This is a genomic window from Williamsoniiplasma luminosum (assembly GCF_002803985.1).
GTDB lineage: Bacteria > Bacillota_I > Bacilli_A > Mycoplasmatales > Mycoplasmataceae > Williamsoniiplasma > Williamsoniiplasma luminosum.
In genome coordinates this window covers 115,343-230,685 of record NZ_CP024963.1, presented here as the reverse complement: position 1 = coordinate 230,685, position 115,343 = coordinate 115,343, and the positions used below count along the sequence as shown (strand labels likewise).

The window sequence follows — 115,343 nt, the reverse complement described above, 5'->3', positions numbered from 1 at the left end:
GCAACGAGCATTATTATAAACATCTGTTAATGAATGGTTTTGAACAGAAGCTTCAATCATATCAGCCAATAGATGGGCAATTGAAATGATTTTTAAACCTTCAAATTGTTTTTCTTTTGGAATTTCAATTGTGTTTGTTACAACCACTCTTTTAATAATCTTGTTTGTGATTGCTTCGTTCATTTTTTCAACAGCTGCTCCATTGAACAGACCATGACAAGCAAAAATATAAACATCTTTGGCACCATTATCTTTCAATGCTTTAGCAGCATTGATAATTGTCCCACCAGTATCAATCATGTCATCAATAATAAAACAAGTTTTCCCCGCAATATCACCAAGAACAAATTCAACTTCAGCCATGTTTGGTCCGGGTCTTCTTTTGGCAATAACTGCAATCCCATCAGTCATTAATCCAGTGTATGAATCAACGTTGTGAACACGAGTTAATCCACCATAATCTGGAGACACTAAAATACAATTTTTATGGTCTAATTTTTCATTAATAATTGTGTTGACAATTTCAGTTGCCAAACTTTCTGAAGTTTGGAAATTTTCCATTGGGATATCAAAGAATCCCATGATTTGTTGTGAGTGAATATCAATTGTGATGACTTTATGAGCTCCAGCTTTTGTTAATAAATCTGCCACTAATTTAGCAGTGATTGGTTGTCTTCCTTTAGCTTTTCGATCTTGACGAGCATATCCATAATAAGGAATTACAACATTGATTTTGGCAGCATTTCCTCTTTTAAAAGCATCAATTGCAATTAATAATTCCATCAAGTTTTCGCTCACTGGTTGGTTTGTTGATTGGATGATGTAGATTTCTCTTCCTCGAACGCTATCAAGTGATTGGATTAAAATTTCTCCATCAGCAAATTTGGTTGTTTGCACTCGTTTTTGTTTGATGTTTAAAATCTCACACACTTCATTAGTTAATTTTTGGCTGGCTGATAGTCCAAAAATATTTATATCTAGTGGTTGTTTATTTGGCATTATTATTTTTTCCTCTTCTTTAAAATTTAATTTATTCATATATTTATAATATTACTTTTGTCTAAAAAATAAAATCTAAAAAATGCTATTTATGAATAGTTTTTCAGAAATTTGATTTCTGAAAAACTAAATTTCACACATTTTTAGAAAAAAATAATTGGTTTTCTAGCCAATATACCGAATATAAACAAGCTATTCCAACTTTTATATTGAGATATCGGGTTTTTTGTGTATAATTTAAAGGTTATTTTGGAGGGTTTATGAGTATTGTTCACATAAAAGATTTATCGCATCAAAACGGTGAAAAGTTTTTATATCAAGATGTAAATATTAGAATTAATAAAGGCGAACATGTAGCGCTTGTTGGCCCAAACGGAACTGGAAAAACCACTTTATTTGATTTGATTGCTGGAAAAAATGTACCTGATAAAGGTGAAATTGAACTTCATCCACGTGCAAAAATGGGTTATTTGGATCAACATCATGATGTTGATATGCAAATTTTAGTTAATGATTATTTAAAAGATACATTCAAACATTTATATGAAATTGAAGCACAAATTCATAAAATTTATGAAGACATGGCAATTGAATATAAAGAAGAAGATTTGGTTAAAGCGCTTGCGATGCAAGAAGAATTAAATCACAAAGGTTTTGATACAATTGAAAAAACAATTGGAAATTTAGTTTCTGGTTTAGGAATTAGTATTGAGAATTTAGACAAAAAGCTTGGTGAATTAAGTGGTGGGCAACGTGGTAAGGTGATGCTTGCAAAGTTGCTTTTGAAAAATGATGATTTCATTTTATTGGATGAACCAACCAACTTTTTAGACATTGATCAAGTTGAATGATTAGCTAAATTTTTACAAGCTTATGAACATGCATTTTTGATGATTTCTCATGATACTGAATTCATTAACAAAACCGTTTCAATCATTTATGCAATTGAAAACAAAGAGATTAATCGCTATGTTGGAAACTATGATAAATTTTTAGAACTTTCTGCTCAAAGAGCAGAACAATATGATGCTGCCAGAAACTCGCAACAACAACAAATTGCTAAATTGAAAGATTATGTTGCTCGTAATGCGGCACGTGCTTCAACAGCTCGTAGTGCTCAATCACGACAAAAACAATTAGCTAAAATTGATGTGATGGAAGAACGTCGTGATTTAGTTAAACCAAAGATGAGTTTCAAGTATAAACGACCTTCTTCAGCAATTATTGTGAAGGCTGAAAATTTAGAAATCGGATATGATTTCCCTTTAACAAATCCTCTAACTTTTGAATTAAGAGAAGGACAAAAATGTATCGTTCGTGGGTACAACGGAATTGGAAAAACAACTTTTTTAAATACTGTTGCTCATACTTTAAAACCACTAACAGGAAAATTAATGGTTGGAAGTGGTGTTGATATCGCTTATTTCCATCAACAAGAAAAATTTGAAGATCTAACACCAATTGCCTATTTAATGGGACTTTACCCAAAAATGCTTGAAGGTGAAGTTCGTGGAACCATCTCAAGATTTGGTGTTAAATCCGAATTGATGTTAAACCCAATGAGTATGCTTTCTGGGGGAGAACAAACTAAAGTTAGATTAGCTGCTTTAAGTTTAGAACCTGCAAGTTTATTGATTTTAGATGAGCCAACTAACCACATTGACGTCTTAGCAAAAGAAGCTTTATTAGAAGCAATTCAGGCATTTCCAGGAACTGTCTTATTGACTACTCATGATATTAATTTTGAAACACAATGAGCTGATAAAGTCTTAAACTTTGAAGACTTGATTGAATAATAAAACACTTTATAAAAAACAAACCCCATTTAACTGGGGTTTGTTTTTTGAAATTTTTAGATCTAATTGGTTGTTTCTAGAAAAACACGTCACGAGCTTTTGCTTTAGTTTCAACTGAAGCTGTGAACGGAATTCTAGTTGTGTATCCCGCTTTTGCAGCAACAATCATTTTAGTTGGTCACACTTGAATATCTTGATTTCAACGAGATACATAATCGTTGTAATTAGTACGCGCTGCCGTGATTTCTCTTTGTAAATAATCATTTTTTTGCATCGCATCACGCAAAGTTGAGTGTGCTTTTAAATCTGGATATGACTCAAAAGCGATGTTAATTTTTTTACTTACTTGTTCAATTTCGCTTGAAATTTCATTTCTCAAATTATCATCCCCAGCTTTTCCTGAACGATATTTTGCAATTGTGATCATTGTGCTTTTATCTAAATCGATTGCTTTATTCACAATTGCAGAAGCATTTTGTAATACTTGAACACGTTGTTCCAAATAGTTATCAACTTCTGATGCTGATCCTTGAATTTTTTGTTCCAAGCGTCTTAGATAGTTACTAGCGCTGTTTTTCATGATTCAAAATATCAAACCCGGAATAATTAATAAACATCATAAAACAATTTCAAAAGTTCTAGAACCTTGTCCCACTTCAATTGGAATTTGTTTGTGAATAACGTTGATATCCACACCTTCTGGTTGGGTTGGACCTTGTAGTTCATCTAATTTATTTGCCATAAATTTTTCTCCTTATTGCTTTCTTGATTATATCATTCTAAAGACTATTTCTAAAAATGTCATCTAGTGATTTTGGTTCTAAATCTTGTTGTTTTTCACCAACTATAAAGGCGACTAAATTTTTATAAAATAGTAAATTATTGTTAGATAAATGGTAGCCTTCAAAGTATTTTTTTCAATCATTATTTTGCTCCATATTGGTCAAAAATTTTGGGCGAGTATAATCACTTAATGTTTTCACCATAACTGGTGTTTCTTTTTTAACTGGTAAGTATTCAACTCAAGGCACAGGAACAGCATGACTTGAACCATTGCTATCCATCATTCAAACATAATCAATGCGCTCAATTCCCTGAAAACCACTTGCTTTGATTGACAACTTTTCATATCCTTTTTCTCGTTCTAAAACTTCAGCTTTTAAAATATTTTCAGTAATCGATAGTGGATGTTTTAGGTTGTCTAAACCTAAACTATAAGCAATTGATTCATGTTCTCATGGACTAATTGGTGCATCATAATCAAAGCCATAAATATGGTCTGATGACTTATAGTCTTGGTATAATGGGATTGCTAAAATTGGGGCCATTGCAAAATAGAAATGTTTAAAATATTCATTGTTATAATTTGTAAAAAGTTCCTTTGTTTGATCAATTTCATAAGTAATATATTTTTTAGGATTAGTATTCATATCCATGCGTTGTAAATGTTCGGGGGTGATTATATTCAACATCCTATCTTTAAAGAAGTAGAAATCATCACCATATCCGACAGTTTGATCTAATAAAATTTCTTTCATTGCCTCTTGAGCTAATGCAGGAAACATCAATCTGAATTCTTGTTCATCATTACGATCGATCGCGTGAAATAAAGCTTCAAATTCGGTATTGTTCATAACATTAAAATCATCACCTTGTTTGATTGCTTTGCGACTCATTTTTTCTAGTTTTTTAACTTTTCGATCAATTGCTTTTTCGTATCGTTTACCTTCTCCAAGATTTGATACAGCTTGCGGTTTGCGTGAAAATTGTAAATTTGGAATTGCTTCATTCCCATAAATTATTGATTCATCTAATTCATAATCTGGAAAAAATTTAGTCACTCATGCGGTCAATGTTTCTGAATGTACTATTGTGTGGGTTTTACCATCACTATCGGTTTCTTCTTCTGTTCACGAAACAACAATTGAACCTGAATAATCTTTTTGTGAAGGAAAATATTTTAAATTTTTAGCCAAGACAAAAGGATTTCCTTCAATTTCACCACTCTGGACAAAAAGTGAAGTTTCATTTTTAGTCTTATCTTCTAAGTTGTATTTATTAATCAACTCATCATAACGTTGGAAATTAAAATATGGATCCATTTTAACAATCGGAATTGTTTTTTCAACTAGACGAGCAGGGATGGTTCAATCAAATAAATTATTAAGATCTTTTGTTTGATTCCATGCAGTTTCAGTAAGTTTATCAATCTTTTTATTTACTGCATTTAAATCACCTTTGATTGTTTCGATTTTTTTATTTACTTTAGTGACAATTAATCAAATAAAAAGTGCCGCCCCAGCAACCGCAAGAATCATTCCGATAATCAAAAGTGCCAAACCAAGTTGAGAAAAACTTCAACTACTTTGAGAAAAAACTTGATAAAGAATAAAGATAATTGGAGCAAGAATAAATAACACAGTCAGAAATATCAAAAACGCTCTTAAGAGCTTTTGTTTTTTCAATGATGACATCAGATATTTCGATTGTGCTTCATCAACTCTCAGTTTTTTAATCGTGCTTCTATTAGCTTCTCAATCAACTTTAGACTCTTCAATTAGAGCATCGAAAAGTTGATCAACATTTTCTTCATGTTTAAGTTTTAAATTAGTTTTATATTCACTCAAAGGTTTGTAAATAATATTTTTTTCCATATTTTTCTTTTCCTGTTCTATCTTAATTTTATCAAAAAAGAGGTTCCTAATTATCGCGTTCGGTTTAAGTCTAAGCAAACTAAAGCCTCATCGAACGATTCGATGAGGCTTAAAATTATTTATTTTTTAACATTGAAAAAAGTGGTTGCATTGTTTCGGGTGGCAGAAATCAATTCTTGTTCATTCATGTTTTTTAACTTGGCTATCGCTTTGGTTACTAGTGGTAAAAGTTTTGGATAATTGACCTTTTTATCATATGGTTTTGGGGTTTGATATGGAGAATCAGATTCGATCATTAAATTTTTTATTGGGATATCTTGAACAACTTTAGCTAACTCACGATTTCTTGTGACTTGCCCATTAATTGACATGTAATAACCTAATTCAACAAGTTGGTCAACTTGTTTTTTGGTTCCGGCAAAATCATGAATAACAACATCTTTGCAATCCAAACTTTTAAAAATTTCAATTGCATCATCAAAAGCTTTGGTTGATCCTGCAACATCTTTAATGTGCGCCATAATTGGCAAATTATGTTTTTGAGCAATTTGGATTTGAATTTTTAATGCATCTTTTTGAATTTGGATATATTGCTTACTTCTGAAATAATCCAATCCAATTTCCCCAATTGCCACAACCTTATTCGCGTTTGCTAAAACATCCAGTTGTTCGTATGCTTCTTGTGAAAATAAATGCACATCGTTTGGATGAATCCCCACAATTGCATAAACGTTTGCATGTTTTTCAGCTTGAATCACTGCTATTTTTGAGGATTTGATATCAAATCCTACATTATTTATTAAATCAACATTTGCTTGTAACGCATCTCTTACAATATCACTTGAAGAAGTATCTAATTCCAAATATAAATTATCGTTCAAGTGAGCATGCACATCATATATTCCCATATTAATTACCACTCATTCTATTTTAATTATTACACTTTTCGAGATAATAAAAAAGGAAAGATTGTCTTAGCAAAAAAAACTTATGAGATTTTCAACAAATTATTTTTCTTTTGGAATGTTAAAAGCTGAAAATGCATTTTCAGTTGTTTGCTGAATGACAAAATCTTTATCAAGATTTTTCAATTCAGCAATTTTTTCAACTGTGTACACAATCATTTCAGGTTTATTGATCATTTGCCCTCTGAATGGGTGGGGGGTTAAATAAGGCGCATCAGTTTCGACTAAAAGGTTTTGCATTGGAATTCAAGCCGCTGCTTCTTGTAATTCTTTGGCATTTTTAAAAGTCACAGCTCCACCAATATTAATATAAAAACCTAAATCAACTAACTTTTGCGCATATGCTTTATTTGCTGAAAAACAATGCACAATTACATTTGGTTTGTTTGGATATTGATTCAAAATTTCGATCACATCATCATATGCATCAAAAACATTTTTATGGTCTCTAATGTGTAACATGATGGTCAGGTTGTGTTTGATAGCAATTTCAATTTGTTTTTTGAACATCTCTTTTTGAATTTCCATATCCTTTTTAGTGTAAAAATAATCTAATCCAATTTCTCCAATTGCTACAACTTTTGGTGAGTTTAACAATGCTTCTAGTTTGCTTAAATCTTCAGATGTGTGTTCAATCGCCACATTTGGATGAATCCCAACAGCCACAAACACATTCTCGTGTTCATTTGCTTGTTTAATTGCCAACATTGATGATGCTAAATCAAATGAACAATTCAAAAAATAACCAACTCCTTTTTGATTTGCTGTTTTGATCATTTCACTTGTTGAAATGCCCATTTCTTGATATGTTTCATCATTAAAATGCGTATGTGCATCAAATATTAATTTATTATTCATATTTATATTCTAATCAAAAAAATAATTATTACTAACTTTCTTCAAACAATCTCAATGAATTGTGAACTTTGCTCTATAATAGAAATGTAATTATAAAGGACACATAATTTAAGTGTTTCATCTTGATTTTTTTGGTTTAATTTAAACAAAAAAATCAAGATGAAAAGGTGTGTTTTAAAATGGAGGACAAAAAATGAAAGCATTTGATTATGAAGATATACAACTAATTCCTGAGATGTGTATTGTGAAATCAAGAGGTGAATGCGACACCTCAATTAAATTAGGAAAACATAAATTCAAAATGCCTGTGGTTCCGGCTAATATGGCAACTGTGGTGAATGAAGAGCTATGCGAAAAACTAGCCGAACAAAATTATTTTTACGTGATGCATCGATTCAATGTTGATACTCTTCAATTTGTCAAAAAGATGAAAGCTAAAAACTTAATTGTTTCAATTTCTGTTGGGGTTAAAAAACCAGATTATGAAATCATTCATGAATTGAAAGAACAAAATTTAATTCCAGATTACATTACAATCGATATCGCCCACGGGCATTCGTTAGCAGTAAGAGATATGATTAAACATATTCGCAAGCAAATGGGGACCAAAACTTTTATTATTGCTGGAAATGTTGGAACACCATCAGCTGTCAGAGATTTAGAATATTGAGGAGCTGACGCCACAAAAGTTGGAATTGGTCCAGGAAAAGTATGTATCACTAAATTAAAAACTGGTTTTGGAACTGGTGGATGACAATTATCAGCAGTTAATTGATGTAGCAAAGCAGCAACCAAACCAATTATTGCTGATGGAGGATTAAGGGTTAATGGGGATGTGGCCAAATCAATTAGATTTGGGGCATCAATCGTCATGATCGGTTCTTTATTTGCAGCTCATGCAGAATCACCTGGAAATACAGTTGAAATTGATGGTGAATTGTATAAAGAATATTTTGGTAGCGCTAGTGAATTTAACAAAGGTGAGAAACGATATGTTGAAGGTCGAAAAGACGTGATCAAAATTCGTGGATCAATTTTTGAAACTTTAACCGAGATGGAACAAGACTTACAATCTTCAATTTCTTATTCTGGTGGAAATAAATTAATGGACATTAGAAAAGTGGATTACGTTGTTTTGAAAGATTCTAATTTTTAATAAACTTGAAAAAGCGGCAGTATCTCTGCTGCTTTTTCATTCTTCAAATTTCGTCTTTGTTCAAATTCTATTTTTGATTTTCTTCCTTTGGAAACAAGTCTGCATATTGTTGTACAGTCCGAGAAAATTCTATATAAAATTTGATTTGTTCAACAATGTCCATACTTTCAAGAATGAGTCCAAATTCTTCTAGGGTGGTTGAATTTTCTCGATCTAGTCCTCCTTTTTTCGAATCAAATATAAAAATTACCTCGTTTTTCATAATCTCCTTTTTAAAATTAATTAATTTTGTGAAGCTAATTGGTTAATGCTTCTCATATAGGATTAGAAATAAAAACTAAAAAATAACCTTAAAAAGCAAAAAACATAGAAAAAGTGAATAACTTTTCACTTTTTCTATGTTTTACGTCGTTGGCTTAAAATGTAAATTTAATTCTGTGCTTGTTGGCTTTTTTCTTAAACTTTAAGATTATTGGTGGTTTTAATTCACTTGTATTTAAGACATGCGTCCCTACACAGTAATCGAATGACACGTTTTCTCATGTCACAGCTCTTTTATCAGGTTTGTTATCTTCAAGATAAATTCGGCTCGGAATAGCCAACGCTATGTCTTGTTTAACTTTTTCAATAGCTTGGTCCAAAATTTCTTGAGTAATAAATTGTTCATCAATTGTTACCATTTCAATTGTTGAATCTTCATGAGTTATCAATTCGTAAGTTTGATCACATTTGCTGTTTAAAATGTTTTCAATTTCACCTCAATACACATGGGTTAATGAGTGAAGAATTGAAATTCTCTTTCGCATTTCTTTGTCCACAATCAATTCCAAAACTTCCCCAACTTGATAAGCTTTTTTAGAATTTACAACATGAAGATAAAAACCATCTCAGTCTCGAACATCAAGAACTTCTGCTCCATCAATTGTTCCAAGATCGGCCACTTGTCCTCCCCCACGTGCGAAAAATGGTGTCTTATCAAAGACTAAAACACATCCTTCTTCAACTTCTTTATAAAAAAGAAGTTGAGCTTTTTCTTGTAGTGAATCATATCCTGTAAAGATAGTTACAGGTTGCTGAATTTCACTTGTTTTAATTTCATCCATTCACATATTTTATTTCCCCAAACAATACTTTCTAAAGATGTTATCTAAAATTTCATCTTCCATTTGCTCCCCGGTTAATTCACCAAGTAGTCCTCAAACATCATATAAATCAACATTGATAATATCAACAGGTAAGTAATTATTAATGTTATTTAAAGCTGTTTCTAACTTCGTTTTAATTTGTTCAATCAAATTAATTTGATTGATGTTGATCAAGATCAACTCATTTGATTGGAGTAGTTGATCACTATCATATTTAGTTTTGATTTTGTTGATTAAACCGCCAATATCATCATTTAAAGCGCTTGTGAAAACAGCTTCAGGATATTTGATAAGCAATTCCTTTTGTTCTACATCACTCAGTTCATCTGCTTTATTAATGATTAAAATGTGGTTTTTATTTTCTAATAATTTGAATATTTGCACATTTTCTAAATCATCCATTTGCTTTGCATTAACAACAAAGAAAACAAATTCAGCTTGGTTAATATAGTCCTTTGATTTTTGAATTCCAATCAATTCAACTACATCTTTTGTTTCTCTAATCCCGGCTGTATCAATCAAATTGATCGTTACACCATTTAGATTAATTTGTCCTTCAACAACATCTCTGGTTGTTCCGTGAATATCGGTGACTATCGCTTTATCTTCATTGATCAATGCATTTAAAAGTGATGATTTACCAACGTTGGTTTTACCAACGATTGCGGTTTTAATTCCCTCAATTGATTTGCTTGCCATTTGTGATCTGATTAATAAATTTGTAACTTTGTGATTAACTTTTTCCAAAGCTTCAATAAGTTCCTGATTGCTTGAACCTTCAATATCATCATACTCAGGATAGTCAATTAAAACTTGAATTCTTGAGATGATATCCATTACATCATTTTTTAAACTTAAAATCGCTTTATTGTGTGAACCACTCATGTTGTCAACACCGATTTTTAAAGCTAAATCATTTGATGCATGAATTAAGTCATTGATTCCTTCAGCTTGAATTAAATTGATTTTATTATTCAAAAAAGATCTTTGACTAAATTCACCTTTCAACGCCATTCTAGCACCGTTGTTTAAAATCAATTTAATAATTCGATTGGTGTTAAGCACTCCTCCGTGACAAGCGATTTCAACAACATTTTCACCTGTAAATGATTCTGGTGCAAAATATGCGTTGACCACAACTTCATCAACTAAATTTTGTTGATCATAAATCTTTCTAACATAAATACCTTTTTTATGTGGTACATTTTTGGGAGATATTCGATTAAATATTTTTAATGCATCATCTCCAGAAATTCTAATTAAAGCAATCGCTTGGGTTGCGATGGTGGTTGCTGGAGCAACAATTGTATCTGTTATATTAATTTGCATAATACCCCCTTTACTAAGTAATATTATAAGTTTTATTAATTATAAACACACAAACAATTTTAATTTGTAATTTTGTTAGGAATTCATGAATTTTTTGTTTTTTTTATTTAAAAAGTGAAAAAAACACCAAAAATATATAAATTTACCTGTTTTTTAAAGGCAAAAACATTTTTGCTTATTAAAAAAATGGAAAATGATTTTTCCATTTTTTGCATTTATTTTTGAATAATAAGTATTGTGCTTATTCAATATCTTTAGTTCAACTGAAAGTTCTTTTAACTGCTTCAGTTCAACCTTTGATTAATCTTTGAGCTTCTTTTTGTTCAATTTGCGGATTTAAAGCTAAATCTAATTGGTAATTGTTTTTGATGTCATCAACATTTTTTCAATAACCAACAGCTAGTCCTGCTAAATAAGCAGCCCCCATTGCAGTTGTTTCCACATTTAAAGGTTTAATAACTTTTACTTGTGAAAGATCTGATTGGAATTGCATCAAGAATTTATTATTTGAAGCTCCACCATCAACTTTTAATTCACTAATTGGGTTGTTCATATCTTTACGCATTGCTGAGATCACATCATTTGCTTGATAAGCAATTGATTCAAGTGTTGCTCTAACGATGTGTTCACGTTTTGTTCCACGATCCAATCCAAACATTGCTCCTCTTGAGTATGAATCTCAATATGGTGCCCCAAGTCCTGTAAATGAAGGTACAACATAAATTCTACGATCATCTTTGACTTGTCCTGCATATCATTCAGTTTCAATTGCACTATAAACAATTTTTAAATTATCACGCAATCATTGAACAGCAGCTCCAGCAATCATTACAGAACCTTCTAAAGCGTAAGTGATTTTATTATCATAAGCCAATGCCACAGTTGTCACTAATCCATGACTAGATCTCACAATTTTTTCACCAGTGTTCATTAAAATGAAACATCCTGTTCCGTAGGTGATTTTTACATCACTTGGGTTAACACATAATTGTCCGAATAAAGCTGATTGTTGATCACCAATTGATGAAGCAATAATGATTTGATTTTTATCTGATTTAGATAATAGTCCAGGGTATGTTAAACCATAATTTTCACTACATGATTTGATTTCTGGAAGCATGTTTCTTGGAATATTAAATAATTTTAATAGGTCATCATCTCAATCATTTGTTTCAATGTTATACAACAATGTTCTTTGAGCATTGGTGTGATCAGTGATAAATAATTCACCAGCTGTTAAACGATAAATTAATCAAGTATTGATGTTTCCAAACATCAATTCACCGTTATCTGCTAATTTTCTTGCCCCTTCAACATTGTCTAAAATTCATTCAACTTTAGTTGCTGAAAAGTATGGGTGAACAATTAAACCTGTTTTTTGTTTGACAAGATCAACTTCTTTTTGAGTATAAGTGTCTACCTTATTCGCTGTTCTTTGATCTTGTCAAACAATAGCATTATAAATCGGAAGCCCTGTTGTTCTGTTTCAAACAACCACAGTTTCACGTTGGTTAGTAATTCCAATTGCCGCAATTTGATCACTTGTAATTTTAGCGTGATTGATTGCTTGAACTAGAGTTCTGTGTTGAGCATTTCAAATTTCAATTGCATCGTGTTCTACTCAACCTTCATTCGGGAAAAATTGAGTAAATTCTGTTTGATCAACAGCAATAATTTCCCCTTTTTTATTAGTGACAAGTGTTCTTGCACTAGTTGTACCCTCATCAAGGGTAACGATATATTTTTCCATTTTTTCTCCTTTTTGTAAATAGGTTAGTTTATTTTAATGGTAAGCATTCTGATTGTTTTGCATCAAAATTTTTATTAATTTCCATTTTACCAATTACATTTTCAACCATTTCACAAACCATATCAGCAATTGCTGGTGCTGATGAAATTCCTGGTGATTTTGTTCCAGCAACATTGATAAAGTTCTTATCTTTGATTGCGTGTTTGATGTAGAAATCATCACTTTCTTGATGAATTGGTCGTGAACCAGCCATAGTCATAACTGTTTTATTTATTCTTAAATTAGGAATTAGTTTTAAACCAATTTTTCCAATTTCTTCATATTTGGCCGGTGTGACTAATCTTGTTTCATCTTTTGGAACATCATCTTCTGATGTTGGTCCAACAAGAATGTGACCATCAAGCGTTGGTGCAACAATAATTCCTTTACCATGAATTGTTGGGACCATAAAAATGACTGAATTAACAACACCAAATTCTGTTTTTTCTAAAATTCTGTATTCACCACGTCTTGTTTTTAATTCAAAATCAGGATAGCCAGCCATTTTAGCAATCACATCAGCATAATGCCCTGCGACATTAATGATTATTTTGGTTTGATATTGTTCATTTTTTGATGTAGAAATCAAAAAATCATTTCCGGTTTTTGCTATCTTGATCACTCTTGAATCAACCTTTAAATTAACACCGTTTTTGATTGCGTTTGCTAACAAAGTTTCTGTTAATTTAAGTGGATCGATTGCAATCGATGAATTACACACAAGTGCTCCGATGATTTCTTTTGAAATGTTTGGTTCACGTTTTTGTAATTCGTTTGCATCAATGATTTCTAATTCATTTGCATCAAGACCATTAATTAATCCACGTTCATATAACATATGAACGTGTTGCATTTCTTCTTCGTTGAAAGCTACGATTGTTGAATCAATTCTTGTGTAAGGAAATGCCATTTCACGAATTCAATCTTCATAACGTTTCTTTCCCAAAACATTTAATTTGGCATTTAATTTACCAGGTGTGGGATCAAAACCTCCATGAATTAAACCAGAATTGCCAGATGTTGTTTCCATTCCAACTCGAAGATTAGATTCCAAAACAACAACTTTTTTGTTGTATTTTGAAAGTTCTCGAGCAATTGAAGCACCAATAATTCCAGCACCAATAACGACAATATCTGTTGTTTTTATATTTTTATTTAGCATGTAAAATTTCTAAATTAGAAATAGTGCTCCAACAAGAATTCCGGCACTCATTGGTGCAACTACTGGAATTCAACTATATTGTCAATCAGCACTTTCTTCACGATTTGCAAATGGTAAGAATGTTAATAATTGATAAACAATTCTTGGTGTTAAATCACGGAATGGGTTAATGGCATAACCTGTTGTTCCTGAAAGTGAACACCCAATTGCCATAATCACCATTCCAACAAAAATTGGTCCTAAATAAGTTGGTAATGTTCCAATTTTTCCAATTGCTAAAATAAATGTCACTAATAATGCTGTTCCGATAAATTCAGAAAAAAAGTTAACTCAAAGAGTTCTAGTTTGTGGTCCTGTTGAGTGCATTGCCAAAACAGATTTAGTTCCAAAATCTTCTGAATCTTTTTTGAAGTGTTTTTTGATGTGATCAAAATAGAATAAATCGACGATGATTTGTCCCACAAAAAATCCTAAAAATTGAGCGATTATAAAGATTGGAAATAATCCTCAACTTCCAACACCACTTTCTCAACCATTAACAACCATTGCGATTGTTACAGCTGGATTTAAGTGTGCTTTACCACCAAGTGCTGCTGCCACAGTTGCACCGACTGCAACTGCAAAACCTCAACCTAAAGCGATCATTAAAAAGGGTGATTTATATCCCTTGGTGTTTTTTAGAACGACGTTGGCAACAACCCCGTTCCCCAGAATTATTAGAATCAAAGACCCTAAGAATTCTGTAAAAAAATGCATTCCTGCGTTTTCCATATATCTCCTTCTATCTATGTGTTTAACATATTTATGTTAATAAAAATTTTTCACTTTAATTATATAAAAATAACACCCCTCAATCAATGAAATAGTTAAATTCAACACTTGAGAAATAATTAAAAAAATCAACTTGATTACGTTGATTTTTTTAATTATTTGATGAATTCTTGATTATTGAAATATGGTAGTAAAACTTTTGGTAATTTTAATTTTTCACCATCTCAATAGTTTTCTAAAATCGCTGCGATTAATCGGTCAATTGCCAGACCACTTCCATTTAATGTATGGACATATTGAGTTTTGTTGTTTTCATCTTTGTATCTCGTCATCATGTTTCGCGCTTGGAAATCACCACAATTTGAACAAGAAGAAATTTCTCGATATTTATTTTGTGATGGAAATCAAACTTCTAAATCGTATGTTTTCAAAGATGAGAATCCCATATCTCCTGTACATAAATGAATCACTCTATATGGTAGATCAAACATGTCCAAAATCGCTTCAGCATCCTTAACCAATTTTTCAAGTTCATTCATTGATTCTTCTGGTTTAACAATTTTTACCAATTCAACTTTATTGAATTGGTGTAAACGAATCATCCCTTTGGTATCACGTCCAGCACTTCCAGCTTCTTGTCTGAAACATTGAGTGAAAGATGTGTAGTTTAATGGCAACACTTTTTCATCTAAAATTTCATTTGCATGAATGTTTGTTAAAGGTACTTCCGCTGTTGGAATCAAATATTGATCACCGGTTTTGTATGCGTCTTCTTCAAATCTTGGTAGGTTACCAGTTCCATACATCATTTCTGCGTTCACGATCACAGGTAAAAAGAATTCTTTATAGCCGTGATTTACATGTCTTGTTAAAAGAATGTCCGCAATCGCTCTCACAAGTTTTGATCCTAAACCTGTGTAAACCAAGAATCGAGATCCAGATAATTTAGGCCCCAATTCAAAATCAACAAGTTGTAGTTTTGAAGCAATTTCTCAATGTGGTTCTTGAGTGTTTAAAAGGTTTGTGTGTTTACTTTTACGCACTTCAGGATTGTCATCTTCACTAGCCCCAATCGGAACACTATCATCTGGTAAATTTGGAATCATTCCAAGTGTGTAATTCATTTGTTTTACCACTTCTTTTAGTTCTTCATCCAATTCCACAATTAAGTCGTCAAACTCAGCGATTGATTGCTTTGTTTTTTCGACTTCTTGTTCTTTTTTATCACGCATTAAAAGGCCAATCTCTTTTGAAAATTGATTTTTTTTAGCTTTCAATTGTTCTAATTGAACTAAAATCTCTTTTCTTCTTTTGTTTTTTTCAACAACAAAATTAATGTCTTTGGAGAAATCGGGACCCCTAGAAGATAACTTCTTTTCAATTTCTTTTTGATTTATTTCAATAAAATTTACGTCTAACATAAAATTCCTCCTTTTTATATATTCTACATTAATAATAAAAACCGATACAAGATAATTTAGTTTACAATTAATTTAAAGGAGTCAATTATGAGTAAAAGTTTAAAAGACAATGTTTTTGATTTGATATCAAAAAACTACACAAAATTAGGTGATATCATGCCTGATTTTAAAGCAACAAATGGAGATCTAAGTGATTTTCATTTAAGTGATATAAAGAAGGATTTTAAATTAATATCGACAGCCCCAAGTATTGATACTAAAGTTTGTTTTTTACAAACAGAAAAATTTAATGAAGAAGTGGAAAAATATCCCCACGTTCAATTCATCACAATCACAAGGGATTTACCATTTGCCCAAGCTCGAGTTTGTGGATCATTTTTAAAGCCAAACCACATCTTATTATCAGATGCTTTTGCAAGAGATTTTGGAACTAAAACAGGATTCGCAATCGATTTTCTTCCATTATTAGCAAGAACTGTGATGGTTTTAGACAAAAATAATAAAGTTATTTATCAACAAATTGTTAACCCTGCTGCTAAAAATGAACCAGATTACAATGAAGTTGAAAACTTTTTGAAAACTTTAAAATAAAAACCAAGAAAATTTTACATTTTTGTTGAAAAAATCCTTTTAAAACAAAAATGTAACTATTTGTTCACACATCAAAAACCCTTTAAAATAGGCATTTAAACGCTGATTTGAAAGGGTTTTTAAATTTTTTTTCAAAAAAATGAATAATTATTGATTTTATTTTATTTTTATGTTTAATATATCTCTTGGACATAGGAGAAAAAACAAAAACAATGAAGAAATTCAAACATAATTTAGAGCTTTTAATCACAAAAAAAGAGATCCACGAAAAGATTAAAAAACTGGCAAGCAGTTTAAATGCTCAATACAAAGGTAAAGAGGTAACAATCATCGGTGTTATGAATGGGGGGTTATTTATGTTAGCGGACTTGTTAAAAAAATTAAAGTTCAAAGTTAACATTGATACTATTTCTATTGCAAACTACACAAACATTCATTTTTCAAAAGGTGTGGTTTGACAAAAGAAAATTCACAAACCAATCATTACTGGAAATGATGTTATCGTGATCGAAGATATTATCGACACAGGTTATACATTAACTGAAATTTATGAGGAACTAGCTTTTTGAAATCCAAAAAGTATTCGTATGATTACTTTATTAGATAAAGAAGGAACACACCCAAATTTCAAATACCCATATGAATCTTTATTCAAAGTACCAAACAAATTTATTGTTGGGTATGGGTTAGACATGAATGATATGTATCGCCAACTTGATCAAATTTACACAGTTGAACAATAATAAAAACAAAAACATTAAAATATAATAATAATAATAATAATAATAATAATTTTATTAAATTAGGATAGAAAAAAACTTCTTATATACAAGATGGTTAAACCATTAGTATATAAGAAGTTTTTTAATCTTCTTCGAATTCTTGAAGTTCTTCTCCGTGTTTACGGTATTGAAGAGTAACTGCATTAATTTCGTTGTTTGCACTTAATCTAATTCCGCGAACTCCAGCAGCCGATCTCCCCAGAACTGGAATATCAGAAACTTTAACTTTAATTAGGTTTCCATCACTTGAGATAATGCAAATTAAATCGGTTTCACGAGCGGCAATGATTGAGGCAAATTTACCTGTTTTTTCATTGATGTTCATAACTTTGATTCCCTTACCATTACGCCCAGAAATTCGGTATTCATCTAAGTTGGTTTTTTTGAAACTTCCTTTTGATGAAATCGTTGTAACAGTTTCAACACCAAATGATGACACTGCACCAACAACCACATCATCGCCTTCAACCTTGATACCTTTAACCCCAGCCGCAGTTCTTGATAGTGGACGAACAATTTTTTCATCAATTCTAATAACTTTACCAGAACGATTTGCAATCATCACACTATCTTCTCCAGTTGTTGGAATTACAGTTACTAATTGGTCATCTTCACGTAGGTTGATGGCAATTTTACCATTTTGATTGATACGATCAAATAATGAAATATCAGTACGTTTGATCATTCCTTTTTCAGTAATAAATGTTAAATATCGCATTTTTTCTTTAGCATTTCTTAATGGTAAAATTGCTGTAATTTTGTCTTCTTTGGTTAGACCATTTAAAAAGTTAACAATTGGTAGTCCACGAGTTGTTCGTGAATATTGACGAATGTTATACAATTTTGTGCGGAAAACTTTTCCAGAATTGGTGAAGAATAAAATTCAATCACGCATTTTTCCCATTGTTGCGATCACAATTGGATCAGTTAATGTTGAGTTAACATTAACTCCACGACCACCACGTTTTTGGGTTCTAAATTCTTCAGGATCAACACGACGAATGTAACCATCTTGACTTAATAAAATCATTGATTTAACGTCTGGAATTAATGATTCATCTTCGATGCTCATCACTGATTCAGAAATTGGTTCGCTTCGGCGAGCATCACCAAATTTAGCAGCAATATCATCTAATTGATTTTTCAGAACTTTGTTTTGTTCTGATTCATCGTTAATTAATTGCGTTAAATAAACAACGCGTTCTTTGATTTGATTCATTTCGTCTTTGATTTTATCTCTTTCAAGACCAACCAAACGTTGTAAACGCATATCTAAAATGGCTTTGTTTTGTTCTTCGTCAAAATTAAATCTTGATGTCATTTTTTCTTTAGCTTCATCACTTGTTTTTGAATTTCTAATGATTGAAACTATTTCATCAATATTATCTAAAGCAATATGCAATGCTTCTAAAATGTGATGACGTTTTTCTAATTTGTTTTTTTCATAAATCGAACGTTTAATAATGACATTGATTTGAAACTCGACGTAATTCTTAATAATGGTTTTTAGATCTAACAAAACAGGAATGTTGTTATGTAATGAAAGTAAGTTGATCGAAAATGATGATTGTAATCCTGTGTATTTATAAAGTTTTGATAAAACAACATCTGGATTTGAGTCGCGTTTCAAATCAATAACAATGCGAATCCCTTGATAGTTTGATTGATCACGAATGTTTGAAATTCCTTCAATCACTTTATCTTTAACTAGTTCGGCAATTTTTTCAATAATTTTAGATTTGTTAGTTTGATAAGGAATTTCAGAAACAATTAAGCGCGAATGTTTTGCATCTTCTTCAATGTCGATGCGAGCACGAATTGTAACTCCACCTCGTCCTGTGCGATATCCCACTCTCATGCGCTCACCATTTGTCATTAAAGCCCCAGTTGGAAAATCTGGACCAATAATGTGGTTATCTAAAATTTCATCAACTGTGATGTCTTTATTTTCAATATAAGCATTAATTGCTGAAACTAATTCATTTAAATTGTGTGGAGGAATTGAGGTTGCCATCCCAACAGCAATCCCCATCACTCCATTTGCTAATAGATTAGGGAAGTATCCTGTTAGATAAGCTGGTTCAATTTCACTGGCATCATAGTTGTCAACAAAAGGAACGGTGTCCATGTCGATATCTTTGATAATAAAGTTTGAAACTTTTGATAGACGCGCTTCAGTATAACGCATCGCAGCTGCTCCATCCCCATCAATTGAACCAAAGTTACCATGTCCATCAACTAATGGATAACGGTAAGAAAATTCTTGGGCCATACGTACCATTGATTCATAAACAGCACTATCACCATGTGGGTGATACTTACCAATTACCTCCCCAACAATACGAGCAGATTTTTTGTGCGGTTTGTCTGATGTAATCCCTAAATCATTCATTGCATAAATGATGCGTCGGTGAACTGGTTTCAGACCATCTTTTAAGTCTGGAAGGGCACGAGAAACAATTACACTCATGGCATATTCTAAAAAGTCCTTACGAACTTCAGAGGCGATATCCATTGGTTTGATTGTTCCGTGATTATGTTCTAAAACTTCTTTGTTTTTATCACTCATTTTTATTTACCATTCACCTTTCTAATAATCTATATTTTCTACAAACTCTGCATTATCTTGAATAAAAATTCTTCTTAATTCTGGATCTTCACCCATTAATTCAGAAAACACTTCGTTGGCAACAGCAGCGTCTTCTAATGAAATTTGAAGCATTGTTCTTCTTTCTGGATCCATTGTTGTTTCTCACAATTGCATTGGATCCATTTCTCCAAGTCCTTTATAGCGTTGAATTGTGTATCTTTGGCCATTAAATTCATTTGCCTTTAAGGTTTCTAGTTCTTGATCAGAATATGCATACGCTAATTTTTTACCAGCTTCAATTTTGAATAGTGGAGGTTGAGCAATATAAATATTTCCATTTTGAACAAGTGGTTTCATATAACGATAAAAGAAGGTTAATAATAAAGTTCTAATATGAGCACCATCCACATCAGCATCAGTCATGATGACAATTTTTTCATAACGAATTTTTGAAAGATTAATATCTTCTTTAATTCCAGTTCCAATTGCAGTCACAATTGATTTAATTTCAGTATTTGCAAAGGCTCTAACTTCTTGAACTCTTTCAACATTCAAAACTTTACCACGCAGTGGTAGAATCGCTTGAAAATGACGATTTCTTCCGGTTTTAGCACTTCCACCAGCCGAATCCCCTTCGACAAGATATAGTTCAGAGATTGAAGAATCATTTGTTTCGCAATCCGCTAATTTACCTGGTAAAGAAAATGTATCCAAAGCACCTTTTCTTCTTGTTTCTTCACGCGCTTTTTGAGCGGCAATTCTCGCTTTTTGAGCATTATTATTTTTGTCTAAAATTGCTTTAGCATCATTTGGATTTTCGAATAAAAATTCTTCAAAACTTTTTCCTAAAACAGCATCAACAACACGTTTGGTGTCTGGGTTTGCTAATTTAGTTTTTGTTTGACCTTCAAATTGGGGATCAGTATGACGAACCGAAAGAATACAAATCATTCCTTCTTTGATATCATCTCAAGAAAATTTTTGTGGTTGTTTATTTTGTTGTGCTACTTTTTCAGCATAACGGTTAATAATTCTCACAAGTGCTTGTCTTAATCCGTCTTCGTGCGCCCCACCTTCATGAGTGTTGATGTTATTAACGAAGGTAATTAAGTTTTCATTGTACTCAGAATTATATTGAAGTGCGATTTCGACTTCAATGTCTCCATCATCTCCAGCTTCTTTACCATCAACATAAAAGATTGTTGGGTTAATTTTACTTTTTGATTCATTTTCTTCACGAATGTAATCAACGATTCCATTTGGGAAGTGAAAGTTAACAGATTTATTAATTCTTTCATCATTTAATGTGATTTTTAATCCCTTATTTAAATATGCTAATTGTTTAACTTTATTTCTAATTGTAATGTAATCAAAAGTGGTTGTTTCTTTGAATATTTCAGCATCTGGTTTGAATCTAACAGTCGTTCCAGTTTTATCTGAATCACCAAGAATTGCTAATTCAGTTTGTTTGGTTCCACCATCACTAAATAGCATGTGGTATTTTTTACCATCACGCTCAACAATAACGTCAACGTATAAACTTAATGCATTAACAACAGAAGCTCCAACTCCGTGAAGTCCTCCAGAAACCTTATATGAATCAGAATCAAATTTTCCACCAGCATGTAATTGTGTAAACACAAGTTCAACTGCTGGTCGTCCTGTATCTTGATTAATTCCAACCGGAATTCCACGACCATCATCTTGAACGATGATCTCGTCTTCTTTTGTAATTGTAACTTTGACGTGTTGAGCGTATCCTGCCATCACTTCATCAATTGAGTTATCAAGGATTTCCCAAACTAAATGGTGAAGTCCGGTTTTTGATGTTGAACCAATATACATTCCGGGTCTTTTTCTAACCGCCTCAAGTCCTTTTAAGACTTTAATCGAATCAGAACTATAATCTTTGTTTTGTTCAGCCATATTTTCTCTTTTCTATTAAAAATAATAATAAATTTACATAATTATCCTTATTAATTATACTCCTTTATTGAAAAATAAGGTAGTTTTTAAACTTAATACTTGGTCTGTGTATATGGTTATTGAATATAGCAAAAAAAGGCAAAATGCGCCTTTTTTTTGCTTAATTTTAAAAATTCACTATTTTTATTGAACTTTTAAGTTTTTGAACAATTGAATATATTGATTTGTTGAAATATTTTCTGGTCTTAAATTTTCAGCAATTTTAGTTTGCCCCAAAATTGCTTTACTTAGATCTTTGTTGTTAGTAATATTTGTTAAATTATTTAAGATTGTTTTTCGGCGATTGTTAAAAATTTTTCTTACAAAACTAATAAATTCTTGATCATTTCCATTTAATTCTTGTTTATATTTATCTCAAAAAGTTAATGAAACAATCGCCGAATCAACTTTAGGAACTGGTTTAAATTTATTTTTCAAAACAGTAAATTCATATTTTTTATCAGCATAAAAATCAGCAGCTACAGATAAATTGTTATAGTTGTTTCCACTTTCTTTGGCAATTAATCTTGTGGCAACTTCTTTTTGCACCATAAAAATCGCTTTCTTAATTTGGTCACTAACATCAAACGTTCTAAAAAGAATTTCACTTGTGATGTAGTATGGCATATTAGAAATTAAATAGACTTCTTGTTCTGGGTTTTGTTTTTCATTTTCAATTAATGATTTAAAATCAATTGTCAAAACATCCTGATTAATGATTTTAAAATTTTCAGAATTAAGATCACGATGTAAAATCGGAATTAAACTTTCATCAATTTCGATCGCTACAACTTTATCAAATTTTTGCACTAACAGTTTTGTTAGTGCACCAGTTCCTGGCCCAATTTCGATAATTAAACTATTCTTGTTTTCAGGAATTAAAGTAACAATTTTTTTAATTAAAGTTGGGTCACTAATAAAGTTTTGACCAAATTTTTTCTTTGCTTGAATTTCCATTTATTCTCCTATCATCTTTCTAATATCATCAACATTTAAGTTTGCCCAATTTAATCATTTAAACAAAGTTTTAGAACTTAATTGATCACTTCAATGCATTTGATTTGTGATTTTAATTCTATTAGTTTTAATAAAAAAATTGTTATCTAAATATTCTGATCATGTAATTGATGCTTTGTTTTTAAAATTGATTGTGACCAGTTGTTTTAACGCTTGTTTGATTGCTTCATCATCAGCTTCGGCAATTCCAATTTTTTTCGTTTGTTTTTGAATATCACTCTTAACAATAAAAGCATTCAAAACTTCACCATCAATTGAATTAATAATTTTTTCACGAATTTTTTTACCAGGACCGTCGGGGTCTGTAAAGATTATAATCCCTCTTGATTGATTGATTTGATTAATTAAATTTAATGTTGATTGGTTCAAACTTAAACCGTTAGTTTCAATGGTTTCAATATCTTCACCAAAAATTTTTTTAAGTTTTTGGGTATCGGTTTTTCCTTCAACAACAATAATTTCTTTAATCACAAAAACCTCCCTTTTAAATTTTTTTCATTTATCTAAACTATATTAAATTATAATTTAAATAATCGAGGTTATTGAATATGAATAAAAGAATTGGAATTGTTTTTGATGAAACTGATATAAAAGTGGTGTCTAGTGAGGACGGGGTTCTTATAAAAGAGAAGACTGTTGTTTTATGAAATGAAAAGGAAAATAAAATTGTTTTATATGGGGAAGATGTTTTAAATCTTGAAAATAAAATTGGAACAAACTTATCAATCATCCACCCATTAGAAGATGGGGAAATTAAAAACTTGAAAATTTTTCAAAACTTAATTCATCTTTTATTTGGGCAAATAAAAGATGAATTTAAAGACGCTGATGTGATCATTTCAAAAACTAGTGATAATGAATTGGTTTTAGACGAATTTAGCGCGATTACAAGCATCTATCAACCAAAAAACATTAGGTTTGAAGACAGTTCTAAACTTATAGCAATTGGGGCTGGAATCAATATTAATGATGATTACGGAAAAATCATTTTAGAGGTTGAAAATCATTGTGCAAAAATATCTGTTTTTGCAAATGGTGACACTGTTGCATCAAAACAACTTCCATATGGGGAGAAATATATTAATCAAAAAATAAAACAACATTTTAAAGAGAAAAAGGGAATTATTTTAGACGACTCCGTACTTGATAAAATCAAATACGGAATTGGAAGTGTTTTAAAACTGAAAGATGATTTAGAAATTGTGGTTGCTGGAATTGACACTTTGTCAAAAGAAAAAAAGAAAATTCTTGTCAGCAGTTCTTCAGTGCGAAAAATATTTTTAGATTTGTTTAATCACTATAAGAATGAGATCACTAAATTGTTAGAAACTCTACCTTTTTATATTTCAACAGGAATTGTTAAAAACGGAATGAGTGTGGTTGGATCGATTGGTAAAATCAGTGGAGTTAACTATTTTTTTAAAGATTTTTTTGATTGACCAGTTGAAATATCAAACTCAACAGAAGATGCCATTCTTTTTGGTTTATTAAAGATTAAATAATCAGGCATAACAAAAACCCATTCGAAAGTGAATGGGTTTTTGTTAATTTAGAAAATTATTTTTATTTTAATTTTCCTTCTTTTTTGAATTTTTCTGTTAGTTTATTAATCATTTCAACAGTCATTTTTTCTGCATCAAATTTAGGTTTAAATCCTCACTCTGTGCGAGCTGCTGAATCATCAATACTATTTGGTCAAGAATCTGCGATTCCTTGACGAACTGGATCAACTTTGTAAGTAATTTTAAAACTTGGAATATGTTTTTGAATTAAAGCAGTTAATTCTTCTGGTGCAAGCGACATTGCTGTAATGTTAAATGCATTTCTGTGAATTAATTTGGTTGGGTCTGCATTTAATAAATTAACAATTGCATCAATTGCGTCATCCATGTACATCATATCCATTTTAGTACCTTCTGCTAGGTAGCATTCGTAAGTTCCTTTTAAAAGTGCTTGGTAGAAAATATCAACGTTATAGTCTGATGTTCCTCCACCTGGTTCTGTTTTGTAAGAAATTAATCCTGGAAAACGTACTGAACGTGAATCTACACCAAATTTAGTGTTGTAGTAGTTTGCTAACATTTCACCAGCTGTTTTTGTAACTCCATACATTGTTGTTGGGTGCATAAAAGTGTCTTGTGGTGTGTTGTCTTGGTTTACATCTGGACCATAAGCAGCGATTGATGATGGAGCAAAGATTTTTGTTTTTAATTCTTTTGCCACATCAAGTGCGTTTAATAATCCACCCATGTTTAAGTGTCAAGCAAGCTTAATATTTTTTTCAGCTGTTGCTGAAAGAAGTGCTGCTAAGTGAACAATAGTATCAACTTTGTGATCTGTTGCCATTTTTAAGAATTTTTCATAGTCCATAACGTCTAAAGTTTCGAAAACTCCGTTTTCACAAACTGCGTTACCATCTATTTTTCTGATATCTGTTGCAATAACATTATCTTTTCCTAATTCTCTTCTTAATCTATCAACTAGTTCAGAACCAATTTGTCCTAATGAACCAGTAATTAAAACTTTTTTCATATTTTTATCTCTTTCTAGATTATTGTTTCTCAAATTATTTTTCAATTATTTATCAATTATTTTCTTGTATTCTTTTGTAATCACATCATAGACTTTGTCTAATTCTGCTTTTGTATGTAATGATGAAATCATTAGACGAATTCTAGCTTTACCTTTAGGTACGGTTGGGAAAATTATTGGTGAGACTAAAATGTTTTGTTCAAACAAAATCTTAGTTAATTCAGTTGCAATAACTTCTTCACCAACCATAAATGGTGTGATCGGAGTTTGTGTTGTCCCGATTGAAAAACCATTGTCAATAAATTTACTTTGAATGTATTTAGTATTATCTCAAAGTTTTTTCAATCTTGTGTCGTCGTTTTCTAATTCATTAAGAATAGCTGTTCCGGCTTCCACAAATCCTTGAGGCAATGATGAAGAGAATAGAAACACTCTTGATTTTTGTTTTAAATATTCAATTAAAACTTTTTTACCACTAATAAATCCACCAACTAAACCAAATGCTTTTGACATTGTTCCTGTTTCGATGTCGATTTGTCCTTCCAATCCAAAGTGAGCCACAGACCCTCTTCCTTTAGGACCAATAACACCTTCACCATGAGCATCATCAACAATTGTATATGCATCATATTTTTTAGCTAGAGCATTAATTTTATCAAGTGGAGCAATATCTCCATCCATTGAGAAAACACCATCAGTAATAATAAAAATATTTCCTTTTATTTTACTTCTGTTTTCTTTTAAAACTCTTTCTAAATCTTCTGTATCCATATGTTTATAGATCGCTCTTGCGGCTTTTGAAAGACGAACTCCATCAATAATTGAAGCATGATTTAATTCATCTGAAATGACTAAATCGTCTGCATTTGTAATTGTTGGAATTAAACCTGTGTTTGCTTGAAAACCACTTTGAACAACTAATGTTGCTTCAAAACCTTTGAATTCAGCAAGTTTTCTTTCAAATTCATCATGGACATCATAACTTCCAGATATTGATCTAACAGCTCCTGGTCCAGCACCATATTTATCAAGTGATTTTTTAAAACTTTCAATTGTTAATGGATCTGCTGCGTATCCAAGATAGTTATTAGAACACATGTTAATAAAGTCTTTTCCATTAACTTTAATAATGTCATTTTGTTTACTTTCAAGTGTTTTTATGTTGTTGTAGACTTTGTTTTCTTTTGCTAAGTCTAACTCTTCTTTTAAGCGTTTATATAATTCCACTTTCTTCTTATCCTTTAACTTTTATTTCTTTATTTTTGTTTTTAACCAATAGATAGTACTCAACCAGCATTGTGATAGAGACATAGAATATGACGGCGATCGCTAGCCATTTTAGAATAGCTTGGAATAGCGCATCTCCTTCTGCTCCAAGAGCACTTTTTATTCCAACAAAGACAATAAGGAAGGCCGCGATTAATCCAAATACTGAGAATATTTGCATTAAACTAGCAGTTAATTGCATGTATTGTTTTTTTCTAATGAAGTTAAATGCAGCTGGGAACATACTTAATGCTGAACTACATGACATAATTGGGAAAATGGCTTCTTGTTTTAACCCTAAGAATGATAAACTCGCAAGCGCTGGTGCAAATAAACCGATTCCAAATGATTGAACCATTCCTAAGAAGAAGAATATAATTGTTCCGACAATAATTCTTCATGCTTTATCCATTAAAGATGTAGCTAATCCGATATCTGTTTGTTTGATTGCATTAACGTGTGGGTGAGTTAAGATCATCATTATCGCAACAACAAATAAAACTACCCCCATTGATACTTTAACAATTTTTGGGTCTTTAATTTTAGCAACAAGTGCTGACCCGACAAATGTTCCAACAAGTATTGATGCAAGTAAGATCAATAATGTTGCAACATCAACTTCGATTGCACTAACAAATAGTGCTGCTTCAAGTGTCCCACTTAAAGCAAAGGCAACGTTTAATGTACCTGGTAATTTTGTATCATCTTTGATACTTTTTGTACCTTTAAGAATTGCAGTTCCGATTCCGAATGAACCAACTGAAATTGTATCAGTAAATCCTGCAGTTACCCCTGCAATGATAACGTTTCTTTTGTTTTGATCTGCATCGTTGTATCTAACTTTTGATGAGACAACAAAAAATAATACACTGTACACAACAGCTGCAATTGAAAACACAATCACAATGACTAAAGCGAAAACTTCTTGACTGTTTCAAACAATAGGTTTGTTAGCAACGTCTTTAAGAACAAAATAATTAATCAACAAGCACATAAGTGTTGCTAAGACAGCTGATGCTAATAACATCATTCATTTAAATAACCTTTTTTTATAATCGGCTTTTGTTAATAAGTCTTCTGGATTAATCATTTGTTTTTCTGTTTTTTTAAAAAATTTAAACATTTTTTCCATTTTTCTTTTCTATAGATATTTTTCCAAAACTTTGTATGTTTTTTGGAAAAACTCTAATATTATTATAAAACAAGAACAACAAAAAAGACCAAAAAATTTTCATTGTTTTTGGTCTTTTTTGTTTATTTTTCTAATTGTGCGAACATTATTAAAAATTTAGTTGGTGATGTATGTTGGAAGCACAACTTGTTTAAGATCTTCAGAACCTTTTTTGTTAATCACAACGGGTTTAACATTATTAACGAATTTCAATTCAACCATTTCATCATCAAAACTTCTGATCGCTTCGATTAAAAATCTTGTATTAAAATTGATGTTTAAATCTTCAATTTTTTCTGATGTGAAATTATCAAACTCTTCTTCAAAAGTTCCAATGTCTGTGATTGTCGATCTAAAGAAGATCTTGTTTTGTTGAATTTTCATATTAATGATTGAAGATAAATTATCATCAGTTGGTAAATCAGCTCTGTTAAGTGTTTTTAAAATTGTTTTTGAATTAACAGTAATTGCTGTTTTAAACTCTTGAGGAAAAGCCCCTTCAACGTTTGGAAATTGTCCATCAATTAAATTGCTTTGAAAAATTGTGTTATCCAAAATAAAAGTGGCATAGTTTTCGTTAATTAGAATTTTAAGTTGTTTTGTGTTTTCAATTATTTTATTCAAATCAAGAATTGATTTGAATGGAATTGTGATATTAATATCTTCGTTTTCTTGTAATTTTAATGGAATTGTTTTTTGACTGATACGAAACATGTCAGTGGCTGATATTAATAATTTTTTATCTTTAATTTTAAAATTCATTCCGGTTAAAACAATTTTTTTGTTTCATTCATTGATCGAAATAATTGTTTGGTTGATTGTTCTTTTAATTTCTTGAGCATCGATATTTAATTCAATTCCTTTTTCTCTGAAACCAATTAAAGGATAATCATCAGCATCTAAAATATTTAAATTAAATTCTGTTTTTGTGGTCTTGATTTTAATTTCGTTATTTTCAACCATAATGACTGTTATCAAATCATCATCTAATCTTTTTAAGATTTCAAGAATGTGTTTTGATTTGATCAAAAATCTGCCTGTTTGCTTAACTTCTAAATGTGAATTATCATTATTCAAAACACATTTAATTGAAAGTGTTCCGTTTGTTGAAATTAAAACAAGTTTATCGTTTGTCAATTCAACCAAAACACAGTTTAAAATCGGGTTTATTGATTTGTAATCAATAATTTTGCTCGTTTTTGATAACTCTTCAAAAAAACTGTTTCTTTTAATTGTAAATTCCATTATTAACTCCTATTTATTTTTTTGATCCTACCTCACTTCTAAAGAAGTTTCGATTAAGGGCCAAAATAATTTCTTTTTTCTTTTTATTATTATTACATTGTTTATTTGTTGATAAGTTGTTTTTAACAACAATCTATAACAAATCAAAGTCTTAATTCAACACAACATATCAATCTTTTTCAACACTACTTGGACATGATTTTATTTTTCAAAGCTTCAATTTGGTTTTTGAAACTTTTTTCAGCTTTAATTGAGTTTTCAATTTTCTTAATTCCACTCATAACTGTTGTGTGATCTCGCCCACCGAACTCAGAACCAATCGCAGTTAAACTATGACCTAAAATTTCTCTTGTTAAGTACATTGCTACATGCCGAGCATTGACATTTTCCTTAGTTCGAACCTTACCATCGAGTGTTTTTAAAGCAACTCCGTATTTTTCTGAAACAACTTCTTTGATTTTTTTAACATTTAATATCCCTAAATTAACAACAGGAATATCTTTGAAAATTTCATTTAATAAATCAATATCTAAAACCGAATCTTCGGTTGTTGAAATTCAAAACACAATTTTTCTAATGCAACCTTTGATTTTTCTCACATCATTTGCATAAAATTTAGCACAATGATTTTTTACTTCTTCTGGAACCTCTTTATTTAAACCTTGTGTTTTGAATTCTGCATCAACAATATCTAAAGCAGTATCTAAATCTAAAGGTTTAATTTGAGTTGTTAATCCTAAGTTAAAACGAGTGATTAAACGGTTATCAAAACCATTTAATTGATCAGGAACCTTATCACTTGAAAAAACAAGTTGTTTTTTATTTTCAAGAAAATGGTTAAAAATAGTGAATAAAATTTCGTTTGTTTTTTCTTTTTTTGCTAAAAATTGAATATCATCAATTAACAAAAAATCATTAGAAATAAAGTCTTTTTTTCACTTTTCAATCGCGTCTGATCCGTTTTGGATTGCTTCAACAACTTGGTGACCAAATTCTTCACTAGTTATATATTTGACCTTTAAATTTGGTTGTTTATTCTTAATTTCATACTCAATTGCTTTTAATAAATGGGTTTTTCCTAACCCAGAATCACCATAGATAAATAAAGGTGATCATTGAGCTGGATTTTCAACCACACTTCACGCAGCTCTAAAAGCCAAAGTATTGCTCGGACCATGGATAAAATGTTCAAAACTAAATTCATAATCAGTTGCTACCTTATTGATGATTTCGTTATTAATTTTTTCTTGTTTTTTAAACTCTTCGTTGGTTATTATGTCAATTTGAGGCAATTGATTAGTGTATTTTTTGATGATCTCACTAATGTTTGGTAGAAATTGTTCAACCAACCTTGCACCAATCGAACTTTTCACAACCAGTGTATAATCGTTTTTTTGATTTTCAATTAAATTAGCCTTTGATATGTAGGAATTGTACACTTTTTGATCAATTTTAGCATCTTGTGAAAGCTCTTCTTTTAATTTTTCTCAAATGCTAAATTCAGTCATTACATACCTCGGTTTCTTTCTCTAAAATAAATTATAAGTCCTTTTTAATAAAACAAAAACAAAATTGTTGATAACCTGATTTTAATATTTTTTTATTCCTTGCAGATTTTAAAAAATTCAATTAAAACACAATTCATTATCTTTTTTCCACTTTTCCACATTGGTTTTTTAAAATGTGGATTTCTCCTTGAAAAGAATGTGTATAACCCATTTTATAAAGTTTAAGAATAAAAAAAATCACCAACAAGAGAAAAATCATATATAATAAACATTGTATTTTATTAATCAATAGACAAAAACGGAAGGAGTGAACACAATGAAAAGAACTTGACAACCATCAAAAATTAAACACGCACGTACTCACGGTTTTAGAGCTAGAATGGCAACTAAAAACGGAAGAAAAGTAATCAATGCTCGTAGAGCAAAAGGAAGAGCTAAACTTTCTGCTTAATTTTATTTAATGAAAAATAAAAGAATTATTAAAAAAAATTTTGAATTTCAAGAAATAATAAAACAAAATCATGTTTTAAAAAACTCTTCATTTGTTGTTTATTTCCAAAAAACAAATGAACCAAAATTAGAATTTGGAATTTCAGTTGGTAAAAAAATCGGCAATGCCGTTGTTAGAAATCAAGTTAAGCGACAAATTAGAATGCAAATTTTTAATTTATTACCAGAATTTGGCGCACTTAACTTTAAAATTATTATCATCGCACGACCTGTTTTTTTAAAAACAAAATACGAACAAAACAACAATGAATTAAACAAAATACTAACAAGAATAAAAAAAATCAACAACTAGAAGGGGGAATTGTATGTATAAAGAACACCACAGTGTTATGAATCATTTAAACCCCAAAGGTGCGGTTAATAAGAAAAAAGATCTTAGAGCAAAACTTAAATTAGCTTTAAAGATTTTAAAAATTGCAGGGTTTCTACTAATCATTATTTCGATGTTATGAGGATGTATCCAAATGTATCAAAAAGATTATGTTGTTTCACAAATCATCGATATGACAGGAACAAAAGTTTTTGCTCCTGGAACAGCTTTTGAAATTGTAATTACATCTCTTGGTGAAATCGGTGGTAAAACACACATCGGTGGACCTGAAATTGAGTATGGTTATAATGGTATAACTTCTTGAGCTGAAGCATTTTCTAGAACGGGCGGATCATTATTTTATGGACTGTTTGTTTATCCAATGGGATTCTTACTTGTAGGAATTTTGAAAGGATTTAGTGGAACACTAAATCCAGATTTATCAACTTCACAACAACAAGCCTATGGGATCGCTGCATTCTTCTCAATCTTCTTTACTGTTTTAATTGTTAAAACAATTACTTTGGCTTTCAGCTGGAAATCTCAAAAAAACCAAGAAAAAATGCAAATGTTACAATTAAAACAAGCAGAAATAACGGCTAAATATAAAGGTAAAAAAGATACCCAATCGCGTCAAAAACAACAAATGGAAACATCTGCTTTATATAAAAAAGAAGGTCTTTCACCAATGGGGGCGATTACTGGAAGTTTTGCATCCCTACCATTCTTGTTTGCGATTTATGCTGTTGTTAGATCAACAAGAGCACTAAAAGTTGCCAATATTGGAGCGATTTCATTGATTGAAGCACCATGAGAAAGATTAACTCACGGAGAACCAATTTATATTGTTCTACTTGTTGTTTATTTCCCATTACAAGTTGTTTCAATGTTGTTACCAACAATTCTACAATATGTAAAACAAAAATCTTCAACCTTAACTGAAGCTCAAAGAAAAGCCAGAAAAAAACAATTGATTATGCAATTGGTAATGATGGTTGTGTTCATCTTCGTTGTTGCCACTGTTTCTTCGGGAGTTGCAATTTATTGGATTCTTTCTTCATCTTACCAAATCTCACAAACGCTAGGATTCCACTTCTATAATCAAAAACAGGTTAAACGTGGAGATCGTGAACGTCAACGTCGATTACGTCAAATGAATAAAACAAACAAGCAAATAGCAAACAAACAAACAACAAACAAATAATACAAATTGCACTATGTTATAAACACCAATCACATTTGATTGGTGTTTTTTTGTTCAAAAGATCTTCTATTTAATGCAATCAAAAAACACATTTTACGAACTTAAAAATTCGTAAAATGTGTTTAAAATATAGATTCAAAATTGCTGTGCTTTTAAAACTTTAATGCGTTTTAAATTAACATATTAAAAAAGATTTTAATTATTTAACCAAGCCCATTAATCTTTCAATTTCTTGAATATCTTCTTTTGATTCATCGTACCTCAATGTTGCCTTGGTGTTGTTTTTGAAGACAATATAATAATAGATACTGCTGCGATACACAAAATGGATATGGTCAATATTGATAATCACATTTTCAACTTTTTTTGAAAAATAGCTCAAACTTAAGTTTGAATTTTTAAATTTGTAAAACATAATAATACCTCACTTTTAAATAATTATACAACTTAGTAAAAAGATAAAATTAAATTTTGATTTCAATTTGCATAGTTGTGAAACAATAATTTAAATAGATTTTTAATTCATAAACGCAATCTTGCGTTTATTTTTTTATGTTTCTATATTTACTATTTTTGTAACAATTTTGCTTGCAAAGGTTGAATCATGAGTAACCAAGATTATTGTTCCACAATATCTCTCTAAAGCTTGTTCTAGCATTTCAATGCTCATAATATCTAAATAATTTGTAGGTTCATCCAAAAGTAAGATATTAGTTTCTTTTAAAATTAGGATGCTTAAATTTAGTTGCATCTTTTCTCCTTCACTCAAATCAACAACATTTTTATGAAAGGTTTGTTCAGAATATTTAAATTGAGACAACAATGTTCTTATGTTTTTGTCGTTATTTCCAAGATGATTATAAATATATTCCCTAACAGTTAATTTCAAATTTATGTCGCTCCTACTTTGTTTTAAATACCCAACATGGATATTAGGGTTTTTTTGCAATTAACATCTCGTTAATTAAGTTAAGTAAAGTTGTTTTTCCTGATCCGTTTTTACCATAAATTAAAATCCGATCACCATTAGTTATTGAAAAATTATATTTTTCAATAACAAGAAGATTTTTTTGTTTTAATGAAGGGGTAAATACAAAATCTATCTTCTTATTAAACTCATATATTGGCACTACGTTATTTAATTTGTCCAATCTTGTATTTAAAGATTTAATATTTTTATCAACACTTTGTTTTCCTTGGTAGTTATAACTACTGATTAATTTAGCATCGGAATTACTCATTCATTTTGGTTTTTCATTTGTTTTTTTGAGAATGAATTTTTCTCATCTCAAGTTCTTTCTCTAATTTGTTCTTATGTTTTTTGTAATGAAATACTTCTAATTCTTTTTGTTTGAACAAGTTTTCTTTTTCAAACAAAAAAGCTTCGTATTTCATGTCAAATAATGTAATTTTTTTATCTTTTATTTCTATAATTTTATCTGCAGTTTCTTTTATTAATTCTCTATCATGTGTAACTAATAAGACAACACCCTTAAAGTGTTTGATTGCTTTAATTAAAAATTGCCGATTATCATAATCTAAATGAACTGTTGGTTCATCCAAAATTAAAAGATTACAATCTTTTTTAAAAGCATCAATAATTTGTTGTTTGCAAAACTCGCCACCACTAACTTTGATTAAGTTAGACTTAAAATAGTTTTGCTCAAAGTATAAAGTTGTAAAGTTGTTTTTAATAGAACCGGTATATTCATTTTCGATTCCGGCTATAATTTTCATTAGACTAGATTTTCCTGAACCGTTGTTTCCAACTATTCCGATCACTGATTTATTATTTTCTATGTTTAAACTTTTTAATTCAAAAATGTTTTGATCACCATAAAAAAGTTCTAAGTTATTGATTTGTAACACATGCCCACCTCCTTTTAAGAAGATAAAAAAATAATTATTTTTTAAAATAAATTATTTTGCTGTGTACATTTAATCAACCACCTTTCAATATAAATATTTTAGCATTAAAAGAAAAGAGGTAAAAACAAACATTTAAAGCTTTTTTGCAAAGTTTTTTAAAGGTGTGCAAAAAAGAGAAATGATTTTATTTTTTAAAAAGAATAGGCTTTTAACTATGTTAAAATAATATATGCCATTATAAAGATAACATCTGAACTTAGTCAGAACCGGAAGGTAGCAGCTATAAGGAAACGTGTCTTGTATAGTGGTTTTATTTTTTTAGGACAACTTATGACAAATGAACAATTTTCTTTTTTAATGAAAGCGATCGAAAAAACAAAAAAGCATCATGATGTGCCAATTTCAGCAATCATTGTTAACCAAAACGACGAGATCGTTAGTTTTGGTTTTAACGAACGTGAAAGAAAAAAAGAAATTTCTGCACATGCAGAAATTATAGCAATCAACAAATTGGCTAAAAAAATAAAATCACTTAATTTAAACGATTACAAACTAATCACAACACTAGAACCTTGCGTGATGTGTTCTGAAGCAATCCAACAAGCCAAAATTAAAACCGTCGATTATCTTTTAAAAGGTGATAAATATGGGGTTTCTAGACATCTAAGTGTTAATGATATCAAGTTTAAACTTAAAAAAGTTGGAACCAAAGAACAAGTAGATTATTATAAAAATATCATTAAAGTTTTTTTTCAAAAACTTAGATAACCACATCAATAAAAAATGGTTAATATTATATTTAAATGTAAAATATTTATGTAGAAAAAAGAGGTTGAAATGTTGAATAATAAAAATTCTCTTTATAGAAAATATAGACCGTCAACATTTGATGATGTTGCCGGACATTTTAATGTTGTAAATATTTTGAAAAAGGAATTAGATGAGAAATCTTTCACACATGCTTTTTTGTTAACTGGACAAAGGGGAACTGGTAAAACATCGATTGCTCGTATTTTCGCTAAAGCAATTAATTGTAAAAATTTAACACAAGGAAACCCTTGTGAAATTTGTGAAAGTTGTGTTGTTTCAAACAAGGGACAATCACCAGATATTTACGAGATTGATGCCGCGTCAAATAGTGGTGTTGATGAAATTAGAAACATTAAAAATAATGTCTCTACAATGTCAATTTTAGGCGATTACAAAACCTATATTATCGATGAAGTTCACATGCTAAGTAAAGCTGCGTTTAACGCTTTACTTAAGACCTTAGAAGAACCTCCTGCACATGCAATATTTATTTTAGCAACAACAGAATTTTCAAAAATACCACAGACAATTATTTCACGATGCCAAGTTTTGAATTTTAAAAAAATTCAAAAACAAGCAATGAAAGAAAGAATTAATTTTGTTGCTAAAAATGAAGGTTTCACTTTTGAAAACGACAATGTAATTGATGAAATTTATTACCTAAGTGACGGCTCACTTAGAGATGCGTTAAATATGTTAGAACAATTAATGGTTGTCAATGATTCGATAATAACAATTGAAAGTTTGAAAAACATTTTTTATTTTGCATCAAAAAAAGAAAAATTAAATGTAATCAAAAACATCATCAATAATGATGCCAATGATTTAATTGAATATTTTGAAAACGCCGAAAATCAAGGAATGGATTTTGATGTTTTTGCATTGAGTTTAATTGAAATTATTAAAGAATTAATTGAATATAAAATAACCAATAATGCAAATTTGTTGTCTGTTTTGGATCTTGGTGATGTCAATGAAATAAAAACAAATTTAGAATCTTTATTTTTAATTGCTGATCATTTAAGTGATGCTTATTCAAAAACCAAAGGCACACAAATTAACTTTAATTACATTTTGATAAGCCTCTTAAAATCAATTAATAATAATAGCGAAATTAAAAACGCGACACAACTCCCATTAGAAAAAGAATCAGATTTCAATGAATTCATAGAATCAAAAAAAATTCATGAAGTTGATGAAAATAAATTGGTTGAAGAACCTAAAGAAGAATCTAAAATAATGATTGAATCACATGATAAAGTGATTGAACCAGTGGTTGAAATCAACTCAATTGAATTAGAAAAACCCACTGAAATAGGGCATTTAATCAAAGAAACCACAATAAACCAAGTGATTGAAACCAAATTAATCAAGCCATTTGATAATCCAGCACCAGAATTGCAATTCGATAAAAATATTAAAAAGGAAAATGTTAAATTAACGGTCGGTGAATTGGTTTCTGAGTATACAAATCAATCAATCGAAACATCAATGATTAAAAATAATTTACAAGTACCAACTGATGATGTTATCAATTTATTAGTCGGTGCTAAAAAAGAAAAGCGAGATGTTATTGAACGAGTTATAACTAACTGATTTGAGTCTGATCAAAACGGTAATTTATTAAATTTTGAATTAGCAAATAAATTTATACCATTTTATGGAGCTAAAATTTCGGCCGTTTCTGAAAATGAAGTTTTAATTAATTTCCCAAATTCTCTTGAAGCAAACTTTTTATTAAATGAATTATCAAAACCTGATTTTAGAAAAAACTTAACTTCAATATTTAATGAAGAATTAATTTTTTATGTCCTTGATAAAAACAAATGAGAATTTGTTAAAAAAGATTTTATACACAAAAAGAATAATAATTCATTGCCAAAATATGAAGTGAAAAAAGCGACAGATTTGTATTATGAAAAAGATAATCAAAAAAATGATTTACAAAAAATAGCTGAAGATATTTTTGGCGAAGATATAAAAATAGGTGATTAAAATGGAAAAAGAATTTCACGAAATTATTGATTTAATTTCTAAATATAAGGGACTAACTAAAAAGACTTCTGAAAGATTGGTTGTTGATTTAATTAACAACAATTCAAAATTAGATGAAATGGTTAAACACTTAAAAGAAATTAAATCCAACTTTAAAGTATGTAAAGAATGTTTTTATATCGCCCTTAATAATGATTTGTGCGACATATGTTTAGATGATTCCAGAGACGACAATATTATTTGTGTTGTTGGAACAACAATGGATGCAATGAATATTGAAAAACACAAAAAATATAAAGGTAAATATGCAGTTCTTGGTGGGGAAATTAATTTAGGAAAAAACATCAAACCAGAAGACTTAAAAATTAATGAGTTGTTTGAAAGAGTTAATCCTAAAACAGAATTGATCTTAGCTTTGAATGCCACTTTCGAAGGTGAAGTAACTGCTAACTATTTATCAAAAATAGCTAATTTAAGAAAGATCAAAACAACAAGAATAGCAAAAGGTATTCCGAGTGGTGGTATGCTTGATTATATGGATGAATCAACATTAGAATATGCATTAAATAATAGAAAAGAAATCACGGGGAAATAAGATGTTTATAACTTTAGAAGGAATGGATGGGTCTGGTAAAACAACGGCTATTCAAAAAATAAAATCAACACTTGAACACTTGGGCTATCAAGTGGTTTATACTCGCGAACCTGGTGGAGAAAAAGTTGCTGAAGAAATTAGGCAATTAATTTTAACCGAACAAAGTGCAGGAATTGATGGTTGAACAGAAGCGTTATTATTTTTAGCAGCAAGAAGAGAACATTTAGTTAAGGTTATAATTCCTGCACTAGAATCTGGAAAAATTGTAATTTCTGATCGCTTTATGGATTCAACAAGCGCTTATCAAGGAAATGCTAGAGGTATTGGAATTGATAATGTTGATGAAGTTCAAAAAATTGTAATCGGGAAATATATTCCTGATTTAACAATTTTTTTTAGTGTTGATCCCAAAGAAGCTGAGAAAAGAATGTCTATGCGTGAAGATTTAAAAAATAGATTAGATGCTGAAAACGAAAAATTCAAAGCCAAAGTAAAAGAAGGTTATGAAATTTTAATTAAAAAATACCCTAATCGATTTAAAGTTGTTAATACAAACCTTCCAGTTTCTGAAGTTCAAAAAGAAACTGAAAAAATCATTTTGGAAGCTATTAAACATCATGGAAAAAAATAATTTAATCAACGAACTTAAACAACTTTATAAAACAAAAAATCTATACTCATCAATTATTTTAAATTCTAGAAGCATCAATGATTTACAAGAAGTCAGTCAAGAATTGATGAGATTTATGTTTTGTGAAAATCAATCAAACCAAGATGATGGTTGTGTTTTTTGTTCAAGATTTAAAAAGAATTTACTTCTTGATGTTATTACTGTTGGTGATTCAACATCAGAAATTAGCAAAGAAAAAATTCAAGAAATAATTGATAAATTTTCTTTCACTTCAATTGAAGAAACAAAGACCAAAGTCTATGTGATTGATGTTGTTGAAAATTTAAAAACAAGTGCTGCCAATGCTTTGTTAAAATTTTTAGAAGAACCACCATTAAATACATATGCCCTTCTTTTGAGTAAGGATAGATCTAAAATTATTCAAACAATTAGATCAAGATGTAAACTATTTGTGATTGATTCTCATTTTGATCACAGTGATCAAAATGATTTAGAAATAATGTTTGAGACACGATCAAAAGAAACATATCTATTATCCGCCAGCAAGTTTAAAAAGATTAACAAATCAGAATTTATTGAAATTTTAGAACAAGCAATGAATAGAACCATTCTGAAAAAATTCCCCGAATTTGCAGAAGACACAATTACTTTGATTGAAGATTTAAAAAATTTACCAAATGATAAATTAGCAATTGATAATTATTTTATTAAAATTGCAGAAAGGCTTTAATGAAAATTAAAAATGATATTTTAGGTTATAAAGATCGTACTTTGTATCAAGATACAAAGATGTTTTCTTTTACCTTAGATAGTGTTTTGGTTTCTAGATTTATCAATTTAAATTCCAAAATCAAAACGATTGTTGATTTTGGAACTAACAACGCAGTCATTCCTTTGATTGTGAGCAAATATACAAAAGCATATATTTGTGGTGTTGAAATTCAAGAACAAGCAGCGCAATTAGCACAAGAAAATGTTGTTCTAAATAAACTTGATGGGCAAATTGAAATAATTTGCGCAGATGTTAAAAATTTTGCAAAAACCAATAGACACAAATTTGATGCCGTTATTTGTAACCCGCCTTTTTTTAAAATGGATGGATCACCTAAAACTAAAGCTTTAAGTCAAGAAGTTGTTAATGCAAGACATGAAACACTGATTACATTAGAAGAGATTATCCACTCAGCCAGTCAAGTTCTAAGAAATGGTGGTTCATTTACAATTGTTCATCGAGCAGAAAGGGTTGGTGAAATTATCAATTTGTTTTACCAAAACAAATTGATGCCCAAAAGAATTAGATTTGTTCATTCCAAAAAAGATCAAAAAGCCAAAACAGTTTTGATTGATGCGATTTTAAATGGGAATGAAGGAATGAGTATTTTACCACCCTTAATTGCGCATAATTCAGATGAAACTTATACGGATGAATTGTTGGAAATGTTTAGAGATTAGTTGGTGATTTAATGTTGGAATTTGGTTTTAATAATAAATATTTAATTGGTGTATCTGGGGGTCCTGATAGCATGTTTTTATTGTCTGAATTAGTGAAACAAAAACCAAAAGAAATCGTTGTTTGTCATGTCAATTATAACTTTAGAAGTGATTCAATCAATGATCAAAAAATTGTTGAAGAATTTTGCAATCAACATGATCTAATATTAGAAGTGAAAGTGATTGACCCTTTGATTTATCAAGCTTCAAACTTTAATTTTGAAGCTTGAGCAAGAGAAGAACGATACAACTTTTTTTGTGAAATGGGTGAAAAATATCAGATCAATAATCTTTTGATTGCCCACAATCAAAACGATCATATCGAAACTTATTTGATGCAACTTAGAAGACAAAATTTGAATAGTTATTGAGGAATTCAAAAAGTATCAACATATAAAAACATGACCGTGATCAGACCGATGCTTGATTTTAAAAAAAGTGAAATCTTAAAAAAATTAGAAGCCGAAAAAATTCCATATGTCATTGATGTGACAAATTTTGATCAACGCTATGAAAGAAACAAAATTAGAAGCAGCTTAAAAGAATCAGATTTTGATCAATACATGGATGAAATTTTGATGAAAAACAAACAATTAGAAGTTGAGATTAAACAGGCAAAAAAATATGTTGAAAAAAATTTAATTGAAGATGAATTAAGAATTGATAAAAATTTTTCAAAATTAGAAGACGATCTAATTCAAAGAATTGTTTATCAATATTTTGAAAAATTAGATAAAACCTACTTGTTACATAATCGAAAAAAACAAACAATTGTTGAAATCAGCAAGCGATTGAAAACCACAACCAAACCATTTTGAAAAATCGAAATCGGTGATTTTTTCTTGATTAAAGATTTTGCTATAATATATTTACTCTATAAAGATTCAATACAAATTAAATCATTTATTATTAATAATCCAGATGAATTATATTTAGTAGAAGAATTTATAAATGATAGAGATTTATTGCATAAAATTCGTGAAGACAAAGAAAACTATCCATACATAATTACAAATGATTTTGAACATTATAAGATGGTCACAAATTATAAAAACAAAAAAATGAATAGATATTTAATTGATCAAAAAATAAGTTATAAAAACAGGATTTATAAAGCGGTTGTTTACAACATAAAAAATTTGAAAGTACTAAACAGTATTAATTAATGGCTTAAATATGCTAAAATTTAAAAAGAAATTAGGAGAAACAGAATGAAAGAAAAACAAAAAACAAGTTGATGGTTTTGATTGGTACTAGTAATCATCCTGGCAATCATTATAACTTCAATTGTTTTCACCCTTCAAGGATCATCTGAAACTCGTAATATTAACTGATTAAACGACTTTGTTACTAGCACTCCAAATAAATTGAAAGGTGTAAAAGTTAACCTAAGTATTAATGGTTACATGAATATTGCTGGAATTTATCAAAACGGTGCAGGAAATTGAATTAAGTTTTCAATTGGTGCATCTCAATCACTCTTAAATAGCGATAATCCATTTTATTTAATGTTGAGCACATATTTAAATGGTAATGCTGTAATTTCAACTCAAACTTCAAACTGAATGGGTATCGTAATGTCATTATTACCAATCTTATTCATGATTATAATCTTTACAGTGATGTACAAAAGCATGACAAAAGGTGGTGGCATGGGTGGAGGCCAAGGAATTTTCGGAATGGGAAAAAACCGTGCAACTCAAACCAAAACCAATGTTAAATTTTCAGATGTAGCTGGAATCGAAGAAGAAAAAAGTGAACTAATTGAATTAGTTGACTATTTAAAAAACCCACAAAAATATGTTGAAGCAGGAGCTCGTGTTCCTAAAGGTGTTCTAATGGAAGGACCACCAGGAACTGGTAAAACTTTATTAGCTAAAGCTGTAGCTGGAGAAGCTGGAGTTGCGTTCTTCTCAATATCTGGATCAGAATTTGAAGAAATGTTTGTCGGAGTTGGTGCTAGTCGTGTTCGTGAAATGTTTGTTGATGCGAAAAAGAACGCCCCATGTATTATTTTTATTGATGAAATTGATGCGGTTGGACGTAAACGTTCTGCTTCAATGGGAACAGGAACAAGTGAACAAACGTTAAACCAATTATTGGTTGAAATGGATGGATTTGGAACTAATAGCGGAGTTATCGTGATGGCTGCAACTAACCGTTCTGATGTCTTAGATCCTGCATTATTACGTCCCGGACGTTTTGATCGTGTGATTCAAGTTTCATTACCAGATATTCGTGAACGTGAAGCAATTCTTAAATTGCATTCACGTGGTAAAAAAATTGAAGCATCAGTTGATTGACATCGTGTGGCTGAACGTACTCCCGGATTTTCTGGAGCACAATTGGAAAACGTTTTAAATGAAGCAGCAATTTTAATGGTTCGTGAAAATAAAAGTATTATTACAATTTTAGAAATTGATGAAGCGATTGATCGTGTAGTTGGTGGACCCGCTAAAAAGAATCGTGCGATGACAAAACAAGACAAGAAAATTGTTTCTTATCACGAATCTGGGCATGCCTTGATTGGGTTGAAACTTGAAAGTGCTTCGAAAGTACAAAAAGTGACAATTATTCCTCGTGGAAATGCTGGTGGGTACACCATCATGACACCGAAAGACGAAACTGTCTTTTCATCGAAAAAAGATTTATATGCCATGATTGCTGGTTATTTAGGTGGACGTGCGGCTGAAGAAATTATGTTTGGTAAAGAAAACGTAACAACTGGTGCACATGATGACTTAGATAAAGCAACACATATTGCTCGTCGAATGGTTGTTCAATTTGGAATGTCAAGTTTAGGAATGACTAAATTCTTAACAATGGCTGAAGAATCATATGGTAGACTTGAAGGAACTTATTCTGATGAAACTGCCTCAAAAATTGATAAAGAAATTCAAAAAATTCTTGATCAAGCATACGTTGAAGCTATAGAAATTATTAATCAACATAAAGACACATTAGAGTTACTTGCTGAATCTCTAAACGTTTTAGAAACAATTACTTCTGAACAAATTGATTACATTGACAAAGAAGGTAAATTACCAAAAGAAGTCGTTGAAGCAAAAGAACGTTGAGCTGAAGAATCTAAGAAAAAAGAATCTGGTGATATTATCGATATCGATCTTGAAGATGTTAAAAAAGAAGAAGCTAAATTCAAAAAGAAATCTTCTGAAACTAAAACTGAAGATTTAAGTTCTGAAACTGCTAAAAAACCATCTAAATCTGATGTTGTGGAAGAAACTAAAAAACCAAAATCACCAAAATCAGGTGCTAAGAAAATTAGCAAAGAAACTGATGAAAAACCAAAGAAGAAACCAACCTCTAAAAAACCATCACCGAAGAAAAAAGATGATGATGAAGAAACCAAAAAATAAAAACACGAATTAATTTTCGTTGTTTTTATTTTTAAGAAAGGCAAAAATGGACGTAGCAATAAAAGCAATAAGCAAAAAACACAATGTAAAAATTTCAATAGTTAATATCACAGAATCAATGAAAGAAATTTTGGCATTACAAAAAACAAACCCGATTGCCGGAGTTGTTTTAAGTCGAATTACAGCAGCTAATACTTTGATCTCGCTGGATCTAAAAAACGGTGAATTAATGAACACAACAATTTCACCAAGTGATGGATATTTAGGCAAAATCATTACTGAATTTAAAGAAGATAAAATAAGATCCTTTATTCAAAATGCTGATTTTGATCCAACAAAGATTATTGATTTAGAAGACCCATTTAGTGCAGCACTCGGACAAGATGGAATAATGGTTGTAGGACAATATTTACAAAATTATGAACCCCATATTTCAACAGTTAATTTAACCGGTGGGATTGATGCAAATTTTATGGAATATTTAAGAGCATCAAATCAAGTCAGATCTTTAATTATGACAAGAGCAACATTAGATGAACAGTTCAATGTTGAGCATGTTGTTGGGATTTTGATTCAAATATTGCCTAACCACACATGAGAAGATATTGATTATCTTGAACGCAAAATAGGCAATTATAATTTTGTGACAGATATTTTGATCAAAACTTTTAACTACCATGATTTAATTAAAGACATCATTGATGATGCTGAAATTTTAACCACAAGAACAATAAACTTTGCCTGCACATGCAACAAAGAAAAAGTTTTAAATGCAATAAAACTTTTAAACAAAAAAGAAATTAAAGAGATGATTCAACAAAACGAACCTGCAATTGTACATTGTGAGTTTTGTAAAAAAGAATACCAAATTTTAATTGATGAATTGAAACAATTGAATAATTAATTGGTTGTTAAAATGATAAAATAAATTAGACATTGTTTAATTATATAGGAGAGACTACATGCCAGAAGAACTAAAGCAACCAAAATCAACAAAATCAAAGTTGCCAAAAGAACCTAAAATTGACAAATTAGTCAAGGAACCAAAAGCAGAGAAATTAGCAAAAGAGCCTAAAACATCTGAAATATTAGAACAACCAAACGCGGTATCAAAAGACGCATCTGAACCAGTTAGTTTGAATAAAAAACAATTAATTAAAAAGGTTGAAAAACTTCAACATAAAGTTAATGGTTTAAAACAAAAAAAGAACCCAAACAGTGATGAACTTGATTTAGCACAGAATGAACTTGATTTAGCAAAAAAGGAACTTAACAGTCACGAAAGACAATTTGTGGTTGTTCCAGACCATAAAGAATTTGAAGATGGTGTTAAAGGATTAAAATTTCAACAAAAGAACCAAAAACAATTAACTTCAAGATATTCAAAAGAAATTTTAGAAGGTAATGTTGTTTCGACAACTGGATATAAACCAAATATCAAAAAACATTCAATTGAATTAAAAAATGTGAAAAAATCATACATCACAGGAGATTTGGAAACACCAGTTTTAAAAGGAATTGACATCAAATTAGATCAAGGTGATTTCATTGTAATTCTTGGACCATCAGGATCTGGAAAAACAACATTCTTGAATATTATTTCTGGTTTAGATAAAGCAACAAGTGGTGATGTTTTTGTTTTAGGATCAAACCTAACATTACTAAAAGATTCTCACTTAACAAAGTTCAGAAGAAAAAATGTTGGTTTCATTTTCCAACAATATAACTTATTGACAAACTTAACTGCCAAAGAAAATGCTGAAGTTGGAGAAAACTTATCAACTAATAAGAATGAAAATTTCACAATTGAAAAAATCTTTGAAACAATCGGAATGACAGAACAGTTGAATAAATATCCACACCAAATGTCAGGGGGACAACAACAACGTGTCTCAATCGCTCGTGCATTGACTAAAAACCCATCAATTTTATTTGCTGATGAACCAACTGGAGCATTGGATGAAGAAATGGGGCGTAAAGTACTTGATATTTTGGTTAAGGTTAACAAAGAATTTAAAACAACAATTGTTGTGGTTACACATAACCCCAACATTGCCAAAATTGGTAACACAATTATCCATATTAAAAACGGTTTAATTGATGAACTAATTCACAACCCAAACCCAGCTGATCCATCAACTATTGATTGGTCATAACAAGGAACCCCTATTAAACTGGGAAAAAATAATTCTACACATTATGAATTTAGAGCGCTGGCATAAGCTGGCGTTTTTCAATTCAATCTTTTTTGTATTCTTTTAGAATTATATCATTCTATATATTCTGCAATATGCTTATGGATTTCTTCTAAACCCATTGTTTTGGTTTTTATATGATTAAGGTATTCTCCTTTTAGGCAACTAAAGAAATATTCAACCTCTCTATTATCTAAAGAATTACCAATTCGACTCATAGATGTTATTCCACTCATGTTTCTTAATTTTTCAATAACTTGGTATGAGGAATATTGGATTCCATGATCAGAGTGAAAAATAAAGTTTGTTCTTTTTAGTTCATCAATTGTATCTAATACAAGTTTTGTGTCATTTAAATAAGATAATTTTCATGATTCTATTAGTTTAGTTTTGTGACTGATCACGACTGATAAATATACAAAATTTTGCTGTGTATTGGCAGGAATATAAGAAACATCGGTTGCGACAATGTTATCTTTTTCTGGATTATAATTTCTATTTACTTGATCAACATATTTCACTTTAGTGTTTTTTTGCTCAGATTTTCTTTTCTTTTGTCTAGTTAAAGTGGCTATTCCCCATCTAATCATGTAATTTCTTAGCGTTCTATCACTAATGGAAATCCCATTTTCACCAAGGATTATCGCAATTTTTCTACTCCCATATATTTTTTTGCTTTCATTAAAGATTTTTACAACCTCAGCTTTTAAGTAATCGTATTTATATGTTTTTGTAATATGTTTCTTATACATTGTTGTTCTATGGAGTGATACAACCTCAGCTTTTAAAGAATTTGTTAAAGTAGAAAAATCGCTCAACTTTTCTTTCTTTTCTTTATCTCGTTGATCTTTTATTCAGTGTTCAATGATTTCTCTTTTTTGTTCCTCATTCAATTTATCTATAATACCCGGAATATCCGAGTCATCTCTTTTTAAAGGTCTCCCATTAATTTTTTTCTTTTTGTATTCTTGCATACCTAAATTATCTAATAATTTGGCTTTTTTTCTAATTCTTTTTCTCGCGTCTTTTAAATGTAAATTTTTATCTCTTGTTTTTAAATATTCAGTAACCGCTAGATCAATCCCTTTTTTATTGTAAATTTCTACAATTTCTACTCACTCACTTGTTGTTAATTGTTTGGACATAAAAAATTCCACACTTCCTTTCATGGTTGTGTAGAATTATTTTTTCCCAGTTTATATGGGGTTTTTGTTTTTTAAAGTACAATATATTTAAGTTAAAAGGAGACTAAAATCATGCCAACAATTACAATAAGTGGAATTGAAAGAAAAAGAATGGAAGATTTATATCAAGAAATCGATCATATCAGTGAGATGGTGAATGTTCACCCAACCAAACTTATTTTTCTTTTCGCAAACGATGAAGTATTTAGCATCGAAAAAACAATTTACATTCAAGTGGAATGAAAACAAAGAACAGACAAAGAAGAAATTTTTGCTAAATACTTAAAAGAATTTTTCAAAGACGATGGAGATACGGTGAGTGTTTTTTTCACCGATGTTAATGATAAATTATTTGTTAATGGAAGAAGAATGAAATAAAGATGAAAATAGGAAATATTGAAATTAAGGGCAAATTTATTCAAGGACCAATGGCTGGTGTTTCAAATCAGGCGTTTAGAATGATTTCAAAAAAACACGGAGCAGCTTTGGTTTGCTCAGAAATGGTGAGTGTTGAAGGAATGGCCCACAATAATGAAAAAACATTTAGCATGCTAAATGTTGGTGAACAAGAACATCCGATGAGTATGCAAATTTTTGGCAATGATGTCGAATCCTTTAGCAAAGCTGCTCAGTGAATGGATAAAAATGTTGATTGCGACATCATTGATTTAAACATCGGATGTCCAGCCCCCAAAGTCGCTATTAGATCTGAATCAGGTTCAGCTTTGTTGAAAACTCCAGATTTAATCCATGATATTGTCAAAGCTGTTGTTGAAAACACAAGCAAACCTGTAACTGCTAAAATCCGTTTAGGTTGAGACAAAGATAGTGTGAATGCTGTTGAGGTTGCAAAGCTAATTGAAAAAGCTGGGGCTAGTGCAATTACTGTTCATGGAAGAACCAGAAATGATTTTTATACCGGCCATGCTGATTGAGAAAAAATCAAAGAAGTTAAAGATGCTGTCAAAATTCCTGTGATTGGTAATGGGGATGTTGTTGATGCAAAATCGGGTAAAAAAATGTTGGATGAAACTGGTTGTGATGCTGTGATGATTTCAAGAGGTTGCCAAGGAAACCCATGAATTTTTGAACAATGTAATTATTTTTTTGAAACCGGACAAGAACTTGCTAAACCAAGTTTTAAAGAATGGAAAGAAACTGTTTTAGAACATGCTAAAATGTTAATAGACTTAAAAACAGAAGAATGAGCAATGAGAGAGTTTAGAAAACATCTCACTTGATATTTTGATGTTCTAGTAAAAACCAAATCAACTAATAGTCTTAAAGAACAAGCGAACAAAATCGAAAGTTTGCAAGATGTAATAAGTTTGATTAATCAATATGAAAGAGAAGAAAAAAATGGACAATCGTAAATTTACAGAGCAAGAACTTATCCGTCGTGAAAAGTATAAAAATCTTGTTGAAAAACAACAAGATCCTTTTGAAATTACAGAATTTGAAAGGAATGCAACCTTAAAGGAATTAAGAACAAAATATGAAAATTTTTCAAAAGAAAAATTAACAAATCTTGAATCAAAAGAAGTGATCAAAACTGCTGGAAGAATTAAACAATTTCGTGAAGCTGGTAAAAAGGGTGCTTTTATTAATATTCAAGATCAAGATTCAGACATTCAATTGTATGTTCGAATGGACGAAATTGGGGAAGACAATTTTAATCAATTTAGAGAATTGGATCTTGGAGATATTATCGGAGTTGAAGGAATGATCATGAAAACTGATCATGGAGAATTATCAATTCGTGTATCAAAATATACTTTACTTTCAAAAGCTTTAAAACCACTTCCAGATAAATATTCAGGAATTCAAAATATTGAAGAAAAATATCGTCGTCGATATGTTGATTTAATTATGAACCCAGAGGTTAAAAAAACGTTCCAAAATCGTTCAAAAATTATTCGTGCATTGCAAGGATTTTTAGATGGCCAAGGATATATGGAAGTTGAAACACCAATTTTACAATCTGTTAAAGGTGGGGCTGCTGCTAAACCATTTAAATCATATTTCAATGCTTTAGATCGTGAATTCACACTAAGAGTTGCAACAGAATTACATTTAAAACGTTTAATTGTTGGTGGTTTTGAAGGTGTCTATGAAATCGGGCGTTTATTTAGAAATGAAGGAATGAGTGCAAGACACAACCCAGAATTCACAACTTTAGAATTATATGTTGCTTTTAAAGGTTTAAAATTCTTGATGGACATTACAGAAAAAATCATGAAAGAATGTAATAAAGCAGTTAATAATTCTGGAAAAATCAAATATGGTGAACATGAAATAGATTTATCAAAACCATTTAAACGTGTGCATATGGTTGATGCCATCAAACAAGTGGTTGGTATTGATTTTTGACAAAATATGAGTTTAGATGAAGCGATTAAAATCGCCAAAGAACATAATATTCATGTTGAAAAACACCACTTTAGCGTTGGACATATTATTAATCTTTTCTTTGAAGAATTTGTTGAAAGTACAATCATTGAACCAACTTTTATTTATGGTCAACCAGTTGAAATTTCACCTTTGTCAAAACGAAATAAAGAGAACCCACGATTTACAGATCGCTTTGAATTATTTATCATCGGACGTGAATATGCTAATGCTTATGCAGAATTAAATAACCCAATTGAACAGTACAATCGATTTGAAGAACAATTAAAAGAAATTGAATTTGGAAACGATGAAGCTGGTGAAATGGATATTGATTTCATTGAAGCATTAGAATATGGGTTACCACCAACTGCTGGTTTAGGATTAGGAATTGATCGAATGGTAATGTTATTAACCAATTCAGATTCAATCAAAGACGTTTTATTATTCCCGCAAATGAAACCAAGAGAATAATCAATAATTTAATATTTAAACAGAAGCTCGACTTCTGTTTTTTTAAAATCACTTTCCCACTTAATTTACCCCTTATTCATTTTTCCTATTTTAAAGTGCTAAAATACTTATGAAGACCTTGAAGAAACGCCAAATAAACTTTTGAGTTTTAAGCGTAATCTAAGTACGTGGCATCTTAGGCAAAGTGTTAGTTGAAAAACTAACACTTTTTATTTTTAAAACAGAAAACAGCACGAAGCGCTATTGGCTATGATTGTCCAGACTTATATTAAATAAGTTCATGATCACATTTCTGTATAAAAACTTTTTTAAAGGTAATTTATTTAAATCTAATGTCAAAGGTAAATAGAAATGCCCCAAAAGTAAATGTAAATTTATGTTTTGGAGGTCTTTAAGTTAACGCACTTTTTCAGCCATTACAAACTATCTCTTGTTAAATAATATTTTTTTATAGTTCTAAATCATTTGCATATTCAGAACTATATTCTATATTTTGTTCTAATACGCGTAATAGGATATTTTTATTATCCTCATTTTTTTCATTGTAATAATTGGACAAAGATTTATTGAACAAATCAAGATCATCTAGGTCTATATTAAGCACACCTATGTTTTCATTTATTAAGATGGCGTTAGACATTAGAAAAGAAGTTCTTTTATTACCATCTCAAAACATTTGAGATGTTATTCCAAAAACAAGATACTCTAAAGCTCTTTCTTTGGGGTTTTTGATATTATTTATCTCTTTTAAATAAGCACATCTTTCTTCGTCTGTTAAAGGTTTTATTTCTTCTTTGACTCCAAAAACGCTTACAAAATTATCTTTTCCTCTGAAATTGCCCGCACTTAAAGATTGGTTTCTAGCAACTATAGCATTTATCTCTTTTATATATTCATCATCAATATAAGAAGTGGGGTTATTAAGAATATAGTTTCAAGCTCTTTTCAAATTTAAGATAATATTAATATCAAATTCATCAACACCTCTAGATTTACCAACTTCTAAAATTGTCTCAGTTTCAGGAATCGTCGCGTTTATCCCTTCGAATTGTGAAAGGGAATATATGTTTTTCTTTAAATTTTTTTTGGCAATTAAAAATGATTCATTTCATTTATTCATAACTTCACCTCTTCGTTTTTCTCTATTCACATTATAACAAAAAGCAGGTTTTAAACTTGCTTTCCTTCCAACAATTCATGTACAAAATGGTGGAATTTATATAAATCTAAATGATAATAATGCTTGCTATGCTATAATATTAAACGAGTTAATTACACGGATTAACTCCTTGGCAGAAATGTCCAAAGACCATAAGGAGGAGATTTATACATTATGAAAAGAAAATATGAAATTATGTATATCCTTGATCAAGATGTAAAAGATACACAAGAAGTTATTAATAAACTAAACGGTATCTTGACTTCAGAAGGAAAAATCATTGAAAGCTCAGAATGAGGATTAATGAATTTTGCTTATGAAATCAATCACAAGAAAAAAGGATATTACGTTGTTGTTATCGTTGAAACAACATCATCAGCAGTTGCTGAATTTGAGCGTGTGACAGGAATTGACAAAAACGTTGTTCGTACATTAGTTTTAAATACTGAAAATTTACAAAACTATGAACAAACAACAAAAATGTCAAAAACTGACATGACAAAATATGAAGAAGAACGTCGTGAGAAAAGAGACTTCAAAAAACCTTTTGTTAAAAGAGAGTGAAATAAAGATAACAAAGACTTTAACAAAGACAGAGGTGAATATAAACCAAGATTTAATAAAGATTTTAGTGGACCAAGAGCTGACAAACCTGCTGGTTTGGCAAAACCTGCTGACGAAAAATCATCATCAGAGGACTCACACGCCTACGTTGTACGTATGCAAGAAAAATATGCTGCTGAATTAAAAAAACATGAAGAAGCAGACAGATTAGAACGTGAAGCACATGAAAAAGCATTAGCAGCAGCAACTGAAGAAGCTGATAAAGAAAAAATTATCAAAGCTCGTGCAGAAGCAAAAGCTAAAAAAGCACAAATGTCAACTGAAGAAAGAGCTAAATTAGACGGATCTGATGCCATTACAGAATTAAGAAGTGAATTACAAAAACACGCCAATTCTTTAAGAGCTTTAGCACCAGAAAGTGAAGCAAAAATTCACCAAGCAAACTTACGTGATATGACTAAAAAAGAATTAATCAAATACATGAAGTCAGTTGCTACAAAACTTAATAAATAAAAATAGAGGGGGTTATTAGAATGAACCAAGTATCATTAATCGGAAGAATTACCAATGATTTAGAATTACGTGACTCAGCCAATGGAACAAAATTTGTTGGCTTTACAGTTGCTGTTTCTGAATTTAGAAAAGATGGAGAACACACACAATTTATCCCATGCATCGCATGAGATAACAATGCTATCCAAATGACAAACTACCTTAAAAAAGGAAGTTTAGTTGGAGTTACAGGCAGAATTTCTGTGCGTTCAAAACAAGACAATGGAAAGTATGAAAGTATTGTCAATATCAATGCTGACCGTGTAGAATTTCTTGAGTCTAAATCATCGCGAAACAATGAAACCCAAGCATACAAACCTTCTAATCAACAATCACAAAACCAAAAGATTGAAGAGCCCCAAAACGATAATCAAACTATCGAAGACTCTATTTTATGAGATTAATCAGAAAGGGCATTAACTATGAAAAAAATCATTAAAAGACGTAAAAAAGTTAATTTCTTTGCTAAAAACAATATTAAATATATCGATTATAAAGATCTAGAATTATTGAAAAAATTTATTTCAGGAAATGGACAAATTCTTCCAAGAAGAGTTACTGGAACATCTCCAAAAGATCAAAGAGTTTTAGCATTAGCAATTAAACGTTCACGTCAAATGGGATTATTACCATACATCGTTGAATAACAAATATTATCAAAACTTATTAATTCAATTAATAAGTTTTTTTATTTTTGTTTCAGAAATTTATTCTATAAAATAATAGTAAGAGGTACTTATGAAAGTTATATTTTTACAAGATGTCAAAGGACAAGGAAAAAAGGATGAAATCAAAAACGTATCTGACGGATACGCCACAAATTTCCTGATCCCAAAAGGGCTAGTTAAATTAGCAACCCAAGGATCAATCAAGTCTTTAAATACTAAAATCAAAATTGAAAAAGAAGAAGATGCTTTAGATAAAGGTGAAACTGAATTATTAAAAAAACAACTTGAAGAACTAGTTTTAACATTTCATCTTGAAGTTAAAAATGATAAAGCATTTGGTCAAATTACTGATGCTCAAATTGTCAACATTTTAAAAGAAGAACACAAAATCGAAGTTGATAAAAGAAAAATTAAAGACCACGATTCTTTAAAAAAAGTTGGTTCTTACCAACTAGAAATCAAATTACATCATTCGATAATTGCAAAATTAAAAATTAACATTGAACCAGCTTAATGGTTCTTTTTTGTTGGCTCCACAAAAAATCATATAAAATATTATTAGACTTGAATGGAAAACAAAATGAATAATCCGGTAATAGATAAAGAAGTAGAAAATTTAAACGAAGCTGAAGAAGCGATTTTGGCGATTGCAATGCACTCGCCAAACGCTTTGCCAGATATTTTTTCATCACTAACTGTTGATGATTTTTTTGTGTCATCACACAAATTAATTTTCAAAGCGATCGTCGAATTAAATTCAAATTCTAAAGAAATTTCATCAATCACAATCGTTGATGAATTAGATAATCAAAAAAAATTAGAACAAGCTGGAGGAGTTGATTCAATTTCTGAAATTAGTGATAAATTTGTGACTGATGCTGATTTAGAATCAATGATTTCAATTGTTTATCGTAAATCAATTGCTCGTAAATTTGAACAAAAATTAAAAAATATTGAAAAAGAACGTTTAACCAATCCCGATCTTGAAGAAGTGATAAACAAAGCCCAAACCGAATTATTATCTTTAGACTTAGCAAACAACAAAAATAACGTTGAAGTAATTGGGGTAACAATGGACAAAGTTCTGAAAAAAATGCAAGAACTTGAAAAACAAACAGAAACATTATTAGGAGTACCTTCAGGGTTTCGTAATCTTGATGAAATGACCTTAGGATTTCAACCTGGTGACTTAGTAATCCTTGCTGCTCGTCCATCAATGGGAAAAACTGCGTTTGCCTTGAATTTGGCTTATAATGCCTCAATTTCTAAAAAGAATAATAAAAAGAACAGTATTGCAATTTTTTCAATTGAGATGCCAAAAGAACAATTGACAAATCGAATTCTGTCAATGTCATCTCAAATTGATTATAAAAAATTGCAAAAGGGAAAAAATATTTCTCAATTTGAGTGAGAAAACATTCATAAAGCCAATGACCGCTTACAAACAACAAAAATATTTATTGATGATACACCAGGGGTTACAATCCAACAAATCCAATCAAGATTACATAAATTAAAAAGAGATGAAGACATCAATTTATGTGTGATTGATTATTTACAATTGATCTCAACACCTGGTTCAAATGGAACTGATCGTCAAAACGAAATCTCTAATATCTCACGTCAATTAAAAAGAATTGCTCGTGATATTGGGATTCCGATTATTTGTTTATCACAATTATCACGTTCAGTGGAAAAACGTGAAGACAAAAGACCAATGCTGTCTGATCTTCGTGATTCTGGGGCGATTGAACAAGATGCCGACATGGTAATGTTTTTATATCGTGAAGAATACTACGATACTAAAAAAGATTTTAATGACAAAAAGATGCAAGATACGGAGCTAATTATTGCAAAACACCGTAACGGACCAACTGGAAATGTTAAATTATCATTTAACATGCAATTTGGTAAATTCATAGATTTAAGCAACTAAAAAATAAAATGTGTATAATATAATAGTTATTTAAATGAAAAGGGGATAGAAATGAAGAAAATACTTTCAATTTTGATGGGGCTTACTGTGACTAGTTCAGCAGCTCTAACTGTTGTTTCTTGTGAAGTTCCAGTTCATAAAGTCCCAATTAAATTTGATGGTGATTTTGTTCCCAATGAAGGAAACTGAAGCGAATACAATGACGCAGATCGAGTTAAAGCCTTTCAAGGTAATTTTTTAGGAGATAAATCAGTCGCTTTTGATAATACTATTGCAAGACTAAGAAACTTACTAAGTTTAACCCCAGCTTTTATTAATGATAAAAACCGTTTTAGCCAATATAATGAACTTTTAATTGGAGCTGATGCTGATGATGAAAGTAAAACCGCAGCCGTTCATGGGATTTATAGATGAGAAAAAACACAAGGTGAGAAGCCATTAGACTTTTATAATAAATTTAAGAAAACAAATATTTCTTCAATTGGTGGTTTATATTGATTACATAAAGTTAAAAGAGAAGATTTAACAGCAGATGCTGCTAAAGCAGCGTGAGATCTTGCAGAAAAAGCTTTCGGAACACCTGATAGTGCTGGAGCAGACTTTGTTAAAAATTTTTTAGGTCTAGATTCAAATTTACAAGATTCAAGTTGAACTGAACAACATATTTCTAAAACTGATAACCCAAAAATTAGCTTAATGGATTCTAAAGTGGTTGAGTTCACTTCTAAAGTAGAAGGTGAAAGTGCAGAGATAAATGAACCTGTATCAGAAACCCTTAAAGAATTTGAAGATGTTAATACGGGTATTGACTATAAAGAAAAAATTGAAAAAGTCGGTCAAGACAAATCTAAACCATTTAACCAATTTATTTTTGGTGGTAAATTACCAACAACACATGTTAAAGTAATTGAAAAACCAACAATAGAAAAACCTGCAGAAGCAAACCCTAAAGATGTTCAAGTTGATTGAATTATTATCGAAAAATCTACTGAAAAAAAAGAAGATAAGACAATTCATAAGTGAAATCCTAAAGATGGGCAATTCTTCTTAGGAGATGAAACTTCAATCACAATTAACTATAAATTTACAACGGACAGTAAAAACGAACAAGCTGAGAAATATAATGTAAAAACAACATTTAGTGGAATGAAGCCAGTTTTTAGACCAATCATTAAAGAAGCTAATCTAAAAGCAAAAGATGGTTCAACAACCAAAACATACTTTGCTAAGTGAACTTTTGTTGGATATCAATTTAACGATCAACATAACTTCATTAAAGATGGTAATAAAGATATTAAACCAGGACAAGGTTTATTTAGTAATATTAAATTGACTGAATTAAATATTACAAAAGCATAATAAAATAATTAATGTAGAGTCAATCTACATTTTTTAATTTAGGGGGGTCATGTGTTAAAAGAATGAAATGAATTTTTTGAAGAAGAAAAAAAACAACTATATTTTCAAGAATTAATGGCAAAGATTGAAGAAGAAAAAATTCATAACACCATTTATCCGGCTGAAGAAAATATTTTTAAAATCTTTGATTTGATCAAACCTGATGAGGTTAAAGTTATTATCATTGGACAAGATCCATATCATGGGAAAAATCAAGCAAACGGGATTGCTTTTTCAACTTCAAATGCTGTAAAAACTCCACCAAGTTTAAGAAATATTTTCAAAGAATTAAAAGCTGATTTAGCGATTGATCACTTCGAAAATAACGATTTATCAGGTTGGGTAAAACAAGGAGTTTTCTTAATTAATTCAACTTTAACAGTCAGTGAATCAAGACCGGGATCTCATGCAAATTTCGGTTGAGAAAAATTTATGAATAATTGTTTAAAATTTTTAAATAAAAATAGTACTATTTATATATATGTTTTATTTGGGAATTGAGCAAAAAAGACATATAATACTTTAAAATTTAGTAGTAACAATATTAAATTAGAGTTTGGCCATCCATCGCCATTTAGTTATGAAAAATTTTTTAAAGGGACAAAACCATTTTCAAAAATCAATTGTGAATTAAGGAAACTTAATAAAACGGAAATCAATTGAGAAAAATAGAAGGAACAGATATGGGCGAAATAAGCAATTTCTTATTAAAAGACACGAATATGGCTTATGCTACTGCTGGTTTTACATTACTAAGTGCGTTTTTGTTTTTTTTAACATCAGCGCTCTATTATAATTATCGAAAATCTAGACAATTACCATACAACGGACTTAAATTTACAACTAAAAATATAACTTATATTGCAATGATGGTTGCGGTATCGGTGTCAATTACGGTCGTCATTTCAATGACTCTACCAGTGACGGTTTTTCCTCCGATCAGAATTGCCTTTAGTGGAATTATGATTAAAATTACGGGAATGTTTTTTGGACCAATCGTTGGGTTTATTGTCGGAATTGTAACTGAAGGATTATGTATAATTTTTATTCCTTCATATATTCACATCGCTTACTTGTTTGTTGCTATTTCTTTTGGTTTTTGAGCTGGAATTATGTCTTATACAACCAAATTAAAAGGTAAAAATAAATGATGAACATTTTCATTAATTAATCTTTATACAATCATTTTCACAGCTGTGATGTGAGCAATCACAATCAATAGTGATCAAAAAGATGCTGTTTTCTTTGGAATTAACATTCCTGCAAAACTAGTGCCATCAATGTTTTTAATAATGATGGGTGCTACCTTAATTATGGTTTGGATCTTTTCATTTGTTTTAATTGGTCTAAAAAAAGGAAAATGATTAGAAATCATTTTACCAATAGTTTTGTTGTGCGTCGTGACCGAAACACTGGCAACTATTTTACTAGCATCTTGGGGAGATTCTGAAATTTTTGGAATTCCTGACTATCAAGGTGGTTATAGTTCAATGGTTATAGTTCGATTATTACAAACACCAGTTAAAATCGCGTTTAATGCAACCGTGTTGTCAACAGTCTTTTATGTAATGCGTCCAATTCTAAAAAAATAAGAAAGGATTAAATGAAAATATATAATTCCTTAACAAGAAATAAAAGTTTGTTACAGCAAAAAGCTGTAACAATTTATTCTTGCGGTCCTACAGTTTACAACTACATCCATATTGGTAATGCTCGCCCAGCAATCTTAATGGATGTTTTAGTGCGATTTTTAAAAAGCAAAAACATCACAGTTGACTATTTGCAAAACATCACAGATATTGATGACAAAATTATTGCCAAAGCGATTGAAGAAAATAAAACCGAAAAAGAAATTTCTAAATTTTATACAAAAGCATATCTTGATGATTTAAAATCTTTGAACATTTTCATGCCAAATAAATTAGAACCGATTAGCAAGCACATTGATAAAATGATCATTTTTATCAATGACTTAATTGAGCAAGGATATGCTTATAATGTTGATGGGGATGTTTATTTCGCGATTAACAAATGAAAACCAGAATATGGTGAATTATCTGGTCGAAAACCAGAAGAATTAATCAGTGGTGAAAGAGTTGAAATTGATCTTAAAAAGAAAAACCCTTTAGATTTTAGTTTGTGAAAAAAAACCAATGTTGGAAAAACCTGAAATTCTCCTTTTGGTGAAGGTCGACCAGGATGACACACAGAATGTGCATTGTTGATAGAAGATTATTTTAATGGGAAAACAATCGATATTCACTCTGGGGGAATTGATTTAAAATTTCCACATCATGAAAATGAAAGAATTCAATATTTAGCTCATAATCAAAAAGAACTCTCATGCATTTGAATGCACAATGGGCATTTAAATTTGAATGACCAAAAAATGAGCAAATCAATCGGAAATGTTTTTTTAGTCAAAGACTTTATCAAAGAATATAACGCTAACATTTTAAGATGAATTTTTTTATCAACAAATTACAAACAGCCACTAAATTTAACTGATGATTTAATTGAGCAAGCGAAAAAATTCTTTGATAAGTTAGAAAATTTAAGAAAAAAAGTTATTCTTTCAAAAACAATTTTTGAAAGAATCGAAAAATCAAATATCAAAAATTATGTAAAAGATTTTGAACAAGCAATGGATAATGATTTAAATACAAGTTTAGTTTTGTCAATCATTGAAGAATTGATAAAACATATTAATCAACTAGTCAATCAAAAAGTGCATTTTGACTGTATCTTCACTTTATTCGGTCAATTAAAACACATCTTGGAAACATTGGGTTTTACAGATCTTCTAAATGTTGAAATCAAAGAAGCTGATGAAATTAAGTTAAAAAAATGAAATCAATTAATTTTGGATAAAAAATTTGAACAGGCCGATGTGCTGAGAGCTAAATTAGAAAAGAAAGGGTTAATGTAATGAAACCAAATTTAATTTATGGAAAACATGCAGTTGAAGAATTCTTAAATAAGCATCCAAAAATGATCAAATTCATTTATGTTAAAAACATCAATGAATTTGATGGCAATAACAACATCAATGAATTTAATATCAAAGTTATTAAAAAAAATGAAATTGATTTAAACAAAATGTTTGATGAAGTTGTTAATCACCAAAATGTGATTGCTGAAGTCAAGGAATATAATTACAAACCTTTTGGTGAAATTAAAAATAGTTTTGCAAAAAGAGATAAGGATTTAATTTTAATTTTGGATCAAATTCATGACCCTTATAATTTTGGAGCGATTATCAGAAGTGCGACATTATTAGGTGTTAAAAATATTGTGATTATGGATCACAAACAAGTCATGGTGACCCCAACAGTTGTTAAAACTAGTGCGGGAAGTGTTTATGATTTAGAAATTTCAAAAGTATCTAATTTGAATAATGTGATTGCTGAATTGAAAAAACAAGGATATTGAATTTATTCTTCAAATTTAAACAAAAACGCTCAAGATATTAGAGATGTAGATTTTGCCCAAAAGACAGCTTTAATAATTGGAAATGAACAATATGGAGTGAGTGATTTATTAACTAAAAATAGTGATTTAAACATCTTCATTCCATCCACTAAAATCATTGATTCATATAATGTGAGTGTGGCCACAGGAATCCTTTTATATGAAATTGGCAAAAAAATTAAATTATTTTAATCAAAAACCCAAAATAATGGTTAAATAAGCATTAATTGATAAAATTATGCTTATTTTTTAAGTTTTAATGTTGAAAGTGAAGGAGCAAAACAAAAATATGACTGGAATTCAATCAGAATCAAAAAAAAGCGATAAGAAATATACTAGACTATTAAACAATTTACTAGATATTAAAGGAAGAGATCAGAATTTACATACAAAAGTAAATAATATAGATTCTTTTGATATGACAACCAAATTTTCGAAGACTATTTCGAATAAAATAATAAATCAAAAACAATTTACCATCACATTAAACGAAATTGATATCTTGGATTTAATTACTAAAGTAAAAACCACGGATTCTCCAGAGATTATTATTGATCTATACGCAAAATATAAAGAAAAGCTTTTCAACACTAAAAAAATACTCTTAATGGATCCGAAAACTTTTTTATCTACAAAAAATGAATTGCTAGAATCATTAGAAGAAAAACGACAAAAAGAAAAAACTAGATGAAAGCAATATCGACGTAAAGTTTTGGACTCTAATATTCAAGAAAATATCTGGCCTCTGCATGTTGCTACATTATTTATTTCATTGAAAACACCAACAAAGGAATTATATGCCCCGTTGCTTCTTAAAGAGGTTCAATTGAACATTCAAGATGAAGACATTCAAATAAAAAGTGAAGATACTTGAAAAATAAATGAAAAATTAATCTTTATGTTAAGTGAGGCGGGGTTGCCCATAAATTCTGATATTTTTCAACAAGATGATGAATTTTCTGACTTATTGAATAAAATTCTTCATCAATTAAACATTGATGAAATGAGTATAGATTTAAGTGCAGAATTTATTGAAAAAAAAGCCGGCGATGTTAAAAATAAAAATTTGTTATTCCATCCTGGTGTAATTTTAGGAATGTTCAAACCCTCTGGTGGTCAATTGAGAAAAGTAATGCAAAAAATTATTGAAAATGACGAAATTGATGAAATATTAGACGTGGAACCAAATAAAAATATCTATAAAGAAAATGTAGAAACATTTGTGACAGGAAGATCTGGTGAGATTCTTAGAATTCAACCAAGTAATTTTTCACAAGATAAAGCATTAATTTCATCATTAATTCAAGACACTATCATTTGAGGCCCTCCAGGAACGGGAAAATCACAAGTTATTGCAAACATTATTGCGAATGTACTTGCAAATAATAACAAAGCTATTGTGATGTCGCAAAAAAAGGCTGCATTAGATGTTCTCAAAAAAAGACTAGGCAAAATTGCTCCGTTTGCGCTATTCTTGTTGAATGACAACAAAATGGACAAGACCGAATTTTATAAACCATTGCAAAAATTTATTCAAATGGTTGAAAACAGTAGTGGGTTTGGGCAAAGACAAAATAGAGAAATTATTTCTAAAACTGAACAAAAAATGTTGGAAATTATTTCTAGAACTAAAAAAATGAAACATTTTATACATCAATTTCACTAATTGAAGCTTTCTATCCAAAAAAAGAACTTATCTATATGATATTGAAACTTTCCACTGAATTTCAATATCCAATAGAATTTTCTAATTTAAAAAAATACGAAGCTGATTTCATGTTAATGAATAATATTCAATATAAAAAATTTTTGTGATTTAAAATTACTCCTAAATTTGTTAAAGAAATTTGTACAAAAGCACTTGATATTTTAAACAACGTTAATATGGATCTTAATATAATTGTTGAACAATTAAAACTAACCACACCACAAGATGTCAAGGATATTCTTGAATGTTCAGATAATAACCTTCAAAGATTAAAGCACAAATCAGATGAACAATATCTTGTTGATGTCTTGTCATCTAAAACTATTTATAAAATTCAACATTGACACAAAACAAAAACAGAAGAATACAAGGATTACAAAAGGTTTGCTAATGCAGTTAGAGCAGGAAGGAGAATTCCAATCAAATTCATGAACGACCACGTTTCAATAATCAAAGAATTATTTCCTGTAATAATAACCACACCACAAACAGAATTTATTAATTGAGAAAAAGAATATTTTGACTATGCAATTTTAGATGAATCTTCTCAAATGTTTTTAGAAGTGGGGCTACCGATTTTATATTTAGCAAAAACAAAAATTTTAGCTGGTGACACACAACAAATGCAACCATCTAGATGATTTACTACTAGATCAGTTAATGATATAGATGAAGAGGAAGAAGATGTTGCTGAAAATGCAGAATCACTTTTAGATTATGCCTTCGATAAGGGTGTGTTTGAAGTTATGTTAAACCAAAACTATAGATCTTCTTCAGCTGCATTGATGTCATTTTCGGCAAAAGAATTTTACAATTCTGAACTTGATGTTTTAGATCATGAACAATATTGTGAAGAAGATCCAATTGAAGTTATTAATGTTGATGGTGAATGAGATTCTGGTACAAATAAAGTTGAAGCAAATCAAGTAATCTATCTAGCGATGAAACACTTAAATAAATATGAGTCTATGATAATCTTAACTTTCAATGCTAATCAAAGACAATTAATCGAAAAAGAAATATTAGAAAAATATCCACTACTCTATAAGGCTATGGAAGATGAAAAATTGGTTGTTAGAAATATAGAAAATATTCAAGGGGATGAAGCGGAGATTGTTATCGTATCTGTTGTTTATGATTCAAACACAAACATTGGTTCAACATATGTCGCAAGACAAGGTGGCAAGCATGCATTAAACGTTGCAATATCAAGAGCTAAACATAAGATGATAGTTGTAAAATCGGTCAATTCTAAGAATGTAAAATCAGCAAACTCTGATGATTTTCAAACATTTAAAAATTGATTAGAATTTTTAAATATGAACCACACAGAACAAAAGAAATTTTCAAATAAACCACATATGAAAATTGAAGAATCTTTTGGTGAGGTAGATTCGGGTTTTGAGAGAGATGTTGTAGATTTCATTATAAATAATGTTAAAACAGAATATAAAACAAAACTAATAAAACAATATGAAGTTGGGAGTTATTCTATTGATATTGCATTAGTGGATTCTAAGAACCGATTTATATTTGGGATAGAAGTAGATGGCTACGCATACCATGGTGGTCAAGGTGTGGATAAATATTTAAGCGACAAATCTCGACAAGAATTCTTGGAACATAAAGGATATGATATCTACAGAATTACAGAAATAGATTTCAAATTAAAAAAAGAAAAAATTATAAATGACATTTCGATTTTAATTAACAATAAAGAAAAAAGATTAAAATCTAAGTTTTAAATAATGACAATATTTAATGAAGAAAGGAATAAAAATGGAAAATATTAATAACAAAATAATCGGTTGTACTAATCCAAGTTCTTGTGATGGTTACACTATTTCAAAATGTGTACATTGCACAAAAGTTTTAAAAGAATGACGAAAAAAGGTGTTTAAATGAGTCATACCAATTCTTACAATTTTTTTAATTTTTGGAATCACACTTATAATTGTTCTTTTGTAGGTTTAAAAATGTAAAAAACAAAATCTAAATTTGGGGTTATCTTATATCTCTATTTAGATTTTTTTTCAAAAAAATAACCAATAAATTTTATTTTTTTCTTGTAAAAACACCTTGTAAAATATTTTTTTTGGATAATAATTTTCTCTAAGCAGACAAACTGCTTAGGAGATGAGATGGACAACTACCCCCAAATAAGCTTCAATCTTACAAATGCAAAATGAAGCGAAACTGAAATACATGAAAAATATGAGCTGTTTGCAAAATTGGAAAAACCAATTCAATTTGCAATCACTCGAGTTCTAAGTAAATTTCCAAGTATTCCACTTGAAAGAAATGATTTTACATCAATTGCTTGAATGGCTTTTGATGAAGCAATAAGCAAATTTATGAGTATGAAAACAAGAAAGACAATGATCAACTTTGTCATTGATTCAGTCTATTGAAAATGCATGGATTATGCTGCTGCGTTTGTTAATAATCGACACCGCATTTTGAATTTCAACGTGATTGAATATGAGTGAATCGAAAACGAAAACACAATCGAAAATTTTTCAAGTGAGCTAACAATGAAAATCGCTATTGATGATTATTTTGAATCATCAGAAAATGATGAAATGGCAAAAATTTTCTTTCAAGAATATGTATCAGGAACAACGTATGTTGAAATTTCCAAAAAATATGAAATTTCAAGAAACAAATTAAAAAGAATTCTTAATAAAACCATTAGTGATTTATCTAAAATGCTTGTATAATATAAAAATAAGATTATAGGTAGGTTTTTATGGGTTCTAATAGTAGAAAAATTATTTTAGTATGTGAAATATGTTTGAATCGTAATTACACTTTAACTAAAAGCACTTTGACACAAAAAGAGCGTTTAGAAGTGAAAAAATTTTGTTCAACTTGCAACCAACATACACTGCATAAGGAGACTAGGTAATCATGTTTAAGAAATTGTTTGATAAACTATTCAATAAAAAACTTAAAGCTGAAAAAAAACAAGCTGATCCAACTCTTGAACCAGGGGTTGAAAACCAAGTTGAACAACTTGAACAATCAAAAGAACCCAAGAATTTAAAAGAGTTAAAAAAAGAAACTAATCGAAAGATTAAAGTTAAAAAAACCAAAGACCCAAAAGACAAAATTGATCTTAAATTAGCAACCAAAGAATTTCCTGTAAAACTAGTTAAGGAAGTTAACAAAATCAAATGATCAACATCTAAAAACTTAACAAATAAATATGTCACAGTTATAATTTTCATGGTGATAACTGCAGCGATGTTCTTCTTGATAGATTTGGGATTGCAACAATTATTTGTTTTGATAAAAGTAACATAAGGAGTAAGAAATGATAGACAACAACAAACTAATCGATGAATTATTAAATATGAAGGGGCAGTGATTTGTAATCAATTCACAAACTGGTCACGAAGACAAAGTGCTTTCAGATTTAGTTCAAAAAATTAAAACTTCTAACTTACAAAGTGATGTTTTTGATGTAAGAATTTCAAAAGGTTTAACAACAACAAAAGCAGGCAAAGAAGTGATCAAAAATAGATTTCCTGGTTATATTTTTATCAATATGATTATGAGTGAACATGCATGATTTGTTGTTCGTAATACTCCAGGGGTAACTGGGTTTATTGGTTCATCTGGAAGAGGGGCTAAACCATTTCCATTAACTGATGATGAAGTAATTAAAATGTTAACAACCCCAGATAAAGAAATGATTGAAGAACAAACAGCTGAACCTGAAAATGTTGGTTTTGTAGTTGATCAAATCGTCTTAATCAATGATGGCCCTTACAAAGGGACTGAAGGAAAAATTTTAGAATTAGATCCCGAAGGAAAAACAGCGATCGTTTCAGTTGAAATTTTTGGTCGTTATACACCAGCTGAAGTTTCAATCGCCAATATTGAATCATTAAAAGAATTTTAATTTAATTCAAAAATCTCCAAAAAATGAAAAATAACAACAAATTTGTTTTCGTTTTTTGGAGATTTTTTACTAATATTTCCCCTTTCATTTCTAAAGAAAGGTGATAAAATTAATAGGTCGATTTTTATTGTGGGAGAATCAAACAAATTCGTATGAACCACAGCGAGTAAAGATGTGACACAGATTTAATACTTTAGGAGGTATTACCCGTGGCTAAAAAAATCACACGTATAGCAAAATTAGAATTTATGGCTATGCAAGCAAAACCAGGAGCAGAATTGGCTTCATTAGGAATTAACATGCCTGAATTCACAAAACAATTCAATGAGGCAACAAAAGAACGTGCCGGAGACGTTGTTCCGGTTGTTATTACAGCGTATAATGACAAATCTTTTGACTTCGTTTTAAAAACAACACCAGCTGCAGTGTTATTGAAAAGAGCAGCAAATATTCAAAAAGGTGCAAAACTATCTGGTAAAGAAGTTGTTGCAACAATCTCTGTTGATGAAATCAAAAAAATTGCAGAATACAAATTAGTAGACTTGAATGCAAATTCAGTTGAAAGTGCAATGAAAATCATTGCTGGAACTGCAAAAAATATGGGAATCAAAATTGAAGGAATGGGAGACGACAAATAATGGCTAAGTTATCAAAAAAATTAAAAGTAGCTTCTGCTAAAGTTGAACGTCATACTCAATATGATCCAAAAACAGCTTTACAATTAGCTAAAGATACATCAATTACTAAATTTGATGCAACAGTTGAAATTGCATTTAATTTAAATATTGATCCAAAAAAAGCAGATCAACAAATCCGTGGAGCAATCGTGCTTCCATCAGGAACTGGTAAATCTCAAAAAATCTTAGTTTTAACAAATACTAAAACTAAAGAAGCAACTGATGCAAAAGCTGACTTTGTTGGTGGAGAAGAATTAATTACAAAAATCCAAAAAGAAAACTGATTTGATTTTGATGTAATTATTGCAACCCCAGAAATGATGGCAAAATTAGGAGCAATTGGAAAAGTTTTGGGGCCAAAAGGATTAATGCCAAACCCAAAAACTGGAACAGTTACAATGGATGTTGCTAAAGCAATTGAAGATGTTAAAAAAGGAAAAGTTGAATACCGTGCTGATAAAGAAGGAAATATTCACTCAATTTTAGGTAAAACTTCATTCACAATTGAACAATTACAAGCTAACTTCAATGCATTATTAGAGGTAATCCAAAAATCAAAACCCCAAACTGTAAAAGGTGAATACATGTTAAATGTAACAGTCTCTACAACAATGGGTCCTGGAATTAAAGTTTTAGCTCCAGGAATGAAAGGTTCATTTACTGAATCAAAAAAATAAAAATCTCTTAAATTTAAATAGATTTAATAATTTTGACAACACTAGCTTTGCTAGTGTTTTTTGATTCAGTTGTTAATTTTAATGATATTTATTGATAATCATATTTCTATTTTCAAAAGGAATATAATTATTAAAGAAGACCAGTTTCTTTCAGATGCTAATTAAAAAATAATAAAAAAATTTCATAATTCAACACTCAAAGAAATTGAGTTTTTAGAAATAGGAGAAAAAAATATGAAACTAGCAATCTTGTTAAGTTCTACATTTTTAAGCGCAAGTTCGATTGGGGCAATGGTGCCACAAATAACACAAAAACATCAAGTTGTTGTTAATAATAATTATAATTATGTAGAAAAAATTGCAAAAATTATGAGTGAAGAAATCAACTCAAAAAACGAATCAGAAATTAAAAACATTTTTATTAATGCGATTAAGCAAAAAGATGGGTCATTAACTTTAGATGTTAATCAAATCAAACAAATCCAAAATCTAAAAATCCAAAATGTATTTTTAGATCAAAACTTTTCTAAAGTTTTAAACAAAATGTTTGAATCAAAAATGCTTATTTTGGAAAACGGAAAATATAATTTTAATGTTTCGGTACAAAAAGTAGGTACTCAAGGCTTATGAATAGAAAACCCATGGTACTGATTTGGTTATACTAAATGACATTTAGATGATTCATTAACTAATTATTTGACAATGATGTTTTGATCAGTGACGAACATCGATGAAGGGGGAAAAGTCTTTCTTGAAACGATTCCAGAATTTGGAGTTCTTGGAACTCTAACAGGAAAATCACTTTACCAACAAGGTGGGTCTAAATATCTTTCACAAGTAAATTCCCAACACAAAGGTGTTTGGTATGGTTCTTGAAGCACATTTTGAGACGGACCTTGATCACAATAATTAAATTTTAAAATAATCAAGAAATTATTTTAAAATGGAAATCTTTTACAATTCAATGAAAATACCACTTATTGGTATTTTTGTTTATATAATTTTAAAAAGGAGTGTTATGGAAAAAGGTTATATACATATTTATTGTGGAGAAGGAAAAGGTAAAACTTCAATCCTGAACGGGATGGTTTTAAGAGCACTTGGGGCTGGTAAAAAAGTCGAATACGTCCGTTTTTTAAAAAACAGACCAACAAGTGAAAATGCAATTTTAGAAAAATTAGGTGTTCATATTAAATCTTTTTATCATTTCTCAACCAAGTTTGTTTGAGAAATGGACCCAAAAGAAGTTGAAACATTTAAAAAAGAAACACTTGAAGGGTACGAATACTTCAAACAACAATTGAAAAATGAAAAACTAGATATTTTATTAGCTGATGAAATTTTAGGAGCTGTTCAAAATGGATTTATTGATCAAAAAGATTTGGTTGAAGCACTTAAAAATAAATCCAAGCATTTAGAAGTTGCGCTTTCGGGTAGATATTCATTTGCAGAACTTAATCAAGTTGCAAATTTGATCTCAGAAATAAAACCAATTAAGCACTATCTGGATGAGGGTGTTATTGCTCGTGAAGGAATCGAATTTTAATTAATAGAAAGACCCTCAAATGAGGGTCTTTACTTTTATAATGAGATTTTTTTGAGGCAGCCGTAACACAAAAAGAGAGAGAACAAGGAATACAATATGAATACTTTAACAAAGGAGGGCCACCCCTGAATATATTTTAGCATAAACTCCAAAAACTACTTTTGAAATGCCTTTTTTGACAAAAATAGTGTTATTTTCAAACGAAAACGACACTATTTTTGAAAAATTTAAAATTGTAACTCAACTTATGATTACAATCTTTATAGCAATAACAGATTGTTGTTGCTATAAAAGCCCCCTGAAAGTGGACCTTAATAATATTTGTTAAATATTGTTGTTTTTTTTATGCTCGCCCTTTCTATTTTTGCAAAAACTTGTACGATATATTTAAGGAATTCACAGATCAATGAATATAAATGCTATATATGTCGATTTGTGATTTTATTTTTATGTCTAAAAAACATAAAAGTTCTCCTTATTTGGCCATTGCGGCCCGTCCCCCATTTAATGGGGGTTTTTTATAAAAAAAACACATTTCAAAGATAATTACACCTAGTGCAAATAATAAAAGGTGCATTTTATGAAAAATATGCTATTATAAATATGCTATTAGTTACCTAAGACAGTCGCTGAATGAAAATTCTTAATTTGCGGCCGAGGAAATAAAATGTTTTTAATAAAACTTTTTTGTTTTTTCCTCGGGTTTACTCGAGGTTTTATTTTCGGAATTAATAGTTAGAAAGAGGGTTCTATGAAATTAGAAAGACCAGCTCATAAACAAAAAGCTGAAATAGTTGCTGAAATCATGAATAAACTAAAATCTAACGGTGTTGCAATTGCTGAATATAAACATTTAACAGTTGCCCAAATGACACAATTGCGTCGTTTGTGTTTAACAAAAAACATTGAAATTAAAGTTTACAAAGATTCACTAGTACGTAGGGCAGCTAAAGAAGCAGGGTTTGATGCATTAGAAGCATTCTTAACTCAACAAAATGTTTTCTTATTTTCAGAAGATCCAATTGCACCAGCTAAATTAATCGCTAACTTTGCAAAAGAAAACGAAAAATTGGTTTTAAAAGCCGGAATTTACGAAGGTGCAGTAATGGATACTCAAGCAATCAATGAAGTTGCATCAATTCCATCAAAAGATGAATTATACAGTATGTTCGCTTCATCATTGATTTACCCACTACGTCAATTTATGTTAGTAACTAAAGAAGTTGCTAAAACAAAATCAGAATAAGAAAGAAATAGGAGAATACAATCATGGCTATTACAAAAGATGATATTATCAAAGCATTAGAAGAAATGAAATTAACTGAATTAAACGATTTAGTTAAAGCAATCGAAGACCACTTTGGAGTTGTTGCTGCTGCTGCAGTTGCAGCACCTGCAGCAGCTGCTGGAAACGCAGCTCCATCAGAAGTGAGTGTTGTTATTACAGCAATCGGAGATCAAAAAGTTAACTTAATCAAAGCTGTTAAAGAATTAACAGGATTAGGATTAATGGATGCTAAAAAAATGGTAGATGGAGCAGTTCCAATTACTATTAAAGAAAACGTGAAACCAGAAGACGCAGAAGCAATGAAAGATGCATTAGTTGCTGCTGGAGCTGCTGTTACATTAAAATAATTTAAAAATTTCAAAGCTATTAAAATACCCAATTGGGTATTTTTTTTGCTTTAAATGAGAAAATACTATTTTAAAAGAAATAATATGATAGCGTTTAGTAGTTAAATATAATTAATTATCGAATTTATTATTAATTCAGAAGGTGGAAACATTTTTCTTGTTTAACAATTAAATGTTTGACCATTTTAGCACAAAAATTCCAAAAATATTTGAAATTCCAAAAATAAGTAGTAAACTTATTAGATTGAGATTAGTTTAGTTAGCTAAGAACTTCTACTATTCTCTAAGTCTATTGTTATCAGAATTGGAGAAATGTGAGTGGTTGGTTTAGATTACTTTCTAAATGATAAATGAGTTCAAAAAACTAGTAAAAACTTAGACAATAATATTTATGCCACTAATTTGCCGGCGACGAATAATGCAAAATTTCATTTTTCATTTAACCAGCAAGTTAATAGTGACAAATTTTTGTTTGATTATTTTAAAGCTTATGAAATTTCAGATGATTTTTCAATAACCAGAGATGATATGCGATTGATTGAATTTGTCAGTTTATTGCTTATTGAAGGAACTTTTGAGGAAACTGATTATTGAAAAATCATCAGAAAAATTAAAGAAATTGAAGCTGGAAAAAAACCAAAAAATCGTGATGAATTTAGAATTTGAAATCTAATTGAAATTATGAATTTGATTAATGAAGATGGATTTAAAATCAATGAAGATAATTATGAATTAGTTGTCCATATTTTGTTTAGAAATATGGGATTTGATCTAGATATCAAATCTAACTATTATCGTAATAATGAAACTCCGATTGTTTTTACAAATGCAATCAAACCACAAATCAAAGTGATCGACAAAGAAGTTGAAGCATTTATTAAATATGTTGAAAAGCTTTCGGACAAAGATATTTCGGGAACGACGCAAGCAGGAATTATTTTAAATTCTTTCTTGTTCATTTACCCATACCAAGAATTTAGCATCACTTTAGCTTTCATCTTATCAAGGTGATATCTAAAAAGAATTGCACCAAACTTACAAGGGATACAAACAATGTACAATGTTGGTACTAATTGAGAGGATTTTGTTAAAAAAACTAATCAAAGTTTTGAAGAATTAAATCTTGATCCATTCTTAGATTTTATGAAACAAATTTGCAAAAATGGAGTAAACAATTTATACCGGTTATCCTTATTTCAGGAATTGGTTGAAGAACAAAAAAATTCACCAACAAAGGTTTTTGCAACACTGATCGAACAAGCTATTGTGATCAAAATCATCACCTCCAAAACACAATCATTTAGATTAGATAAAATAGTTAATAATTTTAAAATTAGAAAAGTTAACTTTGTTAAAGAAGAAGAAATTAAAAATGTCATTCAAAAAATGATTGATTTAAATTTCTTAATAAAAAAAGAAGAGAAACAATCAACTCTTTATGAACTGAACGATCAGTTCTTAGAAAAAATAAGATTGCTATTAAAAGACCAATAGGAGAAAAAATGAGTTACAAAATAAAAAAAATTAATCGTGGTGTAGAAAGAAGAGACTATACAAAGTTCTCTTCAAACTTACCATTACCAAATTTAGTTGAAGTTCAATTGGATACATTTGAATGATTCAAAGAAAAAGGGATGCAAGAAGTATTTGATGAAATTTTTCCAATTCTTTCAAGCGATGGAACAGCAGTTTTGACAATGGAAAACTGAGAATTCCAAGAACCAAGAACAACTATTTCAGCTGCTAAAGCTGAATCAAAAATTTATGATGCACCAATCTATGCTAATTTAAAATTAGCTGTTTCAGCACGTGAAGAAATTGAAAAAGATCCTGAAGTGATTGCAGATAAAGATGTTAAAAAAATGATCACAGAATGATTAAAAGACAAAGCTGAAAACAAACTTGTGACTTTCAAACAAAGTGTTGGAGATTCTTACTTTTTTGAAATCAAAGTGAGAGGTGTAGCAGTTGCTGACTCTGTTCAAGTAGACGTGATTGAAGATAAAGAAAATGCATTAGTTATTAACGCATCAATTTATAAATCAGGAGAAGTTTTCTTAGGAGAACTTCCAATGATGACTAACTCTGGAACTTTTATTATTAATGGATCACAAAAAGTAATTGTTTCACAATTAGTGCGTTCACCAGGTTCATACTTCAACAAAACATTAAACCGTAAAAATGGTGAGATCATTTATTCAGTTGATATTATTCCTTCAAGAGGAACATGATTAGAATTTGAAACTGAAACTAAGAAAATTTTAAACAAATCAAATTCTTGTTTCTATGTAAAAATTGATAAGTCACGTAAATTAACTGCAACTTCATTGTTAACAACTTTAGGATTAGAAAAATCTGATGTCTTAGATTTATTTGATAATGCATCATTACTTGCAAATACTTATGAACAAGATAATTTAACTGGGGATTGAGATTTAGACTGAGATAACCAAGTTCAAGAAATTTACAAAAAAATTCGTCAAGGTGAAACTGCAACAGCAGAAGGAGCTTCTAAATTTATTTACGGATTATTATTTGATAAACGTAAATACTCTTTAACTAAAGCTGGAAGATTCAAATTACAACAAAAATTATCTGTTTCAAACCGTTTAATCGGAAGAATTTTAGCTGAAGATATTGTTGATAAAAAAGGAAATATTTTAGTTGCCAAAGATACTGAAATTGTGAAATCAAACTTCCAAGAAATCAAACAAATTTTAAATGCAGATATCATGACTCAAGAAGTGAAATTTGCCAATGAAATTGCTGGACCTAGAAAAATTCAAAAACTAAAAGTTTATGCTGACAATGATCAAAGAAAAACAACAGTTGCAATTATTGGAGTGCCTTTCGATAATAAAGAAGAGTTCTTAACTATTCCTGATATCGTTTCTTCAATTTCTTATGTAATTAACTTAAAACATTTAATTGGTGAAGTTGATGATATTGATCATTTAGGAAACCGTCGTGTGCGTACAATTGGTGAATTATTACAAAACCAATTCAGAATTGGAATGATGCGTATTGAAAAAAATGTTAAAGAAAAATTAGCAACATCAAATCTATACAAAATCAAACCTTCAACAATTATTAATAACAAACCATTAACTGCGATTATTGGTGAGTTCTTTAACTTGTCACAACTATCTCAATTCATGGATCAAATTAACCCACTTTCAGAATTAACAAACAAACGTCGTTTAACTGCTTTAGGTCCTGGGGGATTAAGTCGTGATCGTGCCGGATTAGAAGTTCGTGACGTTCACCCATCTCACTATGGAAGAATTTGTCCAATTGAAACTCCTGAAGGACCAAACATTGGATTGATTAACAACTTGTCAACATATGCTAAAGTTAATGAATATGGTTTCATTACAACTCCATATCGAAAAGTGATTAATGGAGTTATCCAAAATGATATTATTGATTATTTAACAGCTGATGAAGAACATAACTTTATTATTTCTCAAGCCGGAGTTAAACAAGATGATAATGGCACAATCTTAAACAAAACTGTGGTTGCTCGTTTCCGTGGTGAAGATATGGTTGCCAACATTGATGAAGTTGATTATATTGACGTTTCACCAAAACAAATTGTGTCAGTTGCCACTAGTGCGATTCCATTCTTAGAAAACGATGACGCCAACCGTGCATTGATGGGTGCCAACATGCAACGTCAAGCTGTACCATTAATTAATCCTGAATCTCCAATTGTGGGAACAGGGATTGAATTTGAAGCAGCCAGAGATTCAGGAGCAGCAGTTGTTGCCCTTGAATCAGGAATTGCCAAATATGTTGACTCAAAATTAATTACAATTGAATCTAAAAAAGGCATCAAAACTTATGAACTATCTGATTTTGATCGTTCAAACAACGGAACTGCATTAGTGCATTCTCCAATCATTAAAGTTGGTGATCAAGTTGAAAAAGGACAAATCATTGCTGATGGTCCTTCAATGGAACAAGGTGAATTGGCAATTGGCCAAAACGTTGTTGTTGCCTTTACAACTTACAACGGTTACAACTTTGAGGATGCCGTAATTATGAGTGAACGTGTTGTGATGGAAGATAAATTTACATCAATTCACATTGATGAATATGTGATTGAAAGACGTAATACAAAAATCGGAATCGAAGAAATTACTCGTGAAATTCCCAACGTTTCTGAACAAGCTAAGAAATTCTTAGATGCTGATGGAATTGTTGCTCCCGGAACAGAAGTTAAAGTTGGAGATATTTTAGTTGGAAAAGTTACTCCAAAAGGACAAGTCCAACTATCTCCAGAAGACAAATTATTACATGCAATCTTTGGTGAAAAATCAAGAAACGTGAAAGATAATTCATTACGTGTACCAAATGGTGGGGAAGGGATTGTGCAAACAATCAAACGTTTCTCAGCCGCTGATGGATTTGATTTACCAGCTGGTGTTTTAGAAGTTATTAAAGTTTATGTTGTGCAAAAACGTAAGATCCAAGAAGGGGACAAAATGTCTGGACGTCATGGAAACAAAGGGGTTATTTCAAAAATCCTTTCAATCGAAGACATGCCGCATTTAGAAGACGGAACTCCAGTTGATATCTTACTAAACCCACAAGGGATTCCTTCACGTATGAACATTGGACAAATTCTTGAATTACATTTAGGAATGGCTGCTCAAAAACTGGGTGTTAAAATTGCAACACCAGTTTTTGAAGGATTAACAGCAACAGAACTAGATGAAATTATGGAAGAAGCTGGAATGACTAACTTCGGAAAAGTTAAATTAATCGATGGTGCTACTGGTGATGTCATGGATAAACCAATTGCTGTTGGAGTGATGTATATGTTGAAACTATCACACATGGTTGATGACAAATTACATGCCCGAAACGTTGGTCCATACTCATTAATTACCCAACAACCATTAGGAGGAAAAGCTCAAAATGGTGGTCAAAGATTTGGAGAAATGGAAGTATGAGCATTAGAAGCTTATGGAGCTGCTCACATTCTAAGAGAAATCTTAACCATTAAATCAGATGATATTAAAGGTCGTGCAAAAACTTATGAAGCAATTGTACGTTCAAAAGAAATTCCAGAACCTGGAATTCCTGAATCATTCAACGTTTTAACAAAAGAAATTATGGGACTAGGATTTGACATGTACATGGAAGATCAAGCTGGTCGTAAATTAGCAATTAATGCATATGAAGATGAAGATGATCTTGATCCTGAATTAAATGCATATCAATCAGATGATCAATTATCTGTTGGATCTGGATTCAACAATCTTGATGGATTGATGAATGTTGATAGTGATGAAATAGAAAAATCATTCAAATAGGAAGCGGGAACTAAATATGGATAACAAAAATAAAAAATCAATAAAAATCGAATTAGCTTCTCCAGAGACTATTCGCTCATGATCTCGTGGTGAAGTAACAAAACCCGAGACAATCAACTACAAAACATTAAAGTCAGAAAGAGACGGACTATTTGATGAAAAAATCTTTGGTCCAACTAAAAACTATGAATGTTTTTGTGGAAAATATAAAAAAGCCAACCCAATGAACAAAGGAAAAGTTTGTGAACGTTGTGGTGTAGAATTAACTGAATCAATTGTTCGTCGTGAAAGAATGGGACATATTGAATTAGAAGAACCAGTCACTCATATTTGAATGCTAAAAGTTGCGCCTTCAAGAATTGCTGCTGTTTTAGATTTAAAATCTAAAGAGTTAGAAGAAGTAGTTTACTTTGTTAGTCACGTTGTTTTAGAAACAGGTGATTTAAAACAATTAAAAGTTGGTGAAGTCTTAGATCTTGGATCTTCAAAAGCGCCAAAAACTCGTGAAAAACTAGCTAACTTAATTAAAACTGTCATCGCTTCACTTGATGATGAAACATCTCGTGATTACCGAAAAGCAACACGTTTATTAGAAGAATTAGATAACACAAGTGTGCCATTTTCAATCGATGAAGCAACTGCTTTAATTGCAAAACACACAGGTGCTAAATTTGGAATCGGGGCAGAAGCGATCGAATATCTATTAAAAAGAATCGATATTCCAAACACAATTATTCAATTGAAAAATGAATTACGTGAAAAAAACGGAACTGCTGAACAAACTAAAATCATGCGTCGTTTAGAAGTTTTACACTCCCTAAATAAATCAGGAGCGAAAGCTGAATGAATGATTCTACGTGTTTTACCAGTTATTCCACCAGACATCCGTCCAATTATCCAATTGGACGGAGGACGTTTCACAACTAGTGAAATTAATGACCTTTACCGAAGAATCATTATTCGTAACGAACGTTTAAAGAAAATTAAAGAAATGGGCGCACCATCAATTATTGTTAACAACGAAAAACGTATGTTACAAGAAGCTGTTGATGCCTTATTAGATAACGAACGTAAGCCTCGTCCAGTGACTGGAAAAGACAAACGTCCATTAAAATCATTAACATCAATTCTAAAAGGAAAACAAGGACGTTTCCGTCAAAACCTTTTAGGAAAACGTGTCGATTATTCAGGTCGTTCAGTAATTGTTGTTGGTCCAAACTTAAAAATGTACCAAGCCGGAATTCCTCGTGATATGGCAATTATTTTATTCAAACCATTTGTTGTTCAATGATTACAAGAACACGAATTTGCTGAAAACGTTAAAGTTGCTGAAAGAATGATTCAACAAAATGATCCAAAAATTTGAGAAGCTTTAGAGCAAGTAATTAAAGATCGTCCGGTCCTATTAAACCGTGCCCCAACTCTTCACCGTTTAGGAATTCAAGCCTTTGAACCTAAAATCGTCAAGGGAAAAGCGATCCGCTTACACCCATTAGTAACCACTGCATTTAACGCCGACTTCGATGGGGACCAAATGGCTGTCCACGTTCCAATTACTAAAGAAGCAATTGGAGAAGCACGTGCTTTAATGTTAGGTTCAAATGCAATTTTGGGACCAAAAGATGGTAAAGCAATTGTAACTCCAACTCAAGATATGATTCTTGGAAATTACTATGTAACTCAAGAAGAAAAAGGTCTTTTAGGAGAAGGAATTATTTTTGCCACAGTTGATGACATCAAAACTGCTTATGCGACAGAAAGTATTGCTTTAAATGCTTTAATTGGAATTGCTGTTAGTGCATTACCGGGGTTAAAATTCCCAGCAAGTGCTCATGATAAATACTTATTTACAACTGTTGGTAAAGTTTTATTTAACGAAGTCTTTACCAAAGACTTCGCCTGAATTAACTCACCAGTTATTTTCGGAGCTGAAACTGAAATTGAAAAATACTTACTACCATTTTCAACTGATATTAATGAATTCATTAAGACTTATGAAGTTAACCAACCAATTAAGAAAAAAGAACTTTCATTAATTATTGAAAAATACTTTGGAATTTATGGAGCACGTAAAACTGCTGAAATGTTAGATAACATGAAAGACTTGGGATACTTATTCTCAACTAAATCAGGAGTTACTATTTCAGCCGGTGACGTTGTTGCTTATACTGCTAAATATGATGAATTTGAAGCAGCTGATGAAAAAGTGGCACAAATTACTGATTTCTACCACAAGGGAATGCTAACTGCCACTGAGAAAAAAATTCGTGTGATTGAAGTTTGATCAAGTTTAAAAGATCAAATTCAAAAAGAATTAGAAGTAATTTTACGTCAAGATACTAAAAACCCTGTCTTTGTGATGGCGGATTCTGGTGCTCGTGGAAACGTTTCTAACTTTACTCAACTTGTAGGGATGCGTGGATTGATGAACGATACTAAAGGGGATATTAAAGAAATCCCAATTAAATCATCATTCCGTGAAGGACTATCGGTGTCTGAATACTTTATTTCAACGCATGGTGCTCGTAAAGGGATGGCCGATATTGCCTTGAAAACTGCCGATTCAGGATACCTAACTCGTCGTTTAGTTGACGTTTCACAAGAAATTGTTGTTTCACGTGAAGACTGTGATTCAATCACAGGCTTCAAAGTTTCAGCGATTGTTGATACAAAACATAGCAATACTATCGTTCCAATTAAGGACCGTATTATTGGTCGTTACACATTCAAAGATATTGAAACTGACAATGGGGATATTATCATTCCAAAAAACACTTTAGTAACTAAACAATTAGCTGAATTAGTGATTAAACATGATGTTAAATCAGTTTATATTCGTTCAGTCTTAACTTGTGATAACACACATGGTGTTTGCCAAATGTGTTACGGAGTGAACTTAGCAACTGGAGATGTTGTAAAAATGGGAGAACCAGTTGGAGTTATTGCCGCCCAATCAATTGGAGAACCCGGAACTCAACTTACAATGCGTAACTTCCATACCGGAGGGGTTGCTGGGGATGCTGATATTACCCAAGGACTTCCACGTATTAAAGAATTATTTGACGTTACTACTCCAAAAGGGTCAGTGGCCATCATTTCGCAAATGGATGGTGTGGTTAAAGAAGTTCTTGATGATGATGGAGTTTACACAATATCTGTTGAAAATGACCAAGAAATCAAAAAATACCACACACAATTCCAAGCAGTTGTGCGTGTGGCTAAAGGTGATCAAGTTTACAAAGGTCAAAAACTGACAGAAGGAGCAATTAACTTACGTGAATTGCTAGAAATTGCAGCTGTTGTTGATGTTCAAAACTACATCCTAAAAGAAGTGCAAAAAGTTTACCGTTTACAAGGAATTGAAATTTCTGATAAATATATCGAAATTATCATTAAAGAAATGTTAAACAAAGTGCGTGTTCTTGATGGAATGGACTCTGATCTATTACCTGGAGAAATCATTACTAGCCAAGCTTACAAAGCAAGTGTTGCTAAATCATTAATGGAAGGTAAACGCCCAGCGATTGTTAAAACAACAATCTTCGGAATTAAAAAAGCTCCATTAGAATCTGAATCATGATTATCATCTGCTTCATTCCAAGATACAGCCCGTGTGTTGTCAAAAGCCATTATTAGTGGAAAAGTTGACAAACTACAAGGATTAAAAGAAAACATTATGTTAGGAAACTTAATCCCTGCCGGAACTGGATTAACTGGTGCTGAAGAAGTAATGAGAATTGGTGAAGAATACCATAAAAATGAATATTAAAATTAGACAACTTAATCAGTTAAACATTTTAAAATTCTAAAATACCACTTTTGAGAAACCCTCAAAAGTGGTATTTTTTGTATTTTCTCAACAAATAATTATTAAAATTCTAAAAAAACAGCTTGATTAAATTTAACACTCACTTATATGATTGTCACAATAAAAGTCTAACAACACAAATAAAATTTCTATTTTTCAATTTTTTGTTGATTTATCTCTATTTTTTAAAAATATTTCTTATTTTTTTTTCAATTTTTCAATTTTTCATTTTTAAAAGTGTATAAAAAAATTATAATAAATCCAAAAGGAGGGTGTTTTATGATTTGATCATTAACCGATTTATATAAGAATTATTTCTTTTTTAAAATATCAATATTAACTAAAGCACAATTCTCTTGAATAGTTGAAAGAAAGATTAAAGAATAGAGGTGAAGGGCTCCTTGTTAATTGTAATTACTTAAAATTCAATAGATATTAGAAGCAATAAAACCAAACAAAGTTTTAAAAAGTTTTGTTTTAAAAACAAAATAGGAAGGAAGAAACTTTTATGAAAACATTAGTTAGCATTTTTCCTACTTTAGCAATTTCTTCGTCTGTTGTTACAAGTTTTGCACACGCAACACCCAAACAACAACAAACAGAAATGAAAACATCACAAATAAACAGTGAGTCAAATAGCATTAAAAAAATATTTTTAAAAATAGAAATATTGATCAAATTACACAAGAAAATAATATTAATATATTGATTGAAAATGTTTATTTGAATCAACAAGTAATTAAAGAAATAGTGATAAAAATTTTTGATAATATCAAACAACAAGTTGGCATCAAAGACATTAATTCACCAGCAACATTAATCAATCCACAAAACAATTTGTCATTAACTTCAACCAAAAATATAAGTAAAGCATATTTATTGAATTATATTGAAGCAGCAAAAAAAGAGTCCATTAAAATTTTAGATGAAATTAACAATAAAAATATTCCAACAAATAGCACACTACCCTATTTTAAAAATAATTATAAAAATTTTAATGACAATTATGAACGAATAAGCATAAGTTTAAGAAGACCTGCATGTTATGAAGGAATGACCGAAGCTGAATGTAGTCAATTTATAAACGATTTTTATGAAAAAAAATGAGAAAGAGAACACCCATCAGCAGCTGGGTCTAACAAAGAAGAAGAGACAAAACCCCCAATTACTAATAGAGAATTACTTAAAACATTAAAAACAGCCCGTATAACCTTAATAGGAATATCTACAGGTGCTGCTATCGCAGCAGCAGGATTTGGTGCATTGGCATTTGCTTTCGGCATAACAACTATTTGAGCTGTTGCTTGCACTACACTTAGTGCAGCAGCGGGTGTTGCTGCTTCAGCAATCACTTCTGAAATAACAGTATTAGAAAATGGACCTTTGAGCATAGATGAAAAAGCTCAGTTATCATTAATAATGAATATGGCAAAAATACTTAAAACTTTTTTAACCGTAAGTAGTGCAACATCAATATTTTACCCAGCATCTCTAGCAGCGGTTGCTACAATAAGTGCTATAATGCTTGCATTAGAGTTGGGTTAATGACTTTAAAAGTAGAAAAAACATTTTTTTAATTAATCATTGCTAATCAATTAAAAAATTTTTGAAAAGGAGAATAGAAATGGCTGAATCGACTATATTTGTATGTGTTGCATTAGACCTTGCGTTTTTTGCATTTTCCGTTACTTGAGGATATGGCAATTGAAAAAAAACATTAATTTATGATGTGTATAAAAATTTAATAGATTTTTCCAAATTCCCATTATTTTTTAAAAAAGCAAAATGTAAAATATTAATTTGCAATTTGGTTTGTTTTTTTCTAACATTAATAGCTTACATAATTTCTGGTTACTATTTTTTTATTATAAATAAAGAACATGCATTTAAAAATGAAGTGATTTGATTCTTTGTCATTAGTTCAATTGGATGAATGCTTTATATTGTAATTACCGCTTATTTTTATTTAAAAACAAGCAAAATCATTGCTTCTGCTACTCATATCTATGATATTCATGATCCTGAATTAGAAAATAAATGAAATCAAGAAAATTTTAAAATGGATATAAGTCATTACCAATTAAATGAAATTACTTTAATTCCAAATGCAGGTTTAAGATATCTTAGCTTTAAAAAACAGTTGGATATTGAAACCAATATATATAATAAAAAGATTCTCAAAGCAAAAACACCAAATAAAAAAATTAAACTCTTCCTTGGCTATTTAAGAATTTATGGTTTATTTATTTGAAGAATGGAAAAATATAGTACAGGCTGAATTGTGATAAATGGTAAGACGGTTTATATAAATGAATTAAAAAGAGCAGTAATCCAAAACTTCTTTTATTATAAAAATTTAAATAAAGAACCCGAAGCAAGATAATTTATAAAAATGTAGAAAGGAAAAAACAATATGATTTTCACTTTAATCACTTATTCCGTTTTATTAATACTTTGTATTTTTTACACTATTTTGTATTCAAAGGGTGATAGGTTAAAAAATAAAATAGTTTATAACATGTTTGAAAAAGAAATAAATTTTAAGCAATTGCCTTTCTATTTTAAAACAGTTCAATGAAAAAACTTAAGTTACTATTTGATGTTTATGTTTTCATCTTCATTAATCTTCATCATCTTTACTTGTTCGACATTTTTTTTAAGCAAAATAAAAAATGAAGAATTGATAATTTACCTATCAATAAGTATTGGTTTTTGGATTATACATCTATTAGTTAGTCTATGATTTTGATGAAGAAACAACAAATTAATGTGGTCTCAAAATAAACTATATTTTAATTATGAATGCGAATTAAAAAATAGATTATCCTTAGATAATTTTAAGTTCAATATTAGTTCTAACAAACCTCATCTCATTACTTTAAAAAACACTAATTGATGAATGATGTATTTGTTTTTAATTCCAACATATGCTTGATTTTTTCCATATTCTTCTTCAAAAAATATAATTAAAATGTTCGAAGCAAAACTTAATTTTGATTTCAAAAAATGTCAGAAGAAGCTTATGAAGTTAACAAATAAAAATAGAGAAATTCAAGAACTTAAGATTTTTATTACTTATTTAAAAAATGTTAGTCTTTTCATTTTTTGAATGGAAAAATTACATTTTGATAGTGTCATTGTCGATCAAAAATTAATGTACTTATCTGAGTTTAAAAAAGTTATCATTGAAAACTTCTTTTATTATAAAAATTTAACAGAAACACAAAAATAGTTTTATTTTAACTCATCAAAGTTAACCCATAACTTTGTTGAGTTTTTGTATTCAATATCTTTTGGTTTGGGAATAAATAATTGATAATCTCTATGATTGATAGACTTTAAAATTTGAAGAATTAAAATAAAAGTAGAAGCAAAGAATGTGGTAACTTAAGTTTAATCATTTAGACTACTAATAATGAGTTCTTTCGATTGTTATTATAAATGAAAAAATGTTATGCATTTCACATTTTAACAAATTCAGTAAATGTTGATAAAAAATGTTCTACAGAATCATAAATGTTTCCAAAACGGAGAAAAAATTTACTTTTAACTCACCCATTCAATGATTCTGTCGGAGCATTATGTTTAAAACCGGCATCTGACATTGAGTGTGTTATTTGGTGTCTTTTTTTGTGTACAAAGTTAAAGACATTTTTATTAACAAAAGCTGTTCCTTCATCAGATTGAACAATCATTTTTTGATTATTCTTTTTAGCATACTTTTCAATCATATCTAAAATTTTTAAAGCAGAATTAGAATTTTCAGTAGGATTAAAATGGTGGCCAACAATTCTCGAATTTGACCAATCATAAGCAATCATGCAATTTTGTTTGACCAACTTATTATTGATAAAAATTTTAAATTCTGTCCCATCAATACCAACAACATTTTCTAATTGAAAATTGTCTCTGACCAGATCATCTTTACGGTATTTTTTATTTCTATTAATCCCCGCATAATTTTTCTTTTTACGTTCAGCACTTGGCATTTCAAGCTTGTTTTCTTTGCGTATTTTAGCAATTACTTTAACTGATATATGAGTTTGAAAATTAGCAATAATCCATTGATTAACGGTTTTTGACCCTGTTGCAAGACCTTTATATGCATCAAAACAAGCTTGAATTAGGTCTTGCGCACGTGGATCAACTTTACTTTTGTATTTTTGTAATACCAAATCATTTTGTAAACTGTCGCCTATTTTTACACTAGAAATTAATGAATTTCTGTTAACTCATTTATGATAACCTGCTTTTGACACATGAAAGTAATGGCGCATTTTATGAATGCTAATTTCAAATTTAAAAGAAAATTCATAAATTGTCGAAAAAACAAAATGTTTATAAATTTTTGTCTTTATTATTGCCAGATTCGCCTTCTTGTCTTTCATCAACATGATCAGTATTTGTTGACTCGTGCAAGAAGGCATGGATTTTTCCAAAATCTCATATTTTGCATTTGCTAATAATGCTACTTCCTCCGCTTCTGCCAATTTCTTTCTTAAAACATTGTTTTCTTTTTCAAGTTTTTTTAGTTCGGGGTTTTTAAATTCTTTTTTTAACTTCTTAGCCATCTTCATAACCTCACAATCCATCGGATTTCTTCCGATGTTGTAATTATTATCTATGCTTTTTTTCCAATTATAAACCAATTGGGCTCCAGACTTTAAATTATATTTTAAAGCCAATTTTTTTGGGTGTGCTCCATTAAGATATTCTTGAACCACTTTGATTTTCAAATCCCTATCATAGTGTTTATATTTCATATTTTATCCTTTCTTGCGAAAGAACCATTATTGTGTAAAAGTAAACTTACGTTATGTTATTCTTAATTTAATTTAAATTTTTTTATCGTTATTAAGCAAAAATGACACTTTTCTAGTTCTTTTTTTTCGCATGCAAAACACATCTAACTTTGTAAAACAATCTCTTTAATGTCTTTGATTTGTAGAGTTGCTCTGACAATATTTTTTATTTTTAAATTGAAAAATGGATTTTTTTTCCAATAAAATTTACAAAAAGGGAGTCAAAATGATCAATTTAACAAATGTTCAATATAGTTATAAAAAAAGGAAAGTCTTAGATGTAAAAGAATTAATTATCAATGATGGTGAAAAAATTGCAATTATGGGATTAAATGGTTCTGGGAAAACTACTTTAGTGGAGTTAATCTTAAATTTAAGATCAAAATATGAAGGTATTTTTAAATGTGATACTGATTACATATATAATGCCGTTTTTCAGGAATCGAGTTTTCATGCAGACATTAGTATAAAAGATATATTTTATTTGTATTGTAAATTATATAAAATTGAAAGAAACCATGATGAATATTTTAAAAACTTTCAATTATTAGAAGTGGAAAATAACCAATTTAAAAAAATATCTGGCGGTCAACAACAAAAATTTAAATTTTTAATTGCATTAATTAATGATCCAAATTTTTTAGTTTTAGATGAAATTTCAACATCATTAGACTATGAATGAAGAGTCAAAATTATTGACATAATTTATGAATATGTTTTTCAAAATAAAAACATCACCTTATTATTGGTTTCTCATAATCCTGAAGAAATTGCTAAAATTTGTGAACGCATTCTCATTTTAAAAAAGGACAAATTATTCAAGACATTAAATTACTTGGTAACTATGAAGATAAAATAAAGCAAATAGAACAGTTGGTGCGCAAAAATGTTTAAAATAGAATTAATAAGAATTATTAAAACACCAATTAATTGAATTTTTAGCGTTATTTTGCCCATAGCATTAATGATCTTGTTTGGTTTATTATTACAAAAAGATTTTTTAAATTATGGAATTATGGCTTTGGTCTTATTGGTCTCATTAACTAGTACAATTATTCCAATTAGCATTTATATTTGTTCAGATAAGATTGAAAAAAGAATTAAGCATTACTTAATTATTAAAGGGGCAATTACTAAATACACAAGCGCTTTATATTTTGTAAACTTAATTATGTTTGAATTTGTTGCTGTGATTTTGTTTTTAATAGCATTATTGGGTTTTAAAATTCAGGTTGATTACAAAACAATATTAATGCTAATTAGCTTTTCTTTTATTTCTTACACATTAGCTTTTATTATAGCAATAATATTGGGCCCATTAATTAATTCGATTAATGCAATAATTCCGTATTCAATGTTTATATTTTATGTATTGATATTCATTTCTGGAATTACAGTGCCACTTCAAACAATGATGGATCAATATTTCTATATTGAAGTTCTAACTCCATTTGGGTGTTTATATATGTTTTATAGCTATGTAATTGCAGCAATTAGTTTATCTTCTACACAATTAATAATCACTTTTATAAGTATAGTCATTTGAATTATATTCTTGCTTTATTTATTTTATGTTTCTTTAAAAATGTATCGAAAATAGATGACAAAGTGACACTTGTAATTTCATTTTCTAATAATTATTTGTCATTTTCCGACAAACATATGTTGTTCCAACTTAAAATTTAAAAAGTAGGATAATTCATATTTATTTCACATGTTAAGGATGGAAAATTATCTGGGCGTGGCCTATTTGATGATAAAGGTTACACAATGATAACAATAAAACTTTTGGATTTATTTTAATTCTTCAACATTTCACAATTTAAAGAATTAAAATATAAGTATAAATTATTAGTCATCATTCGATTAATAACTTTGAAAAAATAGTAATAAATAATAATTCTAAAAAATAATCATATTGAGTACTTAATATAATTAAGTTTTTTAGCATAGAAAGGTAATTATGAAATTAATAGTTTTACTGGGGTCTGGTTTATTAATGGCCAGTCCAGTTAGCGCAACACTACCACAAGTTGTGGTAAAACAAAATGAAGGATCAAAAACAAACAATAATGAAAATGGTTATTTAGATAAAATAACCAAAATTATGAGTAATGAAATTAATGAAAAAAATCAAAAACAAATTAAACAAATCTTTTTAAATTCAATTGTTAAAGAAAATGATTTGTTAAAAATTGATAGTAACAAAATCAAGCAAATGCAAAATCTTAAACTTGAAAAAATCTTTTCAAGTAAAGAATTTTCTAGTATTTTAAATGAACTGTATGCTTCTAAAAGTATTGTTTATCAAAATAATCAATTTGAATTTAAAAATCAAAAATTATTGACAACAACAAGAGGGTTATGAATTGAGACATATTGGTATTGATTTGGTTATTGTAAATTACATTTAGATAATCAATTAACCACCGATTTGGCAGACGCTTTTAAAGAAGTATATGACCCACTTGGATCAATTGGGGCTGTACTTTATATCATCCCCGAATTTACAACCTTAGCCCCAACCATGGGTCCGGCTTTGTTTGTATATGGTGGAACTGGTTACATAAATAGTGTCAACTCACTTCATAAAGGTATTTGGTTTGGAACATATGGGTTCTTATCATTTGGATGAGCCGGTCCTTGAACAGAACAATAATCAATTTTAATTATTAGAATGCACAGCATCTTAAAACATAAAAAAACAAGCACAATAGTGCTTGCACATTACAACAATAAAGTTGCACGCGTTTTTCCTAAAAAGGAATACGCTTCTTATATCCCCAACAAACCATTGGTTAATTTAATAATATCATTTTAATTTTCGGTTCACAAAAAAGTATAAGGGTAAAAAGTAGGGAAACCTACTTTTTTCGATCTTAAATGCTGATTTGTTAAAAAACAAAATTAATACTTTTAAGAAGTTTTTTTATAGGTCTAAACCTTCAATTCCACCATTTAAAACATAAACATTTAAATAACCACGTCGACGAAAAGCTCTGGCAGTCATTCCCGAACGGTTCCCAGCATTACATAATGTAATTAATTTGACATTTTTATCCGGAAAATAGTGTGTCATCCGGTCAACAACTTCAGGATAAGGGATATTAATTGAGTTGGGAAATTTTTGCAAGTATTTTAACTCTTGTGGGCTTCTCACGTCAATAACTTTTCACCCTTGTTCTAATTTTTCATAGAATTCTCTAGCAGTAACATAATCTTTCATACAAATACCTCATAATTATTTTAACTCTATTCTTTTTATTTTCTTTTATTGTTAAAATACTTGTAATGGAGGTTTTATGAAAGAAAATATTTATATTACAAACGATCATACTGGTGTTGAAATGAAAAATGCCCTTGTTAAGCATTTAAGAGAACAAAATTATCATGTGGTTGATCTTGGGAACAACGACGGAATCACGAGTAATTACGCCGAATTAGGAATCGAGTTAGGAAAAAAGGTCGTTGAAAATCCCAACAGTTTAGGAATCACAATTTGTGGAACTGGAGTTGGGATTTCAATCGCTGCTAACAAAGTTAAAGGTGTAGTTGCTGGTTTGAGTTATGAAACTCAAACCGCTGAATTAATTAAAAAACATAATGATGCCAATGTCATATCATTGGGAGCAAGGTTAATTGCTGATGATAAAGCAATTAAAATTGTTGATACATTTTTAAAAACAAAATTTGAAGGTGGACGACACAAAGAAAGAGTAGAGGTTTTAAAAAACTATGCAAAATAAAGAATTAAACCCATTGCTAAAAGAAGCAATGAACAACGAATTAAAAAGACAACAAAACCATATCGAATTAATTGCTTCAGAAAATTTAGTTTCTGAAGCGGTATTAATCGCCAATGGATCAGTTTTAACTAATAAATATGCTGAAGGAATGCCTTTTAAAAGATATTATGGAGGTTGTGAATTTATTGATCAAGTTGAACAATTAGGAGTGGATACAGTTAAAAAATTATTTAATGCCGATCACGCCAACATTCAACCACATTCTGGTTCACAAGCTAACGAAGCAGCTTATAAAGCGATTTTAAAACCAGGAGATAAAGTAGTTTCAATGTCATTAAATGCTGGTGGGCATTTAACTCATGGTTTCCATTTAAATTTTTCTGGAACATTATATGATTTCAAATTTTATGGAGTTAATAAAGAAACAGAAGAAATTGATTTTGCTGAAGTCGAAAGAGTTGTTTTAGAACACCAACCAAAATTAATTGTGGCTGGTGCTAGTGCTTATTCAAGAATTATTGATTGAAAAAAATTCCGTGAAATCGCTGATAAAGTTGGAGCAATGTTCATGGTTGACATGGCCCATATTGCAGGATTAGTAGCAACAGGGCAACATCCAAATCCAATGGAATATGCCGATATTGTGACAACAACCACACACAAAACTTTACGTGGAGCTCGTGGGGGAGTTATTTTATGTAAAGAAAAATATGCAAAACAAGTTGATTCTGCAGTTTTTCCAGGTTCACAAGGTGGACCTTTGGAAAACCAAATTGCTGGAAAAACTCAAGCTTTATTAGAAGCTTCAACTCCAGAATTTGTTGAATATGGAAAACAAATTATTAAAAATTCAAAAGCCATGGAAGAATCATTCCGCAAAAATGGTATTTATATGTTAACTGGGGGAACTGATAATCACTTATTAAACTTAGAAGTTAAAAGTGCTTTTGGGGTAACCGGTCGTAAAGCTGAAAAAATTCTTGAATCTGTTGGAATCATTGTTAACAAAGAGTTACTTCCATTTGATGAAGAAACACCATTTAATACATCAGGAATCAGAGTTGGGACACCAGCAATGACAACACGTGGATTCAAGGAAAAAGAATTCACACAAGTTGCTGATATCATTGCTGCTGCATTAAAAGATCACTCAGAAGAAAATGTTAAAAAATTAGCAAAAGAAGTTCATGAACTTTGTGCAAAATTCCCAATTTACACAGGAATTAAATATTAATAAAAATGAAAAAAAGATCACTCTTTGGTTTAATAACCAAAGATTTTTTTGTGCAAAATTTACCTCTTCATAATAAACCTAAATTGTTTTAAAAACAAAGTAATTTTATCAGCGAAGAATATAATTAAAGTATAAGAATTCATTACGGTAATGAGTTTGGAAATAAATAAACAAATAATCACATAATAATTTCAAAAAACTTAATAAAATCCAACCCTTATTCGATTAGGTTTTTTGAAATACAAGAAAGGAAATTTATGAAATTAGCAATTTTACTCACAACGGGATTGTTAAGTACAAGCCCTATAATAACGATCATGCCAAACATGATTAAAAATGTTCAAACAAAGCTAGACAATTATGATTTTGAAAATTTAATCATGATTTTGCAAAAACAAATTAATCCAAAAAATGAAGAACAAATAAAGAGCATTTTTTTAAATGCTTTGATAACCAAAAATGGTCTCTTGTCATTAAATAAAGAAAAAATTAAAGAAATAAAAAATCCAGCAATCGAAAAAATATTTTTAGATTCAAAATTTAAAACAATTTTGAATCAAGCATATATGTCGAAAATAATCACTTTTCAAAATAATAAATTTGCATTTCAGTCTTCACAACAATTAACAAGTACGCCCGGGTTTTGACTAGAAACATATTGATATTGATTTGGTTATGCAAAATTACATTTCGGTGATGAACTCGTCGAAAAACTTATTAAAGCATATCCACGTGATGCGGAAGAATTTCAAGGAGCAATAGAATACTTGGTTCCAGAACTATCGTATTTTCACTTGATGACAGGTGCAATGGGAAAAATTTTGGAACGAAACGGTGGGGTTCCTTACATACAAAAACTCAACTGTGATCACACCGGAATTTGGTTCAGCACATGAGTATATTTAGATGCATATGGACCTTGAGCAGAATGGGGTGAACCTAAATAAACGTTAAGTTATAACTAACTTAAAAGAACTATATTTGATTAAGTTTTTTAAATATAAAGAAAGGAAAATTATGAAATTCACAATTTTATTCACAACTGGATTGCTATGTGCAACTCCAGTGACAACCACAATGCCCAACATTGTGCAAAAAAACAATCTAAACAAAAACCAAAATGAGCAATTAACAGATAATCCCGGATTTTGACTAGAAACATATTGATATTGATTTGGTTATGCTAAATTGCATTTAGGTCAAATTCTAACAACAGCCATAGCTGTAGAATTTAAGCATGTTGAAACTTTTAATCAAGCAACTGCTGTGATCAACGAATTAATCCCAGAATTGCAACATGTTTCATTTATGGATATTACTCAAATGATGGGAAGAACGTTGTTGTTGAAAGGGGGAACTCAATATATAATGGATTTGGATTCAAATCATAAAGGTATTTGATTTAGCACATATGCATTTTTTAACATTTATGGACCTTGAGCTCAATAAAGATATTTTTAGCACTTCGCAATTTTTAAACAACACCAAAATTTTGGTGTTGTTTTTAGTGAAATAATCAAAAAACATAAATTTTGCTTGAATAAATTCACATTAAATAAAAATTCATTTGTACTTGGGTATTTAATATCTTATTATTTAAACGGAATAAGGAGAAAAAAATGTCTTTTACAGAATTTAAACATCCATTAATTGTGGACAAACTAACAAGAATGAGGAAAGCTGACACTTCGACCAAAGATTTTCGTGAAAATCTAAATGAAATTGCTGGGTTGATGGTCTATGAAATTGCTCGTGATATCCCATTAAGTGAGATTAAAATCACCACACCAATGGGAGAAACCAAAGGTTTCACAATCGATGTGCCAGTGGTGATTGTTCCAATTTTAAGAGCTGGATTGGGAATGGTGAATGGAATTCAAGAACTAATTCCAACTGCTCGTGTAGCACATATTGGGTTATATCGTGATGAAGAAACATTACAAACTCACCAATATTTTGCTAAAACTACCAAAGATATTGCTGAAGCATACACCTTGATTGTTGATCCGATGTTAGCAACTGGGGGAAGTGCCATTACAGCAATTGATATTGTTAAAAAATGAGGAGCTAAAAAAATTAAATTTATTTGTTTAGTAGCAGCTCCTGAAGGAGTTAAAAATCTTCAAAAAGCGCATCCTGAAATTGAAATCTATGCAGCCGCATTAGATGAAAAACTTGACAGTAAAGGTTACATTGTTCCTGGCCTAGGAGACGCTGGTGACAGGATCTTCGGGACCAAATAGTTCCCATAAAGATTGAAAAAAATAGCATTTTGCTATTTTTTTCTTTGTTTTTTAAAACATAGGAGTATTATTATAATTAATGGAGTGAGTGTATATGAAAAGTGCCATTCATAAAATTAAAAATATAAAAATTAATAATAAGTGAAAAGTTATATCATATACCTCGCTTGTCGCATTGATTGCAATATTAACACTAGTTTTAGGTATCTTGGTTGGATTTAAAACTATTAGTTGAAATTGGATGACTGGCTTGGTATTAGGTTTTATTTTTTCTTTATTAGGAATTTATGTCGTTATTTTTGCAACCAAAACATTGGTGAAAAATGAAAACTATTTTTTATATTATTTCTTTTATGTTTTGCGAGTTGGAATCTATGCTACTCCATTAATCATGGGATTTTTAATTCCAAACCTCATTTTTAATTGAATTGGAATTTTACTTGGTTTAACGCCCGTGTTATTAATTCCATTATTTAAGAATGAAATTTTATAAGTAGAGAGGGAAATTGTGAATATAAATTTTTTAGCAACACTAGATTTAGCTGGTAGCTTATGAGAACCGCAAATGCAGTTGATTTCGATCCTATTAACAACAATTGTTGTTTGTAGTATTTCGATTGTTTTTAATGTGAAAATTCGAAATCAAAAAGTTGAAGAGCGCATGAGTGGATTTTTAGTTTTAATCGAAATGTTTATCACGTCGATTGAGAACATGGTTGTTTCGATTATGGGTAAAAAATATCGTAAGTTAACACCATACGCAATGTATTTAATTAGTTATATTGTGATTTCTTCGCTGACATCATTGTTAGGGATCGAATCAGCAATGACCTCTTATACCATTACTTTATCAATGGGGATTGTGACTTTCATCTTTATTTATTATTTTGGTTTTAAATATCAAAAATTTGCATATTTAAAGCGCTATATAAACCCAATTGAATTGTTTACACAATTCACTCCACTAATCTCGATATCGTTTCGTTTATTTGGTAACTTATTAGGTGGATCAATTATTATGGGATTGCTTTATGCCATGGGAATTGGGATGCAAGCCGGTTGAGGTGGTGGAAATATCGTTGAGATTTGAGATTCAACCAATCCAAATTATTGAAATGCACAATTGCAATACTTTTGATCAGGTTTCAACATCTTCACGACCTTGTTTACACCGTTTTGTCATTTATACTTTGATATGTTCGATTCGGTAATTCAAGCAGTGGTCTTTGCGATGTTGACGTTATCATATTGAGCCGAGGCAATGGGAGAAGAATCAGACACGATGGATGTCGAAAAAAATCTTCTTGAAACAGAAGAAAAATTATTACAAACAAAAGAAGAAAAAACACAAGTTGTGTTAATTTAAAAGGAGAAAAAAATGTTACTTACAGGAATTATGACAGACGTTTACGCAAGTTTATTTATGTCTGTTATGGCAATTATGCCAAATTTATTTGCAGAAGGTCAAGCAACAACCGATATTGGAATTGGTGTTGGATTGAAATATCTTGGAGCAGGAGTTGCTGCAATCGGAGTTCTTGGAGCAGGAATTGGTCAAGGAATTGTTGGTCAAGGTGCTTGTTTAGCAATTGGGCGTAACCCAGAAATGGCATCAAAAATTACATCAACAATGATTATTGCTGCAGGAATTGCTGAATCAGGGGCGATTTATGCTCTAGTTATTGCAGTCTTATTAGCATTCGTTGTTAATTAAAATTTAAATATTATAAAAAGGAGGAATTAAATGATGTTAGATATTTCATTTTTAGCAACAACACAAGGTGTTCCTGACGTTATTGGTTTGCTATTTCCGAATATTCCGAATTTGATTGCTCACATTCTTGCCTCAATTGTGATTATTTTAGTTTTATCTAAATTAATGTACAAACCATTTAGAAAAGCTGTTGATGCACGTAGAGCAAAAATTAACGAACTTTTAAATGAGGTTGTTGATAAACAAATTCAAGCAAATAAAGATCGAAAAGAAGCTGCAACAATTTTAAATGAAGCAAAATCTGAATCTTTAGTGATTGTGAAAAATGCGCGTTTGGATGCAAACTCGCAAAAAGCAGATATTTTAGAATCAGCAACAATCGAAGCAACTAATTTACAAAATCATGCCAAATCTTCAATTATTCAAGAAAGGGAAAAAGCCCAAGATCAAATCAAAAAATCAATTATTGAAACAGCAATGTTAGCAGCTTCTAAAATTTTAGAAGAAAACATTGATGAAGAAAAAAATAAACAAATTATTGATGATTTTATCAAGGACTTAATTTAAAATCATGATTTTAAAAGAAAGTGTGATCGAAAGTTGGGGCGATGCTTTAAAAAGAATCGCGATTGAAACAAAACAAATTGATCGCTTTGTAACTGAAGCAACCGTGATTATTGATGCACTAAAAGATAAAGAAGATTTTGTAAAAATATTAGCAATTCGAAGCCTTGGTTTTGAAGCAACCAAAAAAGAAATTATTGATCAAACCTTTACAAAAACTGGGGTCAATGAATACTTTATTAATGCTTTTAAAATATTATGTGATGAAAATACATTTAACTATGCTCGTGTCATCTTAAAAAACATGCGTAAAAAGTTACTTGATTTTCATAATATTATTTATGGTGTTGCATGGTCAACAAAACCACTAACTCAAACCCAAATGGATGCGATGCAAAGCAAACTAACCAAAAAATTTAACAAAGAAATACACTTAGTCAATAAAATTGACTTGAGCTTAATTGGTGGGGTAATGATCATCATTGCTAACCATGTCTTTGATGGATCAATTAAAGGTCAAATTGACCAACTACATAATCAAATATTGATTAAAAAATAGAACGAGAGGAGGAATCTTATGGCTTTAAATATTAAAGAAATTTCTGAAATTATTGAAATGCAAATCAAAAACTATGGCAAAAATGTTGTTGAATCTGAACAAGGGTCAATCGTTACAGTCGGTGATGGTGTGGCATTGATTTATGGTTTAGATAAAGCGATGATGGGTGAATTATTACTCTTCCCGCACAACGTTTATGGAATGGTTTTGAACTTAGAAGAAGGAGCGATTGGAGCTGTTATTTTAGGAGATGATTCTTTACTTAAAGAACGCGATATTGTTCGACGTACAGGAACAGTTGTAGAAACTCCAGTTGGAGATGCGATGATTGGAAGAGTTGTTAATGCTCTTGGGCAACCAATTGATGACAATGGTCCAATCAATACAACAAAAAGTTCTCCAGTTGAAAAAATTGCAACTGGAGTTATGGCTCGTCAATCTGTTGATCAACCACTAGAAACAGGGTTATTATCAATTGACGCAACCATCCCCATTGGTCGTGGTCAAAGAGAATTAATTATTGGAGATCGTCAAACAGGTAAAACCGCAATTGCCATTGATGCAATTATCAATCAAAAAGAAACTGGTGTGAAATGTATTTATGTTTCAATCGGACAAAAAGATTCAACCATTGCTCAAGTTGTTGAAAAATTAAAAAAACACGGGGCAATGACTTATACAACCATTGTTAATGCTGGAGCATCAGCAAGTGCACCATTGCAATACATTGCCCCATATACAGGGGTGACAATTGCTGAAGAATGAATGGAAAACGGTGATGATGTTTTAATTATTTATGATGACCTATCCAAACATGCGGTGGCATATCGTGAAATGTCATTGTTATTACGTCGTCCACCAGGTCGTGAAGCGTATCCAGGAGATGTCTTTTACCTTCACTCACGTTTATTAGAAAGAGCTGCGCGTTTAAATCAAGATTATGGTGGTGGTTCAATTACTGCTTTACCAATTATTGAAACCCAAGCCGGAGACATTTCTGCCTACATTCCAACCAATGTGATTTCAATCACTGATGGGCAAATTTTCTTATCAACAAACTTGTTCAATGCCGGAGTTAGACCCGCTGTTAACATCGGACTATCAGTTAGTCGAGTTGGTTCTTCTGCTCAAATTAAAGCAATTAAACAAGTTGCTGGAACTTTAAAATTAGAATTAGCTCAATATTATGAATTAGAATCATTTTCAAAATTTGGTTCAGATTTAGATGAAACAACTAAAGCGATTTTAGATCATGGTGCTCGAATTATTGAAATTTTGAAACAAAAACAAAACGAACCACTTGCTCAAGTTGATGAAGCGATTTTATTGTTAGCAATTAAAGCTAAATTAATTAAATGATTAAGTGTCAAAGAAATGCAAAATTTCAAAATTGAAATTTTGGCACACTTTAAAAAAGATGCCAAAGCATCTAAATTGAGAAACGCTTTAGAAATAAAAAAAGCTTTCGATGATCAATTAACAAGCCAAATCACCAAAGAAATTGAAAAAGTGATTGTCAAAATCACTAAATCAATTAAAGATTATCAACCAACCAACTATGGCACTCAGCAAGACTTCGCTGAGTTAGGAAAATAATGGCAAATTTAAGTGCGTTAAAGGGTGAAATCCAAGCAATTACTGACATTGGTAAAATTACTAATGCCATGCAATTAGTGGCCGCTGCTAAATTACGCCGTGTGGGTAAAAAAATTGTTGAAACTCACGAATATGTCGCTGAAGTTTATAGTGTTTTTAATGAAATCATTAAACAAACCCAAGACTCAATCTTTCTTTTAAAACCAGGACAAGAAATTAAAAAAACCTTATGGGTTGTGGTTAATTCTAATCTTGGATTAGCTGGGGGATACAATTCAAACGTCAATAAAATGGTCTTTCCAAAGTTAAAACCAAATGATGAAATTTTTGCGATTGGAAGTAAAGCAGTGTCGTTTTATAAAAACCGTAAAGTTAAAATTCGCGCATCTTTAACAAATGTGGATATCAATTTCACTAGCTTAGATGCGCAAAATTTGGGACAAAGAATTATGGAATACTACACCAATAATGAATTTGATCAAATTCAATTGGCGTATACCAAATTTGTGAATAATGCGACTTTCCAACCAACAACATTGGTTTTGTTCCCAATTGAAAAAGATGAAACAGTCAAAAAAACAATTCAAGCCGAAATTCAATTTGAACCATCGGCTGAATTAATTCTGGAAACAACAGTCAATTTATATTTAAATACAGTTTTATTTGGGACAATTATTGAATCCCAAGTTTCTGAACAAGCATCAAGAAGAATGGCGATGGAAAACGCAACCAAAAATGGTAATGGTTTAATCCATGATTTAAGTATTAAATATAACCGTGAACGACAAAGTGCAATTACTCAGGAAATCAATGAAATTGTCTCTGGGGCAAATGCTCAAAACGATAAATAGAAACAGGTGAAAATATGGCAAAAAATACAAAGAAAATTTCTGATGATTTAGTTCAAACAACTAAACCAACCAAAGAAATCAAGACAAAAGCATCAACTAAAAAAGATGTTGATCAAACAAAAACTAAAATTGTGCATAACAAACCTTCACTTGTTCAAAGTTTTGATCCAACCAAATACAAAACCAAAAGTGTTGGAAAAATAGTTCAAGTTTTAGGACCTGTTGTCGATGTTAAATTTGATGAAAATACCATTCCATCAATTTATGATGCACTTGTGGTTAACAACCACGGAATCGAATTGATTCTTGAAGTTGAACAACATATTGGAGATGAAATTATCAGAACCATTTCAATGGGTTCAACTGATGGTTTAATTCGTGGACAAGATGTCATCAACACAGGAAGTCCAATTATGGCCCCAGTTGGTAAAGAAGTTCTAGGAAGAATGTTCAATGTGACTGGTGATGCAATTGACAACAAAGGTCAATTTCAAGGTCAAAGAAAACCAATTCATCGTGATGCACCAGCATATGATGAATTGGTTACATCGGCTAAAATTTTAGAAACTGGAATTAAGGTTGTGGACCTAATTGTTCCATTTGCAAAAGGTGGAAAAATTGGTCTATTTGGTGGAGCTGGAGTTGGCAAAACAGTTTTAATTCAAGAGTTAATTAATAACATCGCCAAAGCTCACAGTGGAGTTTCTGTCTTTGCTGGAGTTGGTGAAAGAACTCGTGAAGGAAATGATTTATATCATGAATTCATTGAAGCGGGAGTTTTAGATAAAACTTCACTTGTCTTTGGACAAATGAACGAACCACCTGGTGCAAGAATGCGTGTGGCATTAACTGCATTAACAATTGCTGAATATTTCCGTGATGAAAATAACATGGATGTGCTATTGTTTATTGATAACATTTTTAGATTTACTCAAGCAGGATCAGAGGTATCTGCCTTATTAGGTCGTATGCCTTCAGCTGTTGGGTACCAACCAACATTATCAACAGAAATGGGTTCTTTACAAGAACGTATTACTTCAACTAAAAAAGGATCAATCACTTCAGTGCAAGCGGTTTATGTGCCAGCGGACGACTTAACAGATCCGGCCCCTGCCACAACTTTTACCCACTTAGATGGAAGAATTGTGCTTGACCGTGGAATTGCTTCACTTGGAATTTATCCAGCAGTTGATCCGTTAGCTTCATCATCAAGAATGCTTGATTCAACAATTGTTGGAGATGAACATTACAACGTGGCAATGGGTGTCCAAATCACCCTTCAAAAATACAAAGAATTACAATCAATCATTGCAATTTTGGGAATGGATGAATTAAGTGAAGAAGATAAACTAATCGTTAGTCGCGCGCGTAAAATTCGAAATTTCCTATCTCAACCATTCTTTGTTGGTGAAAAATTTACAGGACGACCAGGAGTTTTTGTTAAAGTTGGTGATACTATTCGCTCATTTAAAGCAATTTTAGATGGCGAATGTGATGAAATTCCTGAAATTCTATTTATGAATGCTGGAACCATTGATGACGTTCTCGAAACATTTGCCAAACAAGTTAAAACCAAATAAGGATTATCATGGGAATTAAATTAAAAATAGTGACCCCTGATGGGATCTTTATCAATGATAAAGAAGTTGATATTGTCAATGTCCAAACCATTGATGGGGATATGGGAATTATGCAAAACATTATCCCGATTGTTTCAGCTTTAAAAATTGGAATTCTTTCTTTTAAAGTCAAAGGTGTCCCAACATACATTCATGTACACCGTGGAATCATCAAAACTGATGGGATTCAATGCAAAATTATCACTGAACGATTATATTTAGTGGATGCCCAAAAAAACAGAATTGATACACCCAATCATCTTGATTAAAAAATGATAATCATGCCTAAACTTTTTAAAGATGTTTTTATATAATCAATTTAACTTAATCAATTGATTAAGGGAAACAGACAGAAATGAAAAGAGGAAGACACGTCTTCCTTTTTTTGATATCAATTTAATTCGTACTAGTTATTAGTAGTTTTGTTTTGAGACTGTTTCAATCAAACAGCATCAGCGTTTTTAAATTTCTTTGGTTCTTTAATTTCTTTTTTGTTGTCTTCAATTTTTTTCAGAGCATTCCCTGTGAATGCTCACATTTTTTGTTTCTTCAAAAAGCTTAAATAACCATATCAATTAACCCTTAAGGGTCTTAAATCAATGCGACCTAAATTTAAATTTCTTTGAATTGTTGCGATGCGTTTATTCAACATAATTTGTTCTTTGTTTTCAACTAATTTTTGTTGAATGTTGGGTGGGATTTGATCAATATTTTCATAAATATTTTCAATTGTCCCATATTGTTTTAAAAGGCTGACTGCAATATTGTAATGCAGACATTTAACCCCTTTAATGTTGTCTGATGAGTCTCCCATCAAACTTTTTAAATCTGGAACTTGAGTTGGTTCACAACCCATTTTTTCCACAACATCCCTAATTTCAATAAATTCTGGTTTTTCTTTTTTACTTGTTCTTGTGATAACCTTCGTGTTATCGCTTACTAATTGAAAGGTATCTTTATCATTTGAAAGAATGTGTACATTATAACCAAGTTTTGATGAAATGTTAGCAATTGTGCCCATTACATCATCACCTTCATATTGTTCTTTTTCATATCATGGAATTCTTGAAGCTGTTAGAAATTCTCTTATTATTTGCATTTGAGGGATCAACTCTTCTGGAGTATCTTTTCTTTTAGCTTTGTATTCAGGATATAAATCGCGTCTTCAGCAACCATGTCCCACGTCGAATGTGACAATTATTGTGTGGTAGATATCCATCTCGATAAAGTTATTAATTTTAGCGATGAATGTATAGATGGCATTAATTTGAATTCCATCTCTGTTAACGGCAAGTGTTTTACGTTTTAATGAACCATAAAATCCTTTATGTAATAAATGATAACCATCAATCAATAAGATCGTGCGTTTTTCATTTTCTATATTCATAGTATTCCTTACTTGTAGATTGTATCATTTAAAAAGTAGAAGTAAAAATATATGGATTAATTTATACATTTTTAAACCTAGAAAATTCCAATCTTTTTGATGGATAATTCTACCCTTATCCAAAGTTGAAATGATCGAAATTTTCCAAGTGCATCTTCTGAAAAACTAAATTTTTAAAATCTATTTTTTTCTTTCTTGATACACCTATATTTTAAAAATTTTCTTCAAATATTCAATCAAAAATCCATTTATTCTTTTTAAACTTATATATTGAGTTTTTTTAATACTTCAAAAAATACCAATCGATGCTTCACTTTCACGATTTGGAAATGATGCTAATATAAAATAAAAGTAAAAAGAGCAACAATGTTGCTCTTTAGATATGCGCCTACATTCCCAATAAAAGGGCCAGCATTATCTGTTTAAATTGTAGGTCGGTAATTTAATTATACAACAAAATTCAAATTTTTATATTTTTTTATTGTTATCTGTAGTGATTTCTTTTTCGGCACACCTATATTTTACAACAATGCTGTTGTGTGATAACGGTCTCTTGTTAAACAAATTGTTGAATCAAAAAGAAAAAAGCACTTACCACTCCGTAAGTACCCCAAAAATCATTTAAGATTTATTTTGATTTATTTATTGCATAAATATAATAACATATTTTTTTTATTCTAATTCAAAGTCAAAATTAACTTCATCATATTCAATTGCAGCTTCAATTAAATTTTCTAAATGTAATAATTTTTTATTTATTATTGTAGCTTCAATTTTGGATAGGTGGTTCAATTGTAAGGAATTGCCTTCGTTTAAAAAGAGATCTAAAATATCTCTTTTAATTTTTAAGGATAGAAATCTTCGAGAATTTTTGTCAGGGAAAGATGAAATAACTTTAGTTTTGGTGTTTCTTTGGAAATCCTCTTCTTTATTCCCAACTCGTATGAATGTGTTTTTATGTAAGATATTTTTTAGTTCATTATAATCGTTTAGTTTTAACCATGAATTATTTGGTTCATTATGATTGATCTTGCTTGTTGCCTTATAATACAAAGGTATTTGATTAATCTCATTTTCATTTGCATCAATTAATTTTAAAACAATTATTTTAGGCAGACATTTCTTTTTCTCTGTATGATCGCAAGAAGAATTAGAAAAGACACAATTACCATGATTCGACAAAAAATATAATTCTAAATTAACAAAATTATCCATATATCATTTCCATTTCTTTTTTTCTTTCTTCGTCAATGATTTCATCAAATAAGTTTATTTCTTTATTCATTTTTGCAGTGATTCAACTCTTATATTTATGAGTGTAATTTGAAAGATTCAAAACAGTTTTTTCTTCAAAAATAATTTCAACACTTGCTTTAATTATTTCTAATTGGAATTTAGATGTGAAGATATCAAATGTTTCGAAATTATTATTCCATTCAACAATCGCTTTGGGTTCAGTGATTCCAACCATCTTTACATTGAAAGGAAATGTATTGCAATTTTTGTTGCATTTTATAATTTCTTTTAGAAAATCGTCAAATTTAGATGGAACTGGTCCATTTTCCATTTTTATCAACTTTTGACCAGTAAAAAAGTTTCCAGCTTCTTTTACGTATTCTAGTTCCAATATTGAAATAAATTTCAATAGATGAGTTTTGTAAACAGTAAAATTATTTTCTTTAGCCATAATAAAAAACTGATTTATTGCAAATCATAACTTTTCTATGTCGTGTGTTTCCAATTCAAAAAAAGAATTAAATTCTTCTCTTTCTGAAATGATATTTTTGATATATTCTACATTCATAATAAACCTCATTTACGTTATTAATTATATAATATAGTATAAAAAAACATTGGCTTTTACACCAACATTTAGCCTAAACGGTCTCGTACTTAGATTATATTCTAACTCAAAATCTACAACTTAAATCAGTGATTAATTACCAATTTCATAGTCATCATTTGATTCAATTGTTGGTTCATCTTGACTTATTTTAAATCTTTTAGATTCTTCAATGATATCTTCTTTAAAATGGTCATAAAACAAGCTAGTAGTATCATTAACAGACAACTCTTTAAAGTACTCTTCACTTGATCGACTAACTAAAGATATGTATTCTGTTCGCTTTGTTTCTTTAATGATTAAAGGGGCCAAATCATGTTGTAAACACTGAAAAATCATAAGACTTCTTCCGATTCTTCCATTTCCATCTTGAAATGGATGGATAGATTCGAACTCTAAGTGAAAACTTATAATTGCTTTATATTTTTTTTCTACTGATAAACTATCAATATTTAATGATTCAAATTTATATAAAAAATTATCCATTAAAGGATAGATATTTTGATGTGCTGGCGGAATTGTGTTTGAACCAGAAACTAGAACATCATAATCTCTAAATTCACCAGACACAATACCTTTAATATTGCTTGTTAAAGTAAAATGAATATCCCTTATTAAATCCTTAGACACAGACTTATTGTGATTTAAAGATTTTTCAATTAAATTTCAAGCTGATTCATAGTTTTGAACCTCATTTAATTCACGTAAATTAACAGTTCTGTTTGGGGTTTTATTATCTAATAATAAACAATAAGTTTCACCGAAAGTTAAAGTATTACCTTCAATGTGAGATGAGTTAAAAGCATCTCTTAATTTTAAATCTTCTAAATATTTTTTTGTTAATTTCATATTAACCCCCCTATTCTATTTTAAATAAAAAACAAATATTAAGTATTAACTCAACATTTATTTAATGCTAATACATCGATTAACCAATATCGACTAAGAAGTCCTCAACTTGTTGTTGTTTCAATGGATTTTCATCCAAATCGAAACATATATATTTCCTTATTATGTTGGTACTAAAGATATAGTTATTATAACATTTAAGACATAATAATTCCATGCAAAATCCTTGACAAAATAAAGAAAAAAGTGTCTCTGTATATACACTTTATATCTAAAATTTTTATGAAATTTTGTTTAAGAATAAATCTTTTTTTGCGGTTGTTTTGACTTATGTTTTAACAAAGATTTTTTCATGTTAGTTACAAATTACAAACTAAAATAAAAGCAAAAATTGATAATCAAATTTGTTTATAAGGAAACGTTTTTCTTTCTAAACTTATATATTGAGTTCATTTTCATTTTTTTTGCTGTAATTCATAATATACTTACTCACTTTTAATGACTATTTTGGTGAATTATTTTATAATTAATTAATGATTAAGTAATGATTGGGGAAAAAAATGGCAAGTGATAAAAAGTGAATCAAGTACTATGGTAAAATTGCTGATAAAATTTTGGCATTAGAACCACAAATGAAATCTTTAAAGGATGAAGATTTTAAAATAAAAACAGAAGAATTTAAGCAAAGAATTGCTGATGGTGAAGATGTTGATGATCTATTAATTGAAGCTTATGCTGTTGTTAGAGAAGCAGCTAATAGAGTTTTAGGTTTAAACACATATCGAGTTCAATTAATTGGGGCGATTATTTTAAATAGTGGGGACATTGCAGAAATGAGAACCGGAGAAGGTAAAACCTTGACCGGTTTATTTCCTGCATACTTAAATGCTCTAACTGGTAAAGGTGTCCACATTGTGACTGTTAACGAATACCTATCACAACGTGATAGTGAAATTAATGGTCAAGTTTATGACTTACTAGGAATCACTGTTGGATTGAATGGTGCTAACTTACCTAAATACATGAAAAAAGATGCTTATGCTCAAGATGTAACTTATACAACCAACTCGGAATTAGGATTTGACTATTTAAGAGATAACATGGCCCAAGATGCTGACGCCAAAGTTCAAAGAGGTTTGAACTTTGCAATTATTGATGAGGCGGACTCAGTTTTAATTGATGAAGCAAGAACACCATTAATTATTTCAGGTGGTTATAGTGATCGTAAAAACTTATATGAAATTGCCAATACTTTTTCAACCACAGTTAAATTAAAAGAGGACTTAGAAATTGATCTTGAATCAAAACAAGTTTTCTTAACGGAACAAGGAATGCAAAAAGCCAAAGAATACTTCTCATTAGATAACTTATTTGATGTCAATAATACTGAATTATTCCACTTGATCATGAATGCTTTAAAAGCCCAATTCACTTTTAAAGAAGGTGTTGAATATACTGTTCGTGATAATGAAATCGTTTTAATTGACCAGTTTACTGGTCGAATCATGGAAGGTCGCGCTTATTCTGATGGATTGCAACAAGCACTTCAAGCCAAAGAAGGTGTCGAAGTCGAAGAAGAAACAACGACTTTGGCAACTATTACTTACCAAAACTTTTACCGTCTATATGCCAAATTATCTGGAATGACTGGAACTGCAAAAACCGAAGAAGAAGAGTTTATCAAAATTTATAATACAAGAGTCATTTGTACTCCAACCAACAGACCACTTATCCGAATTGATGAAAATGATTTTACCTTTGGAACTAAACATGCAGCACTTAAGAAATTAGTCCAAGATGTTAAAACTGTTCACGAAGTTGGGAACCCAATTTTGATCGGAACAACTTCAGTTGAATCATCTGAACAAATTTCACGTTATTTAGAAAAAGCAAATTTAAAATTTGAAATGATCAACGCCAAAAACCACGCAAGAGAAGCCGAAATTGTTGCTAAAGCTGGTCAAAAAGGGGCAATTACATTATCAACAAACATGGCTGGTCGTGGAACCGATATTAAATTAGCTGAAGAAGTTAAACATTTAGGTGGGTTATATGTTTTTGGGGTTGAACGAAACGAAGCCAGAAGAATTGATAATCAATTACGTGGAAGATCTGGGCGACAAGGTGATCCGGGAAAATCAAAATTCTATATTTCAATGGAAGATGATATGATGGTTCGTTTTACCACTCCTAAATTAAGAGAAAGATTAAAATCACTTGGAGATGACCATATTGATTCAAGAATGTTTACAAGATCTGTAACTAATGCTCAAAAAAAATTAGAAGGAATGAACTTTGATCAACGTAAAGATGTTTTAGATTATGACAACATTTTAGCTCAACAACGTGAAGCGATGTATGCTCAACGTGATGAAATCTTATTTGCAACTGATCAAAAACCAGTTATCAAAAAATTCCAAATCACGACTGCATATGAATTAATTGTCAAAAATTCACGAATTGTTCGTGGAGAAAAAACAATTGATACTAAACAACTATTAAAAAGCATTGATGGTAAATTTGTTGCAACCGGTGTTTTCAAAGCCTCAGACTTTGAAAACAAAGAATACCTAATTTTAGCCAAAGAAATTGCTGAAGAAATGATGAAATTCTATAAAAATAGAATTGCTGATGTTCCTGAAGATGTTGTTTTACAAATGGAAAGACAAAACATCTTAGCTTCATTTGATGATTATTGAACCAAGCATATTAACATTGCTTCAAAATTGCGTTCTGGAATTTATTTACAACAATATGCGCAAAACAATCCCCTTGCTGAATACATTGAACAAGCAACAACCTTATTTAATAAAACTAAAGTTTCGATCGCTTTTGAAGTTGTTGACAAATTATCAAGAATTGTAATTAGAGAAGATGTTGAACGTGATGAAGAACCTGAACAAATTCAAATCTCTGATCAAGACATTAATGAAATTTTAGCAGCTAATAATATGACTAATGAAAATCTAAACAGAGAAGATATTCACAATATCTTTAGTCAATTAATGGAAGCAAACAAGGACAATCCTGAAATGCAAAAACAAATTGCAACCCATCATGATATCTTGTTAGGTTTGGTGATTGAGTTAGAACGCAGAGGTGCTAATGCTAACCCAAATAAACAAGAAATTGAAATTAATCAAGCTCAAGTTGAAGAGATGGCAAAACATTTAGGGATTGCAGATTTCAACAAAATGACTGTTGAAGAAGTTGAAGAATGCTTCGAAAAATTGATGAGTGAAGAAAAACCAGCTGATGAACAAATTATTATGCAACTGCATTTTGCCAAAGAAATTCTTGTCAATGTCGCCAAAGAAATGGCGATCATTCGCTCAAGTGAAGCTGTTAATAAAAAAGCAAAACCCAAACCAATCAAAGTTAAAACATTAACAAAAACAGAAGAAAAAGAAGAAGTAATTAGCAAAACCAGAATCGGTTAAATGCTCCATATATTGACTAGAAAAGATATCTAGTCATTTTTGGTTTTAAGGAGACAAAATGTTTACAAGAGAGACAAAATTTCAATTGATTTCCAACCACAAACCAGCTGGTGATCAACCAAATGCCATTTATGATTTGATCCAAGGATTAAACGAAAATAAAAAGCACCAAGTCTTACTTGGTGCAACCGGAACTGGTAAAACTTTTACTATGGCCAATGTGATCAATCAAATGAATCGTCAAACTTTAGTGCTTGCTCACAACAAAACTTTAGCCATGCAACTTTATTATGAATTTAAAGAGTTATTTCCCAATAATCGAGTTGAATATTTTGTTTCCAATTTTGACTTCTTTCAACCAGAAGCTTATATTCCTTCAAAAGATTTATACATTGACAAAGATGCTCGCCAAAATATCGAATTAGACATGATGAGATTGAGTGCGATGAATGCCTTAGTGACTCGCAATGACACGATTGTGGTAGCTTCGGTCGCAGCAATTTATGCTAGTCAAAATCCAGTGGATTATGCTGATGCTTTTTTTGAATTAAACATCAATCAAAAAATATCTAAACGTGAGTTGTTGACGTTTTTAGTCCAAACTGGATACACTAGAAATGATGTTGAAAATGCACCCGGAACTTTTAGTGCTAAAGGTGACATTATCAAAATTGTGCCTGGTTGAACTGCCAACATGATGTTTAGAATTTCGATGTTTGACAACGAAATTGAAATGATTGATATTTTAGATATTTTAACTGGGGCTGTGATTAATAAAACCAGAACAATTACAGTTTATCCAGCTCAAGCGTATGTCACCAAAAAGGATAAACTGAAAAAAGCAATTGAAAATATTAAAGTCGAATTAGAAGAACGATTAAAATATTTCATTGACAACGGATTATTATTAGAAGCAGAAAGACTCGAACAAAGAACAAAATATGATCTCGAATCATTAGAAGAATTTGGGTTTACCTCTGGAATTGAAAACTATTCAGCACAATTAGATTTTAGAGCTCCAGGTCAAAGGCCATTTACCTTACTTGATTATTTTCAAAAAGATTTTTTAACAATTATTGATGAATCACACATGATGGTTTCACAAATTAAAGGGATGTATAATACTGATCGTTCAAGAAAACAAAATTTGGTCGATTATGGGTTTAGATTACCAAGTGCAATGGACAATCGACCACTCAATCAAGATGAATTTTTCGCACTTCAAAACCAAATTATTTATACTTCAGCAACCCCTGGAGATTTTGAATTAGAAAAAACTAACAATCAATTTATTCAACAAATTATTCGCCCAACAGGGTTAGTTGATCCAATGATTGAAGTGCGAAAAAGTGAAGGTCAAATCGAAGATATTATCAACGAAATTCAAAAAAGAAAAAACCAAAATGAAAGAGTTTTTGTCACAACCTTAACAATTAGAATGAGTGAAGATTTAACTACTTACATGCAAGAACGCGGAGTCAAAGCTGCTTACTTACACTCGGAATTAAAAACTTTAGAACGTAGTGAAATCTTAAACGATTTAAGAAAAGGTGTGTATGATGTCATTGTTGGGGTTAACTTATTACGAGAAGGTTTGGATTTACCAGAAGTGAGTTTAGTCTGCATCATTGATGCAGACAAACAAGGTTTTTTAAGAAATACCAGATCCCTGATTCAAACAACTGGGCGTGCTGCTCGTAACGTCAATGGACTTGTGATTTTTTATGCAAATACCATGTCTGGGGCAATGCAAGAAGCGATTGAAGAAACATCAAGAAGAAGAGAGATTCAAATCGCTTATAATCAAAAAAATAATATTACCCCAAAAACCATTGTTAAAAGTTTAAACGATACACTTTTAACTGAAAAAGCCTTGAAAATTGTCAAAAAAGTTCAAGGAATGAAATCAATTAAAACTAAAAAAGAATTGATTCAACACACAATTGATCAAATCAGAAGTGATATGTTGAAAGCGGCCAAAGAGTTAGATTTTGAAACTGCAGCGACTTTAAGAGATACAATAATTGAATTAGAACAACAAAAAAATAGATAAGGAAAATATGAGCAAAGATAAAATCATTATTAAAGGTGCTAGAGAAAATAATTTAAAAAATATTGATTTAGAAATACCAAAAGACAAATTAATTGTCTTCACAGGACTGTCAGGTTCTGGGAAGTCTTCTTTAGCATTCAACACGATTTACGCTGAAGGAAAAAGAAGATATATCGAATCTTTGTCAGCGTACGCTCGACAATTTTTAGGGGGTAATGAGAAACCTGAAGTGGATTCAATTGAAGGGTTATCACCAACGATTTCAATTGACCAAAAAACGACTTCTCACAACCCAAGATCAACTGTTGGAACTGTGACTGAAATCTATGATTATTTAAGATTATTATATGCTCGAGTTGGGATGCCACATTGTATTAATGGACATGGAATTATTCAAGCAAGTTCAATTAAAGAAATCATTTTAAATGTCCAAAAAAACACTAACCAAGAAGAACAAATTTATATTTTAGCCCCAATTGCCCGTGATAAAAAAGGGACATTTAAAACTGAGTTAGAAAAACTCGCAACTGAAGGATTTCTTCGTGTCCAAATCGATGGAAAAATTCATCAAATCAACGAAGAAATCCAATTGGATAAAAACACTAGACACAACATTGATATTGTGATTGACCGAATTATTTATAAAAACGAAGAAGAGATTAATTCAAGAATGTATGCCGCGATGGAATTAGCTGTCAAGTACTCTGATGGCTTAATTAAAACCCATTATCCACATACTAAAAACAAAGAAGACCAAATTTTTTCCACATCATATTCATGTAATATTTGTGGTTTTACAATTCCAGAAATGGAACCAAGATTACTTTCGTTTAATGCTCCTATGGGAGCGTGTGAAACTTGTAGTGGACTAGGTGTGAATCTATCGGCTGATGCAGATTTAATTATTCCTGATAAAAGTTTGAGCATTAAACAAGGTGGAATTGCCTACTTTAAAAACACTGTTGGAACTGATAATTTAGAATGACAAAGATTCAGAACTTTGTGTGATTATTATTATATCGATCAAGAATTACCAATCGAAAAATTGACCCCTAAACAATACAAAGCCATTATCTATGGAACAGAAGAACCAATTGAAATTAAACTAGTTTCAGCAAGCGGAAATCGTTATGATAAATTTGATTATATTGAAGGTGTTGTGACATGAACCAACCGTAGATATCTTGAAACTACAAGTGAAGAAATAAGAAAATATTACACTAAATTTATGGCCTCAATTACATGCAACGCATGTCATGGTGCACGATTAAACCCAACTGCCTTATCAATTAAAATTGGGGGTAAATCAATTTCTGAATTTACTGAAATGACAATTGAAGAAGAATTGGATTTTATTCTTAAAATCCAATTAACAGATAATCAAATTAAAATCGCAGAATTAGTTTTAAAAGAAATAATTTCCCGTATTAGTTTTTTAAATGAAGTTGGTTTAAGTTATTTAAACCTTTCAAGAAGTGCTGCAACTTTAAGTGGGGGTGAAGCACAACGAATTCGTTTAGCAAAACAAATTGGTTCACAACTAACTGGAATTTTATATGTTTTAGATGAACCGAGTATTGGTTTACACCAAAAAGACAATGATCGCTTATTAAACACCCTAAAACATTTAAGGGATTTAGGAAATACCTTAATTGTTGTTGAACATGATGAAGACACGATGAAACAAGCAGATTGAATTGTTGATATTGGTCCAGGTTCGGGAGAACACGGGGGAGAAATTATTTTTAACGGAACTTACAATGATATTTTAAAAGCTGATTATTCAATTACTGGTCAATATTTAGCCCATAAATTATCAATCCCAGTGCCTAAAAAAACTCGTGGCGGAAATGGTAAAAAATTAGAAATTATTAAAGCGAGCGAAAACAATCTAAAAAATATTAATGTAACAATTCCCTTAAATAAATTTATTTGCATCACTGGGGTTAGTGGTTCAGGAAAATCCACTCTGCTTGAAGATATTATTTACAAAGGGATTACCAAACATATTTCTAAAACCACAGTCACAACTGGTCAATACAAACAAATCAATGGTTTAGAGAACGTTGATAAAGCGATTTATATTTCTCAAGAACCCATTGGAAAAACACCCCGTAGTAATCCAGCTACTTATACTGGTGTTTTTGATGATATCCGTGATCTATTTGCTGAAACCAACGAAGCTAAAATCCGTGGTTATAAAAAAGGGAGATTTTCATTTAATGTTCCTGGGGGAAGATGTGAACATTGTCAAGGAGATGGTGTGATCACAATTGCAATGCAATTTATGCCAAGTGTGGAAGTTGTTTGTGAGGTTTGTGAAGGTAAACGTTACAATGTTGAAACTTTACAAGTTAAATATAAAACCAAAAATATTTATGATGTTTTAAATATGACCATTGAAGAAGCATTATTATTCTTTACCAATATCCCACAAATCAATCAAAAATTGCAAGCAATTTTTGATGTCGGACTTGGTTATATTCGTCTTGGTCAATCAGCTACAACTTTAAGTGGGGGTGAAGCACAAAGAGTTAAACTCTCAACTTACTTATTGAAAAAAGCGACTGGTAAAACTGTCTTTTTATTAGATGAACCAACAACAGGATTACATATTGATGATGTTAAACGCTTAATTGAAGTCTTAAATAAACTTGTGAATTTAGGAAATACAGTCATTGCAATTGAACATAATTTAGACTTTATTAAAGTTGCTGATTACATTATCGATTTAGGACCCGGAGGGGGAAAACTTGGGGGAAATATTGTGGCCACCGGAACTCCTCAACAAGTGGCTAGTGTAGCAAATTCTTATACAGGTGAATATTTAAAGAGGTACTTAAATGATTAAAGTTGATCAAGAAATAATTCCTGTTCATCAAAGGTTTGCTCAAGAATATAACTTGGGCAAAGCTTTAAAAAAATTAAATCATCCTGAAAAAAATATTCCAACAATTAATATTGTTGGAACTAATGGAAAAGGATCAACTTCACTTTTTCTTGCAAAAACACTTGAACAAAAATACCAAAAAGTTGGCTTATTTACTTCACCTGCTTTTATTTATCACAATGAAAGAATTCAAATTAATGGTCAAATGATTAGTGATGAAGATTTAAAAAAATATTTACAATTAATTGAACCAGAGATTAAAGAATTTAATTTAACTTTCTTTGAAATTTGAACTTTAATTATGATTTTATATTTTAATGATCAAAAAGTTGATATTGCCGCTGTTGAAGCTGGAATTGGGGGGTTGAAAGACGCCACTAATTTAATGTCTGAACAAGTGATGACATTGTTAACTTCAATTTCTTTCGACCACACTGAAGTGTTGGGTGAAAAAATTGAAGATATTATTGTTCAAAAATTAGGCATTGTTAAACCCAAAACCAAATTAATTGTTTCGCACGATAACTTACAATATCAAGATACGATTATCGAACTTTTAAAAGACAAGGATGTTCAAATTATTTGAGCTGACCTTTTTGATGATGTGATTTCTTATCAAGGTCGCAATAAAGGATTGGTTTCCAAAGCCCTTGAAGTGTTACAAATTGAACACAATGATTTAAATCTTTCCCCGCCATTAGGAAGATACACAATTTTAAAATCCGATCCAAAATGAGTGATCGATGGGGCACATAATTTAGATGGAATTACTCAATTAATTGCAACTGTTAAACAACAAAATTGAAATCCAATCATTTTATTTGCTTCAAGCACATATAAAAATCATCAAGAAATTTTAGATTTACTTCAACAAAATTTTGACCAAGTTTATATTACCAATTTTGACCATTTCAAATCATGAGATATTCGTAAAATTAAAAATATTAACAAGGTGAAAGATTGACAGGTTTTTTTAAAAGAGTATAGTAATAAAGATATTTTAATTTGTGGAAGTTTATATTTTATTCCGCTTGTTTATGAATGATTCAATAATAGGGGGTAATTATGTATTTTATATTGACCAATACTCTTTCGATTTTAGCAATTATTGTCATGTTTATTGGTTCAATTGTAATTGAAAAATTTTCTTATAAACGTTTAACAATTTATAACATTACAGTGCTTGGGGTATTGACTGCTTTAAGTATTATTTTTACAAACATCATTGGATATAACATCAATATTATGGGTTCTCGATTTATGATTGGAAACTTTATTATCTTTTTAGCAGGAATGTTATTTGGACCCATTGCTGGAATTTTAAATGGAATTGCCGCTGATTTAGTTGGGACTATCATCAATAGTGCTGGTCAATTCAATGCCGGATTCATGCTTATCAAAGTTGTATATGGAGTCATGGGAGCGTTAGTCTTTTTAGATCGAAAAAATAGTTGATGAATTTTTAAATCAACTATTTATATGGGAATAGCCCTGTTTTTACATTTAATGGTTTTAAATCCGCTTTTAATGATTACAACATACACTGAAGTTAGTTCATTTGAAACCTTCTTTCAATACTATTGATTAAATCTACTTGGAACCTTTCCAAAACCTGGAGTTCCAAAACCACTTCTCTTCATTATTGAGTTACCAATTTATGTTTCATCTTCAATTGTTTCGTTTAGAGTGATTTACTTTTCTGTTGCCAGAATCCCAAATCGTCAAGGCACAATTTGATGTGCTAAATCTGGAGATTTGGGATCAATCCTGCGCAAGAAGAAAAAAGTATTAGCAATTGAACACCAAGAAAATAATGTGCTTTCACACCAAAAAGATCTTCAAGAAATCAATCCAGACGAATAACTTTAATTTTTAAAAAATCAAGAATTTCTATCCTTTTTATTCTAAAAAGGATTTTTTTTAGAACTTTTTTAAACTTTTTAGACCCTTTTTAAGATTTTTTCATAAATTATTTTTATAATTTTTTTGTTAAAAAGTTTAAAAAGAAAGGAAAGCAAAAAAATAAAAGATGAAAAAATTATTAACAATATTGGGAAGTATTGGAATGATAACAGGGACTGCAACAAGTGTTGTTGCATGTGGTGTTTTCATCCCAACATCTGATCAAAGAATTAGTCTTCTAGACATTGATGACATCAATGTTGTTGAAGGAGAAACAAAAGAAGAAATTCAAGCAAGAATCCAAGCAAGAATTCAAAAAGCGATCAATTCAAATCTTGCAAAAACTATCCGTCCTGTGTTTGGAATGGATTATGAAATTATATGACCCAGCGATGAATTATTAGCTGGTGAAATAATCACAGTTAAAGCTAATGCAACTTCTGAATGACTTAGAGATTATTTTGAAATTCGCATTCAAGCAAAAACACTAATACACGATCAAAGAATTAGTCTTCTAGGAATTCGCGTCACTGACATTATTGAAGGTGATGAAAGAGAAGAGATTTTAGAAAAAATCCAAAAAGCCATTGATAATAAACTCAAAGAAATTAAAGGCAATGACCAAAAAGCTGTCTTTGGCAAAGATTATGTAGTTGATGGATTGGAGGAAAAGTGAACAGAACCAGGAATAATTTTGGTTAGAGCAAAAGATGAATCTGAATTGATTAAGGATTCCTTCGTCATTAGAATGAAGGATAAAGCACCAATTCAAATCATCAAAATTAGTATTTCAGACATTAACGACATAGAGGCTGTTGTTGATTATGAAAGAGAAGAAATTGCAGAAAAAATCCAAAAAGCCATTGATAATAAACTCGCAGAAGCTAACCCTGATCGCGTTAAAGAAGCTGTTTTAGGTATTGATTATACAATTGAATGACCCAATGATGAATCTGTTGTTGGTAATAATATTATCGTTAAAGCTAGTGATAAATCAATGCTAATTATTGATTGATTTGAAATTAAAATCAAACCATCACATGAAATAATCGATGGAAACTTTGACAAAAAAACTGCAGTACCTAATGGAGTGAATTACTTTTTCTTTGATGAATCTTTAATTAAAGATTATGATGAAGTTGAAGTTGTTGAAGTTGATCACAATGGTCAAGAGATAAAAGATGAGTCATTTAAAAAACTTAGATACGCATGACTATATGAAAAAGGTTGAATAAATAATTCTGGTTTAACTGAGGATATGATTCCAACTGAAGGCCCAGATCAAAGAACAGTTTCAATCACGGCTAAGAATCATGTAGGTCTTGCATATGTTAAATTAAAAGGTGTTAAAAAATCGAATTCAAAGACAAAAACAAAAGAATTCTTGAATGTAAATTTTGTTGTTGATATTAAAAAGTTCAATATTGCCAGTTTAAATAACAAATTAAATGCCTATGTTGGTGAAGAACAAAAGACTATAGAATCTAGAGTTCAAACGATGATCGATACGGCTACTTTTATGCACACTTCTGAGGATATGAAAAATATCACAGAACCGAAAAGAGATTTTGTTATTAAACATTATCCTTTACATGACGGAATTCATGTAGGTGATCAAATTACTGTTATAGCTAACAAAAGCTCTAAGTCTATTTTTGGAGAATTTAGTTTTAAACTTAAAGCAGATACACGAGTAGATATTTGAGACTTGCAATGACAATTTACACCAAAACCTGCTGAAACATTTAAAACTTTTAAAAACAGATTTCAAGAAGCGCTAAATGATAAATATCCAGAACTTAATCTGCAATTAAAAAAAGATTTCTTTATTCTTTCCAATCCTCTTTTAAATGATGATGACATTATAGCTGGACAACGGATAACAATTAATGCACATATAAATTCTGATAAAATTAAATGCGAAATAAAATATTTTGTACCTCCTGGAAAATAAACTGAAAAATCTACAAAAAAAAGTGTAGATTTTTTTTGTAGATTCTTCTAAACAATACAACCTCTATTTTGCAATTTTGGACTTAAAAGTATGGTTTTTAACCATTTTTGTGTCGTTATTTATCCATTATTTTACTTTTTTTAAACTTTATTTATACTCTTATATGTTGCGAAAAAATAAGGAAGAAAAGAAAATATGAAAAAATTATTAATGATCTTAGGGAGTGTTGGAACGATGACCGCAACTGCAACAACTGTTGTGGCATGTGGTAATCCAAATTCCATATCTGATCAACAAACAAGTATTAATGGTATTAAAGATTTAACAATAACTATTAATGACGACAAAGAAGCTATCAAAAATCAAATTCAAGAAGCTATAAATAATGTGATTGAGGGAGCTATTTTAGATACTGATTATACAATCCAAGGATTGAAGGATTCTTTCGAAGTTGGTGATAAAATCACAGTTGTAGCAGTAGAAGGTTCGAATTTAATTAAAGATTCATTTGAGATTACAATTCAAGATGGGCAAACAAACTTAGAACCAGAACAGTCTGAGCCAAAATTGATAGTACCAAATGGAATGATAAACTTTACATTTGAAGAAACATTAATCAATGGTTATGAAGACAAAGATCTTAAACCTGTTGAAGTTGATGAGAATGGTAACGAAATTAATGACGAGAATAAGAAACTTTCAAATATAATGTTGTGACCCAAATCATTGATTAACAGCATTGGTTTAGGTGATGGCTTTGTACCAACAGAAGGTGAAACACAAAGAACAATAAATGTTCAAGCCAAGGACAAGGAAGGTTTAGCATATGTTAAACTGAAGTCAGTACAAGAACCAAATTTAAATACTGAGTTAAGTGAAATTTTTGCTTTTAATATCCAAAAAATGGACATTGCAAGTTTAAATAAAAAAATAAACGCCTATGTTGGTGAAAAAGAAGATGTGTTGAAAAGTAAAATTAATTTTATGATAAACACAATTACAAGTGCCGTCATTACTGATAAAGAATATGATGTTGAACTACCAAAAAATGGATTAAAATTAGGTGAAATAGTAAAAGTAAAAGCTAAAGAAGGAACTGATGGTCAAAATGGTTCTCCCTCAATTTTTGGAGATTTTAGTTTTGCAATCAAAGAAGATGACAGAAAAGATCTTTCTGAATTGAAAGATAATCTAACAATAAACCGCAGTGACTCAACAACACAAATTAAACAAAAAATTCAAAAAGCAATAGATAATATTTGTCATGGACTTAAATTCAAAAAAGACTATTTTGTTAAGGGTTTAAATCCTCTTAGTGGAGTTGT

106 protein-coding genes, 1 other RNA gene and 1 other annotated feature (2 of these 108 running past the window's edge) are annotated in these 115,343 nt (G+C 30.2%); of the genes, 74 read left to right on the top strand and 33 right to left on the bottom strand.

Going from position 1 to position 115,343, the window contains the following annotated elements; all coding sequences use genetic code 4:
• On the bottom strand, window positions 1–1,038 hold the 5' portion of the coding sequence (locus ELUMI_RS01010) for a ribose-phosphate diphosphokinase (protein ID WP_232695341.1). Its footprint begins 45 nt before the window's first position; the window shows 1,038 of its 1,083 coding nt (coding positions 1–1,038); it begins with the start codon at window positions 1,036–1,038; its stop codon lies off the left edge, out of view.
• Between the two features lie 221 nt (window positions 1,039–1,259).
• On the opposite strand from ELUMI_RS01010, the gene ELUMI_RS01005 reads away from it, so the two are divergent.
• The gene (locus ELUMI_RS01005; RefSeq protein ID WP_025734273.1) at window positions 1,260–2,795 is read left to right on the top strand and encodes an ABC-F family ATP-binding cassette domain-containing protein; all 1,536 of its coding nucleotides are present in this window, start codon (window positions 1,260–1,262) and stop codon (window positions 2,793–2,795) included.
• Window positions 2,796–2,871: 76 nt separating this feature from the next.
• Here the strand turns inward: ELUMI_RS01005 and ELUMI_RS01000 are convergent, their stop codons facing one another.
• From ELUMI_RS01000 to ELUMI_RS00985, 4 genes are all read right to left on the bottom strand, one after another.
• A complete protein-coding gene (locus ELUMI_RS01000; RefSeq protein WP_025734274.1) occupies window positions 2,872–3,537 on the bottom strand; it encodes a LemA family protein in 666 nt (221 codons plus the stop codon).
• A gap of 37 nt (window positions 3,538–3,574) precedes the next feature.
• Window positions 3,575–5,449, bottom strand: coding sequence for an MAG1210 family protein (locus ELUMI_RS00995; RefSeq protein WP_025734275.1), 1,875 nt, complete (start codon window positions 5,447–5,449; stop codon window positions 3,575–3,577).
• Between the two features lie 119 nt (window positions 5,450–5,568).
• Complete coding sequence (locus ELUMI_RS00990; RefSeq protein WP_035018812.1) at window positions 5,569–6,357, bottom strand: TatD family hydrolase; 789 nt, start codon at window positions 6,355–6,357, stop codon at window positions 5,569–5,571.
• A 99-nt stretch (window positions 6,358–6,456) separates the two neighbouring features.
• Complete coding sequence (locus tag ELUMI_RS00985) at window positions 6,457–7,272, bottom strand: TatD family hydrolase (protein ID WP_025734277.1); 816 nt, start codon at window positions 7,270–7,272, stop codon at window positions 6,457–6,459.
• A 193-nt stretch (window positions 7,273–7,465) separates the two neighbouring features.
• On the opposite strand from ELUMI_RS00985, the gene ELUMI_RS00980 reads away from it, so the two are divergent.
• Entirely contained in the window at window positions 7,466–8,428 is a 963-nt protein-coding gene (locus ELUMI_RS00980; protein ID WP_025734278.1) for a GMP reductase, read from the top strand.
• Window positions 8,429–8,495: 67 nt separating this feature from the next.
• Here the strand turns inward: ELUMI_RS00980 and ELUMI_RS00975 are convergent, their stop codons facing one another.
• The 7 genes from ELUMI_RS00975 to serS all read right to left on the bottom strand — a co-directional run bounded on the left by ELUMI_RS00975 (window position 8,496) and on the right by serS (window position 16,045).
• Window positions 8,496–8,690, bottom strand: a complete 195-nt coding sequence (locus tag ELUMI_RS00975; RefSeq protein ID WP_025734279.1) for a hypothetical protein — start codon at window positions 8,688–8,690, stop codon at window positions 8,496–8,498.
• A gap of 154 nt (window positions 8,691–8,844) precedes the next feature.
• On the bottom strand, window positions 8,845–9,531 hold the full coding sequence (locus ELUMI_RS00970; protein WP_157843903.1) for an alanine--tRNA ligase-related protein: 687 nt from the start codon (window positions 9,529–9,531) through the stop codon (window positions 8,845–8,847).
• Between the two features lie 9 nt (window positions 9,532–9,540).
• On the bottom strand, window positions 9,541–10,896 hold the full coding sequence (gene mnmE, locus ELUMI_RS00965) for a tRNA uridine-5-carboxymethylaminomethyl(34) synthesis GTPase MnmE (RefSeq protein WP_025734281.1): 1,356 nt from the start codon (window positions 10,894–10,896) through the stop codon (window positions 9,541–9,543).
• A 247-nt stretch (window positions 10,897–11,143) separates the two neighbouring features.
• Window positions 11,144–12,652, bottom strand: a complete 1,509-nt coding sequence (gene glpK, locus ELUMI_RS00960) for a glycerol kinase GlpK (protein WP_025734282.1) — start codon at window positions 12,650–12,652, stop codon at window positions 11,144–11,146.
• Between the two features lie 28 nt (window positions 12,653–12,680).
• Window positions 12,681–13,853, bottom strand: a complete 1,173-nt coding sequence (glpO, locus tag ELUMI_RS00955; protein ID WP_100618531.1) for a type 2 glycerol-3-phosphate oxidase — start codon at window positions 13,851–13,853, stop codon at window positions 12,681–12,683.
• Between the two features lie 9 nt (window positions 13,854–13,862).
• The gene (locus ELUMI_RS00950) at window positions 13,863–14,624 is read right to left on the bottom strand and encodes an MIP/aquaporin family protein (RefSeq protein WP_025734284.1); all 762 of its coding nucleotides are present in this window, start codon (window positions 14,622–14,624) and stop codon (window positions 13,863–13,865) included.
• A gap of 155 nt (window positions 14,625–14,779) precedes the next feature.
• The gene (gene serS, locus ELUMI_RS00945) at window positions 14,780–16,045 is read right to left on the bottom strand and encodes a serine--tRNA ligase (protein WP_025734285.1); all 1,266 of its coding nucleotides are present in this window, start codon (window positions 16,043–16,045) and stop codon (window positions 14,780–14,782) included.
• Window positions 16,046–16,132: 87 nt separating this feature from the next.
• On the opposite strand from serS, the gene tpx reads away from it, so the two are divergent.
• Both tpx and ELUMI_RS00935 read left to right on the top strand, forming a co-directional pair.
• Complete coding sequence (tpx, locus tag ELUMI_RS00940) at window positions 16,133–16,636, top strand: thiol peroxidase (protein WP_025734286.1); 504 nt, start codon at window positions 16,133–16,135, stop codon at window positions 16,634–16,636.
• A gap of 212 nt (window positions 16,637–16,848) precedes the next feature.
• Entirely contained in the window at window positions 16,849–17,379 is a 531-nt protein-coding gene (locus ELUMI_RS00935; protein WP_025734287.1) for a phosphoribosyltransferase, read from the top strand.
• A 121-nt stretch (window positions 17,380–17,500) separates the two neighbouring features.
• Here the strand turns inward: ELUMI_RS00935 and gyrA are convergent, their stop codons facing one another.
• The 4 genes from gyrA to rnmV form a co-directional block, all read right to left on the bottom strand.
• Complete coding sequence (gyrA, locus tag ELUMI_RS00930) at window positions 17,501–19,987, bottom strand: DNA gyrase subunit A (RefSeq protein ID WP_025734288.1); 2,487 nt, start codon at window positions 19,985–19,987, stop codon at window positions 17,501–17,503.
• A 21-nt stretch (window positions 19,988–20,008) separates the two neighbouring features.
• Entirely contained in the window at window positions 20,009–21,934 is a 1,926-nt protein-coding gene (gyrB, locus tag ELUMI_RS00925) for a DNA topoisomerase (ATP-hydrolyzing) subunit B (RefSeq protein WP_025734289.1), read from the bottom strand.
• Window positions 21,935–22,117: 183 nt separating this feature from the next.
• On the bottom strand, window positions 22,118–22,924 hold the full coding sequence (gene rsmA, locus ELUMI_RS00920) for a 16S rRNA (adenine(1518)-N(6)/adenine(1519)-N(6))-dimethyltransferase RsmA (RefSeq protein WP_345938791.1): 807 nt from the start codon (window positions 22,922–22,924) through the stop codon (window positions 22,118–22,120).
• Between the two features lie 6 nt (window positions 22,925–22,930).
• On the bottom strand, window positions 22,931–23,461 hold the full coding sequence (gene rnmV, locus ELUMI_RS00915) for a ribonuclease M5 (RefSeq protein ID WP_025734291.1): 531 nt from the start codon (window positions 23,459–23,461) through the stop codon (window positions 22,931–22,933).
• Window positions 23,462–23,538: 77 nt separating this feature from the next.
• Here rnmV and ELUMI_RS00910 point away from each other — a divergent pair, with 77 nt between their 5' ends.
• Entirely contained in the window at window positions 23,539–24,492 is a 954-nt protein-coding gene (locus ELUMI_RS00910; protein ID WP_025734292.1) for a rod shape-determining protein, read from the top strand.
• Window positions 24,493–24,553: 61 nt separating this feature from the next.
• Here ELUMI_RS00910 and ELUMI_RS00905 read toward each other — a convergent pair whose 3' ends face one another.
• From ELUMI_RS00905 to dnaA, 5 genes are all read right to left on the bottom strand, one after another.
• Window positions 24,554–25,522, bottom strand: a complete 969-nt coding sequence (locus ELUMI_RS00905; RefSeq protein WP_025734293.1) for an NAD-dependent epimerase/dehydratase family protein — start codon at window positions 25,520–25,522, stop codon at window positions 24,554–24,556.
• 45 nt (window positions 25,523–25,567) lie between these two features.
• On the bottom strand, window positions 25,568–26,749 hold the full coding sequence (locus ELUMI_RS00900; protein WP_025734294.1) for a glycine C-acetyltransferase: 1,182 nt from the start codon (window positions 26,747–26,749) through the stop codon (window positions 25,568–25,570).
• A gap of 7 nt (window positions 26,750–26,756) precedes the next feature.
• Window positions 26,757–27,920: a sulfite exporter TauE/SafE family protein gene (locus ELUMI_RS00895; RefSeq protein ID WP_025734295.1), complete on the bottom strand. Its 1,164-nt coding sequence runs from the start codon at window positions 27,918–27,920 to the stop codon at window positions 26,757–26,759.
• 156 nt (window positions 27,921–28,076) lie between these two features.
• Complete coding sequence (gene dnaN / locus ELUMI_RS00890) at window positions 28,077–29,204, bottom strand: DNA polymerase III subunit beta (protein WP_025734296.1); 1,128 nt, start codon at window positions 29,202–29,204, stop codon at window positions 28,077–28,079.
• Window positions 29,205–29,389: 185 nt separating this feature from the next.
• Window positions 29,390–30,712, bottom strand: coding sequence for a chromosomal replication initiator protein DnaA (dnaA, locus tag ELUMI_RS00885; protein WP_025734297.1), 1,323 nt, complete (start codon window positions 30,710–30,712; stop codon window positions 29,390–29,392).
• A gap of 316 nt (window positions 30,713–31,028) precedes the next feature.
• Here dnaA and rpmH point away from each other — a divergent pair, with 316 nt between their 5' ends.
• Genes rpmH through yidC form a run of 3 tightly spaced genes read left to right on the top strand, consistent with a single transcriptional unit; the run spans window position 31,029 to window position 32,736 of the window.
• Window positions 31,029–31,163, top strand: a complete 135-nt coding sequence (gene rpmH, locus ELUMI_RS00880; RefSeq protein WP_025734298.1) for a 50S ribosomal protein L34 — start codon at window positions 31,029–31,031, stop codon at window positions 31,161–31,163.
• A gap of 9 nt (window positions 31,164–31,172) precedes the next feature.
• Window positions 31,173–31,514: a ribonuclease P protein component gene (gene rnpA, locus ELUMI_RS00875; RefSeq protein ID WP_025734299.1), complete on the top strand. Its 342-nt coding sequence runs from the start codon at window positions 31,173–31,175 to the stop codon at window positions 31,512–31,514.
• Window positions 31,515–31,527: 13 nt separating this feature from the next.
• Window positions 31,528–32,736 (top strand): membrane protein insertase YidC, encoded by a 1,209-nt coding sequence (gene yidC / locus ELUMI_RS00870; protein ID WP_025734300.1) that lies wholly within the window; start codon window positions 31,528–31,530, stop codon window positions 32,734–32,736.
• A gap of 199 nt (window positions 32,737–32,935) precedes the next feature.
• Here yidC and ELUMI_RS00865 read toward each other — a convergent pair whose 3' ends face one another.
• From ELUMI_RS00865 to ELUMI_RS00850, 4 genes are all read right to left on the bottom strand, one after another.
• Entirely contained in the window at window positions 32,936–33,151 is a 216-nt protein-coding gene (locus tag ELUMI_RS00865; RefSeq protein WP_025734301.1) for a hypothetical protein, read from the bottom strand.
• Between the two features lie 135 nt (window positions 33,152–33,286).
• A complete protein-coding gene (locus tag ELUMI_RS00860; protein ID WP_025734302.1) occupies window positions 33,287–33,625 on the bottom strand; it encodes an ATP-binding cassette domain-containing protein in 339 nt (112 codons plus the stop codon).
• A 43-nt stretch (window positions 33,626–33,668) separates the two neighbouring features.
• On the bottom strand, window positions 33,669–33,977 hold the full coding sequence (locus ELUMI_RS00855) for an ATP-binding cassette domain-containing protein (RefSeq protein WP_025734303.1): 309 nt from the start codon (window positions 33,975–33,977) through the stop codon (window positions 33,669–33,671).
• Complete coding sequence (locus ELUMI_RS00850; protein WP_025734304.1) at window positions 33,970–34,605, bottom strand: ATP-binding cassette domain-containing protein; 636 nt, start codon at window positions 34,603–34,605, stop codon at window positions 33,970–33,972. Before ELUMI_RS00850 ends, ELUMI_RS00855 begins: the two co-directional genes overlap by 8 nt.
• Window positions 34,606–34,829: 224 nt before the next feature.
• On the opposite strand from ELUMI_RS00850, the gene ffs reads away from it, so the two are divergent.
• The 11 genes from ffs to ELUMI_RS00795 all read left to right on the top strand — a co-directional run bounded on the left by ffs (window position 34,830) and on the right by ELUMI_RS00795 (window position 45,660).
• Window positions 34,830–34,927, top strand: an RNA gene (gene ffs / locus ELUMI_RS00845) — signal recognition particle sRNA small type.
• Window positions 34,928–34,935: 8 nt separating this feature from the next.
• The gene (locus ELUMI_RS00840; protein WP_035018826.1) at window positions 34,936–35,373 is read left to right on the top strand and encodes a nucleoside deaminase; all 438 of its coding nucleotides are present in this window, start codon (window positions 34,936–34,938) and stop codon (window positions 35,371–35,373) included.
• A 69-nt stretch (window positions 35,374–35,442) separates the two neighbouring features.
• The gene (gene dnaX, locus ELUMI_RS00835; RefSeq protein WP_025734306.1) at window positions 35,443–37,410 is read left to right on the top strand and encodes a DNA polymerase III subunit gamma/tau; all 1,968 of its coding nucleotides are present in this window, start codon (window positions 35,443–35,445) and stop codon (window positions 37,408–37,410) included.
• Window position 37,411: 1 nt separating this feature from the next.
• Window positions 37,412–38,005 carry a recombination mediator RecR gene (gene recR, locus ELUMI_RS00830; RefSeq protein ID WP_025734307.1) on the top strand — a complete coding sequence of 198 codons (594 nt, stop codon included), beginning with the start codon at window positions 37,412–37,414 and terminating at the stop codon, window positions 38,003–38,005.
• Between the two features lies 1 nt (window position 38,006).
• Complete coding sequence (gene tmk, locus ELUMI_RS00825) at window positions 38,007–38,636, top strand: dTMP kinase (protein ID WP_025734308.1); 630 nt, start codon at window positions 38,007–38,009, stop codon at window positions 38,634–38,636.
• Entirely contained in the window at window positions 38,623–39,366 is a 744-nt protein-coding gene (locus tag ELUMI_RS00820) for a hypothetical protein (RefSeq protein ID WP_025734309.1), read from the top strand. Before tmk ends, ELUMI_RS00820 begins: the two co-directional genes overlap by 14 nt.
• Window positions 39,366–40,088 (top strand): tRNA1(Val) (adenine(37)-N6)-methyltransferase, encoded by a 723-nt coding sequence (locus ELUMI_RS00815; protein ID WP_025734310.1) that lies wholly within the window; start codon window positions 39,366–39,368, stop codon window positions 40,086–40,088. The genes ELUMI_RS00820 and ELUMI_RS00815 overlap by 1 nt, the downstream gene beginning before the upstream one ends.
• 11 nt (window positions 40,089–40,099) lie before the next feature.
• Window positions 40,100–41,293 (top strand): tRNA lysidine(34) synthetase TilS, encoded by a 1,194-nt coding sequence (tilS, locus tag ELUMI_RS00810; RefSeq protein WP_025734311.1) that lies wholly within the window; start codon window positions 40,100–40,102, stop codon window positions 41,291–41,293.
• Window positions 41,294–41,338: 45 nt separating this feature from the next.
• Entirely contained in the window at window positions 41,339–43,504 is a 2,166-nt protein-coding gene (ftsH, locus tag ELUMI_RS00805) for an ATP-dependent zinc metalloprotease FtsH (protein WP_025734312.1), read from the top strand.
• A gap of 46 nt (window positions 43,505–43,550) precedes the next feature.
• Entirely contained in the window at window positions 43,551–44,408 is an 858-nt protein-coding gene (locus ELUMI_RS00800) for an Hsp33 family molecular chaperone HslO (protein ID WP_025734313.1), read from the top strand.
• A 388-nt stretch (window positions 44,409–44,796) separates the two neighbouring features.
• A complete protein-coding gene (locus ELUMI_RS00795; RefSeq protein ID WP_420855230.1) occupies window positions 44,797–45,660 on the top strand; it encodes an ABC transporter ATP-binding protein in 864 nt (287 codons plus the stop codon).
• A 41-nt stretch (window positions 45,661–45,701) separates the two neighbouring features.
• Here ELUMI_RS00795 and ELUMI_RS00790 read toward each other — a convergent pair whose 3' ends face one another.
• Window positions 45,702–46,868 (bottom strand): DDE-type integrase/transposase/recombinase, encoded by a 1,167-nt coding sequence (locus tag ELUMI_RS00790; protein WP_198514020.1) that lies wholly within the window; start codon window positions 46,866–46,868, stop codon window positions 45,702–45,704.
• A gap of 87 nt (window positions 46,869–46,955) precedes the next feature.
• On the opposite strand from ELUMI_RS00790, the gene ELUMI_RS00785 reads away from it, so the two are divergent.
• From ELUMI_RS00785 to lysS, 3 genes are read left to right on the top strand one after another with little or no spacing between them, the layout of a single operon-like run.
• Window positions 46,956–47,261, top strand: coding sequence for a DUF1904 family protein (locus ELUMI_RS00785; protein WP_025734386.1), 306 nt, complete (start codon window positions 46,956–46,958; stop codon window positions 47,259–47,261).
• Between the two features lie 2 nt (window positions 47,262–47,263).
• On the top strand, window positions 47,264–48,256 hold the full coding sequence (gene dusB, locus ELUMI_RS00780; RefSeq protein WP_025734387.1) for a tRNA dihydrouridine synthase DusB: 993 nt from the start codon (window positions 47,264–47,266) through the stop codon (window positions 48,254–48,256).
• Window positions 48,243–49,745: a lysine--tRNA ligase gene (lysS, locus tag ELUMI_RS00775; protein ID WP_025734388.1), complete on the top strand. Its 1,503-nt coding sequence runs from the start codon at window positions 48,243–48,245 to the stop codon at window positions 49,743–49,745. Before dusB ends, lysS begins: the two co-directional genes overlap by 14 nt.
• A gap of 448 nt (window positions 49,746–50,193) precedes the next feature.
• Here lysS and ELUMI_RS00770 read toward each other — a convergent pair whose 3' ends face one another.
• Window positions 50,194–50,865 (bottom strand): Fic family protein, encoded by a 672-nt coding sequence (locus tag ELUMI_RS00770; protein WP_025734389.1) that lies wholly within the window; start codon window positions 50,863–50,865, stop codon window positions 50,194–50,196.
• 213 nt (window positions 50,866–51,078) lie between these two features.
• Here ELUMI_RS00770 and rpsF point away from each other — a divergent pair, with 213 nt between their 5' ends.
• The 28 genes from rpsF to ELUMI_RS00620 all read left to right on the top strand — a co-directional run bounded on the left by rpsF (window position 51,079) and on the right by ELUMI_RS00620 (window position 82,004).
• Window positions 51,079–51,981, top strand: coding sequence for a 30S ribosomal protein S6 (rpsF, locus tag ELUMI_RS00765; protein ID WP_025734390.1), 903 nt, complete (start codon window positions 51,079–51,081; stop codon window positions 51,979–51,981).
• Between the two features lie 20 nt (window positions 51,982–52,001).
• Window positions 52,002–52,424, top strand: a complete 423-nt coding sequence (locus ELUMI_RS00760) for a single-stranded DNA-binding protein (RefSeq protein WP_025734391.1) — start codon at window positions 52,002–52,004, stop codon at window positions 52,422–52,424.
• An 18-nt stretch (window positions 52,425–52,442) separates the two neighbouring features.
• Window positions 52,443–52,667, top strand: coding sequence for a 30S ribosomal protein S18 (rpsR, locus tag ELUMI_RS00755; RefSeq protein WP_035018866.1), 225 nt, complete (start codon window positions 52,443–52,445; stop codon window positions 52,665–52,667).
• Window positions 52,668–52,758: 91 nt separating this feature from the next.
• Entirely contained in the window at window positions 52,759–53,202 is a 444-nt protein-coding gene (rplI, locus tag ELUMI_RS00750; protein WP_025734393.1) for a 50S ribosomal protein L9, read from the top strand.
• A gap of 54 nt (window positions 53,203–53,256) precedes the next feature.
• On the top strand, window positions 53,257–54,624 hold the full coding sequence (gene dnaB, locus ELUMI_RS00745) for a replicative DNA helicase (RefSeq protein ID WP_232695340.1): 1,368 nt from the start codon (window positions 53,257–53,259) through the stop codon (window positions 54,622–54,624).
• A gap of 51 nt (window positions 54,625–54,675) precedes the next feature.
• Window positions 54,676–55,983: a hypothetical protein gene (locus ELUMI_RS00740; RefSeq protein WP_025734395.1), complete on the top strand. Its 1,308-nt coding sequence runs from the start codon at window positions 54,676–54,678 to the stop codon at window positions 55,981–55,983.
• 51 nt (window positions 55,984–56,034) lie between these two features.
• Window positions 56,035–56,694 (top strand): uracil-DNA glycosylase, encoded by a 660-nt coding sequence (locus ELUMI_RS00735; protein ID WP_025734396.1) that lies wholly within the window; start codon window positions 56,035–56,037, stop codon window positions 56,692–56,694.
• Window positions 56,695–56,705: 11 nt separating this feature from the next.
• Window positions 56,706–57,614 carry an ECF transporter S component gene (locus ELUMI_RS00730; protein ID WP_025734397.1) on the top strand — a complete coding sequence of 303 codons (909 nt, stop codon included), beginning with the start codon at window positions 56,706–56,708 and terminating at the stop codon, window positions 57,612–57,614.
• An 11-nt stretch (window positions 57,615–57,625) separates the two neighbouring features.
• A complete protein-coding gene (gene cysS, locus ELUMI_RS00725) occupies window positions 57,626–58,951 on the top strand; it encodes a cysteine--tRNA ligase (protein ID WP_025734398.1) in 1,326 nt (441 codons plus the stop codon).
• Window positions 58,951–59,685 (top strand): 23S rRNA (guanosine(2251)-2'-O)-methyltransferase RlmB, encoded by a 735-nt coding sequence (rlmB, locus tag ELUMI_RS00720; protein ID WP_025734399.1) that lies wholly within the window; start codon window positions 58,951–58,953, stop codon window positions 59,683–59,685. The genes cysS and rlmB overlap by 1 nt, the downstream gene beginning before the upstream one ends.
• Window positions 59,686–59,782: 97 nt before the next feature.
• Window positions 59,783–61,159, top strand: a complete 1,377-nt coding sequence (locus ELUMI_RS00715; protein ID WP_025734400.1) for an AAA domain-containing protein — start codon at window positions 59,783–59,785, stop codon at window positions 61,157–61,159.
• A 35-nt stretch (window positions 61,160–61,194) separates the two neighbouring features.
• Window positions 61,195–62,946, top strand: coding sequence for an AAA domain-containing protein (locus ELUMI_RS00710; protein WP_025734401.1), 1,752 nt, complete (start codon window positions 61,195–61,197; stop codon window positions 62,944–62,946).
• A 396-nt stretch (window positions 62,947–63,342) separates the two neighbouring features.
• Complete coding sequence (locus ELUMI_RS00700; protein WP_025734403.1) at window positions 63,343–63,921, top strand: sigma-70 RNA polymerase sigma factor region 4 domain-containing protein; 579 nt, start codon at window positions 63,343–63,345, stop codon at window positions 63,919–63,921.
• 29 nt (window positions 63,922–63,950) lie between these two features.
• On the top strand, window positions 63,951–64,109 hold the full coding sequence (gene rpmG, locus ELUMI_RS00695) for a 50S ribosomal protein L33 (protein ID WP_084040341.1): 159 nt from the start codon (window positions 63,951–63,953) through the stop codon (window positions 64,107–64,109).
• 2 nt (window positions 64,110–64,111) lie between these two features.
• A complete protein-coding gene (secE, locus tag ELUMI_RS00690; protein WP_025734404.1) occupies window positions 64,112–64,507 on the top strand; it encodes a preprotein translocase subunit SecE in 396 nt (131 codons plus the stop codon).
• Window positions 64,508–64,517: 10 nt separating this feature from the next.
• Window positions 64,518–65,108 carry a transcription termination/antitermination protein NusG gene (gene nusG, locus ELUMI_RS00685; protein WP_025734405.1) on the top strand — a complete coding sequence of 197 codons (591 nt, stop codon included), beginning with the start codon at window positions 64,518–64,520 and terminating at the stop codon, window positions 65,106–65,108.
• Between the two features lie 209 nt (window positions 65,109–65,317).
• Entirely contained in the window at window positions 65,318–65,746 is a 429-nt protein-coding gene (rplK, locus tag ELUMI_RS00680; RefSeq protein ID WP_025734406.1) for a 50S ribosomal protein L11, read from the top strand.
• On the top strand, window positions 65,746–66,462 hold the full coding sequence (rplA, locus tag ELUMI_RS00675; protein ID WP_025734407.1) for a 50S ribosomal protein L1: 717 nt from the start codon (window positions 65,746–65,748) through the stop codon (window positions 66,460–66,462). Before rplK ends, rplA begins: the two co-directional genes overlap by 1 nt.
• 234 nt (window positions 66,463–66,696) lie before the next feature.
• Window positions 66,697–67,371, top strand: coding sequence for a hypothetical protein (locus ELUMI_RS00670; protein WP_025734408.1), 675 nt, complete (start codon window positions 66,697–66,699; stop codon window positions 67,369–67,371).
• 109 nt (window positions 67,372–67,480) lie between these two features.
• The gene (locus ELUMI_RS00665) at window positions 67,481–68,008 is read left to right on the top strand and encodes a cob(I)yrinic acid a,c-diamide adenosyltransferase (protein WP_025734409.1); all 528 of its coding nucleotides are present in this window, start codon (window positions 67,481–67,483) and stop codon (window positions 68,006–68,008) included.
• Between the two features lie 598 nt (window positions 68,009–68,606).
• Window positions 68,607–68,738: a sequence feature (ribosomal protein L10 leader region), on the top strand.
• Window positions 68,739–68,759: 21 nt separating this feature from the next.
• Window positions 68,760–69,254, top strand: a complete 495-nt coding sequence (rplJ, locus tag ELUMI_RS00660; protein ID WP_025734410.1) for a 50S ribosomal protein L10 — start codon at window positions 68,760–68,762, stop codon at window positions 69,252–69,254.
• A gap of 23 nt (window positions 69,255–69,277) precedes the next feature.
• Window positions 69,278–69,643, top strand: coding sequence for a 50S ribosomal protein L7/L12 (rplL, locus tag ELUMI_RS00655; protein WP_025734411.1), 366 nt, complete (start codon window positions 69,278–69,280; stop codon window positions 69,641–69,643).
• Window positions 69,644–69,955: 312 nt separating this feature from the next.
• Window positions 69,956–71,137, top strand: a complete 1,182-nt coding sequence (locus tag ELUMI_RS00650; RefSeq protein ID WP_100618528.1) for a Fic family protein — start codon at window positions 69,956–69,958, stop codon at window positions 71,135–71,137.
• Window positions 71,138–71,145: 8 nt separating this feature from the next.
• Window positions 71,146–74,964: a DNA-directed RNA polymerase subunit beta gene (gene rpoB / locus ELUMI_RS00645; RefSeq protein ID WP_035018871.1), complete on the top strand. Its 3,819-nt coding sequence runs from the start codon at window positions 71,146–71,148 to the stop codon at window positions 74,962–74,964.
• Window positions 74,965–74,980: 16 nt separating this feature from the next.
• Window positions 74,981–78,733, top strand: a complete 3,753-nt coding sequence (gene rpoC / locus ELUMI_RS00640) for a DNA-directed RNA polymerase subunit beta' (protein WP_025734413.1) — start codon at window positions 74,981–74,983, stop codon at window positions 78,731–78,733.
• A gap of 762 nt (window positions 78,734–79,495) precedes the next feature.
• The gene (locus ELUMI_RS00630; RefSeq protein WP_156921422.1) at window positions 79,496–80,317 is read left to right on the top strand and encodes a hypothetical protein; all 822 of its coding nucleotides are present in this window, start codon (window positions 79,496–79,498) and stop codon (window positions 80,315–80,317) included.
• A 61-nt stretch (window positions 80,318–80,378) separates the two neighbouring features.
• A complete protein-coding gene (locus ELUMI_RS00625; RefSeq protein WP_156921423.1) occupies window positions 80,379–81,155 on the top strand; it encodes a hypothetical protein in 777 nt (258 codons plus the stop codon).
• Window positions 81,156–81,794: 639 nt separating this feature from the next.
• Window positions 81,795–82,004 carry a hypothetical protein gene (locus ELUMI_RS00620; protein ID WP_100618527.1) on the top strand — a complete coding sequence of 70 codons (210 nt, stop codon included), beginning with the start codon at window positions 81,795–81,797 and terminating at the stop codon, window positions 82,002–82,004.
• Window positions 82,005–82,224: 220 nt separating this feature from the next.
• Here the strand turns inward: ELUMI_RS00620 and ELUMI_RS00615 are convergent, their stop codons facing one another.
• Window positions 82,225–83,535, bottom strand: a complete 1,311-nt coding sequence (locus tag ELUMI_RS00615) for a hypothetical protein (RefSeq protein WP_025734418.1) — start codon at window positions 83,533–83,535, stop codon at window positions 82,225–82,227.
• Between the two features lie 265 nt (window positions 83,536–83,800).
• Between ELUMI_RS00615 and ELUMI_RS00610 the strand changes: the two genes are divergently transcribed.
• The 3 genes from ELUMI_RS00610 to ELUMI_RS00600 all read left to right on the top strand — a co-directional run bounded on the left by ELUMI_RS00610 (window position 83,801) and on the right by ELUMI_RS00600 (window position 86,233).
• Complete coding sequence (locus ELUMI_RS00610) at window positions 83,801–84,433, top strand: ATP-binding cassette domain-containing protein (RefSeq protein ID WP_025734419.1); 633 nt, start codon at window positions 83,801–83,803, stop codon at window positions 84,431–84,433.
• A gap of 27 nt (window positions 84,434–84,460) precedes the next feature.
• Entirely contained in the window at window positions 84,461–85,174 is a 714-nt protein-coding gene (locus ELUMI_RS00605) for an ABC transporter permease (RefSeq protein ID WP_025734420.1), read from the top strand.
• 363 nt (window positions 85,175–85,537) lie between these two features.
• On the top strand, window positions 85,538–86,233 hold the full coding sequence (locus ELUMI_RS00600; RefSeq protein WP_025734421.1) for a hypothetical protein: 696 nt from the start codon (window positions 85,538–85,540) through the stop codon (window positions 86,231–86,233).
• Between the two features lie 270 nt (window positions 86,234–86,503).
• Here the strand turns inward: ELUMI_RS00600 and ELUMI_RS00595 are convergent, their stop codons facing one another.
• Window positions 86,504–86,800, bottom strand: a complete 297-nt coding sequence (locus ELUMI_RS00595) for a rhodanese-like domain-containing protein (RefSeq protein ID WP_025734422.1) — start codon at window positions 86,798–86,800, stop codon at window positions 86,504–86,506.
• A gap of 76 nt (window positions 86,801–86,876) precedes the next feature.
• On the opposite strand from ELUMI_RS00595, the gene ELUMI_RS00590 reads away from it, so the two are divergent.
• The 14 genes from ELUMI_RS00590 (at window position 86,877) to ELUMI_RS00525 (ending at window position 97,969) form a co-directional block, all read left to right on the top strand.
• Window positions 86,877–87,320, top strand: a complete 444-nt coding sequence (locus tag ELUMI_RS00590) for an RpiB/LacA/LacB family sugar-phosphate isomerase (RefSeq protein ID WP_025734423.1) — start codon at window positions 86,877–86,879, stop codon at window positions 87,318–87,320.
• Window positions 87,310–88,554 carry a serine hydroxymethyltransferase gene (locus ELUMI_RS00585; RefSeq protein WP_025734424.1) on the top strand — a complete coding sequence of 415 codons (1,245 nt, stop codon included), beginning with the start codon at window positions 87,310–87,312 and terminating at the stop codon, window positions 88,552–88,554. Before ELUMI_RS00590 ends, ELUMI_RS00585 begins: the two co-directional genes overlap by 11 nt.
• A 257-nt stretch (window positions 88,555–88,811) precedes the next feature.
• On the top strand, window positions 88,812–89,501 hold the full coding sequence (locus ELUMI_RS00580; RefSeq protein ID WP_025734425.1) for a hypothetical protein: 690 nt from the start codon (window positions 88,812–88,814) through the stop codon (window positions 89,499–89,501).
• Between the two features lie 70 nt (window positions 89,502–89,571).
• The gene (locus ELUMI_RS00575; RefSeq protein WP_025734426.1) at window positions 89,572–90,003 is read left to right on the top strand and encodes a hypothetical protein; all 432 of its coding nucleotides are present in this window, start codon (window positions 89,572–89,574) and stop codon (window positions 90,001–90,003) included.
• 170 nt (window positions 90,004–90,173) lie between these two features.
• Window positions 90,174–90,797, top strand: a complete 624-nt coding sequence (gene upp, locus ELUMI_RS00570; protein ID WP_025734427.1) for a uracil phosphoribosyltransferase — start codon at window positions 90,174–90,176, stop codon at window positions 90,795–90,797.
• A gap of 94 nt (window positions 90,798–90,891) precedes the next feature.
• Complete coding sequence (locus tag ELUMI_RS00565) at window positions 90,892–91,290, top strand: MG406 family protein (RefSeq protein ID WP_025734428.1); 399 nt, start codon at window positions 90,892–90,894, stop codon at window positions 91,288–91,290.
• A gap of 15 nt (window positions 91,291–91,305) precedes the next feature.
• Window positions 91,306–92,163 (top strand): F0F1 ATP synthase subunit A, encoded by an 858-nt coding sequence (locus ELUMI_RS00560; RefSeq protein WP_025734429.1) that lies wholly within the window; start codon window positions 91,306–91,308, stop codon window positions 92,161–92,163.
• A 75-nt stretch (window positions 92,164–92,238) separates the two neighbouring features.
• Window positions 92,239–92,511: an ATP synthase subunit c family protein gene (locus ELUMI_RS00555; RefSeq protein ID WP_345938792.1), complete on the top strand. Its 273-nt coding sequence runs from the start codon at window positions 92,239–92,241 to the stop codon at window positions 92,509–92,511.
• A 30-nt stretch (window positions 92,512–92,541) separates the two neighbouring features.
• Window positions 92,542–93,078: a F0F1 ATP synthase subunit B gene (gene atpF / locus ELUMI_RS00550; RefSeq protein WP_100618526.1), complete on the top strand. Its 537-nt coding sequence runs from the start codon at window positions 92,542–92,544 to the stop codon at window positions 93,076–93,078.
• Between the two features lie 4 nt (window positions 93,079–93,082).
• Complete coding sequence (locus ELUMI_RS00545) at window positions 93,083–93,634, top strand: F0F1 ATP synthase subunit delta (RefSeq protein WP_025734432.1); 552 nt, start codon at window positions 93,083–93,085, stop codon at window positions 93,632–93,634.
• A gap of 18 nt (window positions 93,635–93,652) precedes the next feature.
• Complete coding sequence (atpA, locus tag ELUMI_RS00540) at window positions 93,653–95,230, top strand: F0F1 ATP synthase subunit alpha (RefSeq protein ID WP_025734433.1); 1,578 nt, start codon at window positions 93,653–93,655, stop codon at window positions 95,228–95,230.
• Window positions 95,230–96,081: an ATP synthase F1 subunit gamma gene (gene atpG / locus ELUMI_RS00535; RefSeq protein WP_025734434.1), complete on the top strand. Its 852-nt coding sequence runs from the start codon at window positions 95,230–95,232 to the stop codon at window positions 96,079–96,081. Before atpA ends, atpG begins: the two co-directional genes overlap by 1 nt.
• 14 nt (window positions 96,082–96,095) lie before the next feature.
• A complete protein-coding gene (atpD, locus tag ELUMI_RS00530; RefSeq protein WP_084040347.1) occupies window positions 96,096–97,661 on the top strand; it encodes a F0F1 ATP synthase subunit beta in 1,566 nt (521 codons plus the stop codon).
• Between the two features lie 8 nt (window positions 97,662–97,669).
• Window positions 97,670–97,969 (top strand): FoF1 ATP synthase subunit delta/epsilon, encoded by a 300-nt coding sequence (locus ELUMI_RS00525; protein ID WP_025734436.1) that lies wholly within the window; start codon window positions 97,670–97,672, stop codon window positions 97,967–97,969.
• A 137-nt stretch (window positions 97,970–98,106) separates the two neighbouring features.
• On the opposite strand, the gene ELUMI_RS00520 is transcribed toward ELUMI_RS00525, so the two are convergent.
• The 4 genes from ELUMI_RS00520 to ELUMI_RS00505 all read right to left on the bottom strand — a co-directional run bounded on the left by ELUMI_RS00520 (window position 98,107) and on the right by ELUMI_RS00505 (window position 101,779).
• The gene (locus ELUMI_RS00520; RefSeq protein ID WP_025734437.1) at window positions 98,107–99,087 is read right to left on the bottom strand and encodes a 5'-3' exonuclease; all 981 of its coding nucleotides are present in this window, start codon (window positions 99,085–99,087) and stop codon (window positions 98,107–98,109) included.
• Between the two features lie 672 nt (window positions 99,088–99,759).
• Window positions 99,760–100,302, bottom strand: coding sequence for a hypothetical protein (locus ELUMI_RS00515; RefSeq protein WP_025734438.1), 543 nt, complete (start codon window positions 100,300–100,302; stop codon window positions 99,760–99,762).
• On the bottom strand, window positions 100,295–100,774 hold the full coding sequence (locus ELUMI_RS00510; RefSeq protein WP_198514019.1) for a type II toxin-antitoxin system antitoxin SocA domain-containing protein: 480 nt from the start codon (window positions 100,772–100,774) through the stop codon (window positions 100,295–100,297). The genes ELUMI_RS00515 and ELUMI_RS00510 overlap by 8 nt, the downstream gene beginning before the upstream one ends.
• 249 nt (window positions 100,775–101,023) lie before the next feature.
• Complete coding sequence (locus tag ELUMI_RS00505; RefSeq protein WP_025734440.1) at window positions 101,024–101,779, bottom strand: Fic family protein; 756 nt, start codon at window positions 101,777–101,779, stop codon at window positions 101,024–101,026.
• Window positions 101,780–102,339: 560 nt separating this feature from the next.
• Between ELUMI_RS00505 and secA the strand changes: the two genes are divergently transcribed.
• The 7 genes from secA to ELUMI_RS00470 all read left to right on the top strand — a co-directional run.
• Window positions 102,340–105,219, top strand: coding sequence for a preprotein translocase subunit SecA (secA, locus tag ELUMI_RS00500; RefSeq protein WP_025734441.1), 2,880 nt, complete (start codon window positions 102,340–102,342; stop codon window positions 105,217–105,219).
• Window positions 105,220–105,277: 58 nt separating this feature from the next.
• Window positions 105,278–107,272 carry an excinuclease ABC subunit UvrB gene (uvrB, locus tag ELUMI_RS00495; protein ID WP_025734442.1) on the top strand — a complete coding sequence of 665 codons (1,995 nt, stop codon included), beginning with the start codon at window positions 105,278–105,280 and terminating at the stop codon, window positions 107,270–107,272.
• 7 nt (window positions 107,273–107,279) lie between these two features.
• Window positions 107,280–110,123 carry an excinuclease ABC subunit UvrA gene (gene uvrA, locus ELUMI_RS00490; protein ID WP_025734443.1) on the top strand — a complete coding sequence of 948 codons (2,844 nt, stop codon included), beginning with the start codon at window positions 107,280–107,282 and terminating at the stop codon, window positions 110,121–110,123.
• Window positions 110,116–111,225, top strand: a complete 1,110-nt coding sequence (locus ELUMI_RS00485) for a bifunctional folylpolyglutamate synthase/dihydrofolate synthase (RefSeq protein WP_025734444.1) — start codon at window positions 110,116–110,118, stop codon at window positions 111,223–111,225. Before uvrA ends, ELUMI_RS00485 begins: the two co-directional genes overlap by 8 nt.
• 2 nt (window positions 111,226–111,227) lie before the next feature.
• Window positions 111,228–112,025, top strand: a complete 798-nt coding sequence (locus tag ELUMI_RS00480) for a folate family ECF transporter S component (RefSeq protein ID WP_025734445.1) — start codon at window positions 111,228–111,230, stop codon at window positions 112,023–112,025.
• Between the two features lie 166 nt (window positions 112,026–112,191).
• Window positions 112,192–114,018 (top strand): lipoprotein, encoded by a 1,827-nt coding sequence (locus ELUMI_RS00475; protein WP_025734446.1) that lies wholly within the window; start codon window positions 112,192–112,194, stop codon window positions 114,016–114,018.
• A 195-nt stretch (window positions 114,019–114,213) separates the two neighbouring features.
• On the top strand, window positions 114,214–115,343 hold the 5' portion of the coding sequence (locus ELUMI_RS00470) for a Vmc-like lipoprotein signal peptide domain-containing protein (protein ID WP_025734447.1). Its footprint extends 91 nt past the window's final position; the window shows 1,130 of its 1,221 coding nt (coding positions 1–1,130); the start codon lies at window positions 114,214–114,216; its stop codon lies off the right edge, out of view.